The sequence below is a fragment of the Pseudomonas sp. RL_15y_Pfl2_60 genome, assembly GCF_963970595.1.
Taxonomy (GTDB): domain Bacteria; phylum Pseudomonadota; class Gammaproteobacteria; order Pseudomonadales; family Pseudomonadaceae; genus Aquipseudomonas.
The window spans coordinates 282,455-370,819 of the sequence record NZ_CAXAOE010000007.1 but is presented as its reverse complement, the minus strand read 5'-3'; the positions used below and the strand labels follow the sequence as shown (position 1 = coordinate 370,819).

98 protein-coding genes, 1 pseudogene and 2 riboswitches are annotated in these 88,365 nt (G+C 56.3%); of the genes and pseudogenes, 73 read left to right on the top strand and 26 right to left on the bottom strand.

Annotated features, from left to right (window positions below; genetic code table 11):
* The 32 genes from AACY26_RS20090 to bfr form a co-directional block, all read left to right on the top strand.
* Nucleotides 1-599: EF-Tu C-terminal domain-related protein (locus tag AACY26_RS20090; RefSeq protein ID WP_339516634.1), on the top strand; the 599-nt coding region annotated here is incomplete at its 5' end.
* Between the two features lie 143 nt (nucleotides 600-742).
* Nucleotides 743-1,054 carry a 30S ribosomal protein S10 gene (gene rpsJ, locus AACY26_RS20085; RefSeq protein ID WP_010486970.1) on the top strand — a complete coding sequence of 104 codons (312 nt, stop codon included), beginning with the start codon at nucleotides 743-745 and terminating at the stop codon, nucleotides 1,052-1,054.
* An 81-nt stretch (nucleotides 1,055-1,135) separates the two neighbouring features.
* The gene (gene rplC / locus AACY26_RS20080; protein ID WP_089360594.1) at nucleotides 1,136-1,771 is read left to right on the top strand and encodes a 50S ribosomal protein L3; all 636 of its coding nucleotides are present in this window, start codon (nucleotides 1,136-1,138) and stop codon (nucleotides 1,769-1,771) included.
* A 12-nt stretch (nucleotides 1,772-1,783) separates the two neighbouring features.
* The gene (gene rplD / locus AACY26_RS20075) at nucleotides 1,784-2,386 is read left to right on the top strand and encodes a 50S ribosomal protein L4 (protein WP_087515485.1); all 603 of its coding nucleotides are present in this window, start codon (nucleotides 1,784-1,786) and stop codon (nucleotides 2,384-2,386) included.
* The gene (rplW, locus tag AACY26_RS20070) at nucleotides 2,383-2,682 is read left to right on the top strand and encodes a 50S ribosomal protein L23 (RefSeq protein WP_172149919.1); all 300 of its coding nucleotides are present in this window, start codon (nucleotides 2,383-2,385) and stop codon (nucleotides 2,680-2,682) included. Before rplD ends, rplW begins: the two co-directional genes overlap by 4 nt.
* A gap of 14 nt (nucleotides 2,683-2,696) precedes the next feature.
* On the top strand, nucleotides 2,697-3,521 hold the full coding sequence (gene rplB / locus AACY26_RS20065; RefSeq protein WP_010486979.1) for a 50S ribosomal protein L2: 825 nt from the start codon (nucleotides 2,697-2,699) through the stop codon (nucleotides 3,519-3,521).
* A 16-nt stretch (nucleotides 3,522-3,537) separates the two neighbouring features.
* The gene (gene rpsS, locus AACY26_RS20060; protein ID WP_010486981.1) at nucleotides 3,538-3,813 is read left to right on the top strand and encodes a 30S ribosomal protein S19; all 276 of its coding nucleotides are present in this window, start codon (nucleotides 3,538-3,540) and stop codon (nucleotides 3,811-3,813) included.
* 11 nt (nucleotides 3,814-3,824) lie between these two features.
* Entirely contained in the window at nucleotides 3,825-4,157 is a 333-nt protein-coding gene (rplV, locus tag AACY26_RS20055; protein WP_003103908.1) for a 50S ribosomal protein L22, read from the top strand.
* A gap of 13 nt (nucleotides 4,158-4,170) precedes the next feature.
* Nucleotides 4,171-4,857: a 30S ribosomal protein S3 gene (rpsC, locus tag AACY26_RS20050; RefSeq protein WP_010486985.1), complete on the top strand. Its 687-nt coding sequence runs from the start codon at nucleotides 4,171-4,173 to the stop codon at nucleotides 4,855-4,857.
* A gap of 12 nt (nucleotides 4,858-4,869) precedes the next feature.
* Nucleotides 4,870-5,283: a 50S ribosomal protein L16 gene (gene rplP / locus AACY26_RS20045; RefSeq protein WP_003243901.1), complete on the top strand. Its 414-nt coding sequence runs from the start codon at nucleotides 4,870-4,872 to the stop codon at nucleotides 5,281-5,283.
* A complete protein-coding gene (gene rpmC / locus AACY26_RS20040; RefSeq protein ID WP_002555481.1) occupies nucleotides 5,283-5,474 on the top strand; it encodes a 50S ribosomal protein L29 in 192 nt (63 codons plus the stop codon). Before rplP ends, rpmC begins: the two co-directional genes overlap by 1 nt.
* A 2-nt stretch (nucleotides 5,475-5,476) precedes the next feature.
* Nucleotides 5,477-5,743: a 30S ribosomal protein S17 gene (rpsQ, locus tag AACY26_RS20035; protein ID WP_010486991.1), complete on the top strand. Its 267-nt coding sequence runs from the start codon at nucleotides 5,477-5,479 to the stop codon at nucleotides 5,741-5,743.
* 23 nt (nucleotides 5,744-5,766) lie between these two features.
* Entirely contained in the window at nucleotides 5,767-6,135 is a 369-nt protein-coding gene (rplN, locus tag AACY26_RS20030) for a 50S ribosomal protein L14 (protein WP_003281831.1), read from the top strand.
* Nucleotides 6,136-6,146: 11 nt separating this feature from the next.
* Nucleotides 6,147-6,461, top strand: a complete 315-nt coding sequence (gene rplX, locus AACY26_RS20025) for a 50S ribosomal protein L24 (RefSeq protein ID WP_010486994.1) — start codon at nucleotides 6,147-6,149, stop codon at nucleotides 6,459-6,461.
* 19 nt (nucleotides 6,462-6,480) lie between these two features.
* Complete coding sequence (rplE, locus tag AACY26_RS20020) at nucleotides 6,481-7,020, top strand: 50S ribosomal protein L5 (RefSeq protein ID WP_087515487.1); 540 nt, start codon at nucleotides 6,481-6,483, stop codon at nucleotides 7,018-7,020.
* Nucleotides 7,021-7,033: 13 nt separating this feature from the next.
* Nucleotides 7,034-7,339: a 30S ribosomal protein S14 gene (gene rpsN, locus AACY26_RS20015; protein ID WP_010486998.1), complete on the top strand. Its 306-nt coding sequence runs from the start codon at nucleotides 7,034-7,036 to the stop codon at nucleotides 7,337-7,339.
* Nucleotides 7,340-7,548: 209 nt separating this feature from the next.
* Nucleotides 7,549-7,941 carry a 30S ribosomal protein S8 gene (rpsH, locus tag AACY26_RS20010; protein ID WP_010486999.1) on the top strand — a complete coding sequence of 131 codons (393 nt, stop codon included), beginning with the start codon at nucleotides 7,549-7,551 and terminating at the stop codon, nucleotides 7,939-7,941.
* Between the two features lie 12 nt (nucleotides 7,942-7,953).
* Complete coding sequence (gene rplF / locus AACY26_RS20005; RefSeq protein ID WP_010487001.1) at nucleotides 7,954-8,487, top strand: 50S ribosomal protein L6; 534 nt, start codon at nucleotides 7,954-7,956, stop codon at nucleotides 8,485-8,487.
* Between the two features lie 9 nt (nucleotides 8,488-8,496).
* Nucleotides 8,497-8,847 (top strand): 50S ribosomal protein L18, encoded by a 351-nt coding sequence (gene rplR, locus AACY26_RS20000; protein WP_010487002.1) that lies wholly within the window; start codon nucleotides 8,497-8,499, stop codon nucleotides 8,845-8,847.
* 3 nt (nucleotides 8,848-8,850) lie between these two features.
* The gene (rpsE, locus tag AACY26_RS19995) at nucleotides 8,851-9,351 is read left to right on the top strand and encodes a 30S ribosomal protein S5 (RefSeq protein ID WP_010487004.1); all 501 of its coding nucleotides are present in this window, start codon (nucleotides 8,851-8,853) and stop codon (nucleotides 9,349-9,351) included.
* Nucleotides 9,352-9,353: 2 nt separating this feature from the next.
* Entirely contained in the window at nucleotides 9,354-9,533 is a 180-nt protein-coding gene (gene rpmD, locus AACY26_RS19990) for a 50S ribosomal protein L30 (protein WP_010487007.1), read from the top strand.
* A gap of 3 nt (nucleotides 9,534-9,536) precedes the next feature.
* Nucleotides 9,537-9,971 carry a 50S ribosomal protein L15 gene (gene rplO / locus AACY26_RS19985; protein WP_010487008.1) on the top strand — a complete coding sequence of 145 codons (435 nt, stop codon included), beginning with the start codon at nucleotides 9,537-9,539 and terminating at the stop codon, nucleotides 9,969-9,971.
* Nucleotides 9,972-11,300 carry a preprotein translocase subunit SecY gene (gene secY, locus AACY26_RS19980; protein WP_087515490.1) on the top strand — a complete coding sequence of 443 codons (1,329 nt, stop codon included), beginning with the start codon at nucleotides 9,972-9,974 and terminating at the stop codon, nucleotides 11,298-11,300.
* Between the two features lie 28 nt (nucleotides 11,301-11,328).
* Nucleotides 11,329-11,445 (top strand): 50S ribosomal protein L36, encoded by a 117-nt coding sequence (gene rpmJ, locus AACY26_RS19975; protein WP_002555468.1) that lies wholly within the window; start codon nucleotides 11,329-11,331, stop codon nucleotides 11,443-11,445.
* Nucleotides 11,446-11,578: 133 nt separating this feature from the next.
* Nucleotides 11,579-11,935: a 30S ribosomal protein S13 gene (rpsM, locus tag AACY26_RS19970; protein ID WP_010487012.1), complete on the top strand. Its 357-nt coding sequence runs from the start codon at nucleotides 11,579-11,581 to the stop codon at nucleotides 11,933-11,935.
* Between the two features lie 30 nt (nucleotides 11,936-11,965).
* Nucleotides 11,966-12,355, top strand: a complete 390-nt coding sequence (gene rpsK / locus AACY26_RS19965; protein ID WP_013789773.1) for a 30S ribosomal protein S11 — start codon at nucleotides 11,966-11,968, stop codon at nucleotides 12,353-12,355.
* A 17-nt stretch (nucleotides 12,356-12,372) separates the two neighbouring features.
* Nucleotides 12,373-12,993, top strand: a complete 621-nt coding sequence (gene rpsD / locus AACY26_RS19960) for a 30S ribosomal protein S4 (protein WP_087515491.1) — start codon at nucleotides 12,373-12,375, stop codon at nucleotides 12,991-12,993.
* A gap of 23 nt (nucleotides 12,994-13,016) precedes the next feature.
* Entirely contained in the window at nucleotides 13,017-14,018 is a 1,002-nt protein-coding gene (locus AACY26_RS19955) for a DNA-directed RNA polymerase subunit alpha (protein WP_087515492.1), read from the top strand.
* 42 nt (nucleotides 14,019-14,060) lie between these two features.
* On the top strand, nucleotides 14,061-14,447 hold the full coding sequence (gene rplQ, locus AACY26_RS19950) for a 50S ribosomal protein L17 (RefSeq protein WP_010487018.1): 387 nt from the start codon (nucleotides 14,061-14,063) through the stop codon (nucleotides 14,445-14,447).
* A gap of 145 nt (nucleotides 14,448-14,592) precedes the next feature.
* Nucleotides 14,593-15,972, top strand: coding sequence for a Na+/H+ antiporter NhaC family protein (locus AACY26_RS19945; RefSeq protein ID WP_339516624.1), 1,380 nt, complete (start codon nucleotides 14,593-14,595; stop codon nucleotides 15,970-15,972).
* 120 nt (nucleotides 15,973-16,092) lie between these two features.
* Nucleotides 16,093-17,535, top strand: a complete 1,443-nt coding sequence (locus tag AACY26_RS19940; protein WP_339516622.1) for a catalase — start codon at nucleotides 16,093-16,095, stop codon at nucleotides 17,533-17,535.
* Nucleotides 17,536-17,654: 119 nt separating this feature from the next.
* Nucleotides 17,655-18,119: a bacterioferritin gene (bfr, locus tag AACY26_RS19935; protein WP_339516620.1), complete on the top strand. Its 465-nt coding sequence runs from the start codon at nucleotides 17,655-17,657 to the stop codon at nucleotides 18,117-18,119.
* 154 nt (nucleotides 18,120-18,273) lie between these two features.
* On the opposite strand, the gene uvrA is transcribed toward bfr, so the two are convergent.
* Nucleotides 18,274-21,129: an excinuclease ABC subunit UvrA gene (gene uvrA / locus AACY26_RS19930; protein WP_339516618.1), complete on the bottom strand. Its 2,856-nt coding sequence runs from the start codon at nucleotides 21,127-21,129 to the stop codon at nucleotides 18,274-18,276.
* A gap of 134 nt (nucleotides 21,130-21,263) precedes the next feature.
* Here uvrA and AACY26_RS19925 point away from each other — a divergent pair, with 134 nt between their 5' ends.
* The 5 genes from AACY26_RS19925 (at nucleotide 21,264) to AACY26_RS19905 (ending at nucleotide 26,626) form a co-directional block, all read left to right on the top strand.
* Nucleotides 21,264-22,640, top strand: coding sequence for an MFS transporter (locus AACY26_RS19925; protein WP_339516616.1), 1,377 nt, complete (start codon nucleotides 21,264-21,266; stop codon nucleotides 22,638-22,640).
* A gap of 29 nt (nucleotides 22,641-22,669) precedes the next feature.
* A complete protein-coding gene (locus AACY26_RS19920; RefSeq protein WP_339516614.1) occupies nucleotides 22,670-23,167 on the top strand; it encodes a single-stranded DNA-binding protein in 498 nt (165 codons plus the stop codon).
* Between the two features lie 201 nt (nucleotides 23,168-23,368).
* Nucleotides 23,369-24,589, top strand: coding sequence for an MFS transporter (locus AACY26_RS19915; RefSeq protein WP_339516612.1), 1,221 nt, complete (start codon nucleotides 23,369-23,371; stop codon nucleotides 24,587-24,589).
* Nucleotides 24,590-24,819: 230 nt separating this feature from the next.
* Entirely contained in the window at nucleotides 24,820-25,704 is an 885-nt protein-coding gene (locus tag AACY26_RS19910; RefSeq protein WP_339516610.1) for a sugar nucleotide-binding protein, read from the top strand.
* Nucleotides 25,697-26,626, top strand: coding sequence for an SDR family NAD(P)-dependent oxidoreductase (locus AACY26_RS19905; RefSeq protein ID WP_339516608.1), 930 nt, complete (start codon nucleotides 25,697-25,699; stop codon nucleotides 26,624-26,626). Before AACY26_RS19910 ends, AACY26_RS19905 begins: the two co-directional genes overlap by 8 nt.
* A 70-nt stretch (nucleotides 26,627-26,696) precedes the next feature.
* On the opposite strand, the gene AACY26_RS19900 is transcribed toward AACY26_RS19905, so the two are convergent.
* Nucleotides 26,697-27,377: an OmpW/AlkL family protein gene (locus AACY26_RS19900; protein WP_339516606.1), complete on the bottom strand. Its 681-nt coding sequence runs from the start codon at nucleotides 27,375-27,377 to the stop codon at nucleotides 26,697-26,699.
* Between the two features lie 188 nt (nucleotides 27,378-27,565).
* Here AACY26_RS19900 and AACY26_RS19895 point away from each other — a divergent pair, with 188 nt between their 5' ends.
* The 6 genes from AACY26_RS19895 to AACY26_RS19870 are packed head-to-tail and all read left to right on the top strand — an operon-like array spanning nucleotide 27,566 to nucleotide 32,460.
* A complete protein-coding gene (locus AACY26_RS19895; RefSeq protein WP_339516605.1) occupies nucleotides 27,566-28,333 on the top strand; it encodes a DUF3450 domain-containing protein in 768 nt (255 codons plus the stop codon).
* Nucleotides 28,333-29,694, top strand: a complete 1,362-nt coding sequence (locus tag AACY26_RS19890) for a MotA/TolQ/ExbB proton channel family protein (protein WP_339516603.1) — start codon at nucleotides 28,333-28,335, stop codon at nucleotides 29,692-29,694. The genes AACY26_RS19895 and AACY26_RS19890 overlap by 1 nt, the downstream gene beginning before the upstream one ends.
* Nucleotides 29,687-30,235, top strand: coding sequence for a MotA/TolQ/ExbB proton channel family protein (locus AACY26_RS19885; RefSeq protein ID WP_010487043.1), 549 nt, complete (start codon nucleotides 29,687-29,689; stop codon nucleotides 30,233-30,235). Before AACY26_RS19890 ends, AACY26_RS19885 begins: the two co-directional genes overlap by 8 nt.
* Nucleotides 30,236-30,246: 11 nt before the next feature.
* Nucleotides 30,247-30,657, top strand: a complete 411-nt coding sequence (locus AACY26_RS19880; protein WP_029529509.1) for an ExbD/TolR family protein — start codon at nucleotides 30,247-30,249, stop codon at nucleotides 30,655-30,657.
* Nucleotides 30,657-31,349, top strand: coding sequence for an energy transducer TonB (locus tag AACY26_RS19875; RefSeq protein ID WP_339516601.1), 693 nt, complete (start codon nucleotides 30,657-30,659; stop codon nucleotides 31,347-31,349). The genes AACY26_RS19880 and AACY26_RS19875 overlap by 1 nt, the downstream gene beginning before the upstream one ends.
* A gap of 1 nt (nucleotide 31,350) precedes the next feature.
* Nucleotides 31,351-32,460 (top strand): tetratricopeptide repeat protein, encoded by a 1,110-nt coding sequence (locus tag AACY26_RS19870; RefSeq protein WP_010487049.1) that lies wholly within the window; start codon nucleotides 31,351-31,353, stop codon nucleotides 32,458-32,460.
* A gap of 268 nt (nucleotides 32,461-32,728) precedes the next feature.
* Here the strand turns inward: AACY26_RS19870 and AACY26_RS19865 are convergent, their stop codons facing one another.
* The 4 genes from AACY26_RS19865 to AACY26_RS19850 all read right to left on the bottom strand — a co-directional run bounded on the left by AACY26_RS19865 (nucleotide 32,729) and on the right by AACY26_RS19850 (nucleotide 35,993).
* Nucleotides 32,729-33,265, bottom strand: coding sequence for a DUF3299 domain-containing protein (locus AACY26_RS19865; RefSeq protein WP_036988200.1), 537 nt, complete (start codon nucleotides 33,263-33,265; stop codon nucleotides 32,729-32,731).
* Nucleotides 33,262-34,527: an ABC transporter permease gene (locus AACY26_RS19860; RefSeq protein ID WP_010487052.1), complete on the bottom strand. Its 1,266-nt coding sequence runs from the start codon at nucleotides 34,525-34,527 to the stop codon at nucleotides 33,262-33,264. Before AACY26_RS19860 ends, AACY26_RS19865 begins: the two co-directional genes overlap by 4 nt.
* A 1-nt stretch (nucleotide 34,528) precedes the next feature.
* Entirely contained in the window at nucleotides 34,529-35,239 is a 711-nt protein-coding gene (locus tag AACY26_RS19855) for an ABC transporter ATP-binding protein (protein WP_339516594.1), read from the bottom strand.
* A 175-nt stretch (nucleotides 35,240-35,414) separates the two neighbouring features.
* The gene (locus tag AACY26_RS19850; RefSeq protein ID WP_339516592.1) at nucleotides 35,415-35,993 is read right to left on the bottom strand and encodes a DUF2796 domain-containing protein; all 579 of its coding nucleotides are present in this window, start codon (nucleotides 35,991-35,993) and stop codon (nucleotides 35,415-35,417) included.
* Nucleotides 35,994-36,119: 126 nt separating this feature from the next.
* On the opposite strand from AACY26_RS19850, the gene AACY26_RS19845 reads away from it, so the two are divergent.
* Entirely contained in the window at nucleotides 36,120-36,467 is a 348-nt protein-coding gene (locus AACY26_RS19845; protein ID WP_339516590.1) for a hypothetical protein, read from the top strand.
* Between the two features lie 26 nt (nucleotides 36,468-36,493).
* On the opposite strand, the gene AACY26_RS19840 is transcribed toward AACY26_RS19845, so the two are convergent.
* The 4 genes from AACY26_RS19840 to AACY26_RS19825 all read right to left on the bottom strand — a co-directional run bounded on the left by AACY26_RS19840 (nucleotide 36,494) and on the right by AACY26_RS19825 (nucleotide 39,111).
* On the bottom strand, nucleotides 36,494-36,955 hold the full coding sequence (locus AACY26_RS19840) for a DUF417 family protein (RefSeq protein WP_339516588.1): 462 nt from the start codon (nucleotides 36,953-36,955) through the stop codon (nucleotides 36,494-36,496).
* A gap of 99 nt (nucleotides 36,956-37,054) precedes the next feature.
* On the bottom strand, nucleotides 37,055-37,927 hold the full coding sequence (gene trxA / locus AACY26_RS19835; RefSeq protein ID WP_339516587.1) for a thioredoxin: 873 nt from the start codon (nucleotides 37,925-37,927) through the stop codon (nucleotides 37,055-37,057).
* 57 nt (nucleotides 37,928-37,984) lie between these two features.
* On the bottom strand, nucleotides 37,985-38,680 hold the full coding sequence (locus AACY26_RS19830) for a class I SAM-dependent methyltransferase (protein ID WP_339516586.1): 696 nt from the start codon (nucleotides 38,678-38,680) through the stop codon (nucleotides 37,985-37,987).
* Nucleotides 38,677-39,111: a hypothetical protein gene (locus AACY26_RS19825; RefSeq protein ID WP_339516585.1), complete on the bottom strand. Its 435-nt coding sequence runs from the start codon at nucleotides 39,109-39,111 to the stop codon at nucleotides 38,677-38,679. The genes AACY26_RS19830 and AACY26_RS19825 overlap by 4 nt, the downstream gene beginning before the upstream one ends.
* Nucleotides 39,112-39,237: 126 nt before the next feature.
* Here AACY26_RS19825 and nrdR point away from each other — a divergent pair, with 126 nt between their 5' ends.
* The 14 genes and pseudogenes from nrdR (at nucleotide 39,238) to AACY26_RS19755 (ending at nucleotide 50,893) form a co-directional block, all read left to right on the top strand.
* The gene (gene nrdR / locus AACY26_RS19820; protein ID WP_010487069.1) at nucleotides 39,238-39,702 is read left to right on the top strand and encodes a transcriptional regulator NrdR; all 465 of its coding nucleotides are present in this window, start codon (nucleotides 39,238-39,240) and stop codon (nucleotides 39,700-39,702) included.
* 2 nt (nucleotides 39,703-39,704) lie between these two features.
* Entirely contained in the window at nucleotides 39,705-40,841 is a 1,137-nt protein-coding gene (gene ribD, locus AACY26_RS19815) for a bifunctional diaminohydroxyphosphoribosylaminopyrimidine deaminase/5-amino-6-(5-phosphoribosylamino)uracil reductase RibD (RefSeq protein WP_339516583.1), read from the top strand.
* A 114-nt stretch (nucleotides 40,842-40,955) separates the two neighbouring features.
* Nucleotides 40,956-41,165, top strand: a riboswitch (FMN riboswitch).
* Between the two features lie 271 nt (nucleotides 41,166-41,436).
* Complete coding sequence (locus AACY26_RS19810; RefSeq protein ID WP_339516581.1) at nucleotides 41,437-42,099, top strand: riboflavin synthase; 663 nt, start codon at nucleotides 41,437-41,439, stop codon at nucleotides 42,097-42,099.
* Nucleotides 42,100-42,109: 10 nt separating this feature from the next.
* Nucleotides 42,110-43,204, top strand: a complete 1,095-nt coding sequence (gene ribBA / locus AACY26_RS19805) for a bifunctional 3,4-dihydroxy-2-butanone-4-phosphate synthase/GTP cyclohydrolase II (RefSeq protein ID WP_089360575.1) — start codon at nucleotides 42,110-42,112, stop codon at nucleotides 43,202-43,204.
* A 133-nt stretch (nucleotides 43,205-43,337) separates the two neighbouring features.
* Entirely contained in the window at nucleotides 43,338-43,814 is a 477-nt protein-coding gene (gene ribH, locus AACY26_RS19800) for a 6,7-dimethyl-8-ribityllumazine synthase (protein ID WP_010487077.1), read from the top strand.
* Nucleotides 43,811-44,311, top strand: coding sequence for a transcription antitermination factor NusB (gene nusB / locus AACY26_RS19795; protein ID WP_445261334.1), 501 nt, complete (start codon nucleotides 43,811-43,813; stop codon nucleotides 44,309-44,311). Before ribH ends, nusB begins: the two co-directional genes overlap by 4 nt.
* An 80-nt stretch (nucleotides 44,312-44,391) precedes the next feature.
* Nucleotides 44,392-45,360 carry a thiamine-phosphate kinase gene (gene thiL, locus AACY26_RS19790; protein ID WP_339516578.1) on the top strand — a complete coding sequence of 323 codons (969 nt, stop codon included), beginning with the start codon at nucleotides 44,392-44,394 and terminating at the stop codon, nucleotides 45,358-45,360.
* Nucleotides 45,353-45,865 (top strand): annotated as a pseudogene (locus tag AACY26_RS19785) (phosphatidylglycerophosphatase A family protein). The gene thiL and the pseudogene AACY26_RS19785 overlap by 8 nt, the downstream one beginning before the upstream one ends.
* Before the next feature lie 55 nt (nucleotides 45,866-45,920).
* Entirely contained in the window at nucleotides 45,921-46,649 is a 729-nt protein-coding gene (locus tag AACY26_RS19780; protein WP_339516647.1) for a substrate-binding periplasmic protein, read from the top strand.
* Nucleotides 46,650-46,674: 25 nt separating this feature from the next.
* Nucleotides 46,675-47,313 carry a retropepsin-like aspartic protease family protein gene (locus tag AACY26_RS19775; protein WP_339516577.1) on the top strand — a complete coding sequence of 213 codons (639 nt, stop codon included), beginning with the start codon at nucleotides 46,675-46,677 and terminating at the stop codon, nucleotides 47,311-47,313.
* A gap of 145 nt (nucleotides 47,314-47,458) precedes the next feature.
* Nucleotides 47,459-48,079 carry a GTP cyclohydrolase II gene (gene ribA, locus AACY26_RS19770; RefSeq protein ID WP_339516575.1) on the top strand — a complete coding sequence of 207 codons (621 nt, stop codon included), beginning with the start codon at nucleotides 47,459-47,461 and terminating at the stop codon, nucleotides 48,077-48,079.
* Nucleotides 48,076-48,492 (top strand): MFS transporter, encoded by a 417-nt coding sequence (locus AACY26_RS19765; RefSeq protein WP_339516573.1) that lies wholly within the window; start codon nucleotides 48,076-48,078, stop codon nucleotides 48,490-48,492. Before ribA ends, AACY26_RS19765 begins: the two co-directional genes overlap by 4 nt.
* Nucleotides 48,492-49,295 (top strand): cobalamin-binding protein, encoded by an 804-nt coding sequence (locus tag AACY26_RS19760; protein ID WP_339516571.1) that lies wholly within the window; start codon nucleotides 48,492-48,494, stop codon nucleotides 49,293-49,295. Before AACY26_RS19765 ends, AACY26_RS19760 begins: the two co-directional genes overlap by 1 nt.
* Before the next feature lie 224 nt (nucleotides 49,296-49,519).
* Entirely contained in the window at nucleotides 49,520-50,893 is a 1,374-nt protein-coding gene (locus AACY26_RS19755; protein ID WP_339516569.1) for an APC family permease, read from the top strand.
* 68 nt (nucleotides 50,894-50,961) lie between these two features.
* Here the strand turns inward: AACY26_RS19755 and AACY26_RS19750 are convergent, their stop codons facing one another.
* The 5 genes from AACY26_RS19750 to AACY26_RS19730 form a co-directional block, all read right to left on the bottom strand.
* The gene (locus AACY26_RS19750; protein ID WP_339516567.1) at nucleotides 50,962-52,884 is read right to left on the bottom strand and encodes a TonB-dependent receptor domain-containing protein; all 1,923 of its coding nucleotides are present in this window, start codon (nucleotides 52,882-52,884) and stop codon (nucleotides 50,962-50,964) included.
* A gap of 96 nt (nucleotides 52,885-52,980) precedes the next feature.
* A riboswitch (cobalamin riboswitch) is annotated at nucleotides 52,981-53,196 on the bottom strand.
* 31 nt (nucleotides 53,197-53,227) lie between these two features.
* On the bottom strand, nucleotides 53,228-55,132 hold the full coding sequence (gene dxs / locus AACY26_RS19745; protein ID WP_339516565.1) for a 1-deoxy-D-xylulose-5-phosphate synthase: 1,905 nt from the start codon (nucleotides 55,130-55,132) through the stop codon (nucleotides 53,228-53,230).
* A gap of 137 nt (nucleotides 55,133-55,269) precedes the next feature.
* A complete protein-coding gene (locus AACY26_RS19740) occupies nucleotides 55,270-58,542 on the bottom strand; it encodes an acetyl-CoA carboxylase family protein (protein WP_339516563.1) in 3,273 nt (1,090 codons plus the stop codon).
* 149 nt (nucleotides 58,543-58,691) lie between these two features.
* Entirely contained in the window at nucleotides 58,692-59,579 is an 888-nt protein-coding gene (gene ispA / locus AACY26_RS19735) for a (2E,6E)-farnesyl diphosphate synthase (RefSeq protein WP_339516561.1), read from the bottom strand.
* Nucleotides 59,576-59,818 (bottom strand): exodeoxyribonuclease VII small subunit, encoded by a 243-nt coding sequence (locus tag AACY26_RS19730; RefSeq protein ID WP_089360565.1) that lies wholly within the window; start codon nucleotides 59,816-59,818, stop codon nucleotides 59,576-59,578. Before AACY26_RS19730 ends, ispA begins: the two co-directional genes overlap by 4 nt.
* Before the next feature lie 282 nt (nucleotides 59,819-60,100).
* On the opposite strand from AACY26_RS19730, the gene kdpF reads away from it, so the two are divergent.
* Genes kdpF through AACY26_RS19700 form a run of 6 tightly spaced genes read left to right on the top strand, consistent with a single transcriptional unit; the run spans nucleotide 60,101 to nucleotide 67,935 of the window.
* Nucleotides 60,101-60,190, top strand: a complete 90-nt coding sequence (gene kdpF, locus AACY26_RS19725; protein WP_138943099.1) for a K(+)-transporting ATPase subunit F — start codon at nucleotides 60,101-60,103, stop codon at nucleotides 60,188-60,190.
* 8 nt (nucleotides 60,191-60,198) lie between these two features.
* A complete protein-coding gene (gene kdpA, locus AACY26_RS19720) occupies nucleotides 60,199-61,899 on the top strand; it encodes a potassium-transporting ATPase subunit KdpA (protein ID WP_339516552.1) in 1,701 nt (566 codons plus the stop codon).
* Between the two features lie 12 nt (nucleotides 61,900-61,911).
* Nucleotides 61,912-63,972 carry a potassium-transporting ATPase subunit KdpB gene (gene kdpB / locus AACY26_RS19715; protein WP_339516551.1) on the top strand — a complete coding sequence of 687 codons (2,061 nt, stop codon included), beginning with the start codon at nucleotides 61,912-61,914 and terminating at the stop codon, nucleotides 63,970-63,972.
* A gap of 48 nt (nucleotides 63,973-64,020) precedes the next feature.
* Nucleotides 64,021-64,587, top strand: a complete 567-nt coding sequence (kdpC, locus tag AACY26_RS19710; protein ID WP_339516549.1) for a potassium-transporting ATPase subunit KdpC — start codon at nucleotides 64,021-64,023, stop codon at nucleotides 64,585-64,587.
* A 4-nt stretch (nucleotides 64,588-64,591) separates the two neighbouring features.
* On the top strand, nucleotides 64,592-67,246 hold the full coding sequence (locus AACY26_RS19705; RefSeq protein ID WP_339516547.1) for a sensor histidine kinase KdpD: 2,655 nt from the start codon (nucleotides 64,592-64,594) through the stop codon (nucleotides 67,244-67,246).
* Entirely contained in the window at nucleotides 67,243-67,935 is a 693-nt protein-coding gene (locus tag AACY26_RS19700; protein ID WP_339516546.1) for a response regulator, read from the top strand. Before AACY26_RS19705 ends, AACY26_RS19700 begins: the two co-directional genes overlap by 4 nt.
* 48 nt (nucleotides 67,936-67,983) lie before the next feature.
* On the opposite strand, the gene AACY26_RS19695 is transcribed toward AACY26_RS19700, so the two are convergent.
* The gene (locus tag AACY26_RS19695) at nucleotides 67,984-68,838 is read right to left on the bottom strand and encodes a LysR substrate-binding domain-containing protein (protein ID WP_339516545.1); all 855 of its coding nucleotides are present in this window, start codon (nucleotides 68,836-68,838) and stop codon (nucleotides 67,984-67,986) included.
* A gap of 109 nt (nucleotides 68,839-68,947) precedes the next feature.
* Between AACY26_RS19695 and AACY26_RS19690 the strand changes: the two genes are divergently transcribed.
* The gene (locus tag AACY26_RS19690) at nucleotides 68,948-69,673 is read left to right on the top strand and encodes a haloacid dehalogenase type II (protein WP_339516544.1); all 726 of its coding nucleotides are present in this window, start codon (nucleotides 68,948-68,950) and stop codon (nucleotides 69,671-69,673) included.
* Nucleotides 69,670-70,458, top strand: a complete 789-nt coding sequence (locus AACY26_RS19685; RefSeq protein WP_339516543.1) for an aldolase — start codon at nucleotides 69,670-69,672, stop codon at nucleotides 70,456-70,458. The genes AACY26_RS19690 and AACY26_RS19685 overlap by 4 nt, the downstream gene beginning before the upstream one ends.
* Before the next feature lie 245 nt (nucleotides 70,459-70,703).
* On the opposite strand, the gene AACY26_RS19680 is transcribed toward AACY26_RS19685, so the two are convergent.
* Entirely contained in the window at nucleotides 70,704-71,417 is a 714-nt protein-coding gene (locus AACY26_RS19680; RefSeq protein ID WP_339516542.1) for a response regulator transcription factor, read from the bottom strand.
* Between the two features lie 806 nt (nucleotides 71,418-72,223).
* Here AACY26_RS19680 and aqpZ point away from each other — a divergent pair.
* The 3 genes from aqpZ to AACY26_RS19665 all read left to right on the top strand — a co-directional run bounded on the left by aqpZ (nucleotide 72,224) and on the right by AACY26_RS19665 (nucleotide 76,411).
* Nucleotides 72,224-72,925: an aquaporin Z gene (gene aqpZ, locus AACY26_RS19675; RefSeq protein ID WP_339516541.1), complete on the top strand. Its 702-nt coding sequence runs from the start codon at nucleotides 72,224-72,226 to the stop codon at nucleotides 72,923-72,925.
* Between the two features lie 202 nt (nucleotides 72,926-73,127).
* The gene (locus tag AACY26_RS19670; RefSeq protein ID WP_339516539.1) at nucleotides 73,128-74,054 is read left to right on the top strand and encodes a FecR family protein; all 927 of its coding nucleotides are present in this window, start codon (nucleotides 73,128-73,130) and stop codon (nucleotides 74,052-74,054) included.
* Between the two features lie 65 nt (nucleotides 74,055-74,119).
* Nucleotides 74,120-76,411 carry a CHASE2 domain-containing protein gene (locus AACY26_RS19665; protein ID WP_339516538.1) on the top strand — a complete coding sequence of 764 codons (2,292 nt, stop codon included), beginning with the start codon at nucleotides 74,120-74,122 and terminating at the stop codon, nucleotides 76,409-76,411.
* 65 nt (nucleotides 76,412-76,476) lie between these two features.
* On the opposite strand, the gene ppa is transcribed toward AACY26_RS19665, so the two are convergent.
* Nucleotides 76,477-77,004, bottom strand: coding sequence for an inorganic diphosphatase (gene ppa, locus AACY26_RS19660; protein ID WP_087515588.1), 528 nt, complete (start codon nucleotides 77,002-77,004; stop codon nucleotides 76,477-76,479).
* A 391-nt stretch (nucleotides 77,005-77,395) separates the two neighbouring features.
* On the opposite strand from ppa, the gene AACY26_RS19655 reads away from it, so the two are divergent.
* Nucleotides 77,396-78,994, top strand: a complete 1,599-nt coding sequence (locus AACY26_RS19655) for a protein kinase (protein ID WP_339516535.1) — start codon at nucleotides 77,396-77,398, stop codon at nucleotides 78,992-78,994.
* A gap of 52 nt (nucleotides 78,995-79,046) precedes the next feature.
* Here the strand turns inward: AACY26_RS19655 and AACY26_RS19650 are convergent, their stop codons facing one another.
* The gene (locus tag AACY26_RS19650) at nucleotides 79,047-79,502 is read right to left on the bottom strand and encodes a GNAT family N-acetyltransferase (protein WP_339516533.1); all 456 of its coding nucleotides are present in this window, start codon (nucleotides 79,500-79,502) and stop codon (nucleotides 79,047-79,049) included.
* Nucleotides 79,503-79,745: 243 nt separating this feature from the next.
* Complete coding sequence (exaC, locus tag AACY26_RS19645; RefSeq protein WP_339516532.1) at nucleotides 79,746-81,266, bottom strand: acetaldehyde dehydrogenase ExaC; 1,521 nt, start codon at nucleotides 81,264-81,266, stop codon at nucleotides 79,746-79,748.
* Between the two features lie 251 nt (nucleotides 81,267-81,517).
* On the opposite strand from exaC, the gene mpl reads away from it, so the two are divergent.
* Genes mpl through AACY26_RS19630 form a run of 3 tightly spaced genes read left to right on the top strand, consistent with a single transcriptional unit; the run spans nucleotide 81,518 to nucleotide 83,797 of the window.
* On the top strand, nucleotides 81,518-82,870 hold the full coding sequence (gene mpl / locus AACY26_RS19640; RefSeq protein WP_339516531.1) for a UDP-N-acetylmuramate:L-alanyl-gamma-D-glutamyl-meso-diaminopimelate ligase: 1,353 nt from the start codon (nucleotides 81,518-81,520) through the stop codon (nucleotides 82,868-82,870).
* Nucleotides 82,871-82,872: 2 nt separating this feature from the next.
* Nucleotides 82,873-83,505 carry a flavin prenyltransferase UbiX gene (gene ubiX / locus AACY26_RS19635; RefSeq protein WP_339516529.1) on the top strand — a complete coding sequence of 211 codons (633 nt, stop codon included), beginning with the start codon at nucleotides 82,873-82,875 and terminating at the stop codon, nucleotides 83,503-83,505.
* Nucleotides 83,498-83,797 (top strand): YceK/YidQ family lipoprotein, encoded by a 300-nt coding sequence (locus AACY26_RS19630; RefSeq protein ID WP_339516527.1) that lies wholly within the window; start codon nucleotides 83,498-83,500, stop codon nucleotides 83,795-83,797. The genes ubiX and AACY26_RS19630 overlap by 8 nt, the downstream gene beginning before the upstream one ends.
* Here the strand turns inward: AACY26_RS19630 and AACY26_RS19625 are convergent.
* From AACY26_RS19625 to AACY26_RS19600, 6 genes are all read right to left on the bottom strand, one after another.
* On the bottom strand, nucleotides 83,794-84,063 hold the full coding sequence (locus tag AACY26_RS19625) for a peptide methionine sulfoxide reductase (RefSeq protein WP_339516525.1): 270 nt from the start codon (nucleotides 84,061-84,063) through the stop codon (nucleotides 83,794-83,796). The genes AACY26_RS19630 and AACY26_RS19625 overlap by 4 nt on opposite strands.
* A gap of 21 nt (nucleotides 84,064-84,084) precedes the next feature.
* A complete protein-coding gene (locus AACY26_RS19620) occupies nucleotides 84,085-84,696 on the bottom strand; it encodes a class I SAM-dependent methyltransferase (protein WP_339516523.1) in 612 nt (203 codons plus the stop codon).
* A gap of 18 nt (nucleotides 84,697-84,714) precedes the next feature.
* Entirely contained in the window at nucleotides 84,715-85,062 is a 348-nt protein-coding gene (locus AACY26_RS19615; RefSeq protein ID WP_339516521.1) for a DUF5629 family protein, read from the bottom strand.
* Nucleotides 85,063-85,081: 19 nt separating this feature from the next.
* Entirely contained in the window at nucleotides 85,082-85,723 is a 642-nt protein-coding gene (locus AACY26_RS19610; RefSeq protein WP_339516520.1) for an oxidoreductase, read from the bottom strand.
* Between the two features lie 82 nt (nucleotides 85,724-85,805).
* Complete coding sequence (locus AACY26_RS19605; RefSeq protein WP_339516518.1) at nucleotides 85,806-87,545, bottom strand: C13 family peptidase; 1,740 nt, start codon at nucleotides 87,543-87,545, stop codon at nucleotides 85,806-85,808.
* 147 nt (nucleotides 87,546-87,692) lie between these two features.
* The gene (locus AACY26_RS19600) at nucleotides 87,693-88,148 is read right to left on the bottom strand and encodes a MaoC family dehydratase (protein ID WP_339516517.1); all 456 of its coding nucleotides are present in this window, start codon (nucleotides 88,146-88,148) and stop codon (nucleotides 87,693-87,695) included.
* Between the last annotated feature and the right edge of the window lie 217 nt (nucleotides 88,149-88,365).

Sequence of the window (88,365 nt, the reverse complement as noted above, 5' to 3'; positions counted from 1 at the left end):
TGGATTCTTACATCCCTGAGCCTGAGCGTGCTATCGACAAGCCGTTCCTGATGCCAATCGAAGACGTGTTCTCGATCTCTGGTCGCGGTACTGTTGTGACTGGTCGTGTTGAGCGTGGCATCGTTAAGGTACAGGAAGAAATTGAGATTGTTGGTATCCGTGATACCACCAAGACCATCTGTACTGGTGTTGAGATGTTCCGTAAGTTGCTCGACGAAGGTCGTGCTGGTGAGAACGTTGGCGTACTGCTGCGTGGCACCAAGCGTGATGACGTAGAGCGTGGCCAAGTACTGGCTAAGCCAGGCACCATCAAGCCGCACACCAAGTTTGAAGGCGAAGTGTACGTTCTGTCGAAAGAAGAGGGTGGTCGTCACACTCCTTTCTTCAAGGGCTACCGTCCGCAGTTCTACTTCCGTACTACGGACGTAACTGGTAACTGCGAACTGCCGGAAGGCGTTGAAATGGTAATGCCGGGCGACAACATCAAAATGGTTGTTACCCTGATTGCTCCAATCGCCATGGAAGATGGTCTGCGTTTCGCGATTCGCGAAGGCGGCCGTACCGTTGGTGCTGGTGTAGTTGCCAAGATCATCGAGTAATCGATTGATCTAGAAAAAAGCCTCCGCTTGCGGGGGCTTTTTTTATTGGGTTGACACTGGTAGGGAGCGTCTATAGAATTGCGCCTCCTTTTAACGGGCGTACTGCGTCCGTTGGGAATCGCAGCTTGGAATCTGAGGTCAAAATGCAAAACCAACAAATCCGTATTCGGTTGAAGGCTTTTGACCATCGCCTGATCGATCAATCAACCCAGGAAATCGTGGAAACCGCGAAACGTACTGGTGCTCAGGTGCGTGGTCCGATTCCATTGCCTACTCGCAAAGAGCGGTTCACAGTTCTTACTTCTCCGCACGTCAACAAAGACGCGCGCGATCAGTTTGAAATTCGAACCCACAAGCGTGTTCTGGACATTGTCCAGCCAACGGATAAAACCGTTGACGCGCTGATGAAGCTCGACCTTGCGGCTGGCGTGGAAGTGCAGATCAGCCTCGGCTAAGACTTGGGTCTTAGTCGTGTAACGCTCTGAAATGGGCGGCCATAGCGGGTGAAAGCCCCGTACACTCATGAGGTTTACAACATGACTATTGGTGTAGTCGGTCGTAAATGCGGTATGACCCGTATTTTCACCGAAGAAGGTGTCTCCATTCCGGTTACGGTCATTGAGATCGAGCCGAATCGCGTCACCCAGTTCAAAACTGAGGAGTCCGATGGCTATCGTGCAGTGCAAGTCACTGTAGGTGAGCGTCGTGCTTCGCGTGTCAGCAAGGCTCAAGCCGGTCACTTCGCTAAGGCGAACGTCGCGGCAGGTCGTGGTGTTTGGGAATTCCGTCTTGAAGAAGGCGAGTACTCAACTGGCGACTTGATCAACGCTGAAATCTTCCAAGCTGGACAGATGGTCGATGTGACCGGTCAGTCCAAGGGTAAAGGCTTTGCCGGTACCATCAAGCGTTGGAACTTCCGCGGCCAAGACAACACTCACGGTAACTCCGTGTCCCACCGCGTGCCGGGTTCTATTGGCCAGTGCCAAACCCCAGGTCGCGTATTCAAGGGCAAGAAAATGTCCGGTCACATGGGTGCTGAGCGTGTGACGGTACAGTCCCTGGAAGTTGTGCGCGTAGACGCTGAACGCAACCTGCTGTTGGTCAAAGGCGCTGTTCCAGGCGCGACCGGCGGTAACTTGGTTGTGCGTCCAGCAGCTAAGACTCGCGGTTAAGGGGAAGCTGACATGCAATTAAATGTAAATGGCGCTCAAGCGATCGAAGTTTCCGAAGCGACTTTCGGCGGCGATTACAATGAGACCCTGGTTCACCAAGCAGTTGTGGCCTACATGGCCGGCGGCCGTCAAGGCAGCAAGCAACAGAAGACTCGTTCCGATGTATCTGGCGGCGGCAAGCGTCCGTGGCGTCAGAAGGGTACTGGTCGTGCTCGTGCTGGTACCACTCGTGGTCCGATCTGGCGCGGTGGTGGTGTGACTTTCGCGGCTCGTCCGCAGAATCACGACCAAAAGCTGAACAAGAAGATGTATCGCGCTGCGATTCGTTCGATTCTTGCTGAGCTGGTTCGCACTGATCGTCTGGTTGTAGTTGAAGACTTCGCTGTTGAAGCTCCGAAAACTAAAGATCTGCTGGGCAAGCTCAATGGCATGGGTCTGACTAACGTCCTGATCGTGTCTGATGCAATTGATCAAAATCTGTACCTGGCTGCTCGTAACCTGCCGCACGTCGATGTTCGTGACGTACAGGGTTCCGATCCGGTCAGTCTGATCGCGTATGAAAAGGTACTGGTTACCGTTTCTGCCGTGAAGAAATTCGAGGAGATGCTGGGATGAACCAGGAACGCGTATTTAAAGTGCTGCTGGGTCCGCACGTCTCTGAGAAAGCCACACTACTGGCCGACAAGAAAAGCCAGTTCGTATTTAAAGTTGCGACTGACGCAACCAAGCTGGAAATCAAGAAGGCCGTCGAAAGCCTGTTCAGCGTGAAAGTTGAGCGTGTTACTACTCAGAATGTTCTGGGTAAGAGCAAGCGCACCGCTCGCGGTCTGGGCAAGCGTAACGACTGGAAGAAAGCGATCATTTCGCTTCAGCCAGGCCAAGATCTCGATTTCGCCAGCAGTGCTGAGTAAGGAAGGGGTGCATCATGGCAATCGTTAAATGCAAACCGACTTCCGCTGGCCGCCGTTTTGTGGTCAAGGTGGTCAATCAGGAGCTGCATAAAGGCGCTCCTTACGCTCCGCTGCTTGAAAAGAAGTCGAAGACTGGCGGTCGTAACAACAATGGTCGCATCACTACCCGTCATATCGGTGGTGGTCACAAGCAGCATTATCGTCTGGTCGATTTCCGTCGCAACGACAAAGATGGCATTCCAGCCACTGTCGAGCGTATTGAATACGATCCGAACCGTACCGCACACATCGCTTTGTTGATGTATGCAGACGGCGAGCGTCGCTACATCATCGCGCCTAAGGGTGTGAGTGCTGGTGACCAGCTGATTGCTGGGATCATGGCTCCGATCAAACCAGGTAACAGCCTGCAACTGCGTAACATTCCAGTTGGTAGCACTGTTCACGGTATTGAGCTGAAGCCAGGTAAAGGTGCTCAGATCGCTCGTTCCGCTGGTGCTTCGGCTCAGTTGATCGCTCGTGAAGGCGTCTATGTGACATTGCGTCTGCGTTCCGGTGAAATGCGTAAAGTTCTGGCCGAGTGCCGTGCGACTTTGGGCGAAGTTTCGAACTCCGAGCACAGCCTGCGTTCGCTAGGTAAAGCTGGTGCTAAGCGCTGGCGTGGCGTTCGCCCGACCGTTCGTGGTGTTGCCATGAACCCGGTCGACCACCCACATGGTGGTGGTGAAGGTCGTACCTCTGGTGGTCGTCATCCGGTGTCTCCATGGGGCTTCCCTACCAAGGGTGCTAAGACTCGTGGTAACAAGCGCACCGATAATATGATCGTCCGTCGTCGCAAGTAATTAGAGGGATACGACAGTGCCACGTTCTCTGAAAAAAGGTCCTTTCATCGATCTTCACCTACTGAAGAAGATTGAAGTGGCAGTTGAAAAGAATGACCGCAAGCCAGTTAAAACCTGGTCGCGCCGTTCTATGATTCTGCCGCAAATGGTCGGTCTGACCATTGCTGTGCATAACGGCCGTCAACATGTCCCAGTTCTGGTGAACGAAGACATGGTCGGTCACAAACTCGGCGAGTTTGCTGGTACCCGCACTTATCGTGGGCACGTAGCAGACAAGAAAGCCAAGCGTTAAGGGGTTAGGAAATGGAAGTAGCCGCTAAGTTGTCGGGCGCTCGAATCTCCGCCCAAAAAGCCCGCTTGGTCGCCGACCAGATCCGCGGGAAAAAGGTGGGCGAAGCGCTCAACTTGTTGGCTTTTAGCAGTAAAAAAGCCGCCGAGATCATGAAAAAAGTGCTGGAGTCGGCTGTAGCCAACGCCGAGCATAACGAAGGCGCAGACGTTGATGACTTGAAGGTCAGCACCGTTTTCGTCAACGAAGGGCGTTCGCTGAAGCGTATCATGCCGCGTGCCAAAGGCCGCGCTGATCGCATCGTCAAGCGGTCTTGCCATATCACTGTCAAGGTTGCGGACAAGTAACGGAGTCGATCAGATGGGTCAGAAAGTACATCCCATTGGCATTCGCCTGGGAATCGTCAAGGAGCACACCTCCGTCTGGTACGCAGACGGTCGGACTTATGCGGACTATTTGTTCGCTGATCTGAAAGTGCGTGAGTATCTCCAAGACAAATTAAAAAGCGCGTCCGTAAGCCGTATCGACATAGCTCGTCCGGCTCAAACTGCACGCATCACCATCCACACTGCTCGTCCAGGTATCGTTATCGGGAAGAAAGGTGAAGATGTTGAGAAGCTGCGTCAGGACCTGACCAAGCAAATGGGTGTGCCTGTGCACATCAATATCGAAGAGATCCGCAAGCCGGAGCTCGACGGTATGCTGGTTGCGCAGAGCGTAGCTCAGCAGCTGGAGCGTCGTGTGATGTTCCGTCGCGCTATGAAGCGCGCTGTACAAAACGCCATGCGTATTGGTGCCAAGGGCATCAAAATCCAAGTGAGCGGTCGTCTCGGTGGTGCTGAAATTGCACGTACCGAATGGTATCGCGAAGGTCGTGTGCCGTTGCACACCCTGCGTGCCGATATCGACTATGCCACGTACGAAGCGCACACCACTTATGGTGTGATCGGTGTCAAGGTTTGGATCTTCAAAGGCGAAGTAATTGGTGGTCGCCATGAAGAACTGAAACCACAAGCACCTGCGCCTCGTAAAAAAGCTGCTAAGTAAGGGGTACGCCAAATGTTGCAACCAAAGCGTACGAAGTTCCGTAAGCAGATGACCGGCCACAACCGTGGTCTGGCACAGCGCGGTAGCAAAGTCAGCTTCGGCGAATTCGCCTTGAAGTCTGTTGCCCGCGGTCGTCTCACCGCCCGTCAGATTGAGTCCGCTCGTCGTGCTCTGACTCGTCACGTTAAGCGTGGCGGGAAAATCTGGATTCGCGTTTTCCCGGACAAGCCGGTTACCAAGAAGCCTCTAGAAGTGCGGATGGGTAAAGGTAAGGGTGGCGTTGAGTATTGGGTAGCCCAGATTCAGCCAGGCAAAGTCCTGTATGAAATCGAAGGCGTTTCCGAAGAGTTGGCGCGTGAGGCTTTCGCCTTGGCGGCTGCAAAGCTGCCTCTCGCCACCACTTTTGTTAAGCGGACGGTGATGTGATGAAGGCGAATGAACTTCGTGAAAAATCAGCACAGCAGCTGAACGAGCAACTGCTCGGCCTGCTGCGCGACCAGTTCAATCTGCGCATGCAGAAAGCGACTGGCCAGTTGGGGCAGTCTCATCTGCTCTCGCAAGTTAAGCGCGATATCGCTCGTGTGAAGACTGTGCTCAACCAGCAGGCAGGTAAGTGATCATGGCTGAAGCCGAAAAAACAGTCCGTACGCTGACCGGCCGTGTTGTCAGCGACAAGATGGACAAGACCATCACCGTATTGATCGAGCGTCGCGTTAAGCACCCGATCTACGGCAAATACGTTAAGCGTTCGACCAAGCTGCACGCGCATGACGAAACCAATCAGTGCAACATCGGTGACAAAGTTTCGATTCGTGAAACTCGTCCCGTAGCCAAGACTAAAACTTGGGCACTGGTTGAAGTCATTGAACGCGCAGTGGAAGTCTAAGGACTAGGGGTCGGAGAAATTATATGATTCAGACTCAATCCATGCTCGACGTTGCTGACAACAGTGGCGCACGTCGCGTTATGTGTATCAAGGTGCTGGGTGGTTCACACCGCCGTTATGCTGGCATCGGTGACATCATCAAGGTAACCGTTAAGGAAGCAATTCCTCGCGGTAAAGTGAAGAAGGGCCAGGTAATGACTGCTGTTGTAGTCCGTACCCGTCACGGCGTTCGTCGCCCTGATGGCTCGATCATTCGCTTCGATGGCAACGCTGCTGTTCTGTTGAACAACAAGCAAGAGCCTATCGGTACCCGTATCTTTGGGCCCGTGACTCGCGAACTTCGTACTGAGAAGTTCATGAAGATCGTCTCGCTCGCCCCTGAAGTGCTGTAAGGAGATCCGACATGCAAAAGATTCGTCGTGACGACGAGATCATCGTGATCGCCGGCAAAGACAAAGGTAAGCGCGGTAAGGTGCTCAAGGTTCTCGCTGACGACCGTTTGGTCGTTGGTGGGATCAACCTGGTGAAGCGTCATACCAAGCCGAACCCGATGTCGGGCGTTCAAGGCGGTATCGTTGAGAAAGAAGCGCCATTGCACGCTTCTAACGTGGCCATTTTCAATAGCGAAACCAGCAAGGCAGATCGTGTTGGTTTCAAAGTTGAAGACGGTAAAAAAATTCGTGTCTTCAAGTCGACCCAAAAAGCGGTTGATGCTTGAACACTGCTAGGTAGAGACCATGGCACGACTAAAAGAGATTTATCGGAAGGAAATTGCGCCCAAGCTCCAGGAAGAACTGAAGCTTGCTAACGTGATGGAAGTTCCGCGCATTACCAAAATCACCCTTAACATGGGCCTGGGCGAAGCGATCGGTGATAAGAAAATCATCGAGCACGCAGTTGCCGACCTGGAAAAGATCACCGGTCAGAAAGTCGTTGTGACTCATGCCCGTAAGTCGATTGCAGGCTTCAAGGTTCGTGAGGGCTGGCCGATTGGCGTTAAAGTTACTCTGCGCCGTGAGCGTATGTACGAGTTCCTGGATCGTCTGCTGTCTATCTCCCTGCCGCGCGTGCGTGACTTCCGCGGCCTGAATGCCAAGTCGTTTGACGGCCGTGGCAACTACAGCATGGGTGTTAAAGAGCAGATCATTTTCCCGGAAATCGACTACGACAAAATCGATGCCCTCCGCGGTCTGGACATTACCCTGACCACCACTGCTCGGACGGATGATGAAGGTCGCGCATTGCTGCGTGCTTTCAAATTCCCGTTCCGCAACTGATAGGAGCTGGATCATGGCCAAAATGAGCATGAGAAACCGCGAGCTGAAGCGTCAGCAAACGGTTGCCAAGTACGCCAAGAAGCGTGCTGAGCTGAAAGCCATCATCGTGGATCAGGAAGCAACTCCTGAAGCGCGTTGGGAAGCGACAGTAGCACTGCAGAAGCAGCCACGTGACGCAAGCGCCTCGCGCATGCGTAACCGCTGCCGCATTACCGGTCGTCCGCACGGCGTTTATCGCAAGTTCGGTCTGTCGCGTATCAAGCTGCGTGAAGCTGCTATGCGCGGTGACGTTCCAGGTCTGGTTAAAGCCAGCTGGTAAGTCACTGTTAGCGAGTCTCCTGTTTCGCTCGGTTTACCGGGTGAAGCAGGTGAATATCGCAAGCAATTTGAATCAAGCCCCTTTTGGGGCTTGATTCATTTTTGATCAGTCACTAGAATGTTCGGCTCGCCTGAGCCTGGGTTCGCCCAAAGGTGTCTGGTGACTCTAGCCGTAAGGCTAATTCTTTTTGTATCAGGAGCGTCTAGCCCATGAGTATGCAGGACCCGTTAGCGGACATGCTAACTCGTATCCGTAATGCCCAGATGGCTGAAAAGTCCGTCGTAAGCATGCCATCTTCTACTTTGAAGGTAGCCGTAGCCAAAGTTCTCAAGGACGAAGGTTATGTTGCGGATTATCAGATCAGCGGTGAAGCAAAACCGCAGCTGTCCATCGAGCTGAAATATTTCGAAGGCCGTCCGGTCATCGAAGAAGTAAAACGCGTTAGCCGTCCAGGCCTCCGCCAATACAAAGCTGTCGAAGATCTGCCGAAAGTTCGTGGCGGTCTTGGCGTGTCTATCGTCTCCACCAACAAAGGTGTGATGACGGATCGTGCTGCGCGCGCTGCCGGTGTCGGTGGTGAAGTGCTTTGTACTGTGTTCTAGGGGGAGATAAGCATGTCTCGCGTTGCTAAAAACCCCGTCAAGCTGCCATCTGGTGTAGAGATCAAACTCGCCGGTCAGCAGCTTTCGGTGAAAGGTGCCAAGGGCACTTTGGAACTGAACGTTCACTCGTCCGTTGAAGTGGTCCAGGATTCCGGTGAGCTGCGTTTCGCTGCTCGCAACGGTGATCAGCAGACTCGCGCAATGGCCGGTACCACTCGTGCGTTGGTTAACAACATGGTAATCGGCGTCAGCGAAGGCTTCGAGCGCAAGCTCCAGTTGGTAGGTGTTGGTTATAAAGCACAGGCTAAAGGTCAGGTTCTGTCCTTGGCACTGGGCTTCTCCCACCCAATCGACTACGAATTGCCGCAAGGCGTTACCGCCGAAACCCCTAGCCAGACCGACATCCTGATCAAGGGCGTCGACAAACAACTGGTTGGTCAGGTAGCTGCGGAGATTCGTGACTTCCGTCGTCCTGAACCTTACAAGGGCAAAGGTGTTCGTTACGCTGACGAAGTCGTCCGCCGTAAAGAAGCCAAGAAGAAGTAGGGCTAGCAAATGACCGACAAAAAAGTTACTCGACTGCGTCGCGCTCGCAAAGCACGTCTGAAAATGCACGAACTCGAAGTCGTGCGTCTCTGCGTGTATCGTTCGTCGCAGCACATCTACGCCCAGGTCATCTCGGCCGACGGCAGCAAGGTTTTGGCCACCGCGTCGACCTTGGACAAAGCACTGCGTGATAGCGCCACTGGCAATATCGACGCAGCCAAGAAAGTTGGCGAGCTGGTTGCTGAGCGTGCGAAAGCCGCTGGTGTAACTCAGGTTGCATTCGACCGTTCTGGCTTCAAGTACCACGGCCGCGTTAAGGCGCTGGCTGATGCTGCTCGTGAAGGCGGGCTGGAGTTCTAAGTTATGTCAAATAACGACCAAAAGCGCGACGAAGGCTACATCGAGAAATTGGTGCAGGTTAACCGTGTTGCTAAAACCGTAAAAGGTGGCCGTATCTTCACTTTCACTGCGTTGACCGTGGTTGGTGATGGTAAGGGTCGCGTTGGTTTCGGCCGCGGCAAATCCCGCGAAGTGCCAGCTGCTATCCAAAAAGCGATGGAAGCTGCACGTCGTAACATGATCACAGTTGATCTGAACGGCACTACTCTGCAATACGCAATGAAGTCTGCTCATGGCGCCTCCAAGGTGTACATGCAGCCTGCTTCGGAAGGTACCGGTATTATTGCTGGTGGCGCGATGCGTGCTGTTCTGGAAGTAGCTGGTGTTCACAACGTACTGGCTAAGTGCTACGGCTCTACCAACCCTGTGAACGTGGTTCATGCCACATTCAAAGGCTTGAAAGCTATGCAGTCTCCGGACTCCGTTGCGGCTAAGCGTGGCAAGAGCGTCGAGGAGATTCTCTAATCATGGCTAATACCGTAAAAGTCACGCTGATCAAAAGCGTGAACGGCCGTCTGGCTAATCACAAAGCTTGCGTCAAGGGTCTCGGCCTGCGTCGTATCAATCACACCGTTGAAGTTCTGGATACTCCAGAAAATCGCGGCATGATGAACAAAGCTTATTACCTTCTCCGCGTGGAGGGTTAACGCATGTTCCTGAATGATTTGAGTCCTGCGCCGGGTTCCCGTCGCGAGAAGCACCGTCCGGGTCGTGGTATCGGTAGTGGTTTGGGTAAGACTGGTGGCCGTGGTCACAAAGGTCAAACCTCCCGTTCCGGTGGTTCCATTGCTCCAGGTTTTGAAGGCGGCCAGCAGCCTCTGCACCGTCGTCTCCCTAAATTCGGCTTCGTCTCTCTGAAGGCTATGGATCGCGCAGAAGTGCGTACTTCCGAGCTGAACAAGATCGAAGGTGATGTAGTTACTCTGCAGGCGCTGAAGGATGCTGACCTGATTAATCAAAACGTACAGCGTGTAAAAGTCATGCTGTCCGGCGAGATTACTCGTGCAGTTACCCTTAAAGGTATCGCCGCCACTAAAGGTGCGCGCGCGGCTATCGAAGCAGCTGGCGGTAAGTTCGAGGAATAAATGGCTAAGCAAGGTGCTCTCTCAGCGCTAGGCAATGGCGGGTTATCCGAGCTCTGGGCTCGTCTGCGCTTTCTGTTCATGGCGATTATCGTCTACCGGATTGGCGCACACATCCCTGTGCCTGGAATCAACCCTGATAGACTGGCGGATCTGTTTCGACAGAATGAGGGGACCATTCTTAGCTTGTTCAACATGTTTTCCGGTGGTGCGCTGGAGCGCATGAGCATCTTTGCATTGGGGATCATGCCGTACATTTCGGCGTCGATCATCATGCAGCTCATGTCTGCTGTCAGCCCACAACTGGAGCAGTTGAAGAAGGAAGGTGAATCTGGCCGTCGCAAGATTAGCCAGTACACCCGCTACGGCACTCTCGTCCTGGCATTCGTCCAAGCTATCGGCATGTCCGTTGGTTTAGCGAGCCAGGGCGTCGCGTTTGCAGTTGATTTCAGCTTCTACTTTGTCGCAGTCACTACGTTCGTTGCTGGTGCAATGTTCATGATGTGGCTCGGCGAGCAAATCACTGAGCGTGGTGTTGGCAACGGTATTTCGATGCTGATTTTTGCGGGCATCGTAGCCGGTCTGCCGCGGGCGATTGGGCAGTCTTTCGAGTCTGCTCGTCAGGGTGATATCAATATCTTCGCCCTTGTCGCCATCGGTTTGCTGGCAGTAGCGATCATTGGTTTTGTGGTGTTCATTGAGCGTGGGCAGCGTCGCATTGCGGTGCATTACGCCAAGCGTCAGCAGGGCCGCAAGGTTTTCGCTGCGCAGACTAGCCACTTGCCACTGAAGGTGAACATGGCGGGGGTTATCCCGGCTATCTTCGCTAGCAGCCTTCTGTTGTTCCCGGCATCGCTGGGGTCTTGGTTTGGTCAGTCTGAAGGTTTGGGCTGGCTTCAAGATATCTCACAGGCTATCGCTCCTGGTCAGCCGTTGAACATTTTGCTGTTTAGTGCAGGGATTATTTTCTTCTGCTTCTTCTATACAGCGCTGATGTTCAATCCGAAAGACGTAGCGGAAAACCTGAAGAAGTCTGGTGCCTTTATTCCAGGCATCCGTCCAGGCGAGCAGTCGGCACGTTATATCGATAGCGTATTGACTCGTTTGACTTTGTTCGGAGCCATGTACATGACGGCCGTATGTTTGTTGCCCCAGTTTCTGGTGGTTGCAGCCAACGTTCCGTTCTATCTCGGCGGGACCTCGTTGCTGATTGTGGTTGTGGTTGTAATGGACTTCATGTCCCAAGTACAATCGCACCTCGTTTCGAACCAGTACGAATCCCTGATGAAGAAAGCCAACCTGAAGGGCTACGGCAGCGGCATGATGCGCTGAAGTGTCCATAAGGTTCGAGGAGTTGGTGATGAAAGTTCGTGCATCAGTGAAAAAGCTGTGCCGTAACTGCAAAATTATTCGTCGCGAAGGTGTCGTGCGAGTGATCTGCAGCGCGGAACCGCGTCACAAACAGCGCCAAGGCTGAGAGTGATAGTAGCGATATAAGCCCGACAGCTAGTGCGCTGTCGGGTTGATTATTTGTTTTTACAGCGTTAAGATCTTGCGCCCCATTTCTTGGCTTCCGGGGCGTGGGTTGCTGTCAATTGGAGTTACACTGAATGGCCCGTATTGCAGGCGTTAACATTCCGGATAACAAACACACTGTTATCTCGCTGACCTACATCTTTGGTGTCGGTCGCACAACTGCACAGAAAATCTGTGCTGCTACTGGTGTAAACCCAGCAGCTAAAATCAAAGATCTCTCTGACGAGCAGATCGAGCAGCTGCGTGGTGAAGTCGCCAAGGTTAACACCGAGGGTGATCTGCGCCGCGAAGTTAACATGAAAATCAAACGCTTGATGGACCTGGGCTGCTATCGCGGTCTGCGCCATCGTCGCGGCCTTCCGGTCCGCGGTCAGCGTACCAAGACCAACGCGCGTACCCGTAAGGGCCCGCGTAAGCCGATCCGCAAGTAATTGCGCCCGCGAATCGACAGGAAATAAGTCATGGCTAAGCCTGCTGCTCGTACTCGTAAGAAAGTCAAAAAGACAGTTGTGGATGGCATCGCCCATATCCACGCTTCTTTCAACAACACTATCGTGACCATTACTGACCGTCAGGGCAATGCTCTGTCTTGGGCTACCTCCGGTGGTTCAGGTTTCCGCGGCTCACGTAAGAGCACCCCGTTTGCTGCCCAGGTGGCTGCAGAGCGTGCTGGTCAAGCTGCGCTGGAATACGGCCTGAAAAACCTTGACGTTAACGTCAAAGGCCCAGGTCCCGGCCGTGAGTCCGCTGTCCGTGCATTAAACGGCTGCGGTTACAAGATCGCCAGCATCACCGATGTGACGCCCATCCCGCATAACGGATGCCGTCCTTCGAAGAAGCGTCGCGTGTAATCAGGAGACAGTGAGATATGGCTCGTTACATTGGTCCCAAGTGCAAACTGTCTCGTCGTGAAGGCACAGATCTTTTCCTGAAAAGTGGCGTACGCGCCCTGGAATCGAAGTGCAACATCGAAGCAGCCCCAGGTATCCACGGCCAGCGCCGTAGCCGTCAGTCTGACTACGGCACTCAGCTGCGTGAGAAACAAAAAGTTCGTCGCATCTATGGCGTTCTTGAGCGTCAGTTCAGCGGTTATTACAAAGAAGCAGCCGGCAAGAAAGGCGCTACTGGTGAGAACCTTCTGCAACTGCTCGAGTGCCGTCTGGACAACGTAGTTTACCGTATGGGCTACGGCGCAACCCGCGCTGAATCCCGTCAGTTGGTTTCGCACAAAGCGATCTCCATCAACGGCAAAACTGTAAACGTCCCGTCTTACCAGGTTAAAGCTGGTGACGTAGTTGCAGTACGCGAGAAATCGAAGAATCAGCTGCGCATTGCTCAGGCTCTTGAGCTGTGTGCCCAGCGCGGCCGCGTTGAATGGGTAGAAGTTGACACTGAAAAGAAATCGGGCGTTTTCAAAGCCGTCCCAGTTCGCAGTGACCTCTCCGCCGACATCAACGAAAGCCTGATTGTCGAGCTCTACTCCAAGTAAGGGCTAGAAAAAAGGGTGCATCCATGCAGATTTCGGTAAATGAGTTCCTGACCCCCCGCCATATTGATGTGCAGGTGGTTAGTCCGACCCGCGCCAAGATCACTCTCGAGCCTCTCGAGCGTGGTTTCGGCCATACCCTGGGCAACGCGCTGCGTCGCATCTTGTTGTCCTCCATGCCTGGCTGTGCAGTAGTCGAGGCCGAGATTGACGGTGTGCTCCATGAGTACAGCGCAATCGAAGGTGTTCAGGAAGACGTTATTGAAATCCTGCTCAACCTTAAAGGTCTGGCTGTCAAACTGCACGGTCGTGACGAAGTGACACTGACTCTGGCGAAGAAGGGCTCGGGCGTAGTTACCGCTGCCGATATTCAGCTGGATCATGATGTTGAAATCGTCAATGGCGACCACGTAATTGCCAACATGGCTTCTACTGGCGCGTTGAACATGAAGCTCACTGTAGCTCGTGGTCGCGGCTATGAGCCAGCTGACTCCCGTCAGAGCGATGAAGATGAAAGCCGCAGCATTGGTCGCTTGCAGCTGGATTCATCGTTCAGCCCGGTGCGTCGTGTTTCTTACGTGGTGGAAAATGCTCGTGTTGAGCAGCGCACCAACTTGGACAAACTGGTTATCGACCTGGAGACCAACGGTACTCTGGATCCTGAAGAGGCAATTCGTCGTGCCGCTACCATTCTGCAACAGCAGTTGGCAGCGTTCGTCGACCTCAAAGGTGACAGCGAACCTGTTGTGATCGAGCAAGAAGACGAGATCGATCCGATCCTGCTTCGCCCGGTTGATGATCTGGAACTGACCGTTCGTTCGGCAAACTGCCTCAAAGCAGAAAACATTTACTACATCGGCGACCTGATTCAGCGTACCGAAGTAGAACTGTTGAAAACGCCGAACTTGGGCAAGAAATCCCTGACTGAAATCAAGGATGTTCTGGCTTCTCGCGGTCTGTCCCTCGGTATGCGCCTCGACAACTGGCCGCCGGCAAGTCTGAAGAAAGACGATAAGGCTACTGCCTAATCGTCATCATCACCGAACGAGAGTTTGGTAAGGAATTGAACCATGCGTCATCGTAAAAGTGGCCGTCACCTCAGCCGCACAAGCGCTCACCGCAAGGCCATGTTTCAAAACATGGCGGTATCGCTGTTCGAGCACGAGCTGATCAAAACTACTCTTCCGAAAGCAAAAGAGCTGCGTCGCGTTGCCGAGCCGCTGATCACTTTGGCTAAAGAAGATAGCGTTGCTAACCGCCGTTTGGCATTCGACCGTACTCGTTCGAAAGCTATCGTTGGTAAGTTGTTCAACGACCTGGGCAAGCGTTATGCCACCCGTCAGGGCGGTTATCTGCGTATCCTCAAGTGCGGTTTCCGCGCTGGTGACAACGCTCCTATGGCTTATGTTGAGCTGGTTGACCGTCCGGTCGGCGGCACAGTAGAAGCTGCAGAGTAAGTTGTAGGTTGTAGAAAAAACCGGGCCTAGCCCGGTTTTTTTGTGTATCAAGTGGCCAGTATTCCGAACGTCGTGTTTGATATTGTGTGCAGGCTTCGCCTCAGGTAATGTTCTTGGAACTCTGATTCCTTATAAGAACAAGCATATGTCTGAACCTACTGCTCTGAGCTTAATCCCTCCTGTTGTTGTTCTCGTACTCGCCGTTTGGCTGCGTCGTCCCATTCTTGCTTTAGTGCTTGGCGCTATTTCCGGTTTGTTGATGATTTCACCAGCCAGTGCGCTTCACAGCTTTTCCGATATATCGCTCAAGGTCATGCAGGATGAAACCATTGGCTGGTTGATTCTGGTCTGTGGCAGCTTTGGTGCGCTTATTGCTCTGCTGGTTCGTACGGGGGGCGCACAAGCCTTTGGTCGCGCCTCGATCAAGCTGGCCAAGGGGCGGCGCTCATCGTTGCTGATGACTTGTGTACTGGGATTGGTCATATTCATTGATGACTATCTCAATGCGCTGACCGTGGGTGAAACCATGAAGCGCGTGACGGATCGCTTCAAGGTCTCCCGCGAGATGCTCGCCTACATCGTCGACTCCACTGCTGCGCCTGTCTGCGTGCTTGTGCCGTTGTCGACCTGGGCAGTGTTCTTCGGCGGCTTGCTTGAGAACAATGGGATTGCTGAGAGTGGGCAAGGCATCAGTGTCTATATGAGCGCCATTCCCTACATGTTCTATGCCTGGTTGTCGGTTGCCCTTGTGCTGCTGGTTGCTGCTGGCGTTGTTCCTGCCATCGGCCCTATGCGTAAGGCTGAAATGCTCGCCCAGCACGGCTCGGCTGGAGCCATGCACGTCAGTGAGTTCAGTCCTGAGCACAACTATGCAATGAAGGCGGCTGAGGCTGAGCACAAAAGCGCCGAGGAAGTAGATGGCAAGCTATATAACTTCCTGGTGCCGTTGCTATTGCTGGTTGGCTTTACCCTGTATTTCGATATTGATGTATGGATGGGCATGCTCGCGACCATGGCGTTGGTCGTTCCCTTCTATTTGGTTCAAGGCCTAATGCCCTTGGCTGAAATGCTTGAGCAGATGATGGATGGTTTTAAAACGATGTTGCCGGCTATCGGCACTGTTATTGCTGCCTTTATTTTCAAAGAAGTCTGTGATCAGTTGCAGTTATCGTTATTTGTCGTGGAGTCGCTCAAGCCCTTTATGACTGCGCAGTTATTGCCTGCCATGGTGTTCCTGAGCATGGCTGTGCTGGCGTTTGCTACAGGCTCATCCTGGGGGATTTTCGCCGTGACTATCCCAATCGTGATGCCTTTGGCCTATGCGCTCGACGCCAATATCCCCCTGGTCATTGGAGCGCTGATGTCGGCTTCGGCCTTTGGCAGCCAGGCGTGCTTCTACAGCGACTCAACTGTTCTGGCGGCGCAGGGGTCAGGTTGCAACTTGATCAGCCATGCAATTACGCAGTTGCCTTATGCGTTAATCGCAGCAGGTCTGACCTTTGTTGGCTTTATCCTGATTGCCTAAGAGTTTTTGACTATCAGGACGGTTTGCTCAATACATTGGCTCTCTTTTCTCCTCGAGATTAACCTTGATCCAACGCTGGCCTAACAGCCCGGCTGATTGGATCTAATAAGGAGAGAGCTCATGAGCAACAAACCTATGTTGACTACCAGTGCTGGTAGCCCGATTGCCGATAACCAGAATTCCCTTAGCGCAGGCCCACGCGGTCCGCTGTTGTTGCAAGACTACCAATTGATCGAAAAGCTGGCGCACCAGAACCGCGAGCGTATTCCTGAGCGAGCAGTACATGCCAAGGGCTGGGGTGCATACGGCACGCTAACCATCACCCATGACATCAGCCAATACTCGAAAGCCAAAGTGCTGCAGAAGGGTAACAAGACCCAAATGCTTGCACGCTTCTCGACCGTCGCGGGCGAGCAGGGTGCTGCTGATGCAGAGCGTGATGTGCGTGGTTTTTCCCTGAAGTTCTATACCGAAGAGGGCAACTGGGATTTGGTAGGTAACAACACGCCGGTCTTCTTCGTTCGCGACCCCTACAAGTTTCCGGACTTTATCCACACCCAAAAGCGTCACCCTAAAACCAATCTGCGTTCAGCGACAGCAATGTGGGATTTCTGGTCGCTGTCTCCGGAATCGCTGCATCAGGTGACTATCCTGATGTCCGATCGCGGCCTGCCGACGGATGTTCGCCATATCAATGGCTACGGCTCGCATACCTTTAGCCTGCTAAACGCAGACAATCAGCGCGTCTGGGTCAAGTTCCACTTCAAGACCAAGCAGGGTCACAAGCATTGGACCAATGCCGAGGCAGAAGCAGTCGTCGGTAAAAGCCGTGAGACCACGCAGGAAGATCTGTTCGGCAGTATTGAAAAGGGCGACTTCCCCAAGTGGGGCTTCTTTATTCAGGTGATGACCGAGGAGCAGGCCAGACACACCAGCTTTAATCCGTTCGATCTGACCAAGGTCTGGCCGCATGGTGATTTCCCTTTGATTGAGGTGGGCGAGCTTGAGCTAAATGCCAACCCTGAAAACTACTTTGCCGAGATCGAGCAAGCAGCTTTCTCGCCATCGAACGTGGTGCCTGGTATTGGTTTTTCGCCGGACAAAATGCTGCAGGCGCGGGTCTTTTCCTATGCGGATGCCCATCGCTACCGCCTGGGTACGCACTATGAAGCGCTGCCGGTAAACGCACCGAAGAGTCCTGTGCATCATTATCACAAGGACGGCTCCATGCGCTTCTTTACGGCCAACTCAAATCCGGATGCCTACTACGAGCCTAATTCGTTCAATGGCCCGGCGCAGGCGCCTCAGTACGCTGAGCCGCCATTGCCGCTGGAAGGTGATGCTGATCGCTTCGACCACCGCCAGGGTAATGATGATTACAGCCAACCGCGGGCCTTGTTCAATTTGTTTGATGAGGGTCAAAAGCAGCGTCTGTTCAGCAATATTGCCGATGCCATGGCCGGTGTGCCGGACTTCATTGTTGAGCGCCAGTTGGCCCATTTTGATCAAGTGCATGCGGACTACGGCAATGGTGTGCGGCAAGCGCTAAAAGCCAATCGTTAACATTCGCACCAGCAACGACGGGGCCTCCAGCGATGGTGGCCCCTTTTTTTTACTTGACCTTCGCCTGCTTGGGGTTGAGCATATGCAGATATTCAAAGCGTTTGTGTCAGGAGCTGTAGATGAAAGGCCACCAGGAAGTAATCGATTATTTCAAAGTACTGCTCAAAGGCGAGCTGGCTGCCCGTGATCAGTATTTTGTGCATTCGCGCTATTACGAGGACTGGGGCTTTACCAAGCTGTTTGAGCGTATCAATCACGAGATGGAAGAAGAAACCCAGCACGCTGATGCACTGCTCAAGCGGATCTTGTTCCTTGAGGGTACGCCGGACATGACGCCGGATACTTTTGTCTTTGGTCAAAGCGTGCCAGAGATGCTCAAGCTTGACTTGGCGCTGGAATATCACGTGCGCGCAGCCCTGTGCAAAGGCATTGAGCTTTGTGAGCGCCTGCAGGACTATCCAAGTCGCGATATTCTGCTGGCCCAGCTCAAGGACACCGAGGAAGACCACGCTTATTGGTTGGAGATTCAGCTGCAGCTGATCGACAAGATGGGCTTGGAAAACTACCTGCAAGCGCAGATGTAATTTAAACCCGGTACAGCCCAAATTGATTGCGTAGGCGGTGACAACGCGAAGCTTGTCCACCGCCATGCAATACCGAAATCAGCAAACAGGGCACCATGTTCGTGACCGTAAAAAAGGTGGATAAAAAGCATTATCCACCGTGCATAATCCCTCTCTAGCTCGCGGCGCGGTCACGTTCCAATAAGGGTTTAAGGAAGTATCCCGTGTGCGACTGAGGCATCTCTGACACCGCTTCGGGCGTGCCCACGGCAATGATCTGACCGCCTTTGGAGCCACCTTCGGGACCCAAGTCCACCAGCCAGTCCGCGGTTTTGATCACGTCGAGGTTGTGCTCGATCACCACCACGGTATTGCCGTGATCGCGCAGGCGATGAAGCACATCAAGCAGCTGCTGAATATCCGCGAAGTGCAGGCCAGTGGTTGGCTCGTCGAGGATATACAAGGTCTTGCCCGTGTCGCGCTTGGACAGTTCGCGAGACAGCTTGACCCGCTGCGCTTCACCGCCCGACAGCGTTGTCGCACTCTGCCCCAGCTTGATGTAGGACAGGCCCACATCCATCAGTGTCTGTAGCTTGCGCGCCAGTGCTGGAACCGCGTCGAAGAACACCCGGGCTTCTTCAATGGTCATGTCGAGGACTTCGGTGATGTTCTTGCCCTTGTACTTAACTTCAAGGGTTTCACGGTTATAGCGCTTGCTCTTGCACACATCGCAAGGCACGTAGATGTCCGGCAGAAAGTGCATCTCAACCTTGATCAAGCCGTCACCTTGGCAAGCCTCGCAGCGTCCGCCCTTGACGTTGAACGAGAAACGGCCAGGGCCATAACCCCGTGAACGTGACTCCGGTACGCCAGCAAACAGCTCACGGATTGGGGTGAACAGGCCGGTGTAGGTTGCCGGGTTGGAGCGCGGCGTACGGCCAATCGGGCTTTGGTCGATATCCACCACTTTGTCCAGATGCTGCAAACCGTCGCAGCTGTCATGGGCGGCGGCTTCCAGGGTCGTGGCGCCATTGAGTGCGGTGGCGCTGAGCGGGTAAAGGGTATTGTTGATCAAGGTTGACTTGCCCGAGCCCGATACACCGGTCACGCAGGTCAGCAGGCCGATAGGAATTTCCAGGTCAACATTGCGCAAATTGTTGCCGCGCGCGCCTTTGATTTTCAGTAGCTGCTTTTTATTCACCGGGTGGCGCTTGGCAGGTACTTCGATCTTGACCCGACCTGACAGGTATTTGCCGGTCAGTGAGTCAGGGTGCGCCATGACTTCGGCAGCGGTGCCCTCGGCGACCACGCGGCCACCATGCACACCCGCGCCGGGGCCGATGTCGACCACATAATCGGCCATGCGAATGGCGTCTTCATCGTGCTCAACCACAATCACCGTGTTGCCAATGTCACGCAGGTGACGCAGCGTGCCGAGCAGGCGTTCGTTGTCGCGTTGGTGCAAGCCAATCGATGGTTCATCGAGGATGTACAACACCCCGACCAGACCGGCGCCAATTTGGCTGGCCAGGCGAATACGCTGCGCTTCACCGCCTGAGAGGGTGTCGGCGCTGCGGTCCAGGGATAGGTAATCGAGGCCGACATTAACCAGGAACTGCAGGCGCTCGCGAATCTCCTTGAGAATCTTGTCGGCAATCTCACCGCGGCGACCGGTCAGTGACAGGCCAGAGAAATACTCGGCAGCATCGCCAATCGGCAAGCCGGTTACCGCAGGCAATGTGCGCTCTCCAACCCAGACATGGCGGGCTTCACGACGCAAGCGGGTGCCACGGCAATCCGGACAGGGTTGAGTGCTGAGCAGTTTGCTTAGTTCTTCACGCACGCTGGTTGATTCTGTCTCGCGGTAGCGGCGGTCGAGGTTCGGCACGATGCCTTCGAACGGGTGCGCACGCTTGACGATGTCGCCACGGTCATTCAGGTAGCGGAAGTCGACACTCTGGGTGCCGCTGCCGAAGAGTATGACTTTTTGATGCTCAGCGCTGAGGTCGTCGAACGGAATTTCCAGGCTGAAACCGTAATGCGCTGACAAGGAGCCGAGCATCTGGAAATAATAGACGTTGCGACGGTCCCAGCCACGAATCGCGCCTTCGGCCAGGGTCATCTCGCCGTGAATCAGACGCTTGGTATCGAAGAACTGTTTAACCCCCAAGCCATCGCATGTCGGGCAGGCGCCAGCTGGGTTATTGAATGAGAACAGCTTGGGTTCCAGCTCGCTGATCGAGTGGCCGCAGTGCGGGCAGGCAAAGCGCGCCGAGAAAATCATCTCGTCCTTGATCCCGCTGCTGTCGTCGTCACTGTCGAGCGGGGCGATAAGGGCCAGGCCATCGGCCAGGTTCAAAGCCGTTTCAAAGGACTCGGCAAGGCGCTGTTGCAGGTCTTCGCGCACCTTGAAGCGGTCGACCACAACATCAATGGAATGCTTCTTTTGCTTGTCGAGCTTGGGCAGTTCATCCAGTTCATGCAGCTTGCCGTCAACCCGGGCGCGAACGAAGCCCTGCGCACGCAGCTCTTCAAATACCGAGAGGTGCTCACCTTTACGCTCGCGGATGACGGGCGCCAGGAGCATCAGCTTGCTGCCTTCAGGCAAGGCGAGGACCTGGTCGACCATCTGGCTGACGGTTTGCGCTTCGAGCGGCACGTCATGATCAGGGCAGCGTGGAATACCGACGCGCGCATAGAGCAGGCGCAGGTAGTCGTAGATTTCAGTGATGGTGCCAACGGTGGAGCGTGGGTTGTGCGATGTCGATTTCTGTTCGATGGAAATCGCTGGCGACAGCCCCTCGATGGTGTCGACGTCAGGCTTTTCCATCATCGACAAAAATTGCCGGGCGTAGGCCGACAGTGACTCAACGTAGCGGCGTTGACCTTCGGCATACAGGGTGTCGAAAGCCAGCGATGACTTGCCCGAGCCAGACAGGCCGGTAATCACGATCAGCTTGTCGCGCGGTAAGGTCAGGTCGATGTTCTTAAGGTTGTGGGTACGTGCCCCACGGATCAGAATCTTGTCCACAAACAGCGGCCTCGCTTGGCGGGCGGAAACCCACGAGTATACGGCCGACAGCTACCCTGCGGCAAAGTGTGCTCCTGTGCCGCAGTACATATGGCTGTTAGAATCTCCGCCTTGTCTGACTTAGAGTCTTGGTAATGCACGATCTGCACAATGACCGCATGAGTGGCAGCGAAAATCGGGCGGCAGCTGGCCTGTCGATGGTTTTTGCTTTTCGGATGCTCGGCATGTTCATGGTCTTGCCGGTATTAGCGACCTACGGCATGGATCTCAAAGGCAGCACGCCAGCGCTGATCGGCTTGGCGATTGGTGTCTATGGCCTGACTCAGGCGTTCCTGCAAATTCCGTTCGGGATGATTTCAGACCGCATCGGTCGACGTCCGGTCATCTATGTGGGCTTGCTGATATTTGCCGCCGGTAGCGTGTTGGCGGCCAATGCCGATTCGATCTGGGGCGTGATTGGCGGGCGCGTGTTGCAAGGCGCAGGCGCTATCTCTGCTGCGGTAATGGCGTTGCTATCTGATCTGACCCGTGAACAGCATCGCACCAAAGCCATGGCCATGATTGGCATGAGCATTGGCCTGTCGTTTGCCGTGGCGATGGTGGTTGGGCCGCTTTTGACCCGTGCTTTTGGTCTGTCTGGCTTGTTTTGGGTGACGGCGGTCATGGCATTGGTCGGCATGCTGATTATTGCGGTGGTTGTGCCCAATAGACCGGGGCAATTGCAGCATCGCGAGTCTGGGGTGGCCAAACAGGCACTGATGCCAACACTGCGCAATGCGGATTTGTTGCGCCTGGATGTAGGCATCCTGGCCTTGCACTCGATTCTTATGGCCAGCTTCGTGGCCCTGCCGCTGGCGCTTGTACAAGAAGGCAACCTTGCAAAAGAGCAGCATTGGTGGGTGTACCTGACGGCTTTGCTGGTCGGCTTCTTCGGCATGGTGCCGTTCATCATCTACGCCGAGAAAAAGCGCCAGATGAAACGCGTGCTGGTTGGTGCTGTTTCGGTGTTATTGGCTTGCGAACTTTATTTCTGGGCGTTTGGCCACAGTTTACAGGCGCTGGTGCTGGGCATTATCGTGTTCTTTACTGCATTCAACCTGCTTGAAGCCTCTTTGCCATCGCTTGTCAGCAAAGTCGCACCGGCGGGCGGTAAGGGAACGGCGATGGGCGTCTATTCAACCAGCCAGTTTCTAGGGGCGGCGTTGGGCGGTATTGTCGGTGGTTGGTTGTATCAGCATTACAGCTTGTCGGGGGTGTTCCTCGGATGTGCAGCGATGGCGCTTCTTTGGTTGGTCTTTGCTGTTAATATGCGCGAACCACCCTATGTGACCGGTCTGCGCATGCCGCTTTCAGCATCAGCAGTGCAAGACACTGGGCTGGCTGTGCGCTTGCTGGCATTGCCCGGTGTAACAGATGCGGTTGTGGTGGCCGAAGAGGCTGCCATCTATATCAAAGTGGACACCCAAAAATTGGATCGTGCGGCGCTTGAGAGCTTGGTAGAACAAGCCTGAGAGCCGTGCTGACAGCTTAGGAGATCGTTATGGCCCGTGGGGTTAACAAAGTTATTCTGGTCGGTACCTGCGGACAGGACCCAGAAACGCGCTACCTGCCCAATGGCAACGCCGTTACTAACCTGAGCTTGGCAACAAGCGAGCAGTGGACCGACAAGCAAACCGGTCAGAAGGTCGAGAAGACCGAATGGCACCGTGTTTCGATGTTCGGCAAAGTGGCTGAAATTGCTGGTGAATACCTGCGCAAAGGTTCGCAGGTCTATATCGAAGGCAAGCTGCAAACCCGTGAGTGGGAAAAAGACGGTATCAAGCGTTATACCACCGAGATCGTGGTCGACATGCAGGGCACCATGCAGTTGCTGGGCGGTCGTCCCAACAATGAAGGTGGCGATTCGGCTCCACGTCAGCAGCGCCCAGCGCCGCAACAACGTGCGCCACAACAGCAAGCAGCTCCACGTCCAGCGCCGCAGCCACAAGCTCAGCCAGCGCCAGACTACGACAGTTTTGACGACGATATTCCGTTCTGAGGCAATGCCTTAGGCAAAGACAGCATGGTTTTAGCTTGGAGCCTCCGCAATGCGGGGGCTTTTTGTTTTTGCGCAACCGAAAAGCCTATGCCGCTGAGTCATGTAGCTATTTCCCTGTGTTGCGGGGTTAAACTACCGGCGTTTTTTTTGCGTGGCCCTGCAAGTGCGCAGTCGTGAGTATTAGCTGACCGGGAATCACTTATGTCTAGCAACACCTCGTCCTTGGCTTCAAACCTGAGCAATGTGGCCGCCAGCCCGGCAAGTCCCTTGGTCATGCGGGTGATCGGTGCCTGCGCCTTGGCGCACCTGATCAACGACCTGATCCAGGCGGTGTTGCCAGCGATTTATCCAATGCTCAAGTTGAACTATGGCCTGAGCTTTACCCAGGTTGGCCTGATCACCTTGACCTTTCAGCTCACCGCTTCTTTGTTGCAGCCTTGGGTCGGTTACTACACCGACCGTCATCCAAAACCCTGGCTGCTGCCGTGCGGAGCGCTCTGTACCCTGGTCGGTATTTTGATGCTGGCTTTTGTAGGCAGTTTTGCTGCCATCCTGCTGGCTTCCGCCTTGGTCGGTATCGGTTCCTCGACCTTCCATCCTGAAGCTTCACGCGTTGCGCGCCTGGCGTCCGGTGGCCGCTTTGGGCTGGCCCAGTCGACATTCCAGGTCGGCGGTAATGCCGGTAGCGCTTTTGGCCCGCTGTTGGCGGCCGCTATCGTAATTCCCTATGGGCAAGGTCATGTCGCCTGGTTTGGTCTGTTTGCGGTCTTTGCCATCGCCGTGCTTTGGGGATTGAGCCGTTGGTATCGTAATCACCTGAATTTGTTCAAGCTCAAGCAGGGCGGTAAAGCGACCCACGGTTTGTCATCACAGCGAGTGAGACTGGCTTTGGTCGTGCTGGCGTTACTGGTATTTTCCAAGTACTTCTACATGGCTAGTTTTACCAGTTACTTCACCTTCTATTTGATCGAGAAGTTCGACCTGTCGATAGCCAGTTCGCAATTGCATCTGTTTATGTTTCTTGGGGCTGTTGCAGCGGGCACCTTTTTTGGCGGCCCGATTGGCGACAAGATTGGGCGCAAGATGGTGATTTGGGTGTCCATTTTAGGTGTCACGCCTTTTACCTTGGTGCTGCCATATGCCGACCTGTTCTGGACCGGCGTATTGAGCATGGTAATCGGGTTTATCCTGGCCTCGGCGTTCTCGGCAATTGTGGTTTTCGCCCAGGAACTTGTACCAGGCAATGTCGGCATGATTGCCGGTGTGTTCTTTGGGCTTATGTTCGGTTTTGGCGGTATCGGTGCTGCGTTATTGGGGCACTTGGCGGATATTCATGGCATTGAGTATGTGTACAAGCTGTGTTCTTTCCTGCCATTGATTGGAATCATCACGGTGTTGTTGCCTTCTACCAAAGGGGGCTAGCATCGCGTCTGAAAGATGCCGCGGCGCAGCTGTTTTCGGCGTCAAAACAAGGCATTTGCTGAAAGTTGCCATCCAGGCTATTTCGCTTTTTTAAACTGGTTTGCTGTTTTTGCTGCGCGCTATTTTGTTTTTTATCGTCGGAGCCGTAGTATGCAAGGCAAGTAACTTTAAAAAGCTTTATAGCTTTCTCTTGTTTATAACCCTTTTGATTGCTGAGATAGCTATCGATTATGCGAATGCGTTTGATGCTGCTAGGTGGCGGCAGCGCTTTGGGGCAAGCGCTGATTCGTCTCGGAGCAGAGGAAGACATTAACTTCCTCGCGCCGCGACCACCTGATTCTGGCTGGGATGCCGCCAGCCTGACCCAGTTGCTCGATGACACCCGTCCCGATGCCTTGATTAATCTTGCGTATTACTTCGACTGGTTTCAGGCCGAAACTGTGAGTGAAGCGCGTTTTACCAGTCAGGAGCGTGCGGTTGAGCGTCTTGCCGAGCTGTGCAAACACCACGAAATCCGCTTGATCCAGCCGTCCAGCTATCGTGTATTTGATGGCGCGCGGGCAACGGCCTATAGCGAAAAAGAAGAGCCCGTGCCGCTGGGGCTGCATGGGCAAGCCTTATGGCGCTTGGAGCAAAGCGTGCGCGCGGTGTGTTCGCGGCATGTTTTGCTGCGCTTTGGCTGGCTGCTAGACAGTTCGCCGGAAGGCTTGATGGGGCGCTTTTTGGCGCGGGCCGCGCGTGATGAAGCACTTTATCTGGCGGACGACCGCCGCGGGAACCCAACGCCTGTGGACGATGCGGCCCGGGTCATTCTTGCGGTACTCAAGCAACTCGATTGCGAGTCACCCTTGTGGGGCACCTATCATTATGGTGGGCATGAGGCGACTACCTCACTGGCGCTGGGACAGGCCTTGTTGACTGAGGCGCGTAACTTCCGGAGTAATCTGGTCGATGATATAGCGGCGCAAGCTCATGCTGCGCGGCCTGACGCTGCAGAAGAGCCGCAGCATGCGGTACTTGCATGTAAAAAGATTCTCCACACCTACGGTATAAAACCGCGTGCATGGCGTGCGGGGCTGCCGAGTCTATTGGATCAATACTATCGTCATGTCTAAGTTATTTCTGGTCACCGGCGGAGCCGGGTTTATAGGGTCGCACATGGTTGACGCGCTGTTGGCTAAAGGCCATGCGGTGCGTGTGCTGGATAACTTATCGATGGGCAATCGCAGTAACTTGCCCGCTGACAATCCTCGGTTGCAGTTTATTGAGGGCGATGTTGCCGATGCTGCCTGTGTTTCGGCGGCCGTCAAAGGCTGTGATGCGGTGGTTCATTTGGCTGCTGTTGCCTCGGTGCAAGCCTCGGTGGACGACCCAGTCAGCACGCACCAAAGCAACTTTGTCGGCACACTGAATATCTGCGAGGCCATGCGTGAGCACAGCGTCAAGCGTGTGGTGTTCGCGTCCAGTGCTGCGGTTTACGGCAATAACGGCGCCGGTCAGCCAATTGTTGAAGATACCGCCAAGGCCCCGCTGACGCCTTATGCCTCGGACAAACTGTCGAGCGAGTATTACCTTGATTTCTATCGCCGCCAACATGGTCTTGAGCCTGCTGTTTTCCGTTTCTTCAATATTTTTGGCCCGCGCCAGGATCCGTCCTCGCCGTACTCTGGGGTGATCAGTATTTTCACCCAGCGCGCGCAGCAGGGCTTGCCGATCAGCGTTTTCGGTGATGGCGAGCAGACGCGCGACTTTTTCTTTGTTGCAGACTTGATTGAGTTGTTGCAGCAGGGCTTGTTCGCTGAGCAAGTGGTCAGCGATGCGGTCAATGTTGGTTGGAATCAGGCCACCAGCCTCAAGCAATTACTTGAGGCAATCGGCGAGTTGTTTGGCGGGCTGCCAGCGGTAACTTATCTGGAGCCGCGCGCGGGTGATATTCGTCATTCGCGGGCCAATAATGATCGTTTGCAACAGGCTTATCGCATGCCCCAGGAAACGCCACTTAAAGAAGGATTGCGCCAGTTGCTGGGTCTCAAGTAGCAGCGCGTGACCCTAGGCCAAAACAAAAAAACCGGCACCTAAGTGCCGGTTTTTTGTTGCGGGTGTGGGTTTAGAACTTATAACCCAGGCCGACCATGTAGACCCAAGGGTCGACATCCACATCGAGCTTCAGTTTACCAACACCAGCCAGGTCAACATGGGCATTGGTGTCGATGTCGATATAGCGCACCTGGCCGTTGATCATCCAGTGATCGTCGATCATGTAGTCAGCGCCAATTTGTGCAGCTGCGCCCCATGAGTCGCTCAGGTCAAGATTGCTGAAACCCTTGGCTTCGGCGCTGCTTGAGGTATTGGCGTCATAGAACGCGGTGTAGTTGATGCCCACGCCGACATAGGGCTGGAAGGCGTAGTTCTTGTCCAGCGGGTAATAGACCAGGCTCAGGGTCGGTGGCAGTTGTTTAACGTCACCAAGGCCACCATTCAAACCCGCTAAACCGCCTTGCAGGCCATGTACACCTACGTCATGAGTAAATGGGGTGGCCGCGAGCAGTTCGATCCCCAGGTGATCGGTCATCATGTAGGCAAAGTTGAGGCCCAACTGGGTGTCGCTTTCAACGGTTGCACTGCCACCCAGATTGCCCAGTGGACTCTTGACCCCAGAGCTGTCTTCATTCGGGTCGACAGTAATAGCGCCTGCGCGAACGATGATGTCACCGGCCTCATAGGCATGGGCAAAAGTAGGGGCCATCGCAAGGGCAAGCAGCGGAGCTATAAGGGTGTATTTATTCATGGATAACTCCTATTGAGTTAGTGGGGCTGGCTGATGAATAAATCATAGCTAACTATCTAAAACAGGCATTGATCCAGCTCAATAAGTCATCGGATTGGCCTTTTAGAGCACTCACCGATTGCCTTTGGTTGCTAATAAAGATGATAATAGTTCTCTTTAACGTATCCGTAGCAGAGGATTTGCACCGCATGAGCCGTTACCCCATCCGCCTAATGGCGGCCGCGCTGATGTTTTCCAGTGCTGCCGTGAGCGCTGCACCTTTAGGCGACGCACTGGATGAAAGCCAAGGTCTGGCTGCAGATGCCAAAGCCTCTCAAGCCCGCATAGAAAAGCTTGATGACGCCAGCCGCGAAATGCTCAGCCAATACCGCAGTGCCTTGGAGCAAGCTGAGGCCTTGAAGGGCTACAACGTGCAACTGCGTGAACTGGTTGCCGCCCAACAAAAAGAGTTGGCGGGTTACCAGGCGCAGCTCGACGGTATTGAGCGCACCCAGCAAGCGGCTACGCCCCAGATGCGCAAAATGGTCGAAGTACTCGGCGAGTTCATCAATGCCGATGTGCCTTTCCTGCCTGAAGAGCGGGCCGACCGCCTGGCGCAATTGCAGGATCTGCTGCCTCGTGCTGATGTCAGCCTAGCTGAAAAATACCGGCGCATTCTTGAGGCCTACCAGGTCGAAAGTGATTACGGACGTACGCTTGAGGCCTGGCGCGGTGAGCTTGATGGCGAGCAGGGTGTACGCAGTGTTGAGTTCCTGCGACTGGGTCGCGCGATGATGTATTACCAGACCCTTGATGGTCACGAGAGCGGTTGGTGGAACCCACAGGCTCATGCCTGGCAGGTGCTTGATAGCAGTGCGCGGCGTCCGCTTCATCAAGCCATTGCCATTGCCCGCCAAGAGCAAGCGCCAAGCATGCTTGATTTGCCAGTGAAGACTTTGAATCTAGGGGCCCAGTAATGAGTGTTGTGATTAAACGTGGGCTGATCGCAGCGCTGGTATTGAGTGCGCTGCCAGTAACCGTCAGCGCGGCTGAGCCGCTGAGCCCAGACCAGTTGCTGCAACGTATTCGTAGCGAGCGCGCAGCCGAAGTCAGCGCCATGCAGGACCGCGAGAAGGCATTTGTCGCGCAGCGTAGTGAGCGCGCACAGCTTCTGGCCAAGGCCCAGGCCTCTTTGGCAGAGCAGAAATCCGAAGCCGAACGCTTGAAAGCCGATTTTGACCGCCAGGAAGCCGAACTGGCTGAGCAGGAAGCCTTGCTCAAGCAGCGCTCGGGAAGCCTGGGTGAGTTGTTTGCCGTGGTCCGCCAAAGTGCCGGTGATGTCGCCGGGCAATGGCAAGACAGTCTGCTCAATGCGCAATACCCGGAACGCATCAAGCGTTTGCAGGCCCTGTCAGAAAGCCGCGCATTGCCATCGGCTCAAGACCTTGAGGATTACTGGATGGTGCTGCTTGAAGACCTGGCCGCCAGTGGCCGGGTTGAACAGGTTGAATTGCCGGTGGTTGCTGCAGATGGCACTCGCAAGCAGCAGCCTGTGCTGCGCGTTGGGGCATTCTCGGCCTACAGTGATGGCCAGTTCTTGCGCTACGACGCCGACTCAAATGAATTGCTGGTGCCTGCACGCCAACCAGCAGGCTCGGGCCTGGTGAGTGATTACCTCGCAAGTAAAGAACCATTGGCGACCCTGCCGATCGACCCAAGTCGCGGTACGATTCTGGCACAGTTGCAGCGCAAGCCAGGTCTATGGGATCGCTTGCAGCAAGGCGGGCTGGTCGGCTGGGTGATTGTCACGCTTGGCGCGTTGGGCCTGTTGCTTGCCCTCTGGCGCATGGTTTATCTGGCCAAGGTCAATCGTGGTGTGAAAGCACAGTTGCACAACATCAGTGTGCCGGATGATGGCAATCCGCTGGGTCGTGTGATTGGCGTACTGGGGCCGAATCCGCAGTTGTCTGACCTGGAAACCCTGGAGCTCAAGCTTGACGAAGCGATCCTTCAGGAAACGCCACCACTGGAGAAAGGCCAGGGCCTGCTCAAGCTACTGAGTGCGGTTGCACCCTTGCTCGGCCTGTTGGGCACCGTGACCGGCATGATCGTGACTTTCCAGGCTATTACCCAGGGCGGCGGCGGTGACTCGCGATTGATGGCCGATGGTATTTCGCAAGCCCTGGTGACTACCGTTCTTGGCTTGGTGGTGGCTATTCCGCTGTTGTTCCTGCACAGCTTGCTGGCGAGCCGCAGCAAGGCTCTTATCCAACTGCTCGAACAGCAAAGCGCCGGTTTGATTGCCTTGCATTTGTCTGGGGCGCCGCGCCGTGACTGATCTATTCGCCTTATGGCTGCGTGTAACTGACAGCGCCTATGCGTTGCTTGATTTCATGAGCGCGGGCGGTGTGGTGATGTGGGCGTTGGCAGGGCTCTGCGTGGTGTTCTGGACGCTGGTGCTCGAGCGCTTCTGGTTTATGCGCAAAGTCTTCCCGGTGTGGGTCGACGAGCGTCGTAAAGCCTGGCAGCAACTTCTGCAAGATGACTCCGGCACCTGGCAGCGCGCTGTTCGCAGCGCCTGGCTGGCCCAGGCACGGCAACACCTGGTTGGGCCATTGCGCCTGAGCAAAACCCTGGTGGCGATGTATCCACTGCTGGGCTTGCTTGGCACCGTGAGCGGCATGGTTGCCGTGTTTGATGTGCTGGCAATGAGCGGCACCGGCAATCCGCGCGGAATGGCCGCGGGTGTCTGGCAGGCGACGTTGCCAACCATGGCCGGCATGGTGCTGGCGATTACTGGATTGTTCAGCCTGGCGCGCCTCGAACGCAACGCCCGTCAGGCCATTGAGCGGCTGGCTGACCAGCTGCGACACGACTGAGATAGCTAATCATGAGAATGCGCCGTCATCATCAGCAAGACGAAGACACTGGTATCGACCTGACGCCGATGCTCGATGTGGTCTTTATCATGCTGATTTTCTTCATCGTCACCAGCTCCTTTATCAAGGAGTCTGGAGTCGAGGTTCAGCGCCCACAAGCGCAAACCGCCAGTCCACAAGACAAAGGCAATATCCTCATCGCGATTACCGCTGATGGGCAGGTTTGGATGGATAAAAAAGTGGTTGATGTACGCAGCGTTCGGGCAAATGTTGAGCGCATGCGTGTCGACCAGCCCGAAGGTGCGGTCGTGGTCCAGGCTGATCAGGATGCTCGCACTGGCTTGGTGGTGCAGGTGATGGACCAGGCGCGTCTTGCAGGTGTTCAGGATGTCGCGCTGGCAGCCACCTCGGGAGCGCTTTGATGCGTGTGGCATTGTCCTTTGCAAGCGCCTGCCTGATCGCAGTACTGCTGTTTGCGCTGATGCTTTACATGGTCGCGCCGCCAACCAGCCAGCCATCCGATGAGCCCGTGACCGTGGCAAATTTTGTGCGCATGGACACCCGCTCAAGCGACACGGCAACCCGCACCCGGCAGCAAGCCCCGCAGCCACCGCAACCACAAACGCCGCAGCCGCCAACGCCTCCGACTCCGGTTGCTGCGACGCCTAATGCGAGCATGCCTAAATTGGACATCGACTTGCCGACCATGAGCAGCGGCGTGGCGGTAAATAGTGCTCCAACCCCAAACCTGACCGGTCTGGTGGCAGGAGCGGCAGCGCCCAGTGCCCCGGCTCCAGCGCCTGCAGCAGACTCGGGTGCTCAGTCTGGCGGGCCTGAAAGCGAGGTCGTGCCGCTCAATGACGTGAGTCCGCAATACCCGCGCTATGCCTTGCAGCGCGGGATTGAAGGGCACGTCAAGCTGGCCTTCACCATCACCCGTGCCGGCGCGGTTGAGAATGTACGTGTGCTTGAGGCAAGCCCGAAAAATGTGTTTGAGCGTGAGGCGCGTCGTGCGGCTGTCCGCTGGCGATTTGCGCCGCGAACAGAAGGTGGCTTGGCTGTGGCGCGCGAGGCAGTAAAAACCTTGTACTTCCGCTTGCAGGGAGATAGTTGAAATGATCCGTCTAGCACTGCTTTTGAGTTTTCTAGTCAACGCCAGCTTGGCCAGCGAAGTTTTTGCGGCCGGGCAAACGGTAGAGCCGAGCGTGATGCGTGCCTTGAATACGGCCCAGGTCGCCCAGCAAAAGGGTGACTATGCCGCAGCAGAGCGCGCCCTTAACGCTGTCAAGGCTGAGTCCGGGAGTCTCGAGGAAACCTTGTTGTGGCGCAGTCATGGCTATCTTGCCTGGGCCCAGGGCCGTAACGGCAAGGCGATCGAACTTCTCAGCAAGGCAGTCAAAAGCGGCAAGCTCGACGAGACCGCACAGGCAAACGAACAGCTCAACCTCGCCAAACTGAACCTTTCCGAGCGGCGCTACAAGGAGGTCATACGCCTACTGACGCCGGTTCCAGCCAAGGCCAGTGAAGAAGTTCTGCAGATGCTGGTGCAGTCTTACCAGGCTTCAGGTCAACCAGCCAAGGCATTGCCTTTGGCTGAGCGCTATGTGCGCGCCAATCCGCGTGCCGAGGATCGTTGGCTACAGTTCCTGGTAGGGGTCAACGCTGACCTGAAACGCTATTCAGAAGCAGAAAAGTGGCAGCAGCAGTTACTCGCCCGCAGCCCGAATGATGTACAGCACTGGCGCCAGTTGGCGGCATTGCAGCAATTGTCTGGCCATTACGACAAGGCCTTGGCAACGTTGCGGGCGGCACGCACCAAAGGCCTGAGCTTCAGTGCCAAGGAACTGGATAACCTGACGCTGCTGGCCAGCGCTGCCGATCAACCATGGCAAGGCGCCAAGCTACTCAAGGGCATGCTTGACCAAGGCTTGCTGGCCAATAACAGCACCCGTCAGGAGCGCCTTGGTATGTTCTACTGGCAAGCCCGTGATCGCGCCCATGCGGTAGAGGTTTATCGCCAACTGGCTAGCGCATCGGGTAGCGGCAAGCACTGGATGAACGTGGCCCAGCTGGAATTGGAACAGTCGCGCTGGAAAGCCGGTCTGGCGGCGTTGAAGCAAGCTGAAAACGCCGGTGCAGATCGACGCCAGGTGCGCGAGTGGCGTAACTGGGCACAAGCCGAGTTGAATGCGGACGCCAATGACCGGCTGGCCAGTGCCCGCTGAGCGGGTCGGAAATTTTTTGCCCGCCATGTCGCCACATAGGTTATGCAACTTGCTCATGTTTGAGCATGTCGGTGCTGGAACCCTGGCGGACAAGCCCCGCGTTGCTCGCTGCTTGAATGCGCTGTGATTCGCATCCCTAGGATGGGTGGCGTTTGTTCACCCACCATTTGGACTGAATAGGCTCAGGTGGCGGGCTCGCTTTTGCGCGGTTCGGGGCTTGGGCCATGGCAGACAGGTTTCGCGCTGTCCGCCGTGGGGAAGTGTTCAGTTACTCGCCTTCTGGCAACTCGTACGGATAGATCTTCTGCGCACTCATCTGGTAACCAGCGTCCGCCAGTTCGCTGGTGCTTTGTTCGACCTTGAGCGGCCCTTCGACCCAGAAAGGTTGGTAAAGGGTATCGAGCTTGACCCCGAGTTCGGTTGTGATATGCACGATCTGGTTGGACGGCGGTGGCGGCACATGGATGCAGGCGCCGAAGTAGGGCACAAGCAGGAACTCGGTTACCCGTCCCTCATCCGTGGCATCCAGCGGCACTATATAACCCGGCAACTTTACTTCGACGCCATCGAGCGCCTTGACCACCGGCGCCGCAGGCGATAGCTGCTTCATGCCGGGGCCAGACTCGGACAAGGTATCGCCCAGCTGCGATAGGTCATGCATGGGCGCCATCTGCCGAACAACAGGTGGCGCGTTGGGCGGGATCAGCTCCGACCAGGTCAGCTCGCGGGGCTCGGCCGCCCATAGCGAGGTGGACATGGCCAGGATCAGGGCGCCAAGGGCGGTGCGCAGCATGGGTGACCTCATAAGCGAATTGAAAGACCGTCAGCCAGGGACTGTCGATATGCACGCCATGCCGGTACGCAACCCATCAGCAATGCAGCGCCAAGGATACAGCCGAGCAGCATCCACTCATAGCCACTTGGAACATTGAGTGGCAAGTAGAGACCGTAGTTAGCCTGAACATAGCCTTGCACCGCTGCGATGCCGACATACAACAGCAACAAACCCAGTAGCACGCCTGCCAAGGCCAGGCTGAAGGCTTCGAATATCAGCAGGCTGGCAATATGCCAAGGTCGGGCACCGACCGAACGCAGGATAGCCATTTCGCGGCGTCGTTCATTGAGGCTGGTCAGGATTGCAGTGAGCATGCCGATCAAGCCGGTTATCACCACGAACAGCGAAACCACAAACAGGGCTTTCTCGGCTGTTCCCATCAAGCCCCAGAGCTCTTGCAAGGCAACGCCCGGCAATATTGCCAGCAATGGCTCGCCACGATACTCATTGATATCGCGTTGTAAGCTGAAAGTGGCGATCTTGCTTTTCAGGCCCAACAGCACAGCGGTTATCGCCGTCGGCTGCAGGTGCATGCTGCGCACTTGTTCTGCGCTTATCCTGTCTGCGCCTCGTGCGGGCATGCCGTTTTTCCAGTCAACATGCAGTGCTTCCATCCCGGCCAGCGAGATATGCAGGGTGCGGTCGACCGGCGTGCCGGTGCGCTTGAGAATGCCAACCACATGAAAGGGTTTGTCATCGTGTTTGACCAGGCTGATGGTGGCGACGCCATGGGCCAGAACCAGCTCGTCGCCCAGTTTGTAATGCAGGGCTTCGGCAACCTCGGCGCCGAGCACGACCTCGAATGGATCATCGGCAAACTCACGGCCCTGGCTTAGCTCCAGCGGCTGTTGGCGAGCGTAGCGATAATGTTCGAAGTAGTCGGTATTGGTGCCCATCACCCGGTAGCCGCGGTGCGAGTCACCCAGCGAAATCGGGATCGCCCACTTGACCCTTGGGTTCTGCGCCAGTTGTTCGAAGCTGTCCCAACGAATGTTGTTTGTCGCATTACCAATGCGAAATACCGAATACAGCAACAAGTTGATTGAGCCGGAGCGGGCGCCAACGATCAAGTCGGTGCCGCTGATGGTGTTGGCGAAGCTGGCGCGTGCTTCAGTGCGCACGCGTTCAACGGCCAGCAACAGGCAGACCGACAAGGCAATGGCGAATACGGTGAGCAGGGCGGTAAATCGGCGATTGCTTAAGCTCGCCAGCGCCAGACGAAATAAATACACCTTACATCTCCTGTGGCTGGGAAGCGTGGTTAAGGTCGGCAAGCGACAAATTCCGATCAAACAGCGGCGCCAGGCTTTGATCGTGGCTGACAAACAGCAAGCTGGCGCCCGCTTCGCGACACTCGGCAAACAGCAGCTCCAAGAAGGCTTCACGCGCATCGGCATCGAGCGCCGAAGTAGGTTCATCGGCGATGACCAGTTCTGGCTGGCCGATCAGGGCGCGAGCGGCGGCAACACGTTGCTGTTGACCGATTGACAGCGAGTCAGCGCGGCGTTCGAGTAGTTTGGGGTCGGTCAAACCAAGGTGGGCAAGCAAGCCTGTGGCCGCTTTGGCAACACTGCCATGACGATGACGGGCGCGATTGTTTCTGAGGTCTGAAAAATGACAAGGCAACTCGACGTTTTCACGCACCGATAAAAAAGGCAGCAGGTTAAATTGCTGGAAAATATAGCCGGTATGGTTGACCCGAAATCGATCCCGGGCCCCGGAGGACAAGGCGCTGAGGTCTTGATCGAGCAGTTTGATCAAGCCTCTGTCAGGCCTTTGCACACCACCAAGCAAGCCCAGTAAGGTGGTTTTGCCACTGCCGCTGGGGCCTTTGAGAAATAGCGTCTCGCCGCGTTGCAGGGTAAAGCTGGGAATATCAAGCAGCTCAGGTTGCCCGGGCCATGCAAAGCCGAGGTCGGTGAGGCTAATCAGTGCTGGAGTCATGAGTGCAACGGCCCGGTTGCCCGGGGCGGTCTATGTTGGAATAAACAGATTTGGTGTGCCTGTGTGCCACCACAGCCTTGGCCGAGAGCCTACTGGTTTTACTCCAGTAAACGAAGCCATTGTTACGCCGGGCTTGTATGTGCAGGTTGCCCGGCGTGGTGTGCAGGAGCGGATTTTAAAACTGGGCGGTGCTCTGCTCTGGAGTGAGCTCTGCCCCCTGCTGGCCATTCGGGCCGATCAGTTGCAGCTGGATTTTATGGGTAGCGGGGAACTGTTTGAACAGTTGAGCCAGATCAAGTTGTTGCAACGCTTGCGGCTGTTTGCAGTTGAAGCTGTAGTGCGCGTGAATTTCGCTGTGCTCGTGCTCGTGCTCGTGCTCATCGGCTTCGTGCTTATGCTCTGCTTCAGCATGCCCCCCCGAAAACAGCGGGCTTTCCAGTTCGCTGCTGCTGAGGCTGCAATCGCCAGTAGTGAGGCTAAATAGTGCCAGAGGCTTTTCAAGTTGGCTGCGAGCTTGGCTGATGGCGGCTTTGTCAGCATCAGAGCTTGGCGCGTGCTCAAATCCCACCAGGTTCATGGCTGGGCTTTCCAGTTCGATCTCCAGGGTGTTGCCATCAAGGGCGACATTGAGCTGAGCAACCCCGTGCTCGTGGGCGCCAAGGCTGGCATGTTCCGCATGGTCGTGGTCGTGATCCTGTGCCATTGCGGCAAGTGGAAGAAGGGCGAAAGGCAGTGCTAGCAGTACGCGACGCATTGTTGGCTCCAGGCGGACAGTGAAATAAGTTGTAATGTTATAACGAATTAAATTCTTAATTGCTAGCGCGAGTTGTCATTGCGCACCTCGCCGTGGGAGCATTCTGCTCAGCGAATTGGAGGCGATATGGTACGCATACGCGGCAAGATCGGTGATTGGCCGGTCGATCTAACGGTTGAGCTTGATGCTCAGGACTGGGCGCATCTGGCCGCAAACTTGCCGGTTAGCGAGCTGCAAGGGAGTACTCAGGTCGCGCCGGTCGAGGCGCCAAAGACTGATGCGTTGTGGCAGACCACGCTGTCTTTACTGGCTAAGGCAGGAAGTATTGAGGGGCCGTTGCTGATGGAGCAACTTACGGGGCTGGCAGGCGGGGAGTTGGCTGCGAAACAGTTGTTGGTGCGCCTGCGCCATTGTGCGCAGGTGCGGGTCGACAGTGGAGTGGATGCGCCGGTTTATCACTGGCTTGGTGCGTGATAAACCGGCTGGAATGCCTGCTGGCACTAGACCAGAAGGTTTGACCCAGGATGCTTGAGTGATGCCCAGGACTCGGCGACCACCACCAGCACAACGCCAAGGGATACCAGATCTTTGATCAGGAACGCGCCGAGCAGGGAGGGGAATAGGGTATCCGGGTGCAGGGTGCCCGGCGTTGTCAGCAAGAAAGTCAGTGTTGTCAGGTACAGTCCCGTTGCCAGCAAGCCACCCAGTAGCGAGGCTTTCTTGCTGATGGGATAGAGTGCCAGAAGCAGGGCAATAACGAGCTCGCCAACGCCAATGATGGCAGAGATTCCGTTAACGCTGCCGACGCTGTACATCCATGAAAGAAACGGCGAGTTCTCAACCAGGTGGCTGATGGCCATGGCTTCATCCGGGTGGAACTTGAATGCGCCAATCCAGACGATAATAAATACGGTGGCGTACAGCGCAATATAAAAACCGATTTTTGAGTGCTTGTTAATCATGACGTTAAACGCTTCAGTGGTGAGGTGTAAGCGCTGCAAAACCGATGTTTTGCAGCAGTGCATACTCAACTAGAGGCGTTTGCTTATAAATAATTACACTTAATAAATCGCTTGATAGAGTTTTCTACGGTATTGGGTGACCAGCGGGTGGTCATTACCGAGCAACTCAAACACTTGCAGAAGGGTTTTATGTGCCAGGCCGTCGGCATAGTTGCGGTTACGCACGAATAATTTAAGCAATGCATCCAGCGCGGACTCGTATTGCTGGCTGGCAAGCTGCTGAACGGCCAGTTGGTAAGTTGCTTCATCATCCTCGGGGTTTTGCCCCAGTCGGGTTTTCAATTCAGCTGCATCAGGCTGCTCAGCGGCCTGGCGCAAGAAGGTCAGCTGGGCTTTGGCGCCATTGAGGGCTTGCTTGTGTTCGTCGTCGCAAACGGCATCAAGTACCGTTTGCGCCTCGGCCAGCTCGCCACGTTCAGCCAGGCAGCGTGCGTATAAAATCAATGCTGGGGCATTGCTGTTGTCTTCGCTGAGCAGCTGCTTAAGTTGCGCCTCAGCCGCGTCGATCTGGCCTTCGGCGAACAGCTTGCTGGCGCTGTCGAACAGGTTTTCTTGCGCTGGTGCAGGCTCCGCAACGTGGGGTTGCAGCATGGCGCGGATTTCCGACTCGAGCTTGGCGCCGGCAAAGCCGTCAACCGGCTGGCCATCTTTGAACAGCACCACGGTTGGCAGGCTGCGAATACCGAAGCGGGCGACAATGTCCTGCTCGATATCACAGTTGACCTTGGCTAGCAGCAACTCACCCTGATAGCTCTCGGTGATCTGTGCCAGCAGGGGCATCAGCGCTTTGCACGGCGCACACCACTCCGCCCAGAAATCAACCAGTACCGGCTTATGAAACGAGTTCTCAACGACCAGTTGATCAAACTGTGCGGCGCCGGAGATATCAAAAATATAAGGGGTGTCGCTCATGGTCTGTCTCGCAGAATCAAAGGCTGATAAATAGGTTAATAAGGGTTGCGGGCTAATTTAACAAGTTGTCGCCGCTAGGCTGCGCGCTGCGTGATACAGGCTTACCTGGCGAAACTCGTCTGGCTCAGCCAGGTCCGGCCAGGTACAGGCCTGCATGATGCCGAGCCGTTGGTAGAGCGGGTGCTCGAAGTTGCGTACCCGTGAGTCGGCAACCAGTGCTTGTTGTCCACGGCTTAGGAACTCGTCGAGCAGCGGCAGGTTGGCGCGATCATAAAGCACGTCGGCCACAATGATCAGGTCAAAACGATCCCTTTCGGCAAAAAAATCTGCGCAGTAACCTAGTTTTACATTATTCAATTCGGCGTTGGCTCTGGTCGCGGCGAGCGCCAGTGGATCGAGATCGCAGGCCACTACTTCGCTGGCGCCCGCCTTGGCTGCGGCAATGGCCGCGATTCCCGAACCGGTGCCGAAATCGAGCACCCGTTTATTGCGCGCCCACTCGGGGTTTTGTGCCAGCCAGCGCGCCAGAACCAAGCCGCTGGCCCAGCAAAAGCACCAATAGGGCGGGTCTTCGAGTATGCGCTGGGTTTCTTCCGGGCTGAACTGGCGATCCATCTTCTCGGCATCAATCAGCCATAGCCTGATATCCGTGCCTGGCAAGGTTTGTGCGCTCAACTGCGCATCACCAAGCAGTTGGCTGAGTGCTGCGATCAATTGCGCAGGCGGCGTCGACGCCATGCGGGCTGCACTCATGGCGCGGGTTGCATGCGGATATCACCGAGCGTCTGATTTTGCGCGGTGCGGATCAACTGGGTAGGCATGTGTTGAATCAAACGACCTTCAAGATTGGCTCGCCCGCGCAGCTCAACCCGAATGCCACGGTCGAATGCCTCGGGATTGAATACCAGGCGAAAAGGCAGGGTCGAGCCATTGCCGCGTAACTGGATGTTGCCCAATAACTGGGTGGGCAGGCCATTGCTGCCGATTACCAGGAGCGCGATTTCGGCGGTTGCGTTATCGGGTACGCCGATCAGGTTGCCATTGATTTCGCGCAAATGTGCTGGGATGGCGGCGGTCGCTGCGGCCTTTGTCTCGGGCTGGGTGGCTACCGGCGCAGCAGGTTCGCTGGCGCAGGCGCTTAGAAGGCCGAATAGGCCGATCAATGTGAGGTGGCGCAAGTACATGCGTGCTCCTTTTGTTGTGTATCCGTTCAATGGATTCTTGCCCGCCTGTATACCGCAAAGCTGGCGGCTTGTCTTGCCGCTGAGATGCGCTACCATGGCGCCTTTCCGTTCAAGGCAGGCCATAGTATGCACTGTCCATTCTGCGCCGCTAACGACACCAAGGTGATCGACTCACGTTTGGTGGCCGAAGGTGAGCAAGTTCGTCGTCGCCGCGAGTGCCTGGCGTGTGGCGAGCGCTTTACGACTTTTGAAACTGCGGAACTGGTGATGCCTCGGCTGATCAAACAAGACGGCAGCCGCCAGCCTTTCGATGAAGAAAAACTGCGTGCCGGTATGCTCCGCGCACTGGAGAAGCGTCCAGTGAGCATCGAGCGAGTGGAGGCGGCGATCGCTCATATCAAGCATCGCCTGCGTGCCACCGGTGAGCGTGAGGTGAAGTCGCTGGTGCTCGGCGAGCTAGTCATGACCGAATTGCAAAAGCTTGATGAAGTGGCTTACATCCGCTTTGCTTCGGTGTATCGGCGTTTCCAGGACCTCAATGAGTTTCGCGAGGAAATTGACCGTCTGTCTCGAGAACCCTCAAAGGATTAAGCATGACAGTTGATAACGCCTTTATGGCCCGTGCTTTGGAGTTGGCCCGTAAAGGATTGTACTCAACGCACCCGAACCCACGAGTGGGCTGTGTCATTGTGCAGGACGGCAAAATTGTGGGGGAAGGCTGGCATGCCCGTGCAGGTGAACCCCATGCCGAGGTTCATGCCCTGCGCCAGGCAGGCGCCAAGGCCAAAGGGGCGACCGCTTATGTGACGCTCGAGCCGTGCAGTCATCACGGGCGCACACCGCCTTGCGCCGAGGCATTGGTTGATGCAGGCGTGGCCAGGGTTGTCGCGGCCATGCAGGACCCCAATCCGCAAGTTTCTGGCAGCGGCTTGTTACGGCTGATGCAAGCCGGCATTGCTGTGCAAAGCGGTGTGCTCGAGGCTGAAGCACACGAATTGAATGCGGGCTTCATCAAACGCATGGAGCAGGGTTTACCTTTTGTACGGGTCAAGTTGGCGATGAGTCTGGATGGGCGCACGGCCATGGCCAGCGGTGAAAGCCAATGGATTACCGGACCTGCGGCGCGCTCGGCGGTGCAACGGTTGCGTGCCCGCTCAAGTGTGGTGCTCAGCGGCGCCGATACGGTGCTGGCTGATGATGCGCGCTTGACCGTGCGCAACGAAGAGCTTGGCCTCAATGCAGAGCTGTCTGCCTTGGCCGATGCCCGTCCACCCTTGCGCGTATTGGTTGATGGGCGCTTGCGCGTGCCGCTCGACGCTGCATTCTTCCAGGCCGGTGCGGCAATGGTCGCGACCTGTGCCGCTGCCACGGCCCGAGACCGCTACTTGAGCGAGGGCCACGAATTACTGGCCGTGCCGGGCAGTAATGGGCATGTTGATTTGCGCAAGTTGCTGGTTGAGTTGGCCGCGCGTGGCGCCAATGAAGTCCTGGTCGAGGCCGGTCCACGACTGGCGGGCGCATTTGCCCGACAGGGGTTGGTTGATGAGTACCAGATATTCGTCGCCGCCAAGTTCCTCGGTTCCAGTGCCCGGCCCTTGCTCGACTTGCCGCTGGGGAGAATGGCCGAGGCGCCGCAGCTTAAAATCACAGATATTCGCGCCGTTGGCGACGACTGGCGGATTATCGCGGTGCCCGTCGTCGTGGCCGCTGAGACCGTTGCCACGCACTAAGCAACACGTATCGCCGTCTATTCAGGGCAAGCCTGAGCCAATATTGGCGCAGGTTTGCGGTGCGTATGGGGCGCAAATATGGTAAAAAGCCACTCGCGAGAACCGAGGTCCTCGCAACGTTCTCAGGGCGGGGTGTAATTCCCCACCGGCGGTAATGACGCGCAACACGTCTAGCCCGCGAGCGCTTGGAGCCTTTGTTTGATCAATGGGCGCCAAGGTCAGCAGATCCGGTGTGATTCCGGAGCCGACGGTTACAGGCTTTTGCAGACACCGTATATGCGGTATTCGGCACAGCCCTAAAGTCCGGATAAAGAGAGAGCGGGTTTGTTTGAAGGATGCCTAGACAGCAGGCTGTAGCCAGTTGCCCAGGCTTTGTCGATTGATTCGCAACGCGTTGTGCAGCGTTCCTGCGGTCAGGTTGATAAGGCGGGTGCGCTGAACGGTTTGGCTGGCTAAGCACTGGCAAGCGCCCTATCGATCGAAACGCCCTGTTTTTTATAAACAGGAGTTCGCAAATGCCACATTCTATTTACCCAGCCCAGACTGATCGCATCATTGATCAGTGTCGCGGCGTGCTCGCAGACGGGGAGGCGCCATGTTCACTGGCATAATCGAGTCTATTGGCAATATTCGTGCATTGACGCCCAAGGGCGGTGATGTGCGGGTCTACGTTGAAACCGGCAAGCTTGATCTATCCGACGTCAAATTGGGCGACAGCATCGCCGTCAACGGTGTGTGCCTGACTGCGGTCGAGTTGCCTGGCGATGGTTTTTGGGCCGATGTCAGCCGTGAAACCCTGGCGCGCACCGGTTTTGTCGACCTCAAGCCGGGCAGCCGGGTCAATCTTGAAAAAGCCCTGACCCCGACCAGTCGCCTCGGCGGCCACTTGGTAAGTGGTCACGTTGATGGCGTTGGTGAGATTGTCGGCCGCGAAGAAAATGCTCGCGCCGTGCAGTTCACCGTGCGTGCGCCCAACGAGTTGGCCAAATACATTGCTCACAAGGGCTCGATCACCGTTGATGGCACCAGCCTTACAGTGAACGCAGTCAATGGCGCCGAGTTCGAGTTGACAATCGTTCCGCACACCTTGGCCGAGACCATCATGGTCGACTACCGCCCGGGGCGTAAGGTCAACCTTGAGGTCGATTTGCTGGCACGTTATCTGGAGCGCTTGCTGCTGGGTGATAAAGCCGCGGAGCCGAAGGCTTCAGGTCTTACTGAAGGTTTTTTAGCTGAACACGGCTATTTGAAAGGTTAAGGAAATCACCATGGCACTCAATAGTATCGAAGAGCTGGTTGAAGACATCCGCCAGGGCAAAATGGTCATCCTCATGGATGACGAAGATCGCGAGAACGAAGGTGACTTGATCATCGCCTCGGAATGCGTCACCGCCGAGCACATCAACTTCATGGCGCGTTTTGCCCGTGGTCTGATTTGCATGCCGATGACCCGTGAGCGCTGCGAACTGCTCAAACTGCCATTGATGGCACCGCGCAATGGTTCTGGCTTTGGCACCAAGTTCACGGTGTCGATCGAGGCAGCAGAAGGTGTTACTACCGGTATTTCTGCGGCAGACCGCGCGCGCACGGTGCAAGCGGCTGCATCGAAAAGCGCCAAGGCCGACGATATTGTCAGCCCAGGCCATATTTTCCCGTTGATGGCTCAGCCCGGCGGCGTACTGGCTCGTGCCGGCCATACTGAAGCTGCATGCGACCTGGCGCGCATGGGCGGCTTTGAGCCGAGCGGCGTTATCTGCGAGATCATGAACGATGACGGCACCATGTCGCGTCGTCCCGAGCTTGAAGAGTTCGCCGCGCAACACGGGATCAAGATCGGCACCATTGCCGACCTGATCCACTACCGTTTGATTCACGAGCGCACGGTCGAGCGTGTCAGCGAACAATTGCTCGACAGCGAACTTGGCAGCTTCAATCTGGTGACCTACCGTGACTCGGTTGAAGGCGACGTGCACATGGCGCTGACCCTGGGCAAAATCTGCCCCGAGGAGCCAACCTTGGTGCGTGTGCATAACATGGACCCGCTGCGCGACCTGTTTATGGTCAAGCAGGAAGGTCGCTGGAGTCTGCGTGCGGCAATGAGTGAAGTGGCCAAGGCAGGCAGTGGTGTGGTGCTGTTGTTGGGCAATCCGCTGACCGGTCCGGACCTGCTGGCGCACCTTGAGCGTCAGCTCGGTGGTGATGGCAAAGCCGCTAGTCCGGCGACTTACAGCACGGTCGGTGCCGGTTCGCAGATACTTCGTGACCTCGGTGTGCGCAAAATGCGCCTGATGAGTTCGCCGATGAAGTTCAATGCGATATCCGGATTTGATCTAGAGGTAGTAGAATATCTGCCCTCTGAATAAAAAGGTCGCGTGAAAGTCAGGCTTTCACGCGCGATTTTTACAATTTTGTATAGATATGTTTTGCACCCGGATACGCGCAGAAGTCGCCGCCGGGGCTTTAATCTAATTTGCTCTTTAATAGACGAGACTCGCTATGACCCTGAAGACCATCGAAGGTACTTTCATTGCCCCCAAGGGCCGCTTTGCTCTGGTGGTTGGCCGCTTCAACAGCTTTGTTGTTGAAAGCCTGGTAAGTGGTGCTGTAGACGCCCTGGTTCGCCATGGCGTGAACGAAAGCGACATCACAATCATCCGCGCACCGGGTGCTTTCGAGATTCCATTGGTTGCCCAGAAAGTCGCTCAACGTGGCGATTTCGACGCAATCATCGCCCTTGGCGCGGTTATTCGTGGCGGTACCCCGCACTTTGAATATGTGGCGGGCGAGTGCACCAAGGGCTTGGCTCAAGTGTCCATGGAATTCGGCGTACCGGTTGCATTTGGCGTGCTGACTGTGGATTCTATCGAGCAAGCAATCGAGCGTTCCGGCACCAAAGCCGGTAACAAAGGTGCAGAAGCTGCTTTGTCTGCCCTGGAAATGGTCAGCCTGCTGGCGCAGTTGGAGGCCAAGTGAGCCAGAACGATAGCAATAGCCAGCCGCCAAAGTCGGCGGCCCCGGCCAAGAAAGGTCCAAGTCCAAAAACCTTGGCCCGTCGTCAAGCACGTACCTTGGCCATGCAGGCATTGTATTCATGGCACGTAGCTGGTCAGCCGCTCCATGAAATCGAAGCGCAGTTTCGCGTTGATAACGATTTCACTGCAGTAGATGGCGCCTATTTCCACGAAATCCTGCACGGCGTCCCTCGCCAGAAGGCCGAGATTGACAGCGCATTCGAGCCGTTGCTTGATCGTCCGATGGATGAGATGGACCCGGTTGAGCTGGCTATCCTGCGTCTGTCGACCTACGAGCTGCGCAACCGTATCGACATCCCGTATCGCGTGGTGATCAACGAAGGCATTGAACTGGCGAAGATCTTCGGTGCGACCGACGGTCACAAGTTCGTCAACGGTGTACTCGACAAGCTGGCGCCGCGCCTGCGTGCTGATGAAGTTCGCGCTCACAGGCGTTAATCAATCAGCTTTCAGATGGGCCCAACAAAAGCCGCCTGCCTAAGTGCGGCTTTTGCTTATCTATTCGGGCGTCAAAGGTCATGGGTGAGTTCGAACTAATTGGTCATTACTTCGCTTCGGCTGCATGCGCGCAGGCGAGTGATGGCGTGGCGCTGGGCATCGGCGATGATTGCGCCTTGCTGGATGTGCCGGCTGGCGAGCAACTGGCCGTCTCGACTGATACCTTGGTCGCCGGTGTGCACTTTCCGCATAATCCTGATCCTTGCCTGCTAGCCCAGCGTGCGCTGGCGGTTTCGGTCAGCGACTTGGCGGCAATGGGCGCCACACCGCTGGGCTTTACCCTGGCGTTAACCCTCGAAGCTGCCGATGCCGATTGGTTGCAGGCTTTTGCCCAAGGCCTGGATGAAATGGCGCGTGCCTGCTCGATAAGCCTGATTGGCGGCGATACCACCCGTGGCCCGCTGAGCCTGACGCTGACGGTATTTGGGCGTACGCCACGCGGCATGGCCCTGACGCGCAGCGGTGCCCAGGTGGGCGATTTGCTCTGTGTCGGTGGTTGCCTGGGCGATGCCGCGGGTGCTTTGCCGCTGGTGCTCGGTCAGCGAAGTGACGATTCAGGCGCAGCTAAAGCCTTGTTGCAGCATTACTGGTCGCCACAGCCGCAGCTTGCGTTGGGACAGGCATTGCGTGGTAATGCCAGCGCCGCGCTGGATATTTCTGATGGGTTGCTTGCCGATTGCGGCCACATCGCTGCTGCATCCCAGGCCTGTCTACAGATCGAGTTGGCGAAAATACCGCTATCAACATCCCTGCAAGACTTTGCCGATGCCGAGACGGCGCGCAACTGTGCGCTCAGTGGTGGCGATGATTATGTGCTGGCATTCACCTTGCCCGAGGCCAGGCTAGCACCACTGCAGGCGCAAGGCTGGCCGATCCATGTCATCGGCAAGGTTCTGGCGGGGCAGGGCGTTGAGTTGATTGATGCGCAGGGGCAAAAAATTATCCAGGCCAAGGGCGGCTATCAGCATTTTGGGAGCAGTGGTGGCTGAGTCGGAAAAAGTCCCGCATTCAGTGTGGAGTAATCCCTGGCATTTCATAGCTTTTGGTTTCGGTTCAGGAACGCTACCCAAAGCCCCGGGCACTTGGGGCTCGATGGTTGCCGTGCCTTTCATTCCGCTTTGGCAAATGCTTCCAGACTAGGGCTATTGGTTGATGCTCGGCATCAGCATGCTGTTTGGCTTCTGGTTGTGTGGCAAGGTTGCGACCGACTTGCGTGTGCATGATCATGAAGGCATCGTCTGGGATGAAATGGTCGGCATGTGGATCACGCTTTGGCTGGTTCCTGAAGGATGGGGCTGGTTGCTGCTAGGCTTTCTAATGTTTCGCCTGTTTGACATCCTCAAGCCCTGGCCGATCAGCTGGCTTGATCGGCATGTGCATGGCGGTGTTGGGATTATGCTGGACGATGTGCTGGCCGGGGTGTTCGCCTGGCTTGCAATGCAGTTGGTGGTTTGGGGTTGGGCGAGTGGGTTGGCGTCCAGCTTTGGTTTCTGAGTTGGCGCGCTTATTGAGCGCAGTTGCGCTGCTCATGAATGGATTTGAAAGGCCTATGGTCGCGCGGTATTTAGCGATATTGCTGGTATGTATCTTTGGCTCCGGGGCCAGTGCAGAGTCGTCAGCGCCAAAAGATATTAATCTGGTCAGCGATGTCTGGGAACAGTACAGCGAGGCCGACGGCAGCGGTTTGGCCTGGGATATTCTGCGGGCGGTATATGAGCCTGTTGGCGTCAAACTGAACATCCAGACCGTGCCGTACACGCGTTCGATCGGCCTGGTTCAGCGTGGTGAGGCGGATGCCTGGGTAGGCTCCTATCTCAATGAGGTACAGCAGGGCGTGTTTTATCCGCATTGGAATTATGATGCTGACCAGATCACCGCCCTGAGTACGCTTGATAGCCCGGTCCCCAATCTGCAAACCCTCAACCAGTATCGACTGGTCTGGGTGCGTGGTTATGCCTACCAGCAGTATTTGCCAGGTTTGACCCGTTTTCGCGAAGTGCAGCGCCGTAACGGCATTCTTGAAATGCTAAATTTTGGTCGTGCCGATTACTACATTGATGCGCGCACCGAGGTTGAACAATTGCTGATGACCGCCGTCGATCCGGCACATTACCGGGTGACGGTATTAACCCGCTTGCCGATTTATTTAGGCTTTGCCGATAACCCGCGCGGTCATCAACTGGCTGACTTGTTTGATCAGCGCATGCAGGCCTTGGTTGAGCGGGGCACCTTGAAACCCATTTTCCAGCGTTGGAAACAGCCTTACCCATTTGACTGATAACAGGGAATGTTGGAAACCGCACATGAAAAGACTCTGCTTAAGCGTGCTGTTAACCCTCGCGGGCTCAGCATGGGCTGCGCCGCAAATTCAGGTTGTCGGGCTGTTTCCGGGCGCAGCGGTGCTGAATATCGATGGCCAGCGCAAGCTGGTAAAAGTCGGTCAGACCGGGCCCAGCGGGGTCCAGGTGATCAGTGCTGATGCGCGTGGTGCGGTGCTGCGAGTCGATGGGGTCGAGCGCAACTACAGCCTCACCCGAGACTACAGCCAAGGCATGGCGGCGCCGCAGAAGCGCTCCTTGAGCATTGCCAAGGGCGAGAGCGGGCATTACTGGGTCGCCGGTTCGGTTAACGGTCACCCCATTCAGTTTCTGGTGGATACCGGCGCCACTTCGGTTGCCTTGACTGGCGCGCAAGCTGATCAGTTGGGGATAGACTACCGGGCGACAGGTCGGGAAATACGGGTCAGTACCGCAAATGGCGTGGCCCGCGGCTGGCGGATCAATCTGAACAGCGTCAAGGTCGGTACCATCGAGGTGCGGGGTGTCGAGGGCACGGTGATGGATGTTGGCACTGGTGGCGAGGCCTTGCTGGGCATGAGTTTCCTCGGGCGCGTGGGCTGGAAGGTCGATCAGGATGTGCTGGTGCTGGAGTCCAAGCATTGATCCAGGTCTACATGCCCTGAGCGACTGTTGGCGCGAGTCGAGTTATTTCCCTTGATACTTATCATCAGTAATTCAGGCTGACCCGTGGCGATTGGCTGCTGTTACAATGCACGCCTATATCCCTTACTGACTCTAGGAGCACAGGGTGCCAGTCGTGTTCGTTGCTGCCTCCCAATTACCTACGCCTTTTGGCGTCTTTACCATGCATGGCTTTCTTGAAGAAACCACAGGCAAGGAGCACGTTGCGCTGACATTTGGCGATGTTGCCAATGGCGCGCCCGTGCTGGGGCGTTTGCATTCCGAGTGCCTGACCGGCGATGCGCTGTTCAGCCTGCGCTGCGATTGTGGTTTTCAGCTCGAAGCTGCATTGAGCGCCATTGCTGCAGAAGGGCGCGGCGTGTTGCTTTACCTGCGCCAAGAAGGCCGTGGTATTGGTCTGCTGAATAAAATTCGTGCCTATGAATTGCAAGATGGCGGCGCGGATACTGTTGAAGCCAACGAGCGTCTGGGCTTCGGAGCCGATCAGCGTGACTATGCGATCTGCAAGCCAATGCTCGATCATTTGGGCATTACCGAGCTGAAACTGATGACCAATAACCCGCGCAAAGTCAAAGCGTTGGGCGATATGGGCATCAATGTAGCTACCCGTGTGCCTTTGCAGATTGATCATAATCCGCACAACAAAAAGTACCTGGCGACCAAGGCTGGCAAGCTTGGCCACATGCTCGGCAGCATGCATCAGGCCGAGGTTGAGGAAAAAGTGTGAATCGGGCTCAGGTACGTCGCCATCTTTCTATTCTGTGGTGGTGGCAGTTGGCGCTGGTTCTGTTGCCGGTCATCGTCTTCAATATCCTGTTCGAGTCCAGCCGTCAGCCCGGTGTATTGGCGATGCCATTCTTTATCGCCGGTATGCTGTCGATGTTTGTCAGTTTGCCGCTGTTCAACGCCTACAAGCATGCGGTGATCGCCACGGGCAAGGCCCGTGACAGCGATGCCGAGCCTGCGGCCTGGCAGGCACTGGCCAAGACACGGCGCAAAGCCTTTCTCGGCGCCAGCTTGCCGGCCTGGATCGCTGCGGTTGCTGTATTTACCAGCCTTGAAGCGATTCCACTGACCCTGCTGACGCTGTCGAGCATGGTCATTCTTTACCTTTACCGCATTCCCCGTCAGCTCGGTTGATGTTTCGTCTGTGGTTGGGCCTGTTGCTGGTGATCGGTTTATCCGGCCCAGCCATGGCCGCGCAGCGAATCGTCAGCCTTGCTCCATCGCTAACTGAAATCGTCATCGACTTGGGTGCCAAGCAGCAGCTGGTTGGCGTACTCGATGGCGGGCCGCGACCTGCGGCCGTGGCGCAATTGCCATCAGTTGGCCGCTACGGCCAGTTAGAGCTGGAAACCCTGTTGGCCTTGCAGCCTGATTTGATTCTGTTATGGCCAGGCAGTGTCAGTCAGGCGCAGCGTCAGCAGTTGCAAGCCTTTGGTATTCCGATGCTGGTGGCTGAGCCGCATACGCTGGACAGCCTCGCCAATCAGTTTGCTGAAATCGGCCAGCGCATCGGTCGGGCCAAGCAAGGTCGGCAGTTGCAGCAGCAGTTTCGTCAGGGGCTGGCTGATTTGCGCAACCGTTATCATCGACAACAGCCATTGTCGGTGTTTTATCAGGTTTGGGATAAGCCGCTCTACACCTTGGGCGGTCAGCAAATTATCAGTGACGCATTGCGTGTGTGCGGTGCTGAGAATGTCTTTGCCGATATTCGTTTGCCTGCGCCGCAGGTCAGTGTCGAGGCAGTTTTGCAGCGTAATCCAGAGGTGATCCTTGCGGGTAGCGGTGCGCAGCTTGAACCTTGGCAGCGCTGGCCGGATATCACCGCAGTCAAGCGCAAGCAGCTTTGGCAGGTGCCGGATAAAGGCCTGGAGCGCCCCAGCTTCCAAATGCTGCATGCCACCGCGCAACTCTGCCAAGTGCTGGCAAAGGCGCAATAACTCCAACAGACTGCCCCTTCCACAGGAGCCCTTTCACCCGTGCGGTCGACCAAGCATGGTGGTTTTCTTGCGCCTGTAAGTTTATGGTCGGTCGTGTGAAAGATCCTATGGCAGGCATCAGGCCATTGAACCGATGCGCAGTTCAGGGGTTCATATTTTCAAATGAAGCCTTCAGCAACTGCTGTCCAGAGCAGGCCTAGAGGTTTGGGACTCAAGGAGGAACCATGTCCAATAACACAAAGTTTGCCCGGGTATTGGGCTCAACGGATGTAATCGCGCTGGCTTTCGGCGCAATGGTTGGCTGGGGCTGGGTTGTACTTGCCGGGACCATGATCAGTAACGCCGGCACCGGCGGCACTATGCTGGCTTTTGCAATTGGCGGTACCGCGGTGATCATGATCGGCCTGGCCTATGCCGAGCTGGCTGCAGCCATGCCGCAAAACGGCGGGGAGCACGTCTACGCTCACCGTGCATTAGGCGCCGGGGCCTCGTTTTTCTGCACCTGGGCGATCATTCTTGGTTATGTTTCTGTGGTGGCCTTTGAGGCGGTTGCCTTGCCTACCGTGCTTGAGGAGCTGATTCCCGGATACAAGGTCGGGTTGATGTATTCGGTCGCCGGGTGGGAGGTTTACTTCACTTGGGCTTTGGTTGGCATTGCCGGAGCAGTCGGCATGACATGGCTGAATATTCGTGGTGTGAAATCCAGCGCGCTGTTTCAGGCGGTGATCACGGTACTGATTATCGCGGTTGGCATCATGCTGATTACCGGTTCACTGTTTAATGGTTCAAGCGCTAACACCGAACCACTGTTTATCGGCGGAATGGGTGGTGTGTTTTCAGTCATCATCATGACGCCGTTTTTGTTCGTCGGCTTTGACGTGATTCCGCAAGCCGCTGAAGAGATCGATCTGCCATTTCGCAAGATCGGCATTATCCTGATCGTTTCCGTGTTGATGGCTGTCGCTTGGTACATCTTGATCATGTACGCCACAGGTCGGGCATTGGATGCCCAGGCGCTGGCGGGCTCGAAACTGGCGACCGCAGATGCAGCGACCGCAGTGATGGGCGATAGCTGGGCGGGCAAACTATTGGTCCTTGCCGGCCTGGGCGGTATCTTGACCAGTTGGAATGCGTTTCTAATCGGCGGCTCGCGAGCGGTCTATGCGATGGCCGAAGCCAAGATGCTGCCAGCGTTCCTGGCCAAGCTGCATCCCACCTACAAAACACCGGTCAATGCGATTCTACTGATTGGTGCGCTGTCGATCATCGCGCCCTTGTTCGGCCGTCAGGCGCTGGTCTGGCTGGTGGATGCCGGTGGCCTGGGCATTGTGGTTGCCTATGCGATGGTGGCGCTTTCGTTCATTGTGCTGCGCAAAAACGAACCTGATATGGAGCGTCCATTCCGTGCCGGGCGCGGCCCTTGGGTGGGCTATGTGGCGCTGGTGCTATCGCTTGGCCTGGTGCTGCTATATACGCCTGTCTCACCTTCGGCATTGCTGCCGGTTGAGTGGTTGTTGGTCGGCGTCTGGGCTGTTTTGGGCGCCGTGCTTTATGGCTACTCTCGCAAGACTTACGGAAGCGTTGAGATTGGCCACTGAGTAAAGGTGCCGAACACCACTAAAAAGGACCGCCTGATGCGGTCCTTTTTAGTGGCCGGGACGCGCGGTTACAGCTGCGGCGTCCAGGTCATCGAAACCAGTGCAGTACGCCCGGCTTCCTCGTAATGGAAGGGCACCTGGGCGAAGGTAGTGCTGTCGAAGGCAGTGCCGTTGGCCTGGTAATAATCGTGGTCGAGCAGGTTGTCCAGCTTCAGGTCAAAGCGCAGGTCGTTGGGCGCTTTCCAGCCTGCGCGCAGGCCCAGCACACCATAGCCCGGTATCTCCTGGTCGTTCGCCAGATCGTTATAGCTATGACTGGCCACCAGCCAACTCGCGCCGACATTGAACTGACCGAAGCTGCGATCTATATCGGCGGTGAAGGTGTTTTCCGGACGACGGCTCAGACGCTTGCCGTCATTGCCGCTGCCACTGCTGTTGCGCGCATCGACCAGGCTGTAGCCGAGACTGGCCTGCCAGCCGAACAGCTGTTGTTTGAGCGCGACTTCCAGGCCGTGGATGGTCGCCTGGTCGATGTTTTCGGGGCGGAAGGCATCAACGCTGTTTGCTTGGTTACCGTCCAGCGCATTGTTGGTGACTATGGCGTCTTCAATGCGGGTGCGGTATGCCGAGACTTCAAGTGAACTGCTCGGCGACAAGCGTGAACGCCACTGCAGTTCATAGCTACGAGCTGTCTCGGGCTTTAGATCGGGGTTGCTGTAGACCGTGCAACCGAAGCCGGGAAAGCAGTCGTCCGGGTAGTACAGGTCATTAAAAGTGGGGGCTCGGAACGACTCGCTGTAGGAGGCGATCAAGTCGTTATCGCTGTTCAGGTGCCAGGTGAAGGCAGCGTTCCAACTGTTCTCGCTGCCAAAAGCCTGGTTGTCGTCATGGCGTAGGCCCAACTCTGTGCCGAATTGGTCATTGTCGTAGCGGTGCTGGATGAATGCGGCTTTGTTCCAACGCGAGTCTTCGTTGAAGGGCGTCGAGCTATTGAGGCGATCCTCATACCAGTCCAGGCCGAGCAATAATTGCTGGCGCTCGGCAAAGGTGACTGTATTGAGCCAGCTGGCCTGGTCGCGGTAGGTGTTAAATTCCGAACCACCGTATGGGTCATGGGATTTTTGCCGGTTCTCGGTGTGCCCCAGTTCCAGGCGCGAAGTCCAGTTTTCGTTCAGTTTCGATTGCAGGTAAGCGCTACCGGTTGACTCTTCAAAGTCTGTATCGGCGGCTTGGGCGGGCGACAAACTGTAATCGTATTCGCTTTGTCCGGTCTGGCGCAGCAGGTTGATCCCGGCTTCAAGGCTGTCGCTGAAATTATGCGACAGGCTCAGGTTAAGGCCTTTATTGCGAAAGGCGCTGTCTTCACTGCCAATCAGGTTAGTGCGCTCAAATCCATCAGTTTCATCGAGTGATGCTCCCAGGTCGAAACGGGTTTGCTCATCACCTCCAGACACGCCAAGGCTGCGCTGCCAGGTACCGTGGGTGCCGAAGCCGACTTTCAGGCGTGGGTGCAAGCCTTGTTCACCTGTGCGGGTGAAAATCTGGATAACGCCACCAATTGCATCTGAGCCATAGAGCGCAGAGCGACTGCCGCGGACCACTTCAATACGTTCGATTTGATCAAGGTTGAGTTGTTCAAGGCTGGCGGTGCCGCTGGAGCTGCCAGCGATGCGTTGGCCGTTAACCAGAACCAGGCTTTGCGCCGTCGAGGTGCCGCGAATAAATATCCCGCTCAGTGAGCCGCTGCCACCGCTGCGTTGGACGCTGACGCCTGGGGTGCGGGCGAGTAAATCCAGAACGTCACCGGCCTGCAGGCGTTCTATGTCTTGGCGTTCAAATACAGTAATTGCAGCTGTGGCCTTGCTGATCGGCTCGGCCTGGCGGCCAGATGTGATGACCAGCGGAGTCGCATGATAAGGCTCGGCAGATTCGGCAGCGGTGGCCAGGCATGGAGCCAGGGCGAGCGCCAGGGAGACACGGGAAAACTTCATTTAACAACCTCAAAAGTACAATGCTTTTGAGGAGGGCAGGGGCAAGTACGGGCAAACAGAGGCCTGCACTTGACGGTGATGCCCTCCGCAACACCAGTCAAAAATTGCAACGAGGCAGGTCTCCGGGCTGCCGACTGCGCTTTTCACCTTCCCGGGCGGACCCAGTGGTTGTCGAAAAACACTGTGTTGCGCCTGAGCGCAGCACTGTCGGTTACCGTTGCGGGGGCAGCGCAGGCATTGTCATAGACGCACCTGCTTCCCTTTTCACGCTGAGCCTTGCGGCTGGCAGCGACCTCGGTCAATCACGATTACAGCTGCTACCGAGTTTGCGGTAGCGGGTTACTTATTTGTTGATAACAGCCAAGCGCTTGCGAATCGCACCTTCAATGCCGCTGGCATCGAGGCCGCATTCGGCAAGCATTTGTGACGGTTTGGCGTGCTCGACGTAAAGGTCGGGCAAGCCAAGGTGCAGCACTGGCTTGAGCAGATTTTCCTGCGCCATGAACTCACTGACAGCGCTGCCAGCGCCGCCCATGATGCTGTTTTCTTCGATGGTCACCAGCAGCTCATGGTCAGCGGCTAGCTGGCGGATCAATGCTTCATCGATGGGTTTGACGAAACGCATGTCGACCACGGTCGCGTCTAGCGTTTCGGCGGCCTTGAGCGCTTCATTCAGCTGTACACCGAACACCAGCATGGCGGTGCCGCTGCCTTGGCGGCGGATGACGCCCTTACCGATTTCAAACGGCTCAAGACCCGCCTCAATTGGCGCATTGGGGCCAGTGCCACGCGGGTAGCGCACAGCTGCCGGGCCGTCATACAGGTGCCCGGTGGTCAACATGCGGCGCAATTCGTTTTCATCACTTGGGGTCATCACCAGCATGCCGGGAATGCAGCGCAGGTAGGTGATGTCGAAGCTGCCCGCATGGGTTGGGCCGTCTTCACCGACCAAACCCGCGCGGTCGATGGCAAACAATACGTCGAGGTGCTGCACGGCCACGTCGTGGATCAGTTGGTCGTAGGCGCGCTGCAAGAAGGTCGAGTAAATCGCTACGACCGGTTTGCTGCCTTCGCAAGCCATGCCTGCGGCTAGTGTGACTGCGTGCTGCTCGGCGATCGCCGTATCGAAGTAGCGATCAGGATATTGCTCGCTAAAGGCGACCAGGTCAGAGCCTTCTTTCATTGCTGGCGTGATGCCGAGCAGACGCGGGTCCTGCGCGGCCATGTCGCACAACCACTGGCCGAATACGCTGGAGTATTTGGGCCCGGATGCTTTCTTGGCTGCGGCTGGCGTGGCGGGCTGATTGACCGGTTCAAGCTTGGTAATGGCGTGGTAGCCGATCGGATCGGCCTCCGCCGGGGCGAAGCCTTTGCCCTTTTTGGTGATCACATGCAGGAACTGCGGGCCTTCAAGGTCGCGCATGTTGCGCAGAGTAGCCAGCATTGTCGGCAGGTCATGGCCATCAATCGGGCCGATGTAGTTCCAGCCCAGCTCTTCAAACAGCGTGCCCGGAACCAGCATGCCTTTGGCGTGCTCTTCGGTCTTGCGGGCAATTTCCCAGGCGCCAGGCAGGCGCGAAAGGACCTTTTTGCTGCCTTCGCGCATGCTTGCATAGGTGCGGCTGGAAAGAATTTTCGCCAGGTAGTTCGACAACCCGCCCACATTGCGCGAGATCGACATGTCGTTGTCGTTGAGCACCACCAGCATGTTGGCTTGAAGATCGGAGGCGTGGTTCAGCGCCTCGAAAGCCATGCCTGCGGTCAGTGCGCCATCGCCGATCACCGCAACGCTTTTACGGTTGCTGTTCTGCAACTTCGCGGCTACCGCCATGCCCAGCGCAGCGCTGATGGAGGTGCTTGAGTGACCAACGCCAAAGGTGTCGTACTCGCTTTCACTGCGCCGAGGGAATGCGGCAATGCCGTCTTTTTGGCGCAGGGTGGCCATGCGTTCACGCCGGCCGGTCAGAATCTTGTGTGGGTAGGCTTGATGGCCAACATCCCAGACCAAGCGGTCGTCCGGGGTATCGAACACATAATGCAGGGCAATTGTCAGTTCGACGACACCCAGGCCCGCGCCGAAGTGACCGCCGGTCTGGCCAACGGTGTACAGCAGGTATTGGCGCAATTCGTCGGCCAGGGTTTCCAGCTCAGCTTCGCCCAAACGGCGCAGCTCGGTCGGCGTGTTCGCACGGTCAAGCAAGGGCGTCAGCGGTCGTTCGCGGGGAATCTCGTGGAAAGTCGTTGGCATCAGGCGAATCGTTATAAATATAAAGATGCGCCAGTTTACCCGAAGCCTTGGGCCGACCCAAACAAGAAGTCGCCGATTACGCCTTGTTTACCCTGCGTATACAGGCATTTTCTTTGCTGATCAGCCCCGGCATGGTCTCACCATGTATCGATATAGCCGCGCTTGTGAGCTTTTTCAGTTGCTGTGGCGGGTGTTGCGTTTAGCCCTCGGGTTAACCATCCGCGGGTCTGTTCAGGGTCAATCACTGCGTCGATTTCAAGGAAGCTGGCCATATTGATTGCCTTGCCATTGGCATAGGCCTTGGCGACCAGCTTGTCGAACAGTTGCTGGCGCGCTTGATCGGACTCGGCGGCTGCCAGCTCCTTGGCAAAACCCAAGCGAACCGCCCCTTCAAGGCCCATGGCGCCGAATTCAGCGCTGGGCCAGGCGGCGGTGAACAGCGGCGAATGGAAACTGCCCGCAGCCATCGCTTGTGCGCCCAGACCGTAACCCTTGCGCAGAACAATGGTGAAGAAGGGCACGCTAAGACTTGCTGCAGCCACAAAGATGCGCGAGACATGGCGCACTGTGGCTTGTTGCTCGGCGTGCGGGCCGACCATGAATCCGGGTGTGTCACACAGTGATACCAGTGGAATAGCAAATGCATTGCACAGCCGCATAAAGCGTGCGGCTTTGTCGCCACTGACTGCGTCAATGGCGCCGCCCAGATGGGCTGGGTTATTGGCGAGCAAGCCAAATGGCTGGCCCTCGATACGAATAAATGCGGTGATCAGGCCCGGCGCAAATTCGCGGCGCAGTTCCAGAACCGAATCTTGATCCGCCAGGGTTTCGATTACTTGACGGATGTCATACACGCGCAAGCGGTTTTCAGGAATCAAATGGCGCAGCAGGCGTTGATCCGCGCATTGCCAGCCAGTCAGCGCGCCTTGAAAGTAACCCAGGTATTGCTTGGCGACGCGCACGGCCTCGGCTTCATCCTCGACCAGCAGATCAATTACGCCGTTCGGGCTTTGTACGCTGGACGGGCCGACTTGTTCAGCGCTAAAACTGCCCAGCCCGCCACCTTCGATCATTGCCGGGCCTGCCATGCCGATGCTGGCGTTGTGCGTGGCGATAATCACATCGCAGCAGCCGAGTAGTGCAGCGTTGCCCGCAAAACAGCGTCCAGACACCACGCCGACCAGCGGCACCAAACCCGACAGCTTGGCCATGCCGACAAAGGTGTGGCAGTCCAGTCCGGCGACACCCACGAAGTCTGTATCGCCGGGCCGGCCGCCACCGCCTTCGGCAAATAACACCAGGGGCATGCGCCATTGCTCTGCCAGTTGCAGCATGCGGTCGGTCTTTTTGTGATTCATGACGCCTTGGGTGCCGGCAAATACCGTGTAGTCGTAGGCGATGGCCATGCAGCGCGCGGCTTTGTTGCCAAACAGCTCGGCGTTGACGGTGCCGGTGCCAGCAACCAGCCCATCGGCCGGGCTTTGCTCGATCAGCTCGTCGAGTGAGCGTCGCCGACGCTGTGCTGCGATGGCCAGGGCGCCGTATTCATTAAAGCTGCCTTCATCCAGCAGATCGGCAAGGTTTTCCCGCGTGGTGCGTTGCTTGGTTTTACGGCGTTTGGCCACAGCCTGCGGGCGTCTTTCATCGCGGGTGAGGGCGTGACGCTCAAGGACCTCGGCGAGATCCGCACGTATATGCTCAAGATCGGCACTTTGCTCATTGAACACCTGTTGCTCGGTGACCTGGGCGGGCTCGATAAACATCAATGCCGCCCCTTGATTGACGATGCTACCGGCCTCTACCGCGAGACTGCGGACAATGCCGCTTTGCTCGGCCCTGACTTCAAGTTCCATCTTCATGGCTTCGAGCACGGCAATGGTCTGGCCCTTTGCGACGCTATCGCCTTGTCTTACTTCAAGGCTGACGACCACACCGCTACTCGGTGCGCCAAAGGCTACGCAGCCTTCGGGTATGGGGGTGGCGAGCGGGCTGGCTGTTGAGCTGGCGCCGTGATTGAAATACAGGTGTGGGTGAGCTGTGTCGAGCAGTCGGCTCATTTGGCTTTCGACAAAACGGGTGTTGACTTGGCTGTGCGCAACTTCTGGAAGCTGTAGCAAGCTTTGCAGCAGGCTGATCGAGTTGTTCACACCTTCGATATTGAACTCACAGAGCGCACGATAGGCTTTGCGCAATGCGCTGGGGTAATCGGGGGCATGCACAATCAGCTTGGCAAGCAAGGAGTCGTAGCTCGGGCTGACGATGTAGCCCGGGTAACCGTAGCCATCAACCCTCAATCCGGGGCCGCTGGGCGGTTGATAGACGCTTAAGGTTCCGGTGGCTGGTTGGGTTTTGCCGTCGTTGTCGATGGTTTCCAGGTTGATTCGCAGCTGTACGGCGCAGCCATTGATCGGCGGTGGTTGCAGCAGGTTGAGGTCGGCCAGCGAATACCCCATGGCCAGCTTGATTTGGCTTTGCACCAAGTCAATGCCAGTGATTTGCTCGGTGATGCTGTGCTCAACCTGGATGCGTGGATTAGCCTCCATAAAGTAGAACTGCTCGGGTTGGTCGTTATCGAGCAGAAACTCGAAAGTGCCGATACCTTGATAATTGACGCTGCTGGCGAGCTTGAGCGCGGCGTCTATCATGCGCTGGCGGGTGGCAGGCGACAGGTCCGGGCTGGGTGCTATCTCGATGATTTTTTGCTGGCGACGCTGCAGGCTGCAGTCACGTTCCCACAAATGGCTGACTGCACCGCTGCCATCGCCAAGCAACTGGATTTCGATATGCCGGGCGTTGCTAACCAACTGTTCGATGTACAGCGCGTCGTTGCCAAAGGCATTTTGGGCTTCGCTCTGGCAACGCTTGAATGCTTCAGGCAAATCGGCGGGCTTGAACACCGCGCGCATGCCGCGTCCACCACCACCGGCCAGCGCCTTGAGCATGACCGCCGAGGCTTCACCAAGGCTGTGCATAAAATCCTGCGCTTGTTGCAGGGTGATTGCCTGGTTGATGCCCGGCACCAGCTCGACCTCGCAACGCTCGGCCAGCGCTCGTGCCTGTGCCTTGTCGCCAAAGAGTTGCAGGGTTTCAGCGCCGGGGCCTATAAAGCAAATGCCTGCGGCTGCACATTGGCGGGCAAATTCCGGGTTTTCTGCCAGAAATCCGTAGCCGGGGTGGATGGCGTCGCAGCCGTTTTCGACAGCAATACGGATCAGTTGGCCAATGTCCAAGTATGCGGCAACCCCACGGCCCTCAAGGGCGACTGCGCTGTCGGCATTGCGTACATGCAGGGAAGTCGAGTCGTCCTGCGCGTAGACCGCAACGCTGCGCAGATTCATATCCGCAGCAGCGCGGGCAATGCGGATGGCGATTTCACCGCGGTTGGCGATCAGCAAGGCTGAAAAGGGCATGGCAACGGCTCCGGAATTCTTATTCTGGTGACCATCTTATGCACTATGCCGCGTGGGTAAACAAAGCCTTGCTTGCTGATCGACAAGGTATTTGTTTGAGTGATTTTGCGCGAGTCAGGCGGCAACCCAGTTGCTCAGGTCGCCGTTCCTTAGTGGCGGCGCTCGACAATATAGCGAGCCAGCATGCGCAGCGGCTCAGCCGCTGAGCCAAGGTTTTCCAGTGCGGCAAGGGCTTGGTCGCGTAATTCCAGCGCATAGCCTTTGGCGTTCTGCAAACCCAGTATCGCCGGGTAGGTTGGCTTGTCGTTGGCCTGGTCTTTGCCTTGGGTCTTACCCAGGGTGTGGGTATCGCTCTCGATATCGAGAATGTCGTCCTGCACCTGAAAGGCCAGGCCGATTGCCTGGGCATAACGCTGCAAGGCGGCCAGTGCCGTTGGGGCGGCATTGCCGCTGGCCAATGCGCCAAGGGTGACGCTGGCCTCGATCAGGGCGCCGGTCTTGTGCCGGTGCATATTTTCCAGGGCTGCCTGGCCAAGTGCCTGGCCAACCGAGCCGAGGTCTATTGCCTGCCCGCCCACCATGCCCGCTGGGCCAGAGGCGCGGGCGAGGGTCGCGATCATCGCCAGACGCTGCTCGGCATTATGCGGATTCAACTCGGCGTTGCTGAGCACTTCAAAGGCCAGGGTTTGCAGGCCATCGCCAGCCAGAATGGCGGCGGCTTCATCGAAGGCTTTGTGGGTGGTCGGCTTACCGCGGCGCAGGTCATCGTCATCCATGGCCGGTAAATCGTCATGGACCAATGAGTAAGCGTGGATCAACTCGACCGCACAGGCGGCGCCATCGGCATGCTCGACATTGCCGCCGAGGGCTTCGCAGGCGGCATAGGCCAGTAACGGGCGTACGCGCTTGCCGCCATTGGTGACGCTGTAGCGCATGGCTTGGTAAAGGCGTTGCAATTCTGGCTGCGGCGCGACAAACAGGCGCTCAAGGGCTGCATCCACACGCTGCTGGCACTGCGCCTGGTAGGCTTCGATCATGCTTGTTTATCCGCGTCGAAAGGCGCTTCCTCCAGCTCGCCATTGCGCTCCAGCAACAGGCTAACCTTTTGCTCGGCTTGCGCCAGCGCGGCCTGGCAATCACGGGTCAGGCGGATACCTTGCTCGAAGGCAGTCAGTGAGTCTTCGAGCGACATTTCGCCGTTTTCTAGGCGTTCGACCAAGCTTTGCAGCTCTGTCAGGGACTGCTCAAAATCAACAGCGGCTTTCTTGCGGGCCATGGCGGGTGTTCTCGGCGGGAAATCAACGGACGAATATCGCTCGCGACACTAGCAGAGACGAGGCTTTCGGGCAAATCAAGCAGTCCCGGAGACTGGTCTGATTATGCAAGCTGCCGGCCCGAAAATAAGCCATCAGCATGGGGCTGGGGCCTCAGGCAGATGCTCCAAATACTGAATTTTTATACTTTCTTTACGCCGCCTGCGCCTTAGCCCAATCGAACCTTTACGCCTGAAATCCGAGAATAACTCATGCGCCGTTGGGGCGTTTTCGGAGCAATGACGATGAGTGTTCTCGATGGACTGTCGCTGTGTTTGGCCCTTGGCCTGTTCTTTTACCTGCTGCTTGCGCTGATGCGCGCTGAGCGTGGTTAGGAGGCCTTATGCACGTCCAAGATTATTGGCTGATTCTGGCCTTCTTTGTATTGGTGCTGGTGCCTGCTCCTTTTCTGGGGCGCTACATATTCCGGGCAATGGAGGGGCACAAGACCTTGCTCAGCCCTTTGCTGTTGCCCGTGGAGCGCTTGTGCTACCGCCTTGCGGGTGTCGATAGCCAAGCCGAGCAGGACTGGAAAGGCTACAGCGCTGCTCTGTTGATGTTTACCCTGGTGTGCCTGCTCGGGCTGTTTGCAATCCTGATGTTGCAAGGCCGGCTTGGGCTCAATCCTGAGCATGTTGCCGGAATGGATTGGCCGCTGGCACTAAACACAGCGGTAAGTTTCGTCACCAATACCAATTGGCAGGCCTACAGCGGCGAGGCGTCACTGAGTTATTTCAGCCAGATGCTGGGGCTCGGCGTGCAAAACTTTGTCAGCCCGGCGGTGGGCCTTGCGGTGTTGGTGGTTTTTTGTCGTGGCATTGCTCGCCGCTCAAGTAACAGCATTGGCAATTTCTGGGTCGATATGACGCGTGGCGTGCTCTACGTGCTGCTGCCGTTTTGCCTGTTGCTGGCGCTGTTTTTGGTCTGGCAGGGCGTGCCGCAAAGCTTTATGGCTTATGTGCATGCCAAGACCTTGCTGGGGGCTGACCAGAGCATTCCCCTGGGGCCGGCGGCCAGCCAGATCGCAATCAAGCAGTTGGGCACCAATGGCGGTGGATTCTTCGGCGTCAACTCGGCGCATCCGTTCGAGAACCCGACGGCGTGGAGCAACCTGGTTGAGATGGTCTCGATCATTCTGATCCCGGCGGCGCTGCTGTTCACCTTCGGTCATTACGTCAAGGATTTGCGGCAAAGCCGTGCACTGTTGGCAAGCATGTTGATTCTGTTTGTGGCCGGCTTTGCGGTGACCTTGTACACCGAGTTGCAGCCTAATCCCGCACTTGCGGCCTTGCCCATTGAGCAGTCTGGCGCGCTCGAAGGTAAGGAAAGCCGGCTGGGCATCGCTGCCTCGGCTCTTTGGGCGGTGGCGACTACCGCTGCATCCAATGGCTCGGTCAACGCCATGCACGACAGCTTCAGTGCGCTCGGCGGGATGATCCCAATGCTGAATATGATGCTCGGCGAGGTCATCTTCGGCGGCGTCGGCGCGGGCCTGTACGGCATGTTGTTGTTTGTCTTGATTACGGTATTTCTCGCCGGATTGATGATCGGTCGTACACCCGAATACCTGGGCAAAAAGCTTGAGGCCCGTGAAGTGCGCCTGTTGGTCATGACGCTGCTGGTCATGCCGGTCGGTGTGTTGGTGTTTGCTGCCTTGGGTGTGAGCTTGCCGGGCCCGGCGATGTCAATTAGCAACCCCGGCGCGCATGGCTTTAGCCAGGTCTTGTATGCCTACACATCAGGCACCGCCAACAATGGTTCTGCATTTGCGGGCTTTGGCGCCAATACCCCGTACCACGATGTGATGATCGCCTTGGTCATGTTGCTGGGACGCTTCGGTTTCATTCTGCCAATCCTTGCGATTGCAGGCAGCCTGGCCGCGAAAAAATCCGCCCCACAAGATGGCAACAGCTTTCCTACCCACGGTCCGCTGTTTGTGATGCTGCTGACAATGGTGATCTTGTTGGTCGGCGGCCTGACCTTTCTTCCAGCGCTGGCGCTTGGCCCCATCGCTGAACATCTGACCCTGCTGCAGGGCTTCTAAGGGAGACCCATGATGAATGCCCGTATTCAGACGCAAGACCCGCAGGTAAAGACTGCGACCCAGACAAAAAGCGCAACCTCGACACTCTGGCAGGCGGCGCTGGGCAAGGCCTTTACAAAGCTTGACCCGCGCCAGTTGCAACGTGCGCCGGTGATGCTGGTGGTTGAACTGACCGCGATTGTCACCACGGTGCTGTGCTTTATGCCCAACCCAGCGGTGAGCACCGGGCTGGCGGTGCAGATTGCGCTGTGGCTGTGGTTCACCCTGTTGTTTGCCAACTTTGCCGAGGCGCTGGCAGAAGGGCGCGGCAAGGCCCGGGCCGACAGCCTCAAGGCCGGAAGCCAAGGGCTCAAGGCGCGCAGGCAAACTCAGCCGGGCGTCTATGAGTCAGTCGCAGCAAGTGAATTACGGCGTGGCGATATAGTCCGGGTTGAGGCCGGTGAACAGATTCCCGGTGACGGCGAGGTCATTGAAGGCATCGCTGCGGTCAATGAGGCGGCTATTACCGGTGAATCTGCCCCGGTTATTCGTGAGTCAGGTGGCGATCGCTCGGCTGTAACCGGCAACACCAACCTGGTGTCGGACTGGCTGCTGGTGAAGATCACCGCTAACCCCGGCGAGTCAACGCTTGACCGGATGATCGCCTTGGTCGAGGGCGCGCGTCGCCAGAAAACGCCGAACGAAATAGCGTTGGATATGCTGTTGATCGGCCTGACCCTGGTATTTCTGGTGGTGGTCGCTACATTGCAGCCATTCGCCCGTTATGCGGGAGGTGATTTGCCGCTAGTGTACTTGGTGGCGCTGTTGGTCACGCTGATCCCAACCACTATTGGCGGCTTGCTTTCGGCCATTGGTATTGCCGGCATGGATCGCTTGGTCCGGCTCAATGTCATCGCCAAGTCGGGGCGTGCAGTCGAGGCCGCTGGCGATGTGCATGTGCTGCTGCTCGACAAGACCGGCACCATCACCTTTGGTAATCGTCGTTGCAGTGCCTTGATCGCAGCGCCCGGTATTGCCGAACAGGATCTAACCGAGGCGGCGTTGCTGTCGTCACTGGGCGATGACACCGCCGAGGGCAAATCCATAGTCGAATACATTCGCAATCTTGGCCCGGTGCAGGCGCCTGAGCGCTCGGCGGTGAAGGTCATCGCCTTCAGTGCTGAAACACGCTTGTCAGGCGCCGATCACGGCAGTCAGCGCTATCGCAAAGGTGCGGTGGATGCTGTGCTCGACTACCTCAATATGAGCCGTGCGGACATGCCTGCCGCGCTGGCGCGCAGCGTCGACAAGATTGCGCAAAGCGGTGGCACGCCGCTACTGGTGGCCGGTGATGCGCGCTTGCTTGGTGCGATCCACCTTAAAGATGTGGTCAAGCCCGGCATTCGCGAGCGCTTCGCCGAGTTGCGCGCCATGGGTATTCGCACCGTGATGGTCACGGGTGATAACCCTTTGACCGCGGCTGCCATCGCCGCCGAGGCGGGTGTTGATGATGTCATCGCCGAAGCTACTCCCGAGAAAAAGCTGCAACGCATTCGCAGCGAACAGGCCGAGGGCAAGATGGTTGCCATGTGCGGTGACGGCGCCAATGACGCCCCGGCGCTGGCTCAGGCGGATGTTGGTTTGGCAATGAATGACGGCACCCAAGCCGCGCGTGAGGCGGCCAATCTGGTTGATCTGGACTCCGATCCGACCAAGCTGCTTGACGTGGTGCAAGTTGGTAAAGAGTTGCTGGTCACCCGCGGGGCGCTGACCACTTTCTCGGTGGCCAATGATGTCGCCAAATACTTCGCTATCTTGCCTGCGCTGTTTATCGGCGTTTATCCACAGCTCGGCGCACTTAACCTGATGCATCTGCACAGTCCGCAAAGCGCGATTCTCTCGGCGATCATGTTTAACGCATTGATTATCGTGGCCCTGATTCCGCTGGCCCTGCGTGGCGTTCGAGTGCAGGCAACAGACGCTGCCAGCTTGCTGCGGCGCAACCTGCTGATTTATGGCGTTGGCGGTTTGCTGGCGCCTTTTGTGGGCATCAAGTTGATTGACATGCTGCTGGTGGCTGTTGGCCTGGTTTGATCTTCCTGGCGCCTTTGCAGGCGCCGCATCGTATTCGGAGAGTCGATTATGTTTAAGCAAATCCGTCCAGCATTGAGCGTTCTGGCTTTTATGACGCTGCTCACCGGCGCTGTTTACCCCTTGACCGTGACCGCTATCGCTCAGCTCGCATTCCCGGTGCAAGCCAATGGCAGCCTGGTGCGGGATGCGCAGGGCGAGGTGCGCGGCAGTCACTTGCTGGCGCAAGGCTTTGCCGGGGCGCAGTGGTTTCAACCAAGGCCTTCTGCGGGGGATTACGCCACTGTGGCCAGCGCTGCGAGCAATCTAGCACCGAGTAACCCGGCATTGGCCACACGTGTGGCTGAAGACGCCAAGCGCTTGCAGGTCGCCGGGCAGGGCGCTGTTCCCATGCAATTGGTGACAACTTCAGGCAGTGGCCTTGACCCGCACTTGTCTCCCGCAGCCGCGCGTTATCAGGTGGCGCGCATTGCCGCTGCGCGCAACATGCCCCGGGCCAGCCTTGATCGTCTGATTGATGCGCAGCTTGAAGCACCTTTAATTGGCCCGGAAGTGGTCAATGTGCTGGCGCTGAACATGGCGCTGGCAGAAAATCAGGGTCTGTCTCGCGCTGAGTAACGCTATGAGTAATGCAACCCAAGCTGACGCCTTGCTGGCTGATTTACCCAAAGGCACACGCGGTCGGCTCAAGGTGTTTTTAGGCGCCGCTCCGGGCGTCGGCAAGACCTATGCCATGCTCCAGGCTGCGCAGGTCCAGCAGCGCATGGGCACTGACGTGCGCGTGGCGGTTGCCGAAACCCATGGTCGCGCTGAAACCGAGGCGATGCTGGTTGGCTTGCCGCAACAAGCCCAGCGCAAGTTGGAATATCGCGGAGTCATGATGCGCGAGATGGATCTGGACGCCATTCTCGCGCAGCCGCCCAAACTGGTACTGGTCGATGAGTTGGCCCATAGCAACGCCCCCGGCAGTCGCCACAGCAAGCGCTGGCAAGATGTGCAGGAGTTGTTGGATGCGGGCATTGATGTGTACACCACGGTCAATGTCCAGCACCTCGAATCACTCAATGATCGGGTGCGCGATATCACCGGTATCCAAGTGCGCGAAACCTTGCCGGATTGGGTGCTGCAGGAAGCCGATGAAATTCTGCTGATCGACCTGCCCACCCGCGAGCTGCTTGAGCGGCTGCGCGAGGGCAAGGTCTATGTGCCGGAGCAAGCGCGTGCCGCCATTGATGCCTTTTTCAGCCAGACCAACCTGACCGCCTTGCGCGAATTGGCGATGCAAACTGCGGCGGCACGGGTTGATGCCGAGCTGACGCGACGTTACCGCCTGCAAGGTCTGGATGCACCGGCGTTACGTGGGCGGCTATTGGTGGGGATTGACGGCGATGTTCAAGCCGAGCGCTTGGTACGCCATGCCTGTCGGGTCGCCGAACGCCGGCATTTGCCCTGGTCGGTGGTGCATGTCGATACCGGCAAGCCTCGTAATGAACAGCGTTTGGCACTATTGCAGGCTGCGCAGCAGTTGGCCGAGCGTTTGGGCGGGGAAGTGGTTGGTTTGCGTGGCGGCGAATGCGCGAAAACCCTTCTTGAACATGCTCGCGAGCGCCGCGCCAGCCTGGTTCTGGTCGGTCGTAGCCGTGCAGGTTTCTGGCGCCGCTGGTTCGGGCGTGGGCTGGCCGAGCGCTTGATGCTCAAAGGTCAGGGGCTGGAAATTTCTGCACTGGATTGCGCGCCGGAAAGGTCCGTGCGGTTGCGCCGGGTCAGCCTGCCGCTGGTCTGGCAAAACTATCTGCAAGCAGTGGTTGCCGCCGTTCTGGCAGCGCTTGTGGCGTTGGGATTATCACAGGTGCTCGAACTGCCAAATATCTCGCTGCTGTTCCTGGCGGCCGTATTGGTGGTGGCTGTGCGCAGCAGTTTGGGACCGGCGCTGGCCTGCGCCGGTTGTTCGTTCCTGGCGTATAACTTTTTATTTATCCCGCCGACGCTGACCTTGAGTATCGACCGCCAAGAAGACGTCTTGACCTTGCTGTTTTTCCTGCTGATGGCTGCATTGACTGGCAACCTGGCCAGTCGTCAGCGCCAGCAATTGGTGGCCCTGCGCGATACCCAGGCGCAGACCACCGCATTGCTTGAGTTATCCAGCAAGCTGACGGCTGCTACAGATCGTCAGGCGGTGCTCAGCGCGGCCATGCAGCAGTTTTCACTGTGGCAAGAGTTGGATGTCAGCCTGCTGGCTCGCGGTAAAGATGAGGTGTGGAAGGTCGAGGCGGGTAGCCAGCGGCTGCTTACAGATCAAGAGCGAGCCGCCGCTGATTGGGCCTGGCAGCACAGCCAGCCAGCCGGGCTGGGCACCGATACTTTGCCGGGCGGGCGTTGGTGGTGGTGGCCGCTGGAAGGTGAAGACGGTCCCTTGGCCTTGCTCGGCATCAGCCCTAAAAATGGCGCGCCCTTGGCCAGTGCGCAGCGCCGCTTGATTGCCGCGCTCGGCCAGCCTTTGGCACAGGCATTGAGCCGCGCACAGCTTGCGCAAGATTTGGAGGCGGCGCGCCTGCATGGCCAGACCGAAGAGTTACGCAGTGCCTTGTTGGCGTCGGTGTCTCACGATTTGCGCACGCCGCTGACCGCAATGCGTGGCTCAATTGACAGCTTGTTGACCCTGGGTGAACAAATTCCCGCTGCGGATCGACATGAGCTACTGGAAGGCACCCGCGATGAGGCCGAACGGCTTGATCGTTATATCCAAAATCTGCTCGACATGACCCGCCTCGGCCATGGTGCGCTTAAACTGGCCCGCGACTGGGTGGCGCCATGCGATATCGTCTCCAGCGCCTTGCAGCGCTTGCGTCTGGTGCTCGCTCCGCTAAAGGTCGAGCTGTCGATGGGCGATGATCTGCCGCTGCTTTATGTGCATGCTGCGCTGATTGAGCAAGCATTGATCAATGTGCTGGAAAATGCGGCGCGCTTTTCGCCAGTTAACGGCCGCTTGCGTCTTGTGGTGCAAGCGGATGCTCAGGAGATACGCATTGCTGTCAGTGATCAAGGGCCGGGTATTCCTGAACATGAGCGCGATAAAATTTTCGATATGTTCTACACCGCTGCTCGTGGCGATCGCGGCGGTCAAGGCACAGGCTTAGGTTTGGCAATTTGCCAAGGTATGCTGGGGGCTCACGGCGGGCGAGTGAGTGTCAGTGGAGGGATTGATGGACATGGGGCAACCCTGACGCTGCACATACCGCTGTCGCCGCAACCTATTATGGAAGATGAGTCTGTATGAGCAGTAATCAGCCGACTATTTTAGTCATCGATGATGAAGCGCAGATCCGCAAGTTCTTGCGCATCAGCCTTGTGGCCAAGGGCTACAAGGTGATCGAAAGTGCTGATGGCGGCGATGGTCTGGCTCAGGCTGCGCTGGGCAAACCGGATATGGTTGTGCTCGATCTCGGGCTGCCCGATATGGACGGTCAACAGGTGCTGCGCGAGTTACGGGAATGGTCACAGGTTCCGGTGCTGGTGCTGTCGGTGCGCGCCGGTGAGGGGGATAAAGTGACAGCGCTGGATGCAGGCGCCAACGACTACATGACCAAGCCGTTTGGCATTCAGGAATTTTTGGCGCGGGTGCGTGTGTTACTGCGTCAGGCGGGTAGCGGCGAACAGGCCGCAGCCGTGATCAACAGCGGCCCCTTGAGTGTCGACTTTGCTTATCGCCGGGTGACGCTCGATGGATCGGAGATCGCGTTGACCCGTAAGGAATACGCTGTGTTGGCCGTTCTTGCCCGACACCTTGGACGTGTCGTGACCCAGCAGCATCTGCTCAAGGATGTTTGGGGTGCCAGTCATGCCGAGGACAGCCATTACTTGCGGGTGGTCATCGGCCATCTGCGGCAAAAGCTCGGGGATGATCCCACAGCGCCGCGCTTTATCATCACCGAAGCCGGTGTGGGTTACCGACTGCTGGAACATTGAATTCCACCTATCGCGCTTGCAAGCGCAGGATCGCTTTAAAACCAAAACTCAAGTATTACCAGCCATCTGCTCAACTAGATAATCGGCGAGGCACTGCTGGATATTGCTGAGAATTCTGGATGAAGCAATCAGCGCCAACTCTGTCGGCGGCGGGGCGCCCAGGCCAAGTTGATCGGTGACAATGCGATGCTCGGGCCTTACTGCATTGTGCGGCAACAGGCTCAGGCCGATGTTTGCGCTGATCGCTGCCTGAATACTCGCCAGGCTTTGCGAGCAAAACGCGATATGCCAGCGCTGGCCTGCGGCTTCAAGAGCACCAATGGCACGCTCGCGATACAGGCAACCCTGCTCATAAACCACTAAGGCAATGCTCTGTTGTTGCAATTGCCACTGTGCTCCTGCAACCCAATCCAGCCGCTCCGACCAAGTCGCGATCGCCGTTGACTGGTCGATATTGCGTTTGATCAGTGCCAGATCCAGTTCGCGGCGCTGCAGTTGTTCGTTGAGCTCACAGCTAAGGCCGTTGCGCGTATCCAGGCGGATATCCGGGAAGCGCTGGTTAAAACCTGTCAGCAGTTCGATCAGCCGGTCCAGGGGCAAATCCTCGGGCACGCCAAGGCTGACCACACCGCGCATATCTTGGGAATTGAGCATGTCGCTGGCTTCCATGGCCAGGCTGACCAAGCGCCGTGCGTAGCTGAGCAGGCGCTCGCCGTCTTCGGTTAGCTGGATCGATTTGCTGGCCCGATGCCTGATCAGCAGTGGGCGGCCGAGCTGTTCTTCGAGTTTTTTGATCTGCTGGCTGATGGTCGATTGCGTGCGGTTTACGCGGTCGCTGGCGCGGGTGAAACCACCGGAATCGACAACAGTCACGAAGGTTTTCAGGAGTTCAAGATCAAGCATGGCTATAAATTCGATTAGTGAATTATTTTTTGATAATAATTTAATTTTCAAATTTAGTCTGTCGGCGCGACGATTGGCTTCTTCCCACTTGCTTTAGGGGTTGCTTGTCATGTCACTCCAACATTTCGCAAAACCGCAATGGCTCACCTTTGATTGCTACGGCACGCTGATCCAGTGGGATGAAGGCTTGCTTGAGTACGTTCGCCAATTGCTCAGGCACAAGGGGATTGCTCACCGCGAAGCAGACTTCATTCGCGCCTACGATAACTATGAGCACGGCCTTGAGCAGCAGTCGGCCTACCTGAGTTTCCGTCAGGTGTCAGAACAAGCGCTGCGTTGCACATTGACTGATTTAGGTGTCAGTTATGAGCCGGAGGATGGCGAAGCATTTGTTGCCCGTATCGGGCGCATGCCGCCATTTCCCGAAGTGGTTGAAACGCTGGACTGGCTGAAACAGCAGGGTTTCAAGCTGTGTATCGTGTCCAACACCGATGACGAGATCATCGCTGGCAACGTGGCGCAGTTGGCTGGGCATATCGACCGGGTGATCACGGCGCAACAGGCCCAGGCCTATAAGCCTGATCCGCGTTTATTTGACTTCGCCCACGCCAGCCTTGGTGTGCAGCGTTCGCAGGTGCTGCATATCTGCGCCAGCCCACACCTTGATCTGGTGGCAGCGCGAGACATGGGCTTTCATTGTATTTGGATTGACCGCGGCACCGGACGCGTGGCGCCAGCCGACTACCAACCCGATGCTGTGCTGCCAAAGCTCGATGGCCTGCGCCAGCTCTTCGCGAGCCTCGGCTGGAGCCATGACCAAGGAGTAAAACAATGACCCAGCAATCGAATATAAACACCGCCCACCTCTGGCAACCCAGTGACTTCGATACCCCGCAAATTCGTGCGGTGCGTGTCGATCTCGCCGCCTGTTTGCGCATGGCTGCTCATTTGGGCTTGGCTGAAGGTATTTGCAATCACTTTTCGGTGCTGGTGCCGGGGCATGACGATGTGTTTATGGTCAATCCCTTTGGCCAGGCCTTCGCTGAAGTTACGCCTTCGAGCTTGTTGATTTGTGACTTCAACGGCCAGGTTGTGTGCGGCAGCGGTGTGCCGGAAACCACCGCTTTCTTTATCCACGCGCAAGTCCATCGCCTGCAACCAAAGGCGGTGGCGGTATTGCATACGCATATGCCCAACGCCACTGCATTGGCCATGCTTGAGGGTGATCCATTGCGCTGGGCAGGACAAACAGCGCTCAAGCTCTATGGCCGGGTCGCAGTGGATGATGGGTTCAATGGCTTGGCGCTGGATGCGAGTGAAGGGCAGCGCATTGCTGCTGCGATGGGCAATGCGCAGGTGCTGTTCATGAAGAACCACGGCGTAATGGTCACGGGCGCTGACCTGTCTCTGGCGTGGGGCGACCTTTACTATCTAGAGCGCGCAGCCGAGGTACAGATTCGCGCCATGAGCACGGGCGTGGCCCTACAGCCGGTGACGCCCGAAATTGCTGCAAAGACAGCCGCGCAAATGCGTATCGGCGAGGCGCACAGTGCACGGGCGCACCTCGACAGTGTCATACGCCAGTTAAACCTGCAGCAGCCCGGCTTCAGTCAGCTTTAATCCAGTTGGTCGCCATTGAGCGAGCAAGATCTGTGTGTCTGTAAATGGATCAGGCGCTTTTGAAAGGCATTAAAAAGCCGGCTTGTGGCCGGCTTTAGGGAGCGGTCGCGACTCATTTTTGGTGAGCCGTAACTGCTAAATAGGGGCATGCACTCTGTTGTCAGAAGTGAGCGGGCCGAGACTTTAACAAGACCCAGGCCAAGCTGCCAGCGTTAACTGTTCCAGTGTTTTAATTGCCTACTGAGTTATTCGCTGGTAATTCGTTCCAGGCGATAGCCGTAGCCGTAGATGGTGGCCAGTTTCCAGCCGTTTTCCGGGGTGAGCCCGAGTTTGCTGCGCAGGCGGTAAATGTGCGTATCCAGTGGACGTGATGAGTGGACTTCTTCGCGGGGCCAGAAACGTTCGTAGAGGTATTCGCGTGAGAGTGGCCGGTCGATATTACTGATCAAGCATTTTGCCAGGCTGTATTCACGCTCGGTCAGGTTGATAGGCATGTCGTTACGTTTGACCTGCTGTTCTGTGTCATCAAACAACAGGTCGTAGACCTTGAGCGAAGGGCTTTTGTTTTGTACGACGTTGCCCTGTCGGCGCAGTACGGCAAGTACTCGCGCTTGCAATTCCTGACCGCGGAAAGGTTTGTTGATGTAGTCATCGGCACCTTCGTTCAACGCCAGCACAACATCTTGCTCACCATTGCGGCTGGTTAACATGATAACCGGAGGCTGTTTTTCGAGATGTTTTCGGCTCCAGCGCAGGACCGCCAGCCCACTTACATCCGGCAGTTGCCAGTCGAGTATCAGTAGGTCGAATGTTTCGCGTTTCAGTTGTTTGAGCAACTCTTCGCCGCGGCTGAATCCGTGCAAACTCCAGAGCACCTCACTGCGCTTTGCAATGTTTTGCAGAGTCTGAGTGATGCGGTCTAGCTCGGCTTGTTCGTCGTCCAGTATTGCTACACGCATAGCTTGGAATGATCCGTATCCACTTAACGAGCGGGTTGAGATGAGTAGGGGTGCTGCTCTGGTGCGTAGAGTGCGGCGAAATCTGAACAAATATGAGATTTAGCTAAAAGCAGCATCACGGCTTGTTAGATTTACGCCACTTAAAAATCGCATACAAGCACTTTTGATGACTCAAGGCAAGGCAGCGAAATTTGCCTGTCGTAGCCAGTGAAGCCGCTATTTGAGCTTTCAGGTTTTTGGGGGCTGTGCTGTGTATGTACAAAATGGACTGCTCTGATAACTCAGACAGTGAAGAGGTTCGATCTATTGCTCAAGGATTGAGTGATAAGTCGAAGCAAGCAGCATGGAAGCTGCGAATGGATACCCGCTTGGATACCCTATAAAACGGTTATTAAGCAACGACCAGTGCATTTAGCTGACCATGGATAGTCTTGCTGAGTGTGATTTAGGTGCGTGGTTTTCATCGGTATAAGGAACTCTGTGACCTGTGCACAGGTTCTGGCAGGAGCGTTTCAACGTTGGATGGATCCAACCAGGAGCAAAACTCTTACTGGCTGCCGAGCATGTTCGGTGGGTCGTGAGCTGTAGCAAGGACTGCTACAGGGCAAGGATGCCTCAGGGATGAAGTAGAGCGTGTGGCGGTTGCACTGTGACCGGCAAGAGTGAGACATCACTACCGCGCTTGGTAAGTAGCACAAGGACGTGCTTCCCATCGATTATTTTGAACCAACTAATACTCCATCAATGTTGTTTATGCGAGTGCCCTTGCTCGCATAACTGTGGGACATGTTCGTAAGGAAGCAGGCATGAGTGGTAATACGGCTTTTAAGCAATGCACGGCCGAGGCATTTGGCACGTTCTGGCTGGTTTTGGCTGGGTGCGGCAGTGCGGTATTGGCGGGTTCGGATATTGGCTACCTGGGCGTGGCATTGGCGTTTGGCCTGAGTGTATTGACCATGGCGTTTGCGATTGGGCATATCTCGGGTTGTCACCTGAACCCTGCAGTAACCCTCGGTTTGTGGGTGGGAGGGCGTTTTCCTGGCAAGCAGTTGCTGCCCTACGTTATCGCGCAATTAATCGGCGGTATTGTTGCGGCCACTGTTCTGTATTTTATTGCTGATGCCAGGCCTGGATTTGATCTGGCCGCCTCCGGTTTTGCTGCCAACGGCTATGCTGAACATTCACCTGCTGGTTATTCGATGGCTGGAGCCTTCCTGACGGAAGTTGTGATGACCATGATGTTTATAGTGGTCATTCTGGGATCAACCTCGGCACGGGCGCCAAAGGGTTTTGCACCTCTTGCGATTGGCTTGGCGTTGGCACTGATTCATATGATCAGTATCCCTGTGACCAATACCTCGGTTAACCCTGCACGTAGCACGGCTGTTGCACTTTTTGCGGGTGAATGGGCAATTGCTCAGCTTTGGTTATTCTGGATTGCACCTTTGGTCGGGGCAGTGTTGGGTGCAGGTGTCTATCGTATGATTGGTTCAAGGCATGACAGCTGACTTTTAGGTGTTTTACCCAACAAGGATATTCAGAGATGGTTATCCTTGTTTTGTTTACAGGTCTTTCAGTTGTCTAAGCGCCGGCCAGCCGGGTGTTTCGCTTTTACTCCGAAGGCTGGCTATCGATCACAGGGAGGTATCAAGTGAGTCATTCAACTACTCGTGCATTTTCAACGCGTGTGCCGGTCGGTTCATCAAGCATATGAAACTCAATTCCAATGCTACTTTTGTGCTGGGCATCGCAGCTGTTTGCCTGCTTGGCTGCACCGGGCTGTACGCTGATCAGCTGCGTCCTGCAGTCGATGGAGGTGATGAGAATGTTGCCTTGGTCGAGATCCCCGAGCCTTTGCCAGCGAAGGTCGAATCCCTTGAGGGTGAGGCTTGGCTGGTCGACAAGCGTGGTAACGAGACTCCCCTGGCTGAAGGTATGGAGGTCAAGCGAGAGCAAGGTATTCGTACCGGTAGCAGTGCATTTATTGCGCTAAGGCTCGGTGATGACTCTCGTATTGTTTTGCCTTCACTCAGCCGGGTCGTACTGTTGTCTGACAAGAAAGTCATGCAGGTCAAATTGTTGGAGGGACAGGTAGAGTCCTACGTGCACAAGCGCGATCCTCAGGTTGAACACTTTCAAATACTTACGCCGGTCGGGGTTCTGGGCGTGCGCGGCACGCATTTTCGTGCAAGGCAAGTTGTAGGTGAAGATGCTGTTTTGACCGAAGTGCTTAGTGGTCGCCTTGCGGCTGAGCGTGACGATGGGCTTGATGCACCGAGCTTTATCAACGCCAAGCAAGGCATGCGTGTAGCACCTGCCGGCACCTTGAAAGCGGTCGACTTGTTGCCGGGGCCGAAATTACTTGGCCAGCAGGGCAGTGCAGATGCGCAGGGCCAATGGACCGTATTGATCAAACCCCTCGCAGGAGCCAAGCGCTACCGGGTGCAGGTTGCCAGTGATCCAAAGTTTTTGCGAATCAGGCGCGAGCAGTTCTCAAGTTCAACCCAGGTCAGTTTCAGCGGACTGGACTTACCTCTGTACTACGTGCGCATAACTGCATTTGATGAATTGGGCCTTGAGGGGGTGGCTTCAATCTATCACGTGATGCACTTCTTGCCTGTTGCAAGCAAGTACTGAGGGCACGAGTGAGAAACAATAAGGATGAGTCTGGCATAAAGGTAGAGCGGCGAAATTCATTTTCGATGTCCCGCCAGCTATTCCATCGCATTGTTCGCGAGTGGATCATCGTGACCTTAATTTTGATCCCGCTAACAGCCGGGCTCTCGCTGACCAATGCGCTTGGGTTTGACTCGCTGATCTACGATCGCCTGTTACCGCTGACCCGTCTAAGTAGCGACCCGCGAATCCTTATTGTCAAAATCGACAATCGCAGCTTGGCCGAGATTGGCCGCTGGCCATGGTCGCGAGAGGTTCACGCGACCATGCTGGATCGCATAAGCAAGGCCAAGCCCTCAGTCATTTTGTTTGACGTGGTTTTCAGTGAGCCAGGGGTTAGTCCAGCAGTAGATCGGCGTTTTGCCGAGGCATTATGCAAGTCTGGCGTGGTGGTGCTGCCGTCCATACGCAAGTATATCTCCCAGGAGGGCGGTGCTCCGAGTGAGTTTCTGCCTGTGCAGCCGCTGCGCAAATGTGCGTGGGGAATTGGTCATATCAATGTGTTGGCCGACAGTGACGGGGTTGTGCGTAGCGTTCATTTGCGCGAAGGCATGATTAATCAGCCGCGGCTGCAGATGGCGTGGGTTGGCTATTCATTGATTGATCCAGCCAGCGCAAAAGATCTTCCGGGGCAGGCTCAGACGGCTAACGTTCATGGTTGGGTTGACGATCACTCGATTCGCATTCCCTATCTGGAGCGAACCAACACATTTGCCAGCGTTTCCTACTCGAGTATCTTGCGCGGCGAGGTGCCAGACTCGCTGCTACGCAATCGTATTATCATGATTGGCGCCACCGCGCCTGGTCTGGGTGATCGCTATGTCACACCTATATCGGCGAGCGCTGGGGTCACGCCTGGTATTGAGATTCAGGCAAATATCCTCAACGGTCTGTTGCAGGGTCGAAGTATTGTCGAGCTTTCAGGCTGGCGCAGCATGCTTCTGGCGGTTGCCCCGGTCATGCTATTACTGGCGATTATGCTGATATCTGGCCTGCGTTTCGCGTTGCTGCTGAGTATGAGCGTGATCATGCTGACGTTGCTGGCTTGCCTGATGTTGTTGCAGGCAGGTTGGTGGTGGCCGCCCTCGGCCAGTCTTCTAGGTGTTTTACTGGCGTATTTGCTGTGGAACTGGCGACGCTTAAGTGCAGCACTGGGCTATTTTGGCTGGGAGCTGGCCCGCCTTGATCAGGAGCCGCAAGTATTACCCGAGCGTACTTTTAAGAAAGGGCACATTACCGGAGATATCATTCAGCAGCGTATTGTCGCTCTGGAGCGTGCCGTTGATCAGGTGCGTAATACCAGAAGGTTTATGACCGATGGTCTGGAGCATTTGCCGGTTGCAAGTTTGATGTGTCGCAAGGACGGAGACATATTATTTGCCAATCGACGCGCTCGGGCGCTGGTCAAAGACCATGCCCTACGTCTTAGCTTGAGTGACTACCTGCAGCACTTGGGGCACCCGGATGTCAGCGTTCTGGATACTAGCGATCCTGAGCAGTTCAAGCACCTCGGTGACGTTGAGTTTCGCACCGAGCAAGGAGTGAGCCTGCGCACCGAGGTCGCGTCGATGATGACGGCAGAGAATGGAACAACGGCGGGCTGGTTAATCAGCTTGGTTGATTTGACCAGTGAGCGTGAGGCTGAGGAACAGCGCGCGAGTATGTTGCGCTTTCTCTCGCATGACTTACGCGCGCCGCACTCGGCGATTCTGTCGCTGCTTTCAATGCATCAAGCTGACAAAGATACGCATGACCAAGTGTTTGTCAGTATTGATAAACAGGTGCGTCGGGCTCTGCGCCTGATCGATGATTTCTTGCAACTGACCAAGGCTGAGTCGTCCGAGTACACATTTGAAGCGGTGCTATTTGACAGCATTGTCCAGGATGCGGTCGATGAAGTATGGGCGTTGGCGCGCAACAAGATGATCAGGGTCCAGACACATTGGTCGGATGATGAGGCCGTGGTATCGGCTGACCCAGGATTGCTGTGCCGTGCACTGTTTAATCTGCTTGAGAACGCAATCAAATACAGCCCGGCCAATACCTGTGTCAGTGTGACGCTCTCGATAGAGCAGGGCGTCGCGGTGTGCGTGATTGCGGATCAGGGGGAAGGCATCAGCGCTGAAAACATTGCGCTGTTGTTTAAAAATTACCAGCGCTTTTCCCAGGACACATCAATTGGCGGTATTGGCCTGGGTTTAGCAATGGTCAAGGCCGTGGTTGAACGTCATGGCGGCACTATCGAGTGTCAAAGTGTGGTTGGCGAGGGCAGTGTGTTTACCTTGAAACTGCCGTTGCTCGATGAGTCGCAGGCCTGAATCGGGCGGGCAGCTACAAAAAAACCAGCGCTAGGCTGGTTTTTTTGTAGTGCGATTGCCCATACTTACTTTTTGTAAGCGGCAACGGCCTTGGTGATCTCAGCGCGGGCCGCGTCAGCATTGCCCCAGCCTTCAACCTTGACCCACTTGCCTTTTTCGAGGTCTTTGTAGTTCTCGAAGAAGTGCTTGATTTGCTCAAGTAGCAGCGCGGGCAGGTCGGTGTATTCCTTGATGTCGACGTACAGCTGGCTCAGCTTGTCGTGCGGCACTGCGATCAGCTTGGCGTCGCCACCGGCTTCGTCAGTCATGTGCAGCACGCCAACTGGGCGTGCGCGGATCACGGCACCTGGCGCGACTGGATAAGGGGTTACAACCAGTACGTCGAGTGGATCGCCGTCATCCGCCAGGGTGTTCGGGATGTAGCCATAGTTGGCCGGGTAGAACATTGGCGTTGCCATGAAACGGTCAACAAACAGGCAATCGCTGTCGTGATCGATTTCGTATTTGATCGGCGCGTGGTTGGCCGGGATCTCGATAGCGACGTAGATGTCGTTCGGAAGGTCTTTGCCTGCCGGAATCTTGCTGTAGCTCATGGGGTGAACTCCCTGGGAATGGGCCAAAAAAGTGGCGAGATTATAGGCGTATTCCCGCATGGTTGCTACGTTGGCGTAGTTAACCATTGGTCGCTTAGACGTATCAGCCGCTGTTGCGTTGTTGACGATAACTCGGCTGGGCCTGTTCCAGGCGCATTAAGCGTTGCGCAGAAATAACTCTGCCGGGTTCCTGCAAGCGCTCACCGGGTTATGAGCAAGGATTCGTCTGCGTCGCCATTTGCGCAATACCCACATCCCGGCTGCTCCCCGTATTTTGCTGACGCTAGCGTAAGCGCCACCTTGCCAGGCAACAAGCCAGCGGCAAAACGGCACAAAGGCTGCACAGATTTGCCTGGGTCGCCGATTCATCGTTCGCGAGGGAGGGTTTGAGATGCCTACAGAGTGCATGGAACACCCAGCAGCCACAGTGGTTTTCGGTCACGGAATAGACCTGCCGCGCCAAGCGGCGCGGGTCAGGGCGATGTGGGTCGCCGGGCGTAACGGGCGACCTCCAGTGTTGATGGTGGCATTACTTTGGGCACGTGAATGCGCCGATGTGGTGCAAAGTATCGAGCATTATCTCGACGCATTGTTTGCCGACTACCGTTGTACGCCGCAATCTTGGAGCGAGGCTCAAGCGGCGCGCCAAGTGCTCGCGGCCCTGAATCAACAGCTGTTTCGCCGCAAGCAAGCCGGTCGTGAAATCGCAGAGCTAAATGTTGGCCTGCTGTTGCTGCAAGAAGATGATGTGCAGTTCTTGCAGGCAGGCTCGATAGGCCTGCTGCGCTACCAAAACAATAGTCTTCACACGCTGGTTGGGCGTGATGGTCTGCAAATTGGCGAGCAGGCCGAGCTGGCGCTGGTCCAGCATAGCCTGCCGCTAAATGCGGGTGACCTGCTGCTTTTGGCGCCCCAGCCGCTGCTCGGGGTGGCCGATCTCAACGCATATCGCCACGGCTATCAACGGTTTTGCGCAACCCAAATGCAGGGGCTGCTTGAACCGCTGCTGAGCGCGCCAAGTGCCGGGGCCTTGCTATTGTTGGGTGATTCAAGCCAGCTCAAGCGCCAGGCCGGTACTGAGACCTGGCCGGTGGTCGCGCATGCGGCTGTAGGCATGCAAATCGATGGCTGGACCATCACCGGCAATTGTTCATTTGGACCGCCTGGTCGTGTGTTCAAGGCGCTTGATGCCGCTGGACGCTGCGCGCTCCTGTGGTTGTCGGAACAACCTGCCGATGATGTTTTTTGGCAGCGGGAGTGGGCCATGCGTCGCAGCCCGGTGCCGGGCTTGCCTCAAATCCTTTCGGCATTTAACCCACGTGAGCATGCGTTCACTTTATTTGAGTACCCATCTGCGGATATGCGTAGTTTGGCTGACTGGGCTGCTGGGCGGGGGCCCTTGGCGGTGCAAAAGGTCATGTCGATTATCAAACAGGCGATAGATGCGGTGCGTGCCCTGCAACGTCGCGGTATGCAGGGCTTGTGGTTGAATCCGCGCAATATTCTGATTGCCGAGTCGGGGCGTGTCTTGCTATTCACAGAGCATGCCGTGCTGATCCCGGGAGCGCCGCGCCAGGTCATGCCAGCGGATGCCTTGCCATTGGCACCCGAAGTGCGAGCTGCTGAAGGGAGCGTGGATGGTCGCGCCGATCAGTTTGCCTTGGCAGCCTTAACCTATTGGTTGTTATGTGGGCAGTGGCCAGAAATCGCTCGACCCGAGGCCAGTCCATTGAGTCACTATGTGCCGTTGGCGAACTTCAACCGGCGCCTGCCCAATGGTTGGGATGGTGTGCTGGCAAGGGCTTTGGCGCCGCAGGCCGCGTCACGATTCGATGCCCTTTCAGAGTTTCAGCAAGCCTTGCAGCAACCGCTTCAGCAGAGCCTGGGCAACAGCAAGTCAGCAAACAAAGTCGTCAGCTGGCGGATGTGGGTGGTCGGCATCTTGTTGTTGCAGTTGAGTATTGGCTTGTTGGTGAGCGTTGCCGGTTGACGCGGTCAATAGCAGTGGTTTGACCTTGTGCAAGCCACTGCTATTGCCGGGGTCAGTCAGAGTTGATCGGCAGCAGGTAGTTTTTGAATTGCTCGTCAACCACAAAGCCAATTGATTCGTAAACTTTTTGCGCCACTTCGTTATCACTGCTGGTGGACACGCGCATGCGCACTGCATTGGTGTCTTTAGCCATTTTTTTCGCGGTTTGAATCAGTCGATCAGCAACCAGTTGGCGGCGAGCGTCTTCGGCAACGTAGATGTCGTTGAGAATCCATACTCGTTTGAGGGCCAGCGAGGAATAGCTCGGATAAAGCTGGCAAAAGCCGAGCAGCTTGTCTTCATCATCGGCCAGTGACAGGTAAATCACCGATTCCTTACGGCGCAGGCGCTTTTCCAGAAAGGCTCGCGATGAGTCCGGGAAAGACAGTTCACCGTAGAACTCACGGTATTTAACGAACAAGGGCGTCAACAGATCCAAGTGTTCCAGCGTGGCTTGAATGATGCGCATTGCGGGGCCTCAGTATCAGTGGTTGGGCAGGCTTGGCTTGAAATCGCTAAAACAGCAGTCAGTTCCAGTGTTTGCTCAATAAATTAAGCATGGGCTATGCCACTATCGGGTTCGATGCTGCCTAGAAAAAATGGAAAGTGCAATCCAAGCAAGCGTTTGCTCTGTGTTTGGCCGCGACAATAGGGGCTGTGCTGCGTGGACATCGCAAAGCAGGCCACATATTGCATGTGGCCTGCGCAGTGGTTAGAAGAAGCCCAGCGGGTTGATGTCGTAGCTGATCAGCAGGTTTTTGGTTTGCTGGTAATGATCAAGCATCATTTTGTGTGTTTCACGGCCCACGCCGGACTTTTTATAGCCGCCAAATGCCGCATGCGCAGGATAGAGGTGATAGCAGTTGGTCCAGACGCGACCGGCCTTGATCGCCCGGCCCATACGGTATGCGCGGTTAATGTCACGGGTCCAGAGGCCCGCCCCCAGGCCAAATTCGGTGTCGTTGGCGATGGCTAATGCCTCTGCCTCATCCTTGAATGTGGTCACGCCAACCACGGGTCCAAAGATTTCTTCCTGGAAGACGCGCATCTTGTTGGTGCCTTTGAGCAGTGTCGGCTGGATGTAATAGCCGCTCGCCAGATCACCCTCAAGTCTTTCGCTTGCTCCGCCGGTCAGCAGCTCGGCACCTTCTTGCTGGGCGATCTCAAGGTAGCTCAGGATTTTATCGTATTGCTGCTCCGAGGCTTGAGCGCCGACCATGGTTTCAGTATCCAGCGGGTTGCCACGCTTGATCTGTTTGATCTTCTTCATCACTTCAAGCATGAAGGGCTCGTAGATGGACTCCTGCACCAGTGCCCGTGAAGGGCAGGTACAGACCTCGCCCTGGTTGAAGAAGGCCAGCACCAGCCCTTCGGCGGCTTTTTCAATGAACTCGGGCTCGGCCTGCATGATGTCTTCGAAGAATATATTGGGTGATTTGCCGCCCAGCTCCACGGTCGAGGGGATAATATTTTCCGCCGCGCACTTGAGAATATGCGAGCCCACGGGCGTTGAGCCAGTGAAGGCGATCTTGGCAATCCGCTTGCTGGTGGCTAGCGCTTCACCTGCTTCGCGACCGTAACCCTGGACGATGTTGAGCACACCGGCAGGCAGCAGGTCACCTACCAGTTGGGCAAACAGGGTGATCGAAAGGGGTGTTTGTTCCGCAGGTTTGAGAACCACGCAATTACCCGCAGCCAGCGCGGGCGCGAGCTTCCAGGCGGCCATTAACAGCGGAAAGTTCCATGGGATGATCTGGCCAACAACCCCCAGCGGCTCGTGGAAGTGGTAGGCCGCTGTGTGCTCATCAATTTCTGCGGCGCTGCCTTCCTGGGCGCGAATACAGCCAGCGAAATAGCGAAAGTGGTCGGCCGCCAAGGGTACGTCGGCATTCAGGGTTTCGCGCACAGCCTTGCCATTGTCCCAGGTTTCGGTGACCGCCAGCAGCTCAAGGTTCTCTTCGATACGGTCAGCGATTTTTAGCAGAATAAGGGCGCGAGCTTGTGCTGAAGTTTTGCCCCAGGCATCTGCCGCGCCGTGGGCTGCATCCAGTGCGAGTTCAATATCCGCTGCGCGTGAGCGTGGAAACTCTGCAATCACGGAGGCGTCTATCGGGCTGGTATTGGAGAAATACTCGCCATCGACTGGGTCAACGAACTGGCCTCCAATAAAGTTGCCATAACGCGTATTGAATGAAACAACCGAGCCTGGCGTTCCGGGTTTGGCGTAAATCATGATGCGGGCCTCTCTTATGTTGTGGTGATGCACATCAAGGTCAGCGGTGGCAGCTCATGGGCATCACATGGTCAAACAAGTGCGCCGGGCCAGCCAAAGACATTGGGCTATGCTCGGCGCGGGCTTTGCGTCTATGCGCTTGTTAGATAGAGATTAGTCGCTCGGACGCTTATCGGCCTGCTCTGCTGTGCTAATCTGCGGCGAGATTTTGTCGGGCTGGTGCGGCCCGTTTTTTGAGGTTTAGGTTTTTCATGCATATCCACATCCTCGGTATTTGCGGCACATTCATGGGTTCCATGGCGGTCTTGGCCAAGGAGTTGGGCCACCATGTCACGGGGTCCGATGCCAATGTGTACCCGCCAATGAGTACTCAGCTTGAAGCCCAGGGCATAGAGCTCACGCAGGGTTACGATCCTGCACAGCTTGAACCTGCCCCGGACCTGGTAGTGATTGGCAACGCCATGTCGCGTGGTAATCCGGCAGTCGAGTACGTGTTGAACAAAGGCTTGCCTTACGTCAGCGGGCCGCAGTGGTTGGCTGACCACGTGCTGCAAGGCCGTTGGGTGTTGGCAGTGGCCGGGACGCATGGCAAAACCACCAGCAGTAGCATGTTGGCGTGGGTGCTTGAGCATGCAGGCATGAGTCCGGGGTTCCTGATTGGCGGTGTGCCGCAGAACTTCGGGGTTTCAGCGCGCTTGGGCGCTACGCCATTTTTCGTCATTGAGGCGGATGAATATGACAGCGCGTTCTTCGATAAGCGCTCCAAGTTTGTCCATTACCGGCCACGCACCGCAATTCTCAATAACCTCGAGTTTGATCATGCAGATATCTTCCCTGATCTGGCGGCGATTGAGCGTCAATTCCACCACTTGGTGCGTACCATTCCGAGTGAAGGCCTGGTTATCCACCCTACTGCTGAAGCTGCGTTGAAGCGTGTCGTTGAGATGGGTTGCTGGACGCCGGTGCAAACCACGGGTGCTGATGGCCAGTGGCAAGCCCGTTTGCTGAGTGAGGATGGCGCTCGTTTTGAAGTGCTGTTTGAAGGTCGAGTCGAAGGCATTGTCGACTGGGCGCTGACCGGCCAGCACAACGTCGCTAACGCACTGGCTATACTGGCTGCTGCTCGGCATGTCGGAGTTGTGCCAGCGCTGGGAATTGAGGCGCTGTGCCTATTCAAAAATGCCAAGCGGCGCATGGAGAAGGTCGCCGAAGTCAAGGGTGTGACCATCTATGATGACTTCGCTCATCACCCAACGGCGATCGCCACAACGCTGGATGGTTTGCGCAAGCAAATAGGTTCGGCCAAGCTGATTGCAGTAATTGAGCCGCGCTCCAATTCGATGAAACTTGGTGCTCACCGCGATGGTTTGCCGGGCTCTGTGCATCAGGCCGATCAGGTCTACTGGTATGCACCGGCAAATCTGGGCTGGGATCTGGCGGCGGTGGTGGCTTCATCCGCGGTGCCAACCACAGTCTGCGACTCGCTCGAGGCTATTATTGCAGGCGTCAAGGCTCAGGCTGAGCCGGGTACGCAAGTGGTGGTGATGAGCAATGGTGGCTTCGGCGGCCTGCACAGTAAATTAGCGAAGGCGCTGGAGGCATAGCTATGCAAGGCCCGGAACGCGTTACCTTGGCGATGACAGGTGCTTCTGGTGCCCAGTATGGCCTGCGCCTGCTGGATTGCCTGGTGCAGGAAGAACGTGAAGTGCACTTTCTGATCTCCAAAGCCGCGCAGTTGGTTATGGCCACCGAAACGGATGTCACCTTGCCCGCCAAGCCACAAGCGATGCAGGCTTTTCTGAGCGAGTACACCGGAGCAGCGCCCGATCAGATCCGGGTATACGGCAAGGAAGACTGGATGTCGCCCGTGGCCTCTGGCTCGGGATCGCCGAGCGCCATGGTGGTTGTACCCTGTTCGACCGGCACGCTCTCTGCGATTGCCACTGGCGCCTGCAATAATCTGATTGAGCGCGCCGCCGATGTGACGCTCAAGGAGCGTCGGCAGTTGATTTTGGTGCCGCGTGAGGCGCCGTTTTCCAGTATCCACCTAGAAAACATGCTCAAGCTGTCCAACCTGGGGGCGACCATCCTGCCGGCGGCGCCTGGCTTTTACCACCAGCCGCAAACCATTGATGACTTGATCGACTTTGTCGTCGCCCGAATCCTCAATTGTCTTGGCATCCCGCAGGATATGTTGCCGCGCTGGGGTGAGCATCATCACGTTAGTCGCGATGACTAAACACTTTTTCGGCACCTTGCTAATGCTTGCAGTGCTTTCAGTCACCAGTGGCTGCGCCAGTGTACGAACACTTGATGCAGCCAAAGCCGGTGCCCCCGTGGTCTATGCCGGCACCCGGCTTGATTGGTATGCGCTTAATGGCGGCTGTTGTCCGATGGACCGTTTCGGCGCTCAAGCACCGTCAATACCGGGGTTGGATCTGCCATTCAGTGCGCTGCTCGATACGCTGCTGTTGCCGTTGTCGTTGATTACCGCCCTGGGTGGTACCTTGAATGTCACTGGCGGCCTTTAACTACCCGGCGTGATCGGTTCAAATTCGCGCAAAAAACTCATCACTTTCTCCTGCGGCATCTCGCAAGGTTTGAGCAGTGCTGTGCTGGCAGTGATGTAGTAGTTGAAACTGATAAAGTCTGTTCCGCCGAGTTCTTCGGCATAGACCTTGATGCTTTGGCCTGCATTGAAGTCGCTGCGGCTAATACTGTAAGTACGGCCGAATGCCTTGGCTTTACTGGCCCCCAGCGGGATTTTGTTGATCAGTTGGCTGCGTTGATCGTCCATTAGTCGCTTCCAGCTGTTTGCTTAGTCCGCCCAGCCCGAATAGACGTAGGTCATGGCTTTCGGGCCTTGCAAGTAGCGTTTGTCCAGTTCACCAATCTTGAAGCCGCCAGCGTTTAGCAGGGCTGGAATATCACGATTGAGGTGGCAGCCGCCAGCCAGCGGCTTCCAGATGGGCGTGAGTCGATTTTGCCAGCGCACCACATTAGCGTCCGGAGCCAGGCCGTGCTCACAAAATAGCAAGCGCCCTTGTGGCTTGAGCACCCGGCGCATCTCTTTAAGCGCGGCAGCTGTGTCGGTAATGGTGCAAAGGGTGAAGGTGCAGACAATACTGTCGAAACTGGCATCGGCAGCTTTGATCTGGCCGAGTTCCAGGGCAATCATTTCAACAGGGATCGGAGTTTTCGCCGCCCGTTCACGGGCGAGTTTTTGCATGTCTGCCGAGGGGTCAACGCCAATCACCGCGCTGACTTTTTCAGGGTCATAAAATTCAAGATTGAGACCGCTGCCGATACCTATTTCAAGCACTCTGCCGTGCGCCTGAGGCACAATCTTCGAGCGTGCCTTCATGACTTCGCCCATGCCACAGGCAAGGTCAATCAAGCGTGGCAAAACAAAGCGATCGTACAGGTTCATCAGCGCTCCGTTTAGGTGTCAGTCTTGGTCTTCTTGCCCATCATCGTCATTGTTGCCGGTAATGGCGGCGAAGCATTTGAGCTTATGTGTTTGTTCGGGGCCTGCGATATTCCAGTGCTCATTGCTGCTGTCATAAGTCGCGGCGCTTATCTGGCCGAACGTGAACTGCCAGTGGCGGCGATCACGGCCGTCAATGCATTCCATGCTGAGCAGCGGCTTGGCTTGGCTGTCGGTGCTGGCTGAGCCGGCGCTAACCTGCGCGAGCAGTTCTTTGTCGAGGCTGAATTGCCAAGCGTATAGGCCGTCAATTTCCAGCATGTCGGCGTCAACCAGGGCTTCAATCAGGCTATTGTGAGTAGTGCTCATATTCAGCGTCTTTCCAGTGTTAGCGGCCTAGCCGGCGCAGTTGATCGGACTCGATGATGCGCGTGCCATCATCTTCCTCAAGTGCCAGGCGCCATAAGGCTCGCGCCAATACGGTGGTTTCTATACCGTGATATTTGCCTGGGAGTAAGCGTGACAGCGGGGTCATCAAACGCTCACCCAGGCGGAACTCGGCACGTGGGCCAATCAGCAGAGAAGGACGGGCGATGGTCAGTTGCGGCCAACCCTGTTGTTTCAGGGCTTGTTCAGTCTGGCCTTTGACCTGGTTGTAAAACACTGATGAGTTGGCGTCTGCGCCGAGCGCGCTGACCACCAGCAAGTGGCGGGCACCCAAGTCGCGGGCCCGCTGGGCGAATGCCAGAACCAGGTCCTGATCCACCGCGCGAAATGCTTCTTTTGAACCCGCTTGCTTGATTGTCGTGCCTAGGCAGCAAAAGGCGGTATCGACCTGACCACTGAGTTGCGGCAATACATCCAATAGCTCACCCACGGGGTTTTCCAGGTGAGAGTGCTCTGCCAGTGCGCGACGGGTAGGCGCCAGAACCCGTGCAACCGTTGGTTCATTGAGCAGCCTGTCGAGCAAATGTTCGCCGGTAAGGCCAGTCGCGCCTGCAAGCAAGATGTGTTGAGGGGTCAAATACATAGTTGTTGTTTCTCCGCTGATACATCTCAGCTTATCAGGCCGTGGCGAACTATTGTGCGATAGGCAAAAAATCTGCATTTGGTTATTGTTTTTCCACCGATTCAACTGCGGTTGAATCAACGGGTTTTATCATTAGCGCGCGTTTTGCTTGATCGGCACGAAGCGCCTGCCAGTGTTTGATTACCTGTTTTGCGGCCCAGATTTGTGGCTCTGATGGGGCGAAGCCTTGTTCCTTTTCGCGCGCGCTGACTTCTGCTTTGGCCAGTTCAAATGCACGTTCAAGGTCATCTGTCTGGTTAAGCGCATTGGCAAACAGCGCGCGGCCAAAATAAGTGAAGTCGTTGTCTTCAGAACAGCCGAACGATACGCGATCAGCGCGTGAGGCGGTGATCACTAGGGTACGCGGGTCTTTCAGTACGGGGATAAAACCACCGGAGTAACAGGCGGAGATCACGATGACTTTGTCACGCTCGGACAAAGGCTTGAGTAATGCCTCAAGCTCGCTGGCGGGTAAGTCGGCAAACTGGATACGCGGCACATCCAGATTTAATTCATGGCTGCGTGAGCCGTGACTGGTTAAATAGATGAACACCAGGTCTTCTGGACCGGTGCGTTGTGCGATTGCTTCGACCGCGCGGCGAATACTTTCGCGAGTCGCCAACGGCCGATCATTTATGTGGTCCCGGTGATTGATCAAGGCTATTTTGCCCCGCGCTGAAAACCGCTGTTGAAGCAGGTTGTCGACGTAGTCTGCTTCGCGCATAAAGACGCTTTGCTTGCCGTCCCCGGCGACTGTGAGGGCATAAATCTCTTGTTCTGCTGTCGATTCCGGCAACTGTTTGATCGCGTTCTCCAGCAGCCTGCCTTGTTCGAGTAAACCCACCTCAAGCGGGTCGGCAAGGGCGTTACCCTGATTGTCGCGAATCAATTGGCTATTTAGCCAAATCCCGGATTTTATGCTGCCATCGGCCAGCGTTAAGGTACCTTGCCCGGTGTACTCGCCGTAGATGAAGTGCCCTTCGTACTGGCTGCCATCAGCCAAGCTCAGGCGGCCCCGACCGTTGTATGACCAATCACTGAACTGCCCTAAATAGTGGCTGCCGTCAGCACCTTTGAATTCGCCTTCGCCATTCAATGCGCCGTCACTGAATTCACCATTCCAGACATCGCCGTCAGCAGTTTGATAGCGACCGCTGCCGACAAATTGATCGTCAACAAAGTCGCCGCTATAGAGGTCGCCATCGCTGCTTTTAAAGCTTCCAGGGCCATTGAGTAAGCCGTTGTTAAACACTCCGCTGAATTGGTTGCCGTATTCATCGGTACGCACGCCTTGGCCATTGGCTTTTCCTGCGCTGAACTGGCCGCGGTAATTACTTTTGTTGGGGGCATCGAGTGAACCCAAGCCGCTGAATTGGCCTTGCTGGAATTGGCCACGGTAGACAGTTGCATTGTGTTCCAAGGTGCCTTCGCCAGCGTATAGACCTTGGCTGAAACCGCCTTTGTAGCGGCTGCCGTCTGGCAGATTCAGTTCGCCTTGGCCCTCATAAAGACCTTGCTTGAAATGGCCGATGTAATGCTCGCCATTGCCTTTATGGAGTTCGCCTGCGCCACTCATCCGGCCGTCTTTGAACTCACCTTGGTACCAACCGCCATCAGCAAAATCCAGGCGTCCTGGCCCTTGCAGCAAGCCGTCGACTACCTTGCCGCGGTAGTGCGAACCGTCGGGAAGTGTGGCATTAGCCGGTAGCAGCGACTCGCCCTCGCCGCAGGCAGTCAGGAGCAGCGCGAGCGTTACGGCAGTCACCTTGGTGAAACAGCGCATATTGAACATCCCTGGAAACACAGAGTTGAAGTATGCAGCAAAGCAACAGTAGAAGGCGGGTGACCCAGATGGAATCTGATCGTGAACTGTGCACAAGGCGAAGGTTGTGATGATGGCGGCAGGCCGTTGCCGCCATCCTGGCTCAGGCTAAACGAAGCAGAGCGTCAGTATTTCAGAGATATAGGCAGGCTTTTCAGATCCTTCGATTTCAAGAACCGCACGAACCTTGAGCAGCCACTGCCCTGGATTTTTTTCGTGGGCATCAAGCAGGGTGGCAACCAGGCGTACTTTGGAGTCGACCTTCACCGGCTGGATGAACCGTACAGAGTCGAAGCCATAGTTGATGGCCATCTTCAGGCCTTCCGGTACCACCATGATGCCGTCCATGAGCATCGGGATCAGTGACAGGGACAAGAAACCATGGGCAATGGTTGAGCCAAACGGGGTCTGCTTGGCTTTCTCTGGGTCGACGTGGATGAATTGATGGTCACCGGTACAGTCGGCGAACTGATTGATGCGTTGTTGATCAATAGTTAACCACTCGGAGCGACCCAGTTCTTTACCGATGGAGCTTTTCAACTCTTCAATTTTCACCTGCGGCATATTCCCTCCTTGGGGAGACGTTTGTTCTTTTAGGTGTATTGCCTCAAGGATCTAGATCACCATGGCGCGGTTGCAGGGTCAAGCACGATGTTGCTTTTTGAATAGTGGGTTATAGGTGAGCCCATAGGCAGCCTATAATGGCTAGGTTTGCTAGGCGCAATGCGCGCCTTGATCACCTGATGCGTGCGCGATTGTATGCAGCCACGCCATTATCCTG

Coding starts and splice junctions, on each gene's coding strand:
- rpsJ (WP_010486970.1), top strand. CDS start 743: ATGCAAAACCAACAAATCCGTATTCGGTTGAAGGCTTTTGACCATCGC.
- rplC (WP_089360594.1), top strand. CDS start 1,136: ATGACTATTGGTGTAGTCGGTCGTAAATGCGGTATGACCCGTATTTTC.
- rplD (WP_087515485.1), top strand. CDS start 1,784: ATGCAATTAAATGTAAATGGCGCTCAAGCGATCGAAGTTTCCGAAGCG.
- rplW (WP_172149919.1), top strand. CDS start 2,383: ATGAACCAGGAACGCGTATTTAAAGTGCTGCTGGGTCCGCACGTCTCT.
- rplB (WP_010486979.1), top strand. CDS start 2,697: ATGGCAATCGTTAAATGCAAACCGACTTCCGCTGGCCGCCGTTTTGTG.
- rplV (WP_003103908.1), top strand. CDS start 3,825: ATGGAAGTAGCCGCTAAGTTGTCGGGCGCTCGAATCTCCGCCCAAAAA.
- rpsC (WP_010486985.1), top strand. CDS start 4,171: ATGGGTCAGAAAGTACATCCCATTGGCATTCGCCTGGGAATCGTCAAG.
- rplP (WP_003243901.1), top strand. CDS start 4,870: ATGTTGCAACCAAAGCGTACGAAGTTCCGTAAGCAGATGACCGGCCAC.
- rpmC (WP_002555481.1), top strand. CDS start 5,283: ATGAAGGCGAATGAACTTCGTGAAAAATCAGCACAGCAGCTGAACGAG.
- rpsQ (WP_010486991.1), top strand. CDS start 5,477: ATGGCTGAAGCCGAAAAAACAGTCCGTACGCTGACCGGCCGTGTTGTC.
- rplN (WP_003281831.1), top strand. CDS start 5,767: ATGATTCAGACTCAATCCATGCTCGACGTTGCTGACAACAGTGGCGCA.
- rplX (WP_010486994.1), top strand. CDS start 6,147: ATGCAAAAGATTCGTCGTGACGACGAGATCATCGTGATCGCCGGCAAA.
- rplE (WP_087515487.1), top strand. CDS start 6,481: ATGGCACGACTAAAAGAGATTTATCGGAAGGAAATTGCGCCCAAGCTC.
- rpsN (WP_010486998.1), top strand. CDS start 7,034: ATGGCCAAAATGAGCATGAGAAACCGCGAGCTGAAGCGTCAGCAAACG.
- rpsH (WP_010486999.1), top strand. CDS start 7,549: ATGAGTATGCAGGACCCGTTAGCGGACATGCTAACTCGTATCCGTAAT.
- rplF (WP_010487001.1), top strand. CDS start 7,954: ATGTCTCGCGTTGCTAAAAACCCCGTCAAGCTGCCATCTGGTGTAGAG.
- rplR (WP_010487002.1), top strand. CDS start 8,497: ATGACCGACAAAAAAGTTACTCGACTGCGTCGCGCTCGCAAAGCACGT.
- rpsE (WP_010487004.1), top strand. CDS start 8,851: ATGTCAAATAACGACCAAAAGCGCGACGAAGGCTACATCGAGAAATTG.
- rpmD (WP_010487007.1), top strand. CDS start 9,354: ATGGCTAATACCGTAAAAGTCACGCTGATCAAAAGCGTGAACGGCCGT.
- rplO (WP_010487008.1), top strand. CDS start 9,537: ATGTTCCTGAATGATTTGAGTCCTGCGCCGGGTTCCCGTCGCGAGAAG.
- secY (WP_087515490.1), top strand. CDS start 9,972: ATGGCTAAGCAAGGTGCTCTCTCAGCGCTAGGCAATGGCGGGTTATCC.
- rpmJ (WP_002555468.1), top strand. CDS start 11,329: ATGAAAGTTCGTGCATCAGTGAAAAAGCTGTGCCGTAACTGCAAAATT.
- rpsM (WP_010487012.1), top strand. CDS start 11,579: ATGGCCCGTATTGCAGGCGTTAACATTCCGGATAACAAACACACTGTT.
- rpsK (WP_013789773.1), top strand. CDS start 11,966: ATGGCTAAGCCTGCTGCTCGTACTCGTAAGAAAGTCAAAAAGACAGTT.
- rpsD (WP_087515491.1), top strand. CDS start 12,373: ATGGCTCGTTACATTGGTCCCAAGTGCAAACTGTCTCGTCGTGAAGGC.
- AACY26_RS19955 (WP_087515492.1), top strand. CDS start 13,017: ATGCAGATTTCGGTAAATGAGTTCCTGACCCCCCGCCATATTGATGTG.
- rplQ (WP_010487018.1), top strand. CDS start 14,061: ATGCGTCATCGTAAAAGTGGCCGTCACCTCAGCCGCACAAGCGCTCAC.
- AACY26_RS19945 (WP_339516624.1), top strand. CDS start 14,593: ATGTCTGAACCTACTGCTCTGAGCTTAATCCCTCCTGTTGTTGTTCTC.
- AACY26_RS19940 (WP_339516622.1), top strand. CDS start 16,093: ATGAGCAACAAACCTATGTTGACTACCAGTGCTGGTAGCCCGATTGCC.
- bfr (WP_339516620.1), top strand. CDS start 17,655: ATGAAAGGCCACCAGGAAGTAATCGATTATTTCAAAGTACTGCTCAAA.
- AACY26_RS19925 (WP_339516616.1), top strand. CDS start 21,264: ATGCACGATCTGCACAATGACCGCATGAGTGGCAGCGAAAATCGGGCG.
- AACY26_RS19920 (WP_339516614.1), top strand. CDS start 22,670: ATGGCCCGTGGGGTTAACAAAGTTATTCTGGTCGGTACCTGCGGACAG.
- AACY26_RS19915 (WP_339516612.1), top strand. CDS start 23,369: ATGTCTAGCAACACCTCGTCCTTGGCTTCAAACCTGAGCAATGTGGCC.
- AACY26_RS19910 (WP_339516610.1), top strand. CDS start 24,820: ATGCGAATGCGTTTGATGCTGCTAGGTGGCGGCAGCGCTTTGGGGCAA.
- AACY26_RS19905 (WP_339516608.1), top strand. CDS start 25,697: ATGTCTAAGTTATTTCTGGTCACCGGCGGAGCCGGGTTTATAGGGTCG.
- AACY26_RS19900 (WP_339516606.1), bottom strand. CDS start 27,377: ATGAATAAATACACCCTTATAGCTCCGCTGCTTGCCCTTGCGATGGCC.
- AACY26_RS19895 (WP_339516605.1), top strand. CDS start 27,566: ATGAGCCGTTACCCCATCCGCCTAATGGCGGCCGCGCTGATGTTTTCC.
- AACY26_RS19890 (WP_339516603.1), top strand. CDS start 28,333: ATGAGTGTTGTGATTAAACGTGGGCTGATCGCAGCGCTGGTATTGAGT.
- AACY26_RS19880 (WP_029529509.1), top strand. CDS start 30,247: ATGAGAATGCGCCGTCATCATCAGCAAGACGAAGACACTGGTATCGAC.
- AACY26_RS19875 (WP_339516601.1), top strand. CDS start 30,657: ATGCGTGTGGCATTGTCCTTTGCAAGCGCCTGCCTGATCGCAGTACTG.
- AACY26_RS19870 (WP_010487049.1), top strand. CDS start 31,351: ATGATCCGTCTAGCACTGCTTTTGAGTTTTCTAGTCAACGCCAGCTTG.
- AACY26_RS19865 (WP_036988200.1), bottom strand. CDS start 33,265: ATGAGGTCACCCATGCTGCGCACCGCCCTTGGCGCCCTGATCCTGGCC.
- AACY26_RS19855 (WP_339516594.1), bottom strand. CDS start 35,239: ATGACTCCAGCACTGATTAGCCTCACCGACCTCGGCTTTGCATGGCCC.
- AACY26_RS19850 (WP_339516592.1), bottom strand. CDS start 35,993: ATGCGTCGCGTACTGCTAGCACTGCCTTTCGCCCTTCTTCCACTTGCC.
- AACY26_RS19845 (WP_339516590.1), top strand. CDS start 36,120: ATGGTACGCATACGCGGCAAGATCGGTGATTGGCCGGTCGATCTAACG.
- AACY26_RS19840 (WP_339516588.1), bottom strand. CDS start 36,955: ATGATTAACAAGCACTCAAAAATCGGTTTTTATATTGCGCTGTACGCC.
- trxA (WP_339516587.1), bottom strand. CDS start 37,927: ATGAGCGACACCCCTTATATTTTTGATATCTCCGGCGCCGCACAGTTT.
- AACY26_RS19830 (WP_339516586.1), bottom strand. CDS start 38,680: ATGAGTGCAGCCCGCATGGCGTCGACGCCGCCTGCGCAATTGATCGCA.
- AACY26_RS19825 (WP_339516585.1), bottom strand. CDS start 39,111: ATGTACTTGCGCCACCTCACATTGATCGGCCTATTCGGCCTTCTAAGC.
- nrdR (WP_010487069.1), top strand. CDS start 39,238: ATGCACTGTCCATTCTGCGCCGCTAACGACACCAAGGTGATCGACTCA.
- ribD (WP_339516583.1), top strand. CDS start 39,705: ATGACAGTTGATAACGCCTTTATGGCCCGTGCTTTGGAGTTGGCCCGT.
- AACY26_RS19810 (WP_339516581.1), top strand. CDS start 41,437: ATGTTCACTGGCATAATCGAGTCTATTGGCAATATTCGTGCATTGACG.
- ribBA (WP_089360575.1), top strand. CDS start 42,110: ATGGCACTCAATAGTATCGAAGAGCTGGTTGAAGACATCCGCCAGGGC.
- ribH (WP_010487077.1), top strand. CDS start 43,338: ATGACCCTGAAGACCATCGAAGGTACTTTCATTGCCCCCAAGGGCCGC.
- thiL (WP_339516578.1), top strand. CDS start 44,392: ATGGGTGAGTTCGAACTAATTGGTCATTACTTCGCTTCGGCTGCATGC.
- AACY26_RS19780 (WP_339516647.1), top strand. CDS start 45,921: ATGGTCGCGCGGTATTTAGCGATATTGCTGGTATGTATCTTTGGCTCC.
- AACY26_RS19775 (WP_339516577.1), top strand. CDS start 46,675: ATGAAAAGACTCTGCTTAAGCGTGCTGTTAACCCTCGCGGGCTCAGCA.
- AACY26_RS19760 (WP_339516571.1), top strand. CDS start 48,492: ATGTTTCGTCTGTGGTTGGGCCTGTTGCTGGTGATCGGTTTATCCGGC.
- AACY26_RS19755 (WP_339516569.1), top strand. CDS start 49,520: ATGTCCAATAACACAAAGTTTGCCCGGGTATTGGGCTCAACGGATGTA.
- AACY26_RS19750 (WP_339516567.1), bottom strand. CDS start 52,884: ATGAAGTTTTCCCGTGTCTCCCTGGCGCTCGCCCTGGCTCCATGCCTG.
- dxs (WP_339516565.1), bottom strand. CDS start 55,132: ATGCCAACGACTTTCCACGAGATTCCCCGCGAACGACCGCTGACGCCC.
- AACY26_RS19740 (WP_339516563.1), bottom strand. CDS start 58,542: ATGCCCTTTTCAGCCTTGCTGATCGCCAACCGCGGTGAAATCGCCATC.
- ispA (WP_339516561.1), bottom strand. CDS start 59,579: ATGATCGAAGCCTACCAGGCGCAGTGCCAGCAGCGTGTGGATGCAGCC.
- AACY26_RS19730 (WP_089360565.1), bottom strand. CDS start 59,818: ATGGCCCGCAAGAAAGCCGCTGTTGATTTTGAGCAGTCCCTGACAGAG.
- kdpF (WP_138943099.1), top strand. CDS start 60,101: ATGAGTGTTCTCGATGGACTGTCGCTGTGTTTGGCCCTTGGCCTGTTC.
- kdpA (WP_339516552.1), top strand. CDS start 60,199: ATGCACGTCCAAGATTATTGGCTGATTCTGGCCTTCTTTGTATTGGTG.
- kdpB (WP_339516551.1), top strand. CDS start 61,912: ATGAATGCCCGTATTCAGACGCAAGACCCGCAGGTAAAGACTGCGACC.
- kdpC (WP_339516549.1), top strand. CDS start 64,021: ATGTTTAAGCAAATCCGTCCAGCATTGAGCGTTCTGGCTTTTATGACG.
- AACY26_RS19705 (WP_339516547.1), top strand. CDS start 64,592: ATGAGTAATGCAACCCAAGCTGACGCCTTGCTGGCTGATTTACCCAAA.
- AACY26_RS19700 (WP_339516546.1), top strand. CDS start 67,243: ATGAGCAGTAATCAGCCGACTATTTTAGTCATCGATGATGAAGCGCAG.
- AACY26_RS19695 (WP_339516545.1), bottom strand. CDS start 68,838: ATGCTTGATCTTGAACTCCTGAAAACCTTCGTGACTGTTGTCGATTCC.
- AACY26_RS19690 (WP_339516544.1), top strand. CDS start 68,948: ATGTCACTCCAACATTTCGCAAAACCGCAATGGCTCACCTTTGATTGC.
- AACY26_RS19685 (WP_339516543.1), top strand. CDS start 69,670: ATGACCCAGCAATCGAATATAAACACCGCCCACCTCTGGCAACCCAGT.
- AACY26_RS19680 (WP_339516542.1), bottom strand. CDS start 71,417: ATGCGTGTAGCAATACTGGACGACGAACAAGCCGAGCTAGACCGCATC.
- aqpZ (WP_339516541.1), top strand. CDS start 72,224: ATGAGTGGTAATACGGCTTTTAAGCAATGCACGGCCGAGGCATTTGGC.
- AACY26_RS19670 (WP_339516539.1), top strand. CDS start 73,128: ATGAAACTCAATTCCAATGCTACTTTTGTGCTGGGCATCGCAGCTGTT.
- AACY26_RS19665 (WP_339516538.1), top strand. CDS start 74,120: ATGTCCCGCCAGCTATTCCATCGCATTGTTCGCGAGTGGATCATCGTG.
- ppa (WP_087515588.1), bottom strand. CDS start 77,004: ATGAGCTACAGCAAGATTCCGGCAGGCAAAGACCTTCCGAACGACATC.
- AACY26_RS19655 (WP_339516535.1), top strand. CDS start 77,396: ATGCCTACAGAGTGCATGGAACACCCAGCAGCCACAGTGGTTTTCGGT.
- AACY26_RS19650 (WP_339516533.1), bottom strand. CDS start 79,502: ATGCGCATCATTCAAGCCACGCTGGAACACTTGGATCTGTTGACGCCC.
- exaC (WP_339516532.1), bottom strand. CDS start 81,266: ATGATTTACGCCAAACCCGGAACGCCAGGCTCGGTTGTTTCATTCAAT.
- mpl (WP_339516531.1), top strand. CDS start 81,518: ATGCATATCCACATCCTCGGTATTTGCGGCACATTCATGGGTTCCATG.
- ubiX (WP_339516529.1), top strand. CDS start 82,873: ATGCAAGGCCCGGAACGCGTTACCTTGGCGATGACAGGTGCTTCTGGT.
- AACY26_RS19630 (WP_339516527.1), top strand. CDS start 83,498: ATGACTAAACACTTTTTCGGCACCTTGCTAATGCTTGCAGTGCTTTCA.
- AACY26_RS19625 (WP_339516525.1), bottom strand. CDS start 84,063: ATGGACGATCAACGCAGCCAACTGATCAACAAAATCCCGCTGGGGGCC.
- AACY26_RS19620 (WP_339516523.1), bottom strand. CDS start 84,696: ATGAACCTGTACGATCGCTTTGTTTTGCCACGCTTGATTGACCTTGCC.
- AACY26_RS19615 (WP_339516521.1), bottom strand. CDS start 85,062: ATGAGCACTACTCACAATAGCCTGATTGAAGCCCTGGTTGACGCCGAC.
- AACY26_RS19610 (WP_339516520.1), bottom strand. CDS start 85,723: ATGTATTTGACCCCTCAACACATCTTGCTTGCAGGCGCGACTGGCCTT.
- AACY26_RS19605 (WP_339516518.1), bottom strand. CDS start 87,545: ATGCGCTGTTTCACCAAGGTGACTGCCGTAACGCTCGCGCTGCTCCTG.
- AACY26_RS19600 (WP_339516517.1), bottom strand. CDS start 88,148: ATGCCGCAGGTGAAAATTGAAGAGTTGAAAAGCTCCATCGGTAAAGAA.